Source organism: Streptomyces corchorusii, from assembly GCF_001514055.1.
GTDB lineage: Bacteria > Actinomycetota > Actinomycetes > Streptomycetales > Streptomycetaceae > Streptomyces > Streptomyces olivaceoviridis.
In genome coordinates this window covers 437,667-549,304 of sequence record NZ_KQ948357.1, presented here as the reverse complement: position 1 = coordinate 549,304, position 111,638 = coordinate 437,667, and the positions used below count along the sequence as shown (strand labels likewise).

At 73.0% G+C, this 111,638-nt stretch carries 112 protein-coding genes, 1 pseudogene and 1 riboswitch (2 of these 114 cut by a window edge); of the genes and pseudogenes, 54 read left to right on the top strand and 59 right to left on the bottom strand.

The window, feature by feature from the left end:
- Both AQJ11_RS20985 and tyrS read left to right on the top strand, forming a co-directional pair.
- On the top strand, positions 1-729 hold the 3' portion of the coding sequence (locus AQJ11_RS20985) for a TldD/PmbA family protein (protein ID WP_059264012.1). 666 nt of this gene lie to the left of the window's left edge; the window shows 729 of its 1,395 coding nt (coding positions 667-1,395); its start codon lies beyond the left edge, outside the window; its stop codon occupies positions 727-729.
- Between the two features lie 66 nt (positions 730-795).
- The gene (gene tyrS / locus AQJ11_RS20980; RefSeq protein ID WP_058080026.1) at positions 796-2,064 is read left to right on the top strand and encodes a tyrosine--tRNA ligase; all 1,269 of its coding nucleotides are present in this window, start codon (positions 796-798) and stop codon (positions 2,062-2,064) included.
- Positions 2,065-2,143: 79 nt separating this feature from the next.
- Here the strand turns inward: tyrS and AQJ11_RS20975 are convergent, their stop codons facing one another.
- On the bottom strand, positions 2,144-2,425 hold the full coding sequence (locus AQJ11_RS20975; RefSeq protein WP_014671878.1) for a GlsB/YeaQ/YmgE family stress response membrane protein: 282 nt from the start codon (positions 2,423-2,425) through the stop codon (positions 2,144-2,146).
- A 244-nt stretch (positions 2,426-2,669) separates the two neighbouring features.
- Here AQJ11_RS20975 and AQJ11_RS20970 point away from each other — a divergent pair, with 244 nt between their 5' ends.
- Together AQJ11_RS20970 and AQJ11_RS20965 are read left to right on the top strand one after the other, a co-directional pair.
- Positions 2,670-3,089, top strand: a complete 420-nt coding sequence (locus AQJ11_RS20970; protein ID WP_059264011.1) for a DUF3099 domain-containing protein — start codon at positions 2,670-2,672, stop codon at positions 3,087-3,089.
- A gap of 219 nt (positions 3,090-3,308) precedes the next feature.
- Positions 3,309-3,527 carry a hypothetical protein gene (locus AQJ11_RS20965; protein ID WP_014671880.1) on the top strand — a complete coding sequence of 73 codons (219 nt, stop codon included), beginning with the start codon at positions 3,309-3,311 and terminating at the stop codon, positions 3,525-3,527.
- A gap of 53 nt (positions 3,528-3,580) precedes the next feature.
- On the opposite strand, the gene moaA is transcribed toward AQJ11_RS20965, so the two are convergent.
- The 3 genes from moaA to AQJ11_RS20950 form a co-directional block, all read right to left on the bottom strand.
- Positions 3,581-4,570 carry a GTP 3',8-cyclase MoaA gene (gene moaA / locus AQJ11_RS20960; protein ID WP_014671881.1) on the bottom strand — a complete coding sequence of 330 codons (990 nt, stop codon included), beginning with the start codon at positions 4,568-4,570 and terminating at the stop codon, positions 3,581-3,583.
- A 185-nt stretch (positions 4,571-4,755) separates the two neighbouring features.
- Entirely contained in the window at positions 4,756-6,411 is a 1,656-nt protein-coding gene (locus AQJ11_RS20955; RefSeq protein ID WP_059264010.1) for a solute symporter family protein, read from the bottom strand.
- A complete protein-coding gene (locus tag AQJ11_RS20950; protein ID WP_059264009.1) occupies positions 6,408-6,764 on the bottom strand; it encodes a DUF485 domain-containing protein in 357 nt (118 codons plus the stop codon). The genes AQJ11_RS20955 and AQJ11_RS20950 overlap by 4 nt, the downstream gene beginning before the upstream one ends.
- Before the next feature lie 284 nt (positions 6,765-7,048).
- Here AQJ11_RS20950 and AQJ11_RS20945 point away from each other — a divergent pair, with 284 nt between their 5' ends.
- The 3 genes from AQJ11_RS20945 to AQJ11_RS20935 all read left to right on the top strand — a co-directional run bounded on the left by AQJ11_RS20945 (position 7,049) and on the right by AQJ11_RS20935 (position 11,633).
- Positions 7,049-8,575 carry a S8 family peptidase gene (locus AQJ11_RS20945; protein WP_058080029.1) on the top strand — a complete coding sequence of 509 codons (1,527 nt, stop codon included), beginning with the start codon at positions 7,049-7,051 and terminating at the stop codon, positions 8,573-8,575.
- Between the two features lie 96 nt (positions 8,576-8,671).
- Positions 8,672-10,189: a S8 family peptidase gene (locus AQJ11_RS20940; protein ID WP_059264008.1), complete on the top strand. Its 1,518-nt coding sequence runs from the start codon at positions 8,672-8,674 to the stop codon at positions 10,187-10,189.
- Positions 10,190-10,256: 67 nt separating this feature from the next.
- Positions 10,257-11,633, top strand: a complete 1,377-nt coding sequence (locus tag AQJ11_RS20935) for a CoA transferase (RefSeq protein WP_059264007.1) — start codon at positions 10,257-10,259, stop codon at positions 11,631-11,633.
- Positions 11,634-11,711: 78 nt separating this feature from the next.
- Here AQJ11_RS20935 and AQJ11_RS20930 read toward each other — a convergent pair whose 3' ends face one another.
- Both AQJ11_RS20930 and AQJ11_RS20925 read right to left on the bottom strand, forming a co-directional pair.
- On the bottom strand, positions 11,712-12,758 hold the full coding sequence (locus AQJ11_RS20930) for a zinc-dependent alcohol dehydrogenase family protein (protein WP_059264006.1): 1,047 nt from the start codon (positions 12,756-12,758) through the stop codon (positions 11,712-11,714).
- A gap of 212 nt (positions 12,759-12,970) precedes the next feature.
- Positions 12,971-13,681: a VIT1/CCC1 transporter family protein gene (locus AQJ11_RS20925; RefSeq protein ID WP_014671889.1), complete on the bottom strand. Its 711-nt coding sequence runs from the start codon at positions 13,679-13,681 to the stop codon at positions 12,971-12,973.
- Positions 13,682-13,936: 255 nt separating this feature from the next.
- Between AQJ11_RS20925 and AQJ11_RS20920 the strand changes: the two genes are divergently transcribed.
- The 6 genes from AQJ11_RS20920 (at position 13,937) to AQJ11_RS20895 (ending at position 21,616) form a co-directional block, all read left to right on the top strand.
- Positions 13,937-16,543: an MXAN_6230/SCO0854 family RING domain-containing protein gene (locus tag AQJ11_RS20920; protein WP_059264005.1), complete on the top strand. Its 2,607-nt coding sequence runs from the start codon at positions 13,937-13,939 to the stop codon at positions 16,541-16,543.
- Between the two features lie 134 nt (positions 16,544-16,677).
- Positions 16,678-17,661: a DEDDh family exonuclease gene (locus AQJ11_RS20915; RefSeq protein ID WP_041665911.1), complete on the top strand. Its 984-nt coding sequence runs from the start codon at positions 16,678-16,680 to the stop codon at positions 17,659-17,661.
- A 98-nt stretch (positions 17,662-17,759) separates the two neighbouring features.
- Positions 17,760-17,993 carry a hypothetical protein gene (locus AQJ11_RS20910; RefSeq protein WP_078611718.1) on the top strand — a complete coding sequence of 78 codons (234 nt, stop codon included), beginning with the start codon at positions 17,760-17,762 and terminating at the stop codon, positions 17,991-17,993.
- Positions 17,994-18,042: 49 nt separating this feature from the next.
- Positions 18,043-18,840, top strand: coding sequence for an SURF1 family cytochrome oxidase biogenesis protein (locus AQJ11_RS20905; RefSeq protein ID WP_014671893.1), 798 nt, complete (start codon positions 18,043-18,045; stop codon positions 18,838-18,840).
- A gap of 230 nt (positions 18,841-19,070) precedes the next feature.
- Complete coding sequence (locus tag AQJ11_RS20900; RefSeq protein ID WP_059264004.1) at positions 19,071-20,855, top strand: glycoside hydrolase family 15 protein; 1,785 nt, start codon at positions 19,071-19,073, stop codon at positions 20,853-20,855.
- Between the two features lie 5 nt (positions 20,856-20,860).
- The gene (locus AQJ11_RS20895) at positions 20,861-21,616 is read left to right on the top strand and encodes an SDR family oxidoreductase (RefSeq protein WP_014671895.1); all 756 of its coding nucleotides are present in this window, start codon (positions 20,861-20,863) and stop codon (positions 21,614-21,616) included.
- 12 nt (positions 21,617-21,628) lie between these two features.
- Here AQJ11_RS20895 and amaP read toward each other — a convergent pair whose 3' ends face one another.
- The 5 genes from amaP to AQJ11_RS20870 are packed head-to-tail and all read right to left on the bottom strand — an operon-like array spanning position 21,629 to position 23,969.
- Positions 21,629-22,207 carry an alkaline shock response membrane anchor protein AmaP gene (gene amaP, locus AQJ11_RS20890; protein ID WP_059264003.1) on the bottom strand — a complete coding sequence of 193 codons (579 nt, stop codon included), beginning with the start codon at positions 22,205-22,207 and terminating at the stop codon, positions 21,629-21,631.
- Between the two features lie 5 nt (positions 22,208-22,212).
- A complete protein-coding gene (locus AQJ11_RS20885; protein ID WP_014671897.1) occupies positions 22,213-22,878 on the bottom strand; it encodes a DUF6286 domain-containing protein in 666 nt (221 codons plus the stop codon).
- Complete coding sequence (locus AQJ11_RS20880; RefSeq protein ID WP_014671898.1) at positions 22,875-23,261, bottom strand: hypothetical protein; 387 nt, start codon at positions 23,259-23,261, stop codon at positions 22,875-22,877. The genes AQJ11_RS20885 and AQJ11_RS20880 overlap by 4 nt, the downstream gene beginning before the upstream one ends.
- Complete coding sequence (locus tag AQJ11_RS20875) at positions 23,258-23,452, bottom strand: hypothetical protein (protein ID WP_059264002.1); 195 nt, start codon at positions 23,450-23,452, stop codon at positions 23,258-23,260. Before AQJ11_RS20875 ends, AQJ11_RS20880 begins: the two co-directional genes overlap by 4 nt.
- Before the next feature lie 46 nt (positions 23,453-23,498).
- Positions 23,499-23,969, bottom strand: a complete 471-nt coding sequence (locus AQJ11_RS20870) for an Asp23/Gls24 family envelope stress response protein (protein ID WP_059264001.1) — start codon at positions 23,967-23,969, stop codon at positions 23,499-23,501.
- A 103-nt stretch (positions 23,970-24,072) separates the two neighbouring features.
- On the opposite strand from AQJ11_RS20870, the gene AQJ11_RS20865 reads away from it, so the two are divergent.
- Positions 24,073-24,849, top strand: coding sequence for a nucleopolyhedrovirus P10 family protein (locus AQJ11_RS20865; protein ID WP_208616575.1), 777 nt, complete (start codon positions 24,073-24,075; stop codon positions 24,847-24,849).
- A gap of 12 nt (positions 24,850-24,861) precedes the next feature.
- Here AQJ11_RS20865 and AQJ11_RS20860 read toward each other — a convergent pair whose 3' ends face one another.
- From AQJ11_RS20860 to AQJ11_RS20845, 4 genes are all read right to left on the bottom strand, one after another.
- Positions 24,862-25,665 carry an enoyl-CoA hydratase/isomerase family protein gene (locus AQJ11_RS20860; RefSeq protein WP_014671902.1) on the bottom strand — a complete coding sequence of 268 codons (804 nt, stop codon included), beginning with the start codon at positions 25,663-25,665 and terminating at the stop codon, positions 24,862-24,864.
- Between the two features lie 117 nt (positions 25,666-25,782).
- Positions 25,783-26,004 (bottom strand): helix-turn-helix domain-containing protein, encoded by a 222-nt coding sequence (locus AQJ11_RS20855; protein WP_004002281.1) that lies wholly within the window; start codon positions 26,002-26,004, stop codon positions 25,783-25,785.
- Positions 26,005-26,339: 335 nt separating this feature from the next.
- Complete coding sequence (locus AQJ11_RS20850; protein WP_059264000.1) at positions 26,340-27,938, bottom strand: ABC-F family ATP-binding cassette domain-containing protein; 1,599 nt, start codon at positions 27,936-27,938, stop codon at positions 26,340-26,342.
- Between the two features lie 93 nt (positions 27,939-28,031).
- On the bottom strand, positions 28,032-28,724 hold the full coding sequence (locus tag AQJ11_RS20845) for a PQQ-binding-like beta-propeller repeat protein (protein WP_244218303.1): 693 nt from the start codon (positions 28,722-28,724) through the stop codon (positions 28,032-28,034).
- A 258-nt stretch (positions 28,725-28,982) separates the two neighbouring features.
- Here AQJ11_RS20845 and AQJ11_RS20840 point away from each other — a divergent pair, with 258 nt between their 5' ends.
- Positions 28,983-29,399, top strand: coding sequence for a VOC family protein (locus AQJ11_RS20840; RefSeq protein WP_244218302.1), 417 nt, complete (start codon positions 28,983-28,985; stop codon positions 29,397-29,399).
- 36 nt (positions 29,400-29,435) lie between these two features.
- Here AQJ11_RS20840 and AQJ11_RS20835 read toward each other — a convergent pair whose 3' ends face one another.
- The 3 genes from AQJ11_RS20835 to AQJ11_RS20825 form a co-directional block, all read right to left on the bottom strand.
- Positions 29,436-30,854, bottom strand: coding sequence for a hypothetical protein (locus AQJ11_RS20835; protein WP_175252112.1), 1,419 nt, complete (start codon positions 30,852-30,854; stop codon positions 29,436-29,438).
- 216 nt (positions 30,855-31,070) lie between these two features.
- The gene (locus tag AQJ11_RS20830) at positions 31,071-32,198 is read right to left on the bottom strand and encodes an alpha/beta hydrolase (protein ID WP_059263999.1); all 1,128 of its coding nucleotides are present in this window, start codon (positions 32,196-32,198) and stop codon (positions 31,071-31,073) included.
- Between the two features lie 133 nt (positions 32,199-32,331).
- Positions 32,332-33,048 (bottom strand): class II aldolase/adducin family protein, encoded by a 717-nt coding sequence (locus AQJ11_RS20825; RefSeq protein WP_014671908.1) that lies wholly within the window; start codon positions 33,046-33,048, stop codon positions 32,332-32,334.
- 180 nt (positions 33,049-33,228) lie between these two features.
- On the opposite strand from AQJ11_RS20825, the gene AQJ11_RS20820 reads away from it, so the two are divergent.
- From AQJ11_RS20820 to cobI, 10 genes are all read left to right on the top strand, one after another.
- On the top strand, positions 33,229-34,065 hold the full coding sequence (locus AQJ11_RS20820) for a lysozyme (RefSeq protein ID WP_059263998.1): 837 nt from the start codon (positions 33,229-33,231) through the stop codon (positions 34,063-34,065).
- A gap of 144 nt (positions 34,066-34,209) precedes the next feature.
- A complete protein-coding gene (locus AQJ11_RS20815) occupies positions 34,210-35,463 on the top strand; it encodes an inorganic phosphate transporter (protein WP_014671910.1) in 1,254 nt (417 codons plus the stop codon).
- 34 nt (positions 35,464-35,497) lie between these two features.
- The gene (locus AQJ11_RS20810; RefSeq protein WP_059263997.1) at positions 35,498-35,725 is read left to right on the top strand and encodes a hypothetical protein; all 228 of its coding nucleotides are present in this window, start codon (positions 35,498-35,500) and stop codon (positions 35,723-35,725) included.
- Positions 35,726-35,883: 158 nt separating this feature from the next.
- A riboswitch (cobalamin riboswitch) is annotated at positions 35,884-36,026 on the top strand.
- A gap of 101 nt (positions 36,027-36,127) precedes the next feature.
- Positions 36,128-37,072: a cobalamin biosynthesis protein gene (locus tag AQJ11_RS20805; protein ID WP_059263996.1), complete on the top strand. Its 945-nt coding sequence runs from the start codon at positions 36,128-36,130 to the stop codon at positions 37,070-37,072.
- Positions 37,069-38,577 carry a cobyric acid synthase gene (locus AQJ11_RS20800; protein WP_014671913.1) on the top strand — a complete coding sequence of 503 codons (1,509 nt, stop codon included), beginning with the start codon at positions 37,069-37,071 and terminating at the stop codon, positions 38,575-38,577. Before AQJ11_RS20805 ends, AQJ11_RS20800 begins: the two co-directional genes overlap by 4 nt.
- A complete protein-coding gene (gene cobN, locus AQJ11_RS20795) occupies positions 38,574-42,239 on the top strand; it encodes a cobaltochelatase subunit CobN (protein ID WP_059263995.1) in 3,666 nt (1,221 codons plus the stop codon). Before AQJ11_RS20800 ends, cobN begins: the two co-directional genes overlap by 4 nt.
- On the top strand, positions 42,236-44,242 hold the full coding sequence (locus AQJ11_RS20790; RefSeq protein ID WP_059263994.1) for a putative cobaltochelatase: 2,007 nt from the start codon (positions 42,236-42,238) through the stop codon (positions 44,240-44,242). The genes cobN and AQJ11_RS20790 overlap by 4 nt, the downstream gene beginning before the upstream one ends.
- Complete coding sequence (cobO, locus tag AQJ11_RS20785) at positions 44,242-44,841, top strand: cob(I)yrinic acid a,c-diamide adenosyltransferase (RefSeq protein ID WP_014671916.1); 600 nt, start codon at positions 44,242-44,244, stop codon at positions 44,839-44,841. The genes AQJ11_RS20790 and cobO overlap by 1 nt, the downstream gene beginning before the upstream one ends.
- The gene (locus AQJ11_RS20780) at positions 44,841-46,211 is read left to right on the top strand and encodes a cobyrinic acid a,c-diamide synthase CobB (protein ID WP_175252113.1); all 1,371 of its coding nucleotides are present in this window, start codon (positions 44,841-44,843) and stop codon (positions 46,209-46,211) included. Before cobO ends, AQJ11_RS20780 begins: the two co-directional genes overlap by 1 nt.
- The gene (gene cobI / locus AQJ11_RS20775) at positions 46,208-46,957 is read left to right on the top strand and encodes a precorrin-2 C(20)-methyltransferase (RefSeq protein ID WP_058083792.1); all 750 of its coding nucleotides are present in this window, start codon (positions 46,208-46,210) and stop codon (positions 46,955-46,957) included. The genes AQJ11_RS20780 and cobI overlap by 4 nt, the downstream gene beginning before the upstream one ends.
- An 11-nt stretch (positions 46,958-46,968) precedes the next feature.
- On the opposite strand, the gene AQJ11_RS20770 is transcribed toward cobI, so the two are convergent.
- Positions 46,969-47,697 (bottom strand): ZIP family metal transporter, encoded by a 729-nt coding sequence (locus AQJ11_RS20770; protein WP_014671919.1) that lies wholly within the window; start codon positions 47,695-47,697, stop codon positions 46,969-46,971.
- An 82-nt stretch (positions 47,698-47,779) separates the two neighbouring features.
- Between AQJ11_RS20770 and cobM the strand changes: the two genes are divergently transcribed.
- Genes cobM through cobC form a run of 6 tightly spaced genes read left to right on the top strand, consistent with a single transcriptional unit; the run spans position 47,780 to position 54,100 of the window.
- Positions 47,780-48,598, top strand: coding sequence for a precorrin-4 C(11)-methyltransferase (gene cobM / locus AQJ11_RS20765; RefSeq protein ID WP_058080051.1), 819 nt, complete (start codon positions 47,780-47,782; stop codon positions 48,596-48,598).
- Complete coding sequence (locus tag AQJ11_RS20760) at positions 48,595-49,830, top strand: bifunctional cobalt-precorrin-7 (C(5))-methyltransferase/cobalt-precorrin-6B (C(15))-methyltransferase (protein WP_059263993.1); 1,236 nt, start codon at positions 48,595-48,597, stop codon at positions 49,828-49,830. Before cobM ends, AQJ11_RS20760 begins: the two co-directional genes overlap by 4 nt.
- Entirely contained in the window at positions 49,827-51,518 is a 1,692-nt protein-coding gene (gene cobJ / locus AQJ11_RS20755; RefSeq protein ID WP_059263992.1) for a precorrin-3B C(17)-methyltransferase, read from the top strand. The genes AQJ11_RS20760 and cobJ overlap by 4 nt, the downstream gene beginning before the upstream one ends.
- Entirely contained in the window at positions 51,515-52,105 is a 591-nt protein-coding gene (locus AQJ11_RS20750) for a precorrin-8X methylmutase (RefSeq protein ID WP_059263991.1), read from the top strand. Before cobJ ends, AQJ11_RS20750 begins: the two co-directional genes overlap by 4 nt.
- Positions 52,102-53,037 carry a sirohydrochlorin chelatase gene (locus tag AQJ11_RS20745; protein ID WP_014671924.1) on the top strand — a complete coding sequence of 312 codons (936 nt, stop codon included), beginning with the start codon at positions 52,102-52,104 and terminating at the stop codon, positions 53,035-53,037. The genes AQJ11_RS20750 and AQJ11_RS20745 overlap by 4 nt, the downstream gene beginning before the upstream one ends.
- Positions 53,027-54,100, top strand: a complete 1,074-nt coding sequence (gene cobC / locus AQJ11_RS20740) for an Rv2231c family histidinol phosphate aminotransferase CobC (protein ID WP_079082367.1) — start codon at positions 53,027-53,029, stop codon at positions 54,098-54,100. The genes AQJ11_RS20745 and cobC overlap by 11 nt, the downstream gene beginning before the upstream one ends.
- A gap of 51 nt (positions 54,101-54,151) precedes the next feature.
- On the opposite strand, the gene AQJ11_RS20735 is transcribed toward cobC, so the two are convergent.
- The 5 genes from AQJ11_RS20735 to AQJ11_RS20715 form a co-directional block, all read right to left on the bottom strand.
- A complete protein-coding gene (locus tag AQJ11_RS20735; protein ID WP_059263989.1) occupies positions 54,152-55,063 on the bottom strand; it encodes an SCO1860 family LAETG-anchored protein in 912 nt (303 codons plus the stop codon).
- A 157-nt stretch (positions 55,064-55,220) separates the two neighbouring features.
- Positions 55,221-56,312 (bottom strand): amidohydrolase family protein, encoded by a 1,092-nt coding sequence (locus tag AQJ11_RS20730; RefSeq protein ID WP_058080057.1) that lies wholly within the window; start codon positions 56,310-56,312, stop codon positions 55,221-55,223.
- A gap of 17 nt (positions 56,313-56,329) precedes the next feature.
- Positions 56,330-57,124 carry an amino acid ABC transporter ATP-binding protein gene (locus AQJ11_RS20725; RefSeq protein WP_014671928.1) on the bottom strand — a complete coding sequence of 265 codons (795 nt, stop codon included), beginning with the start codon at positions 57,122-57,124 and terminating at the stop codon, positions 56,330-56,332.
- A complete protein-coding gene (locus AQJ11_RS20720; RefSeq protein WP_014671929.1) occupies positions 57,121-57,954 on the bottom strand; it encodes an amino acid ABC transporter permease in 834 nt (277 codons plus the stop codon). The genes AQJ11_RS20725 and AQJ11_RS20720 overlap by 4 nt, the downstream gene beginning before the upstream one ends.
- Positions 57,951-58,799 (bottom strand): transporter substrate-binding domain-containing protein, encoded by an 849-nt coding sequence (locus tag AQJ11_RS20715; protein WP_014671930.1) that lies wholly within the window; start codon positions 58,797-58,799, stop codon positions 57,951-57,953. Before AQJ11_RS20715 ends, AQJ11_RS20720 begins: the two co-directional genes overlap by 4 nt.
- A gap of 138 nt (positions 58,800-58,937) precedes the next feature.
- Here AQJ11_RS20715 and AQJ11_RS20710 point away from each other — a divergent pair, with 138 nt between their 5' ends.
- From AQJ11_RS20710 to thpD, 5 genes are all read left to right on the top strand, one after another.
- The gene (locus tag AQJ11_RS20710; protein WP_059263988.1) at positions 58,938-60,038 is read left to right on the top strand and encodes a pyridoxal-phosphate-dependent aminotransferase family protein; all 1,101 of its coding nucleotides are present in this window, start codon (positions 58,938-58,940) and stop codon (positions 60,036-60,038) included.
- Positions 60,039-60,368: 330 nt separating this feature from the next.
- Positions 60,369-60,887, top strand: a complete 519-nt coding sequence (gene ectA, locus AQJ11_RS20705) for a diaminobutyrate acetyltransferase (protein WP_059263987.1) — start codon at positions 60,369-60,371, stop codon at positions 60,885-60,887.
- Positions 60,888-60,900: 13 nt separating this feature from the next.
- Positions 60,901-62,172, top strand: coding sequence for a diaminobutyrate--2-oxoglutarate transaminase (gene ectB, locus AQJ11_RS20700; protein ID WP_059263986.1), 1,272 nt, complete (start codon positions 60,901-60,903; stop codon positions 62,170-62,172).
- Positions 62,173-62,210: 38 nt separating this feature from the next.
- Positions 62,211-62,615 carry an ectoine synthase gene (locus tag AQJ11_RS20695; protein ID WP_014671934.1) on the top strand — a complete coding sequence of 135 codons (405 nt, stop codon included), beginning with the start codon at positions 62,211-62,213 and terminating at the stop codon, positions 62,613-62,615.
- 6 nt (positions 62,616-62,621) lie between these two features.
- Complete coding sequence (gene thpD, locus AQJ11_RS20690) at positions 62,622-63,515, top strand: ectoine hydroxylase (protein WP_014671935.1); 894 nt, start codon at positions 62,622-62,624, stop codon at positions 63,513-63,515.
- Between the two features lie 64 nt (positions 63,516-63,579).
- Here the strand turns inward: thpD and AQJ11_RS20685 are convergent, their stop codons facing one another.
- From AQJ11_RS20685 to AQJ11_RS20665, 5 genes are all read right to left on the bottom strand, one after another.
- Positions 63,580-64,641: an aminotransferase class V-fold PLP-dependent enzyme gene (locus tag AQJ11_RS20685; protein WP_059263985.1), complete on the bottom strand. Its 1,062-nt coding sequence runs from the start codon at positions 64,639-64,641 to the stop codon at positions 63,580-63,582.
- A 95-nt stretch (positions 64,642-64,736) separates the two neighbouring features.
- Positions 64,737-65,456 carry a DsbA family oxidoreductase gene (locus AQJ11_RS20680; protein ID WP_059263984.1) on the bottom strand — a complete coding sequence of 240 codons (720 nt, stop codon included), beginning with the start codon at positions 65,454-65,456 and terminating at the stop codon, positions 64,737-64,739.
- 75 nt (positions 65,457-65,531) lie between these two features.
- A complete protein-coding gene (locus tag AQJ11_RS20675) occupies positions 65,532-66,008 on the bottom strand; it encodes a GNAT family N-acetyltransferase (RefSeq protein ID WP_059263983.1) in 477 nt (158 codons plus the stop codon).
- Positions 66,009-66,107: 99 nt separating this feature from the next.
- A complete protein-coding gene (locus AQJ11_RS20670) occupies positions 66,108-66,719 on the bottom strand; it encodes a DUF1349 domain-containing protein (RefSeq protein ID WP_208616574.1) in 612 nt (203 codons plus the stop codon).
- Positions 66,720-66,742: 23 nt separating this feature from the next.
- On the bottom strand, positions 66,743-68,272 hold the full coding sequence (locus AQJ11_RS20665; protein WP_079082366.1) for an aldehyde dehydrogenase (NADP(+)): 1,530 nt from the start codon (positions 68,270-68,272) through the stop codon (positions 66,743-66,745).
- 152 nt (positions 68,273-68,424) lie between these two features.
- Here AQJ11_RS20665 and AQJ11_RS20660 point away from each other — a divergent pair, with 152 nt between their 5' ends.
- The 3 genes from AQJ11_RS20660 to AQJ11_RS20650 all read left to right on the top strand — a co-directional run bounded on the left by AQJ11_RS20660 (position 68,425) and on the right by AQJ11_RS20650 (position 71,261).
- Complete coding sequence (locus AQJ11_RS20660) at positions 68,425-69,198, top strand: IclR family transcriptional regulator (RefSeq protein ID WP_014671941.1); 774 nt, start codon at positions 68,425-68,427, stop codon at positions 69,196-69,198.
- A 39-nt stretch (positions 69,199-69,237) separates the two neighbouring features.
- Positions 69,238-69,711, top strand: a complete 474-nt coding sequence (locus AQJ11_RS20655; protein WP_014671942.1) for a GNAT family N-acetyltransferase — start codon at positions 69,238-69,240, stop codon at positions 69,709-69,711.
- Between the two features lie 95 nt (positions 69,712-69,806).
- Complete coding sequence (locus tag AQJ11_RS20650; RefSeq protein ID WP_014671943.1) at positions 69,807-71,261, top strand: peptidoglycan D,D-transpeptidase FtsI family protein; 1,455 nt, start codon at positions 69,807-69,809, stop codon at positions 71,259-71,261.
- A gap of 4 nt (positions 71,262-71,265) precedes the next feature.
- Here AQJ11_RS20650 and AQJ11_RS20645 read toward each other — a convergent pair whose 3' ends face one another.
- From AQJ11_RS20645 to AQJ11_RS20615, 8 genes and pseudogenes are all read right to left on the bottom strand, one after another.
- Complete coding sequence (locus tag AQJ11_RS20645) at positions 71,266-72,663, bottom strand: NCS2 family permease (RefSeq protein ID WP_014671944.1); 1,398 nt, start codon at positions 72,661-72,663, stop codon at positions 71,266-71,268.
- Between the two features lie 360 nt (positions 72,664-73,023).
- Positions 73,024-73,818, bottom strand: a complete 795-nt coding sequence (locus AQJ11_RS20640; protein WP_014671945.1) for an HAD family acid phosphatase — start codon at positions 73,816-73,818, stop codon at positions 73,024-73,026.
- A 213-nt stretch (positions 73,819-74,031) separates the two neighbouring features.
- A pseudogene (locus tag AQJ11_RS48315) lies at positions 74,032-74,127 on the bottom strand (dihydrodipicolinate synthase family protein); the annotation flags it as partial.
- Positions 74,124-74,501, bottom strand: a complete 378-nt coding sequence (locus AQJ11_RS20635) for a GntR family transcriptional regulator (RefSeq protein WP_059263980.1) — start codon at positions 74,499-74,501, stop codon at positions 74,124-74,126. The pseudogene AQJ11_RS48315 and the gene AQJ11_RS20635, both read right to left, overlap by 4 nt.
- A 47-nt stretch (positions 74,502-74,548) precedes the next feature.
- Positions 74,549-74,830, bottom strand: a complete 282-nt coding sequence (locus AQJ11_RS20630) for a hypothetical protein (RefSeq protein WP_014671947.1) — start codon at positions 74,828-74,830, stop codon at positions 74,549-74,551.
- A gap of 37 nt (positions 74,831-74,867) precedes the next feature.
- Positions 74,868-75,173: a hypothetical protein gene (locus AQJ11_RS20625; RefSeq protein WP_014671948.1), complete on the bottom strand. Its 306-nt coding sequence runs from the start codon at positions 75,171-75,173 to the stop codon at positions 74,868-74,870.
- A gap of 114 nt (positions 75,174-75,287) precedes the next feature.
- Entirely contained in the window at positions 75,288-75,875 is a 588-nt protein-coding gene (locus AQJ11_RS20620; protein ID WP_059263979.1) for a TIGR03086 family metal-binding protein, read from the bottom strand.
- Between the two features lie 2 nt (positions 75,876-75,877).
- Complete coding sequence (locus AQJ11_RS20615; RefSeq protein ID WP_059263978.1) at positions 75,878-76,324, bottom strand: DUF6010 family protein; 447 nt, start codon at positions 76,322-76,324, stop codon at positions 75,878-75,880.
- Between the two features lie 155 nt (positions 76,325-76,479).
- Between AQJ11_RS20615 and AQJ11_RS20610 the strand changes: the two genes are divergently transcribed.
- Positions 76,480-77,712 carry an MFS transporter gene (locus AQJ11_RS20610; protein ID WP_059263977.1) on the top strand — a complete coding sequence of 411 codons (1,233 nt, stop codon included), beginning with the start codon at positions 76,480-76,482 and terminating at the stop codon, positions 77,710-77,712.
- A gap of 107 nt (positions 77,713-77,819) precedes the next feature.
- On the opposite strand, the gene AQJ11_RS20605 is transcribed toward AQJ11_RS20610, so the two are convergent.
- Both AQJ11_RS20605 and AQJ11_RS20600 read right to left on the bottom strand, forming a co-directional pair.
- On the bottom strand, positions 77,820-78,983 hold the full coding sequence (locus tag AQJ11_RS20605) for a hypothetical protein (RefSeq protein ID WP_059263976.1): 1,164 nt from the start codon (positions 78,981-78,983) through the stop codon (positions 77,820-77,822).
- Positions 78,984-79,017: 34 nt separating this feature from the next.
- The gene (locus AQJ11_RS20600) at positions 79,018-79,959 is read right to left on the bottom strand and encodes a 5-dehydro-4-deoxyglucarate dehydratase (RefSeq protein ID WP_014671953.1); all 942 of its coding nucleotides are present in this window, start codon (positions 79,957-79,959) and stop codon (positions 79,018-79,020) included.
- Between the two features lie 212 nt (positions 79,960-80,171).
- On the opposite strand from AQJ11_RS20600, the gene AQJ11_RS20595 reads away from it, so the two are divergent.
- The 7 genes from AQJ11_RS20595 to AQJ11_RS20565 all read left to right on the top strand — a co-directional run bounded on the left by AQJ11_RS20595 (position 80,172) and on the right by AQJ11_RS20565 (position 87,539).
- Entirely contained in the window at positions 80,172-80,981 is an 810-nt protein-coding gene (locus AQJ11_RS20595) for an NAD-dependent epimerase/dehydratase family protein (protein WP_014671954.1), read from the top strand.
- Positions 80,982-81,264: 283 nt separating this feature from the next.
- Positions 81,265-82,035, top strand: a complete 771-nt coding sequence (locus AQJ11_RS20590) for a DeoR/GlpR family DNA-binding transcription regulator (protein WP_059263975.1) — start codon at positions 81,265-81,267, stop codon at positions 82,033-82,035.
- Positions 82,036-82,128: 93 nt separating this feature from the next.
- Entirely contained in the window at positions 82,129-83,499 is a 1,371-nt protein-coding gene (locus AQJ11_RS20585; protein WP_059263974.1) for an ABC transporter substrate-binding protein, read from the top strand.
- Positions 83,496-84,434 carry a carbohydrate ABC transporter permease gene (locus AQJ11_RS20580; protein WP_014671957.1) on the top strand — a complete coding sequence of 313 codons (939 nt, stop codon included), beginning with the start codon at positions 83,496-83,498 and terminating at the stop codon, positions 84,432-84,434. Before AQJ11_RS20585 ends, AQJ11_RS20580 begins: the two co-directional genes overlap by 4 nt.
- Complete coding sequence (locus tag AQJ11_RS20575; protein WP_058080078.1) at positions 84,431-85,258, top strand: carbohydrate ABC transporter permease; 828 nt, start codon at positions 84,431-84,433, stop codon at positions 85,256-85,258. The genes AQJ11_RS20580 and AQJ11_RS20575 overlap by 4 nt, the downstream gene beginning before the upstream one ends.
- Positions 85,255-86,244: a zinc-dependent alcohol dehydrogenase family protein gene (locus tag AQJ11_RS20570; protein ID WP_014671959.1), complete on the top strand. Its 990-nt coding sequence runs from the start codon at positions 85,255-85,257 to the stop codon at positions 86,242-86,244. Before AQJ11_RS20575 ends, AQJ11_RS20570 begins: the two co-directional genes overlap by 4 nt.
- An 89-nt stretch (positions 86,245-86,333) precedes the next feature.
- A complete protein-coding gene (locus AQJ11_RS20565; protein WP_059263973.1) occupies positions 86,334-87,539 on the top strand; it encodes a TerD family protein in 1,206 nt (401 codons plus the stop codon).
- 72 nt (positions 87,540-87,611) lie between these two features.
- Here the strand turns inward: AQJ11_RS20565 and AQJ11_RS20560 are convergent, their stop codons facing one another.
- Entirely contained in the window at positions 87,612-88,184 is a 573-nt protein-coding gene (locus tag AQJ11_RS20560; protein ID WP_059263972.1) for a TetR/AcrR family transcriptional regulator, read from the bottom strand.
- A 150-nt stretch (positions 88,185-88,334) separates the two neighbouring features.
- Between AQJ11_RS20560 and AQJ11_RS20555 the strand changes: the two genes are divergently transcribed.
- Positions 88,335-89,807 carry an MFS transporter gene (locus AQJ11_RS20555; protein WP_059263971.1) on the top strand — a complete coding sequence of 491 codons (1,473 nt, stop codon included), beginning with the start codon at positions 88,335-88,337 and terminating at the stop codon, positions 89,805-89,807.
- Positions 89,808-89,956: 149 nt separating this feature from the next.
- On the opposite strand, the gene AQJ11_RS20550 is transcribed toward AQJ11_RS20555, so the two are convergent.
- Positions 89,957-91,411, bottom strand: coding sequence for an alkaline phosphatase PhoX (locus tag AQJ11_RS20550; protein WP_014671963.1), 1,455 nt, complete (start codon positions 91,409-91,411; stop codon positions 89,957-89,959).
- A 188-nt stretch (positions 91,412-91,599) separates the two neighbouring features.
- On the bottom strand, positions 91,600-93,027 hold the full coding sequence (locus AQJ11_RS20545; RefSeq protein ID WP_014671964.1) for a hypothetical protein: 1,428 nt from the start codon (positions 93,025-93,027) through the stop codon (positions 91,600-91,602).
- 265 nt (positions 93,028-93,292) lie between these two features.
- On the opposite strand from AQJ11_RS20545, the gene AQJ11_RS20540 reads away from it, so the two are divergent.
- A complete protein-coding gene (locus AQJ11_RS20540) occupies positions 93,293-95,119 on the top strand; it encodes an endonuclease/exonuclease/phosphatase family protein (protein ID WP_059263970.1) in 1,827 nt (608 codons plus the stop codon).
- 123 nt (positions 95,120-95,242) lie between these two features.
- On the opposite strand, the gene AQJ11_RS20535 is transcribed toward AQJ11_RS20540, so the two are convergent.
- From AQJ11_RS20535 to AQJ11_RS49875, 4 genes are read right to left on the bottom strand one after another with little or no spacing between them, the layout of a single operon-like run.
- On the bottom strand, positions 95,243-95,776 hold the full coding sequence (locus AQJ11_RS20535) for a DUF3618 domain-containing protein (protein WP_058080083.1): 534 nt from the start codon (positions 95,774-95,776) through the stop codon (positions 95,243-95,245).
- Complete coding sequence (locus tag AQJ11_RS20530) at positions 95,773-96,192, bottom strand: phage holin family protein (RefSeq protein ID WP_014671967.1); 420 nt, start codon at positions 96,190-96,192, stop codon at positions 95,773-95,775. Before AQJ11_RS20530 ends, AQJ11_RS20535 begins: the two co-directional genes overlap by 4 nt.
- A gap of 53 nt (positions 96,193-96,245) precedes the next feature.
- On the bottom strand, positions 96,246-96,941 hold the full coding sequence (locus AQJ11_RS20525; protein ID WP_059263969.1) for a hypothetical protein: 696 nt from the start codon (positions 96,939-96,941) through the stop codon (positions 96,246-96,248).
- A complete protein-coding gene (locus AQJ11_RS49875) occupies positions 96,938-97,087 on the bottom strand; it encodes a hypothetical protein (protein ID WP_167360868.1) in 150 nt (49 codons plus the stop codon). Before AQJ11_RS49875 ends, AQJ11_RS20525 begins: the two co-directional genes overlap by 4 nt.
- A 166-nt stretch (positions 97,088-97,253) precedes the next feature.
- Between AQJ11_RS49875 and dapA the strand changes: the two genes are divergently transcribed.
- The gene (gene dapA, locus AQJ11_RS20520) at positions 97,254-98,156 is read left to right on the top strand and encodes a 4-hydroxy-tetrahydrodipicolinate synthase (protein WP_079082364.1); all 903 of its coding nucleotides are present in this window, start codon (positions 97,254-97,256) and stop codon (positions 98,154-98,156) included.
- Positions 98,157-98,218: 62 nt separating this feature from the next.
- Here the strand turns inward: dapA and dapD are convergent, their stop codons facing one another.
- From dapD to AQJ11_RS20465, 11 genes are all read right to left on the bottom strand, one after another.
- A complete protein-coding gene (gene dapD, locus AQJ11_RS20515) occupies positions 98,219-99,205 on the bottom strand; it encodes a 2,3,4,5-tetrahydropyridine-2,6-dicarboxylate N-succinyltransferase (RefSeq protein WP_059263967.1) in 987 nt (328 codons plus the stop codon).
- 64 nt (positions 99,206-99,269) lie between these two features.
- Positions 99,270-99,803 (bottom strand): TetR/AcrR family transcriptional regulator, encoded by a 534-nt coding sequence (locus AQJ11_RS20510; RefSeq protein ID WP_058080086.1) that lies wholly within the window; start codon positions 99,801-99,803, stop codon positions 99,270-99,272.
- Entirely contained in the window at positions 99,803-100,126 is a 324-nt protein-coding gene (locus AQJ11_RS20505; protein WP_014671973.1) for a DMT family transporter, read from the bottom strand. The genes AQJ11_RS20510 and AQJ11_RS20505 overlap by 1 nt, the downstream gene beginning before the upstream one ends.
- Positions 100,127-100,252: 126 nt before the next feature.
- Positions 100,253-100,585, bottom strand: a complete 333-nt coding sequence (locus AQJ11_RS20500; protein ID WP_014671974.1) for a metal-sulfur cluster assembly factor — start codon at positions 100,583-100,585, stop codon at positions 100,253-100,255.
- Positions 100,582-101,049 (bottom strand): Fe-S cluster assembly sulfur transfer protein SufU, encoded by a 468-nt coding sequence (sufU, locus tag AQJ11_RS20495; protein WP_014671975.1) that lies wholly within the window; start codon positions 101,047-101,049, stop codon positions 100,582-100,584. Before sufU ends, AQJ11_RS20500 begins: the two co-directional genes overlap by 4 nt.
- A gap of 18 nt (positions 101,050-101,067) precedes the next feature.
- Positions 101,068-102,324 (bottom strand): cysteine desulfurase, encoded by a 1,257-nt coding sequence (locus tag AQJ11_RS20490; RefSeq protein WP_014671976.1) that lies wholly within the window; start codon positions 102,322-102,324, stop codon positions 101,068-101,070.
- Complete coding sequence (gene sufC / locus AQJ11_RS20485) at positions 102,321-103,085, bottom strand: Fe-S cluster assembly ATPase SufC (RefSeq protein ID WP_014671977.1); 765 nt, start codon at positions 103,083-103,085, stop codon at positions 102,321-102,323. Before sufC ends, AQJ11_RS20490 begins: the two co-directional genes overlap by 4 nt.
- A gap of 7 nt (positions 103,086-103,092) precedes the next feature.
- Positions 103,093-103,413, bottom strand: a complete 321-nt coding sequence (locus AQJ11_RS20480; protein ID WP_014671978.1) for a non-heme iron oxygenase ferredoxin subunit — start codon at positions 103,411-103,413, stop codon at positions 103,093-103,095.
- Positions 103,410-104,594, bottom strand: a complete 1,185-nt coding sequence (sufD, locus tag AQJ11_RS20475; protein ID WP_059263966.1) for a Fe-S cluster assembly protein SufD — start codon at positions 104,592-104,594, stop codon at positions 103,410-103,412. The genes AQJ11_RS20480 and sufD overlap by 4 nt, the downstream gene beginning before the upstream one ends.
- Positions 104,595-104,652: 58 nt before the next feature.
- The gene (sufB, locus tag AQJ11_RS20470; RefSeq protein ID WP_014671980.1) at positions 104,653-106,074 is read right to left on the bottom strand and encodes a Fe-S cluster assembly protein SufB; all 1,422 of its coding nucleotides are present in this window, start codon (positions 106,072-106,074) and stop codon (positions 104,653-104,655) included.
- The gene (locus tag AQJ11_RS20465; RefSeq protein ID WP_014671981.1) at positions 106,071-106,805 is read right to left on the bottom strand and encodes a helix-turn-helix transcriptional regulator; all 735 of its coding nucleotides are present in this window, start codon (positions 106,803-106,805) and stop codon (positions 106,071-106,073) included. Before AQJ11_RS20465 ends, sufB begins: the two co-directional genes overlap by 4 nt.
- Positions 106,806-106,987: 182 nt before the next feature.
- Here AQJ11_RS20465 and AQJ11_RS20460 point away from each other — a divergent pair, with 182 nt between their 5' ends.
- From AQJ11_RS20460 to AQJ11_RS20445, 4 genes are read left to right on the top strand one after another with little or no spacing between them, the layout of a single operon-like run.
- Positions 106,988-107,803: an AAC(3) family N-acetyltransferase gene (locus AQJ11_RS20460; protein WP_059263965.1), complete on the top strand. Its 816-nt coding sequence runs from the start codon at positions 106,988-106,990 to the stop codon at positions 107,801-107,803.
- Positions 107,804-107,834: 31 nt separating this feature from the next.
- Positions 107,835-108,758 carry an ABC transporter ATP-binding protein gene (locus tag AQJ11_RS20455; RefSeq protein WP_058080092.1) on the top strand — a complete coding sequence of 308 codons (924 nt, stop codon included), beginning with the start codon at positions 107,835-107,837 and terminating at the stop codon, positions 108,756-108,758.
- Between the two features lie 50 nt (positions 108,759-108,808).
- Positions 108,809-109,525, top strand: a complete 717-nt coding sequence (locus AQJ11_RS20450; RefSeq protein ID WP_059264040.1) for an ABC transporter permease — start codon at positions 108,809-108,811, stop codon at positions 109,523-109,525.
- A gap of 59 nt (positions 109,526-109,584) precedes the next feature.
- Positions 109,585-110,595, top strand: a complete 1,011-nt coding sequence (locus AQJ11_RS20445) for a COX15/CtaA family protein (protein WP_059263964.1) — start codon at positions 109,585-109,587, stop codon at positions 110,593-110,595.
- Between the two features lies 1 nt (position 110,596).
- Here the strand turns inward: AQJ11_RS20445 and AQJ11_RS20440 are convergent, their stop codons facing one another.
- Together AQJ11_RS20440 and AQJ11_RS20435 are read right to left on the bottom strand one after the other, a co-directional pair.
- The gene (locus tag AQJ11_RS20440; protein WP_059263963.1) at positions 110,597-111,340 is read right to left on the bottom strand and encodes a nucleotidyltransferase family protein; all 744 of its coding nucleotides are present in this window, start codon (positions 111,338-111,340) and stop codon (positions 110,597-110,599) included.
- 18 nt (positions 111,341-111,358) lie between these two features.
- Positions 111,359-111,638 carry the end of an amidohydrolase family protein gene (locus AQJ11_RS20435; protein WP_014671987.1) on the bottom strand. It continues 827 nt past the right edge of the window, so the window shows 280 of its 1,107 coding nt (coding positions 828-1,107); the start codon falls outside the window, past its right edge — the gene reads right to left on this strand; its stop codon occupies positions 111,359-111,361.

Below are 111,638 nucleotides of genomic sequence, written 5' to 3'. Positions count from 1 at the left end.
GAGCTGCCCGCGGGCCGCTACGAGACGCTGCTGCCGCCGACCGCCGTGGCGGACCTGCTGATCTACCAGCTCTGGTCGGCGTCGGGCCGGGACGCGGCCGAGGGCCGGACGGTGTTCTCCAAGCCGGGTGGGGGCACGCGGGTCGGTGAGAAGCTGAGCGAGCTGCCGCTGACCCTGCGCAGCGACCCGAACGAGCCGGGGCTTCAGTGCCCGCCCTTCGTGGTCGCGCACTCCTCCGGCGGCGACCAGTCGGTGTTCGACAACGGGCTGCCGACCCACGCCACCGACTGGATCTCCGAGGGCGTGCTGAAGCACCTGACCACCACCCGGCACAGCGCGGGCCTGACCGGGCTGCCGGTCGCCCCGGTGCTCGGCAACCTGATCCTGGACGGCGGTGACGACCGTTCCCTGGAGGAGATGGTCGCGGACACCGAGCGCGGGCTGCTGCTGACCTGCCTGTGGTACATCCGGGAGGTCGACCCGGCGACGCTGCTGCTGACGGGCCTGACCCGGGACGGCGTCTACCTCGTGGAGAACGGGGAGGTGACCGGGCAGGTGAACAACTTCCGGTTCAACGAGTCGCCGGTGAGCCTGCTCGGCCGGGCCACGGAGGCCGGGCGGACGGAGAAGACGCTGCCACGCGAGTGGAGCGACTGGTTCACACGGGCCGCGATGCCAGCGCTGCGGGTCCCCGATTTCAACATGAGCTCTGTCAGTCAGGGCGTATAACCTCGTAGGCGTTCGTGGTCGGGTGTCACCCGGCCGCCCGAAGATCACCAAGGAGACACGAGAACCGTGACGGACATCGTCGACGAGCTGAAGTGGCGGGGGCTCATCGCCCTCTCCACGGACGAGGACGCACTGCGCAAGGCGTTCGCGGACGGCCCCGTCACGTTCTATTGCGGCTTCGACCCGACCGCGCCCAGCCTGCACCTCGGCAACCTCGTGCAGATCCTGACGATGCGCCGCATCCAGGAGGCGGGCAACCGTCCGCTGGCGCTGGTCGGCGGTGCCACGGGCCTCATCGGCGACCCGAAGCCCACGGCCGAGCGCACGCTGAACGCGCCGGAGGTGGTGGCCGGCTGGGTGGAGCGGCTGCGCGCGCAGATCGAGCCGCTGCTCCACTTCGACGGGCCGAACGCCGCGGTGATGGTCAACAACCTGGACTGGACCCAGGGCCTGTCGGCCATCGAGTTCCTGCGGGACATCGGCAAGTACTTCCGGGTCAACAAGATGATCGCCAAGGAGGCCGTCTCCCGCCGGCTCAACTCCGACGCGGGCATCAGCTACACCGAGTTCAGCTACCAGATCCTCCAGGGCATGGACTTCCTGGAGCTGTACCGGCGGCACGGCTGCACGCTCCAGACCGGCGGCAGCGACCAGTGGGGCAACCTCACCTCGGGCACGGACCTGATCCACCGGGTCGAGCCGGAGGCCGTGGTGCACGCGCTGGGCACCCCGCTGATCACCAAGGCGGACGGCACCAAGTTCGGCAAGACCGAGTCCGGCACGGTGTGGCTCGACCCCGAGATGACCACGCCGTACGCGTTCTACCAGTTCTGGGTCAACGCGGACGACCGGGACGTCTCCAAGTTCCTGCGCATCTTCAGCTTCCGGTCCCGTGAGGAGATCGAGGACCTGGAGCGGCAGACGCAGGAGCGTCCGCAGGCCCGGGCGGCGCAGCGGGCGCTCGCCGAGGAGCTGACGACGCTGGTGCACGGCGCCGGGCAGACGGCCGCGGTGATCGCCGCGTCCCGCGCCCTGTTCGGGCAGGGCGAGCTCGCGGAGCTGGACGAGCGGACGCTGGCGGCGGCGCTGTCCGAGGTGCCGAACATCCAGGTCACCGAGCTGGCTCCGGTGACCGACCTGTTCGCCGAGGTCGGCCTGGTCGCCAGCAAGTCCGCCGCGCGGCGGACCGTGAAGGAGGGCGGGGCCTACGTGAACAACGTGAAGGTCACGGCCGAGGACGCGGTGCCGTCCGCCGGGGACCTGATTCACGGGCGGTGGCTGGTGCTGCGGCGCGGGAAGAAGAACCTGGCCGCCGTGGAGGTCACGGGCGCCTGAGCGTCGTAGGGGCGTGGGGCGGCCGGCGACCGCGGCCACCGCGTCGTGGCCGGTCGTGCGGCCCCGCGCTCCTTTCGGCTCAGGCCCGCTGCTGCTTCCGCTTGCCCAGCGTCGCCATGTACAGGGCGTCCACCGCGGCGACGATGATGATCGCGGCCACGAGCTGGAAGATGTGGCGGCTCCAGTCGATGCCGGGGGTCGCCTCCACACCGACGGCGCGGGCGACCGCGTTGCCCACGATGGCGCCCAGCATGCCGCAGATCGTGGTCAGCCACAGGGGGCTGTGCTGCTTGCCCGGGATGATCGCCTTGGCGATGAGACCCAGCACGAATCCCACGATGATCGCCCACAACCAGCCCATGGCTGCCTCCTCGTACGGCTCGACGTGAGCATTACGGCCAGTGTGGTTCGGTCCGCCGTACGGCGCATGTCGGGTTCCCCCGTACGCGGCGGGGCCCCGGGCGTCGTCGCAGGCCGGTGGTGACCCGGTCTCGAAGGCGGCGCGGGCGCGGCGTAACGTGGGAGGTGTCCCGGCCGGTTCCCCGCCGGAGGTGGACGAGGGTGCGGGCCGGGGAGAGTCCGATGCGGGCGGATGGTGGAATGTGATGCGGAAACAGCACGGCGGCAGCGTCCAGGTGTTCCGGATCACCGGCGCCCGGGCCGGACTCGCCGAGGATGTCCGGGGCCGGCAGCGGCGGTATGTGATCTCCATGGGGATCCGTACCGTGTCGGTGATTCTCGCGGTCTCCCTGTGGAACGTCGAGCGGTACGTCGCGATCGTCGCGCTCGTGCTCGGCGCGGTCCTGCCCTATATCGCGGTGGTGGTCGCCAACGCGGGCCGGGAAAGGCCGCCGTCTCTGCCGTCCACGTTCGTCACCGCGCCGATGCGGCCGATGATCGCGCCGTCGGGGGCCGAGGACGGACGGTCGGATTCCGCGTGGGAGTCCGTGCGGGAATCCGCGGCGCAGGACGCGCCGACGAATCCGGCGCCCGAAGCGCGCGGTGAGCGCGCCGATCCGGTCTGAGCACGGCGGACGCATGGAAGCGGAATGCGACCATGTGGCAAGCTCAAGAAAAGCTCAGATCAATCCTGTTGTTCCGGTGCCGGGCGGCGGGGTACCCGTGACATACTGCGTACGCGCTCCGCATCCCCCGTCGGAGCGATGGACCGACGCCGGGCAGCTCCCCCCGTGGCTGCCCGGCGTCGCCTTGTTTGAGCCCATGAGACGAACCCGAGACGAACCGTGAGTGACGAGACCCCGATCTGCTCCGCCAAGGGCTGCCGTGCCGCCGCCGTGTGGGTGCTGGCGTGGAACAACCCGAAGGTGCACACGCCGGAGCGGCGCAAGACATGGCTGGCCTGCGAGGAGCACCGCGAGCATCTGTCGCAGTTCCTCGGGGTGCGGGGCTTCCTGAAGGACGTGGTGGCGTTCGACGAGTGGCGGGCGGCCGAGGGCGCCTAGGGTCTTTCGTTTGGATCAGGCCCGCGAGCCCGGCATGATCCGAACAAGAGGTCCTAGCCGCCGATCGCGGACATCGGGCGGTCCGGCTGGACGAACGACGGGTCGTCCAGGCCCGCTCCTGCCTTCTTGCCCCACATGGCGAGCTTCCAGATGCGGGCGATCTCCTCGTCCGGGGCGTCCGAGCGCAGGGCCGCGCGCAGGTCGGTCTCCTCGGTGGCGAACAGGCAGGTGCGTATCTGGCCGTCGGCGGTCAGGCGGGTGCGGTCGCAGGCCGCGCAGAACGGCCGGGTGACCGAGGCGATCACACCGACGCGGTGCGGGCCGCCGTCCACCAGCCAGCGCTCGGCCGGGGCCGAGCCGCGCTCGTCCGCGCCCTCGGGGCTGAGGTCGAAGCGGGTGCGCAGGGAGGTCAGGATGTCCCCGGCGGTGACCATGCCCTCGCGCTTCCAGCCGTGCTGGGCGTCCAGGGGCATCTGCTCGATGAAGCGCAGTTCGTAGTCGTGCTCCACCGCCCAGGCGAGCAGGTCCGGGGCCTCGTCGTCGTTCACCCCCGGCATCAGGACCGCGTTGACCTTGACGGGGCTCAGACCGGCTTCGCGGGCGGCCTCCAGGCCCTCCAGCACGTCCTTGTGGCGGTCGCGGCGGGTGAGGGTCTTGAAGACGTCCGGGCGCAGGGTGTCCAGGGAGACGTTGACCCGGTCCAGGCCCGCCGCCTTCAGCGCGGTCGCGGTGCGCCGGAGGCCGATGCCGTTGGTGGTCAGGGACATCTGGGGGCGCGGGTCGAGGGCGGCGACGCGCTCGACGATGCCGACCAGGCCCGGGCGCAGCAGGGGCTCACCGCCGGTGAAGCGGACCTCCTCGATGCCTAGCTCGCGGACCGCGATGTCGATGAGGCGGACGATCTCGTCGTCCGTGAGCAGGTCGGGCTTGGCCAGCCATTGCAGGCCCTCCTCGGGCATGCAGTAGGTGCACCGCAGGTTGCACCGGTCGGTCAGCGAGACCCTCAGATCGGTGGCCACTCGGCCGTAGGTGTCGATGAGCACGTGGGTCCCCTCCCTCTCCCGGTCACTCGTCGCCGGGCGCGCGTGCGTCGTCCGTCACCTGCGAGCCTACGTGACGCCGCCGACATCGACAGCTCAAGATCCCACGAGGTACGGCTCGACCGCGTCGTAGGACCGTACAGTCCGTGCCGACGCGGTCGTCCGTACGCACCCTCCGCGGGCCTGTGTCAGTGCGCTCCGGTGCCGGTCAGGGACCGCACCTCCAGTTCCGCGTACTTGTCCGGGTCCGGGGTCTCCTTCGACAGCAGGGTGCCCACGACGCCGAGCAGGAAGCCGACCGGGATGGAGATGAGCCCGGGGTTCTCCAGCGGGAACCAGTGGAAGTCGACGCCGGGGAACATCGAGGTCGGCTTGCCGGAGACCACCGGGGAGAACAGCACCAGGCCGACCGCGGTGACCAGGCCGCCGTAGATGGACCACAGGGCGCCCGTGGTGGTGAACCGCTTCCAGAACAGGCTGTAGAGGATGGTCGGCAGGTTGGCGGAGGCGGCGACCGCGAAGGCGAGGGCGACCAGGCCGGCCACGTTCAGGTCGCGGGCCAGGGCGCCGAGCACGATGGAGACCGCGCCGATGCCGACGGTCGCCCAGCGGGCCGCGCCGATCTCCTGCTTCTCGGTGGCCTGGCCCTTCTTGATGACGTTCGCGTAGATGTCGTGCGCGAACGAGGACGACGAGGCCAGGGTCAGGCCGGCGACGACCGCGAGGATCGTGGCGAAGGCGACGGCGGAGATGGTGGCGAGCAGGACGGCTCCCCAGTTGGAGTCGACGCCGCCCAGGTGCAGGGCCAGGAGCGGTGCCGCCGTGTTGCCCGCCTTGTTGGAGGCGATGATCTCGTCCGGTTTGATCAGTGCGGCGGCGCCGAAGCCGAGGGCGAGGGTCATCAGGTAGAAGGCGCCGATCAGGCCGATCGCCCAGATGACGGACTTGCGGGCGGCCTTGGCGGTGGGGACCGTGTAGAAGCGGATCAGGATGTGCGGCAGGCCGGCGGTGCCCAGGACCAGGGCGATGCCGAGCGAGAGGAAGTCCAGCTTGGTGGTGCCGGTGGCGCCGTACTTCAGGCCGGGTTCCAGGAAGGCGCTGCCCTTGCCGCTGTTGTCGGCGGCCCTGCCGAGCAGGTCGGAGATGTTGAAGTCGAACTTCAGCAGGACGAGGAAGGTCAGCAGCAGGGCGCCGATGATCAGCAGGACCGCCTTGACCATCTGGACCCAGGTGGTGCCCTTCATGCCGCCGATGGTGACGTACACGATCATCAGCACGCCGACCAGGGCGACGATGCCGATCTTGCCGCCGTCGCTGGTGATGCCCAGCAGGAGCGAGACGAGGACGCCGGCGCCGGCCATCTGGGCCAGCAGGTAGAAGATCGACACGACGATCGTGGAGGTGCCGGCGGCCGTGCGGACGGGGCGCTGGCGCATCCGGTAGGCCAGCACGTCGCCCATGGTGTAGCGGCCGGAGTTGCGCAGCGGCTCGGCGACCAGGAGCAGGGCGACGAGCCAGGCGACGAGGAAGCCGATGGAGTACAGGAAGCCGTCGTAGCCGAACAGGGCGATGGCGCCGGCGATGCCGAGGAAGGACGCGGCGGACATGTAGTCGCCGGAGACGGCGAGTCCGTTCTGGAAGCCGGTGAACTGCCGTCCGCCGGCGTAGAAGTCGGCGGCGTCCTTGGTCTGCCGGCCGGCCCAGACGGTGATGACGAGGGTCGCGGCGACGAACACCGCGAACAGGGTGATGATCAGCGTCCGGTGCTCGCTCGCCTCGCCGGCGGCGAGCAGGGTGTGCGACGCCCGGCCGGTGGCCGACAGGGTGTGCTGTGCGGGGCTCATGCTCCGCCCTCCATCCGGGACTTGATCGCCTCGGCCTTCGGGTCGAGCTTGGCCGCGGCGTGCCGCGCGTACCACCAGGCGATGAGGAACGTGGTGAGGAACTGGGCGAGGCCCAGGACGAGGGCCACGTTGACGGTGCCGACGACCTTGGTGCCCATGAAGTCGCCCGCGTAGTTGGACAGCAGGACGTACAGCAGGTACCAGGCGATGAAGGCGATGGTCAGCGGGAAGGCGAAGGAGCGGTGGGCGTGGCGCAGCTCACCGAACTCCGCGCTCTGCTGCACCGCGGTGAACTCCTCGGTGGAGGGAAGGGAAGCTGGGTGTTTCGCGGGTGGCGGTGTCTCGGTGGCCACGGGCTCTCCTCGCGTGACGGACATGCGCTGTCTGGCTTCACAGAACCGGGCATACGTTACCGGTAGTCGCGGGGCGACTCCGGTGGGTGATCCCGGCGCGGGGGGCGCCGGTTTCGACGGGCCCCCGTCCACGGTCACGGCGCCCCGCGCGGGCCGGTTCAAGTCCGCCGTGCTCTTTCGGAGATCGGGCGCGGCAGATAGCTTCGGCCTGCACCACCCGCCATGCACCTGCCCGAACACGACCGTGTCCGGGCGGTCTCGTATCCGGATGATGTGGAGATCCCATGGCTCATCTGCGCTCCAGACGCCGGCTCGCGCTCGCCGTGCCCGTCGTGCTGTCGCTGACCGCCTCGCTCGGCTTCCTGCCGTCGGCGGCCTCGGCGGCACCCGCCGCGGACACGGTGGCGCGGGCGGCGGACGGCCCGAATCTCGCCTACGTGGTCAACACCCGGACGGACGACCGCACGATCGCGTCCGTCCGGCGGGAGATCACGCGCAACGGCGGCACGGTGGTGGCCGGTTACGACCGGATCGGCGTCATCGTCGTCCACTCCGCGAACCCGGACTTCGCCGCGCGGATGCGGGCGGTGCGCGGGGTCGACTCCGCGGGCGCCACCCGGACCGCGCCGCTGAGCGCGGCCGGGACGACGGACGAGGGCGCGGCGCAGGTGCTGTCCCGGGCGGAGCAGGCGCGGCTCGCGGCGGGCGCGACGGCGGGCGAGGAGCCGCTGGAGGCGGACCAGTGGGACCTGCGGGCGATCGGCGCCGACCGCGCCGCGAAGGTGAATCCGGGCAGCCGGAACGTCACGGTCGGGGTCATCGACACGGGCGTGGACGACACGCACCCGGACATAGCCCCGAACTTCTCCGCGTCCCAGTCGGCGAGCTGTGTGAGCGGCAAGGCGGACACGACGTACGGCGCGTGGCGGCCGGCGGACGCCGACCACTACCACGGCACCCATGTGGCCGGTGAGATAGCCGCCGCCCGCAACGGCATCGGCGTGGCCGGTGTGGCGCCGGGCGTGAAGGTCGCGAGCATCACGGTGGCGCAGCCGGACGAGACGTCGCTGTTCTACCCGGAGAGCGTGGTCTGCGCGTTCGTGTTCGCCGCGGACCACGGCATCGAGATAACCAACAACAGCTACTACGTTGATCCATGGCTGTACAACTGCATGGACGACCCCGATCAACGTGCCATCGTTGACGCGGTCAACAGGGCCCAGCTCTACGCCCAGCGCAAGGGCACGCTCAACGTCGCCTCCGCGGGCAACTCCAACGACGACCTGGACGCCGACGCCCTCGTGGACGACTCCAGCCCCGACGACTCCACGGCCCAGACCCGCACGATCGACCCGCACGAGTGCTTCGACGTGCCGACCCAGCTGCCCGGTGTGGTGACCGTGAGCGCGGTGGGCGTGAAGGGCACCAAGTCGTACTACTCCAGCTACGGCCGGGGCGTGGTCGACGTGGCGGGGCCGGGCGGCGACAAGTACCAGATCCCGGACACGCCGTCGAAGAACGGCCGCGTCCTGTCCACCCTGCCGAACAACCAGTACGGCTTCCTCCAGGGCACCTCCATGGCCTCCCCGCACGTGGCCGCGGTGGCCGCGCTGCTCAAGTCGGCCCACCCGCACGCCACTCCGGCGCAGTTGCAGGCGCTGCTGAAGGCCCAGGCCGACAATCCGGGCTGCCCGGCCGGACCGTACGACGGTGACGGCGACGGGGTCGTGGACGCGACCTGCGCCGGTGGCAAGCGGGTCAACGGTTTCTACGGCTTCGGTGTCGTCGACGCGCTGCGCGCGGTCGAGTAGCCGGAGGGCAGCCCGCACGCCGCCATCGTCCCACGGCGCCTCACCCGCACTTCCGCACGACGCGCTCGTACCGCGAACGAACTGGAGAGAACACCCATGACAGCGCCCACGTCGCGCTACCGCCGCGCCCTCGCCCTCCCCGCCGGGATGGCCCTGGCCACGGCCCTCGCGTTCCTGCCCGGCGTCAACGCCTCCGCCGCCACCGCCACCCCGGCGGCCTCCGCCGACGGACCCACGCTCAGCTATGTCGTCAACGTCCGCCCGGGACACGCCGTGTCGGCGCGTGTCCAGCAGGCGATCGCCGAGGCCGGAGGCTCGGTGGTGGTCGCGTACGACCGGATCGGCGTGATCGTCGCCCACTCGGCGAACCCCGGCTTCGCCCAGCGGATCCGCTCCGTGCGCGGAGTCGACTCGGCCGGCGCCACGCGCAACGCGCCGCTGCCCGCCCAGTCCACCACCGACCTGGGCACGCCCCGGACCCTGAGCGCCGGGGAAGCCGCCCAGGTGACGGCGGCCGACGGCCAGGACCCGCTGGAACCGCTCCAGTGGGACCTGCCCGCCATCAAGGCCGACAAGGCGCACGAGAAGACGCTGGGCAGCCGGGACGTCACGGTCGCCGTCATCGACACGGGCGTCGACGACACCCACCCGGACATCGCGCCCAACTTCGACCGCGCCGCGTCCGCCAACTGCGTGTCGGGCAAGCCGGACACGACGGACGGCGCCTGGCGGCCGAGCGCGTCGGAGAGCCCGCACGGCACCCATGTGGCGGGTGAGATCGCCGCAGCGAAGAACGGCGTGGGCGTCACCGGTGTGGCACCGGGGGTCAAGGTCGCCGGCATCAAGGTCGCCAACCCGGACGGCTACTTCTACACGGAGGCCGTGGTCTGCGGCTTCGTCTGGGCGGCCGAGCACCACGTCGACGTGACCAACAACAGCTACTACACGGACCCGTGGTACTTCAACTGCACCACCGACCCGGACCAGAAGGCGCTCGTGGACGCCGTCACCCGGGCCTCGCGGTACGCGGAGCGCAAGGGCGCGGTCAACGTCGCGGCGGCGGGCAACGAGAGCTACGACCTCGCGTCCGACTCGATCACCGACCCGGTCTCCCCGAACGACGGCACGCCCTCGGACCGGGTGATCGACCCGCACGAGTGCTACGACATACCGACCCAGCTGCCGGGTGTCGTGACGGTGGCGGCGACGGGTGCCAAGGGCCTGAAGTCGTCCTTCTCCAACTACGGCCTCGGCGTCATCGACATCGCCGCGCCCGGCGGCGACTCGACGGCCTACCAGAAGCCCGAGCCGCCGGCGACCAGCGGCCTCATCCTGGGTCCGCTGCCGGGCGGCAAGTGGGGCTACATGGCCGGTACGTCCATGGCGACCCCGCACGTCGCCGGTGTTGCCGCATTGATCAAGTCAACCCATCCGCACGCCTCCGCGGCCCTGGTGAAGGCGCTGCTGTACGCCGAGGCCAACGCCACGCCGTGCACGGACCCGTACGACATCAACGGTGACGGCAAGGTGGACGCGGTGTGCGAGGGGTCGAAGAACCGCAACGGCTTCTACGGATGGGGCACGGCGGACGCGCTGGCCGCGGTGACCCGGTAGGCCGTCCTGGCGGACCACGCGTCGGCACCCTCCTATATTGATTGAGTCAATACTGCATAGTGCAGTCATGACTTCTATCGCGTACGCGTGGTCCGCCCTGGGCGGCGATCCCGCCCGTCTCGCACGGCTCACCACCGTCGCGCGGGAAGGCGCGCTCCCGGCGCGCCTTCCCGTACGGCGGCTCGCCCGGGCGTGCGTCGGCGCCTGCGCGCTGGCCGCCGCGGAACTGGCGGCCCACCGGGCCGGGCTCGCCGAGGTGCCCGGCGTCCGGGTCGACGACGGCGCCGTCGCCACCGCCTTCCACAGCGAGCGGGTCCTCCGGGTGGACGGCCGTGCGCCGATGCTCTTCGCACCGCTGTCGCGGTTCTGGCGCACGGCCGACGGCTGGGTGCGCACCCACGCCAACTACCCGCACCACCGGGCCCGGCTGCTCGGCGCGCTGGGCCTGCCGGCGGACGCCTCGGCCGAGGAGGTCGCCGACCGGCTCGCCGGGCGTTCCGCCCTGGAGGCCGAGGAAGCCGTCCACGGCGCCGGTGGCCTCGCCGTGGCCCTGCGCACCCCGCAGGAGTGGCGGGCGCACCCGCAGGCCGCCGAGGTGGCCGCACGGCCGCTGGTCGAGCGCGCCCGGCTGGATTCGGCACCCGCGCGCGTGCTGCCGCCCCTGGACCCGGCCGCCGCCGTCCTGCTGCCCGCCGCCGGGCTGCGCGTCCTGGACCTGACCCGGGTGCTGGCGGGCCCGGTCGCCACCCGCACCCTGGCCCTGCTCGGCGCGGACGTGCTGCGCGTGGACGCCCCCTGGCTGCCGGAACTGGCGGACCAGCACGCCGACACGGGGTTCGGCAAGCGGTCCGCCACGCTCGACCTGACCGCCGGCCGGGAGACCTTCGAGGAGTTGCTGCGCACCGCCGACGTCGTGGTGACCGGGTACCGGCCGGGCGCGCTCGACCGGTTCGGACTCGCACCGCGCGCGCTGGCCGAGCGGCGCCCCGGCCTCGTCGTGGCCCAGGTGTCGGCATGGGGCGGGTACGGGCCGTGGGGCGGACGGCGCGGCTTCGACAGCCTGGTGCAGGTCGCCACCGGCATCGCGGCAACCGAGGGCTCGGCGGAGCGGCCCGGCGCGCTGCCCGCGCAGGCGCTGGACCACGGCACCGGCTATCTGCTGGCGGCGGCCGTACTGCGCGCGCTGACCGAGCAGTCGTACGACGGCGGGAGCCGGCTGGTCCGGCTGGCGCTGGCCCGGACCGCCCACTGGCTGACCGACGGCACCCTGTCCACGGCGGCCGAGGGGGCGCCGTACGCCGGCCCCGACGCCTGGCTGGCCGAGACGGACAGCCCCCTGGGCCGCCTCCGGCACGCCCGCCCGGCCGTGTCCTTCACCGGCGGCCCCGCCGCCTGGGCGCGGCCCCCGGTGCCGTGGGGGTCGGACCCGGCGGAGTGGCGGTGACGGGTTGATCCAGCCGTTGACGGTGTCGATGGCTCACGGACGTTGACGGAGCCGGTCCAGCCTTGATCCCGCGCTGGTTCAGCCGTTGGTCACCAGCACCTTGAGCGCGGTGCGTTCGTCCATGGCCTTGTAGCCGGCGGGTACGTCCTCGATGCCGACGGTCATGTCGAACACCGGCGAGGGGTCGATCGTGCCGTCGAGCACGTCCGGCAGCAGGTCGGGGATGTAGGCGCGGACCGGCGCGACACCGCCGCGCAGCGCGATGTTCCGGTCGAACATCACGCCGAGGTCCAGGCCGGTGCCGCTGCCGTGGGGCACGCCGACGAAGCCGATGGCGCCGCCGTCGCGGGTGATGCCGACGGCCGTCCGCATCGACTGCTCGGTGCCGACCGCCTCCACGACCGCGTGGGCGCCCTGCCCGCGCGTGAGCGCACGGACGGCCTCGACGGCCGCGTCCCCGCGCTCGGCGACGACGTCGGTGGCGCCGAACCGGCGCGCGAGGTCGGTGCGCGCCTCGTGCCGGCCGAGCGCGATGATCCGCTCGGCGCCGAGCCGCTTGGCGGCCAGGACGGCGCACAGGCCGACCGCGCCGTCACCGACGACGGCGACCGTGGCGCCGGGCCGGACACCCGCGCCGAGGGCGGCGTGGTGGCCGGTGCCGAGGACGTCGGAGAGGGTCAGCAGGGCCGACAGCAGGTGGTCGTCGGAGGCCGCGTCCTTGGGGAGCCGGACGAGGGTGCCGTCGGCGAACGGCACGCGGACGGCCTCGCCCTGGCCGCCGTCGTAGCCGACGGAACCCCAGAAGCCGCCGTGCTCGCAGGACGTCGTCAGGCCCTCGCGGCAGTAGTCGCAGACGCCGTCGGACCACATGAAGGGGGCGACCACCAGGTCACCGCGCCGCACGGTGCTCACCTCGGAGCCGGTCTCCTCCACGACGCCGAGGAACTCGTGCCCGATGCGCTGCCCCGGCTGCCGGGCCGCCTCGCCCCGGTAGGCCCACAGGTCGCTGCCGCAGATGCAGGCCCGCAGCACCCGCACCACGGCGTCGGTGGGCAACTGCACCACGGGTTCGGGCACCTCCTCCACACGCAGTTCGAACGGGGCGTGGATGGTGGTGGCGCGCATGGCGGGGATCCTTCTCGTGCGGGGTCGTTCCGGCCCTGCGGACTCGCGCGGGGTGGTGCGGAGTCCCACAAGGTCGTGCGGGGTCGTGCGGAGTCGCACAGGGTCGTGCGAGTCGCACAGGGTCGTGCGGTCGTCGGGGCCCGGGGTGCCGGGCCCACTTCACCGTACGCCGGGGCCGCAGCCGTCCGCGCGGCCAGGGGTGCCCCGCCCGGTCACACCCCCACCGCCCCCAGCAGGCTCCCCGCCGCGTACGTCACCGCCATCGCCAGGGCACCGCCCGCCACGTTGCGCAGGACCGCGCGTTTCGGGGCCGCCGCGCCGAGGCGGGCGCTGCTGAAGCCCGTGAGGGTCAGGGCGGCCAGGACCGAGAGGACGGTGACGGCGAGCCGCCAGTCGGCCGGGGGCAGGACGATGGCCAGCAGGGGCAGCAGCGCGCCCACGGTGAACGCCAGGAAGCTCGCCCAGGCCGCGTGCCAGGGGTTGGTCAGCTCGTCCGGGTCGATGCCCAGCTCCACGCGCGCGTGGGCCCTCAGCGCGTCCCGCGCGGTGAGCTGTTCGGCGGCCTCGCGGGCCACCTCGCGGGACAGGCCGCGCTGTTCCAGCAGCTCGGTCAGCTCCCGCAGTTCGGCCTCCGGCTGCTCGCGCAGTTCCCGTTTCTCCACGGCCAGCGCGGCCATCTCGGAGTCGCGCTGGGTGGAGACGGAGACGTACTCGCCGGCCGCCATGGACATCGAGCCGGCGAGCAGGCCGGCCAGTCCGGCGGTGAGCAGGGCGCTGCGGCTCCCGGTGGCGCCGGCCACGCCGACGACCAGTCCCGCGGTGGACACGATGCCGTCGTTCGCGCCGAGCACGGCCGCCCGGAGCCAGTTCAGCCGGGCACCGAGCGCGCCGCCGTGGGGCTCGTCATGGGTGGGTTCCGTCACAGCAGGGAGGATCGCATCCCGGGGTCACGCCCGCCGCACCGACGCCCCGCGCGCGGGCGGCGGGCCGCTCGCGCCGGCCGCCGGGACCCGCCGGTGCCGCACGGAAATCCGCTGGCGCCCGAACTGCCGTACGCCTACTGTTCCTGATCGCGGGGGCGGCTCCGCCGGCGTGCTTCCTTCTCCCACCTCTGGAATCCACAGCGCGCCCACTCTCCGCCCCCGCCCCACCTTCCTTTCCGCACCGGGGGATTCCGCTTGTCCGAACCGGCGTCCGTACTGCTCCGCCGTCTCCGCACCGTCTACGTCGACCAGGCCGGACCGCGCCCGGGCGACCCGTCGACGGCGGAGGGGCTCATCGCCCTGGAGGGCGAGCTGCTCGACCGGGGCTTCGCGCCGACGGCACGGCTGCGCGCGGCCCTCGCCTGGCTCGGCCCCGCCGGGCTCGCGGACGCCGGCCGGCAGCTGATCCGGCACCTCGACGCCGAACTGGGCGCGGACCGCACCCATATGCCGCTGTTCCGCTCCTTCCCCGCCTCCGTGCCCGACGACACGTTCGGGCTGTACGTCGACCGGGTCTTCGCGCTGCTCCTCCAGTGGCCCGCCCAACCGTGCGTGCTGTGCGGCACGGTGGGCGGTGTGCACCCGGTGGCGCCGTGCGCGCACCTGGTGTGCCGCGCGTGCTGGGACGGCGCCGACTACACCGGCTGCCCGCTGTGCCACCGCCGGATCGACCCCGCCGACCCGTTCCTGGTGCCGGGCGAGCCGCGCCGCCCGCGGGAGGTGCCGCCCGGCCCGCTGAAGCTGCTCGCGCTCGGCACGGACGTCCGCGGGGACACGGTCCGCGCGCTGCGCACGCTGCTGGCCCGGCGCACTCCCCTGCCGTCGCAGGACCGCGCCGACCTCACGGTGCTGCTGGCGCACGCGCCGGCGGACCTCGGCTGGTTCCCGGCGGACATCCCGGTCCGGGAGACGAAGGCGCTAGTGCTCGGCACCCTGCTGCGCGACCGGCACACGCGCGCGGCGGCCACCGACCTGCTCGGCACGCACCTGACGACCGCCACGGACGTGCTGCGGCTGCTGTGCGTGTGGTCCGGCGGCGCGGCGGACCTCATGGCGCCGCCCCGGCTGCGCTCCCTGCCCCGCGCGCTGCGCCGCCGGCTGCTAGGTCTGCTCGACTCCTTCGCCGTGCCCTCGCTGGTGGAGGACGTCCTGCGGCACCCGGCCGCCTGGAAGCGGGCCGCCGAGACCCTGCACCCCTTCGAGCACCACGCCCGCCACCCCGGGGCCGCCCTCGCCTTCGCCGTGCTGCGCGGCACGCCGGTCACGGACGGCGGCGCCCTGGGCGAGGCCCTGCTGCGCACGGCCGCCGACCACCCGGAGGCCGTCCGGGTCGCGGACGGCCGGATCCGGGCGGCCACCTGGCGCGCGCGTGCGGAAGGGGCGCTGGCCGGGCGCGACACCGGCGCCGCGCTCGTCCTCCTGGAACAGCGGCCGGGCGAACTGCTGCGCCGACTGGACCATCTGCTGCGGCTGCGCGAACTCGACGTACTGCCCGAGGAGTTCGCCGAGGTGCTACGGCGGGCGCTGCCCGGGGCCGGTCCCGGCCCGCTGCTGGCCGCGCTGGGCCGGCTGCGCGTCCGCCATCTCCCCGGCGACCGCCGGGTGTTCTTCCCGCGCGGGCAGGTCACGCACGCGTACACGGCCGACGACACGCGCCCGCCGCTCGCCGAGGCGGTCACCACGCGCGTGTGCGCGCTGCTGGAGGCGGAGGCGCTGCGCCGCCTGGCCGGCGGGTCCCGGTTCGACCTGGCGGTGCTGGACTCGGCGCTCGCGGGGCTCGCGGTGCCCTCCGCCGAGCGTGCCGCCGCCAAGGCCCTGGTGTCGGTGCCGCGCGGCAGCACCCAGCCCCTGCCCGCCGGTGAGGTGCTGCGCCTGTTCCTGCACTGGACGGAACCCGACAGGACCCGGGTGGACCTGGACCTGTCGGTGGCGCTGTACGACGAGGACTGGGAGTTCGCCGGTCTGTGCGACTACACGAACCTCGTGTACGGCGACCGGTGGGCCGTCCACTCCGGCGACCTGACGTCGGCTCCGGCTCCGGACGGCGCCACCGAGTACGTCGACCTGGACCTCGGCGCGCTCGGCGGGCGGGGCGTGCGGTACGCGGTGCCGGTCGTCTTCAGCTACAACGACATCCCGTTCGAGGAACTGCCCGACGCCTTCGCCGGTTTCATGGCACTGCCGTCGGCGGCGGAGGGGGCGCGCGGCGCCGGGTACCACCCGCGCGCGGTGCGGCAGCGCTACGACCTGGAGGGCGACTCGCGCATCCACGTGCCGATGCTGGTCGACCTGCGCCGGCGCACGTTCCTGTGGACGGACCTGCATCTGCCGTCGGCCGAGGGGTATCACGACGTGGCCCGGCACCGCGGGGACCTGGGCCGGGTCGGCCGGGACCTGTACCGGTACTTCGCGCACGGCCGTACGACGCTGTGGGACCTCGCGGTGTGGCACGCGGCGGCGCGCGGCGACGAGGTGCTGGTCGTCCGGCGCGCGCCCGCCGCAAACACCGCCGACGAGCTGTGGCACTACCGGCGCCGGGACGGGGAGGCGGACACCGCGTTCGCCGCGCGGATACGGGCGCTTGAGGCGCCGGAGCGGCGGGAGCCGGCGGGCAGCGCCGCGGAGGCCGACGCCCGTGCGGGTGAAGCGGCGGCGAAGAAGCGCGTGTTGCTGGCCCTGGTGCACGGCGGGGTGGCACCGGAGGGCGCGACCGGGGAGGTGTACCGGCTGCTGCCCGGCCCGGCCGACGGCTGCGGGCTCGCGCCGCTGACGGCGGGGGACCTGGTGGCGGCGCTGGGGTGAGCGTCACAGCGGCGCCGAACTCGCCGTCCCCTGGGCGCGGGTGCGCGGTGGCCGGGCAGGAGGGCGAGCCCGGGTGGGCGTGAACGGGACCTGAGGGACCGCGCTGTCAGTCGTGGCCCGTATCCTCAGTGACCATGCTCGAAGACCGTGCGACCGCAGTGTCCTCCCCCACCCAGTGGCCGGCCGCGTATCCGCAGGGATACGCGGTCGTTGACGTGGAGACCACCGGCCTGGCCCGGGACGACCGGATCATCTCCGCTGCCGTCTACCGGCTGGACGCGCGCGGTGAGGTGGAGGACCACTGGTACACGCTGGTCAACCCGGAGCGGGACCCGGGCCCGGTGTGGATACACGGTCTGACGAGCGAGACGCTGGCCGGCGCGCCCCTGTTCGCGGACATCGCCGAGGAGTTCGCCGCCCGGCTGGAGGGCCGGGTGCTCGTCGCGCACAACGCCGTCTTCGACTGGCAGATGATCGCGCGGGAGTACGCGCGCGTGCGGCGCGAGGCGCCGGTGCGGCAGCGGCTGTGCACCATCGCGCTGTCGAAGGAGCTGGCGCTGCCGCTGCCCAACCACAAGCTGGAGTCGCTGGCGGCGCACTTCGGGGTCGTGCAGCAGCGGGCGCACCACGCGCTGGACGACGCGCGCGTGCTGGCGGAGGCGTTCCGGCCCAGCCTGCGGGCCGCGGCGGCGGGCGGCGTACGGCTGCCGCTGCTGGAGTGCCGGCCGCTGACGGAGTGGTCGGACCGGCCCGTGCCCCGGCAGGCGTCGGGTGGCTACGGCGGCTACCGGGCCGGCGGTTGGCGCCCGTCCCGCAAAAGGCCCGCATGCCCCTATCCCAACCCAGGGCGCTACGAAGACGGCAAACGCCTCAAACAGGGCATGCGGGTGGCCTTCTCCGGCGACACCTCGACCGAGCGCGAGCTGCTGGAGGACCGGGCCGTGGAGGCCGGGCTGCACGTCGCCACCAGCATCTCCCGGCTGACCAGCCTGCTGGTGACCAACGACCCCGACTCGGGCACGTCGAAGACGGTGAAGGCCCGCCAGTACGGCACGCCGATCGTGGACGAGGCCGCGTTCGGGCAGCTGCTGGGGGATGTCGAGCCCGCCGACGAGTGAACGCGCCGCGTGTCGAGCCGTCGTACGATCGGGTGATTCCCCACGACTCACCCGGCGCCCGCTCGCCGGGGGATCGGCGACGGCTCACCCTGTGGCGCATGGCGACATGCGAAGTGTGCGGCAACGACTACGGAATGACCTTCGAGGTGCACGCGCAGGGCGCGGTGCACGTCTTCGACTGCTTCTCCTGTGCGATCCACCGCATGGCCCCGATCTGCGAGCACTGCCGGGTGCAGATCATCGGCCAGGGCGTGGAGGTGGAGGGCCACTGGTACTGCGGCGCCCACTGCGCCCGCCAGGAGGGGAGGGCCGGAATCGTCGACCGGGTCTGACCCGGTACCCGCCCGAATGCGCCCCACGGCCCGGAGGTACCGTCGTGGGGTGCACCGCTACCGCTTCCTGTTGTCCCGCCAGTGGGTGATCCTCACCCTCGTCGCGATCGCGCTGATCCCGACGATGATAAAGCTGGGCTTCTGGCAGCAGCACCGCTACGAGCAGCGCACCGCCCGCAACAACCTGGTCTCCGCCGCGCTGCACGCCGAGCCGGTCCCGGTCGAGCGGCTGACCTCCCCCGGGCACGCCGTGACCCGCGCCGACAAGTACCGCACGGTCACCGCGACCGGCACCTTCGACACCGCGAAGGAGGTCGTGGTCCGGCGCCGGACGAACTCCGACGGCGAGGTCGGCTTCCACGTCCTCACCCCGTTCGTCCTCGACGACGGCAAGGTGCTGCTCGTCAACCGCGGCTGGATCCCGGCGAACGGCGCGCAGACCGCCTTCCCGAAGATCCCCGCCCCGCCGGCCGGCCGGACCACCGTCACCGGGCGGCTGATGGCCGACGAGACGACCTCGGCGAGCGGCATCAAGAACGTCGAAGGCCTCCCCGACCGGCAGATCATGCTGATCAACAGCGCGGAGGAGGCCCGGCGGCTCGGCGCGCGGGTGCTCGGCGGCTACATCCAGCAGACGGCGCCCGAGCCCAAGGGCGGCTCCCCGGAGCAGATCTCCGACCCGGGCAGCGAGGACGCCCCGCTGAACTACGCGTACATGATCCAGTGGTGGTTGTTCGCGGCAGGCGTGCCGGTCGGCTGGTGGTTCCTGGTCCGGCGGGAGATCCGCGACCGGGAGGAGGCCGCGGCCCAGCAGCAGCCGCAGGAGAGCGAACCGGCCACGGTGTGAGCGGGCCGCGCCTGCGGGCAGCCGCCACCTTGTGAGCGAGCCGCGCCTCCCCGCAGACCGCACCATGTGAGCGAGCCGCGCCTCCCCGCAGACCGCACCGTGTGAGCGGGCCGCGCCTCCCCGCTGGCCGGGCGCGGTGTCCTTCGTACCCCACCGGCTTCGGCGCGCAGACGTCACTCCCCCGGCGCACCACCTGATTGGCCCCCTGATCCCCAGGGAAGCCGCATCCCGTGAACGCGCGCATCGAGGACTACGCCCTCATCGGCGACGAGCAGACCGCGGCCCTGATCGGCAAGGACGGCTCGATCGACTGGCTGTGCCTGCCGCGCTTCGACTCCGGTTCCTGCTTCGCCCGGCTGCTGGGCGACGAGGACCACGGCTACTGGCGGATCGCGCCGAAGGGCGCGGACGTCTGCACCCGCCGCGCCTACCGGGCCGACACCCTGGTGCTCGACACCGAGTGGGAGACCGCCGACGGGGTGGTGCGCGTCACCGACCTGATGCCGCAACGCGACCGCGCCCCCGACGTCGTACGGATCGTGGAGGGCGTCAGCGGCCGGGTCACCGTCCGCAGCACACTGCGCCTGCGCTTCGACTACGGCTCGGTCATGCCGTGGGTGCGCCGCTCGGACGGCCACCGGGTGGCCGTCGCCGGGCCGGACTCCGTCTGGCTGCGCGCCGAGCCGGCCGTGCGCACCTGGGGCGAGGACTACGGCACCCACGCGGAGTTCACCCTCGCGGAGGGCGAGCGGGTCGCGTTCGTACTGACCTGGCACCCCTCGCACGAGAAACGCCCGCCGCTCATCGACCCGTACGAGGCGCTGGAGAGCAGCGTCACCGACTGGCGGCGCTGGGCCCGCCGGTGCCGGTACGACGGCCCGTACCGGGACGCGGTCGTCCGCTCCCTCATCACCCTCAAGGCGCTCACCTACGCCCCGACCGGCGGGATCGTCGCCGCGGCGACCACCTCCCTGCCCGAACAGCCGGGCGGCGTGCGCAACTGGGACTACCGGTACTGCTGGCTGCGCGACTCCACCCTCACGCTCGGCGCGCTGCTCTCGGCCGGCTTCCAGGACGAGGCCGAGGCCTGGCGCGACTGGCTGCTGCGCGCGGTCGCCGGCAACCCGGCCGACCTCCAGATCATGTACGGCGTCGCGGGCGAGCGGCGGCTGCGGGAGATCGAGCTGCCCTGGCTGCCCGGCTTCGCCGGCTCCTCCCCCGTACGCATCGGCAACGGCGCCGTCGACCAGCTCCAGCTGGACGTGTACGGCGAGGTGATGGACTCGCTGTCGCTGGCCCGCTCCTCGGGCCTGCCCACGAAGCCGCACATGTGGGCCATGCAACGCTCGCTGATGACGTTCCTGGAGTCGGCGTGGCGGCAGCCGGACGAGGGCCTGTGGGAGGTGCGCGGCGGCCGGCGCCAGTTCGTGCACTCCAAGGTGATGGTGTGGGTGGCCGCCGACCGGGCCGTGAAGACCCTGGAGCGGCACCGGAAGCTGGAGGGCGACCTGGAGGGCTGGCGGCGGCTGCGCGACGAGGTGCACCGCGAGGTCTGCGAACAGGGCTTCGACCGGGAGCGCAACACGTTCACCCAGTACTACGGTTCCCGGGAGCTCGACGCCTCCCTGCTGCTCATCCCGCGCGTCGGGTTCCTGCCGCCGGACGACCCGCGGGTGGTCGGCACGGTCGACGCGATCCGCGACGACCTCGGCCACGACGGCTTCCTGCGCCGTTACGACACCGAGGACTCGGTGATCGACGGCCTGCCGAGCGGCGAGGGCGCCTTCCTGGCCTGCTCGTTCTGGCTGGCGGACGCGCTGCACCTGACCGGCCGGACGAAGGACGCCCGGGAGCTGTTCGACCGGCTGGTGGGCCTGTGCAACGACGTGGGACTGCTGGCCGAGGAGTACGACCCCGTGGACGGCCGCCAGCTGGGCAACTTCCCGCAGGCGTTCAGCCACGTCGGCCTGGTGAACACCGCGCTGATCCTCTACGGGGACGACCGGGCAGGATAGGGACCATGGATCTTGGACTGAAGGACCGGGTGTACGTCGTCACCGGAGCGACGCGCGGGCTGGGCAACGCCACCGCGCGGGAGCTCGTCGCCGACGGGGCGAAGGTGGTCGTCACCGGCCGGGACGAGCAGCGGGTCGCCGAAGCGGCCACCGAACTGGGCCCGAACGCGGTGGGCGTGGCCGTGGACAACGCCGACGCGCAGGCTCCCGAGCGGCTGATCGCCGCCGCCCGGGAGAACTTCGGCGGCTTCCACGGCGTGCTGGTGAGCGTGGGCGGGCCGCCGCCGGGGTTCGTCGCCGACAACACCGACGAGCAGTGGCGGGCCTCGTTCGAGTCGGTGTTCCTCGGCGCGGTACGGGTCGCCCGCGCGGCGGCGGCCGAGCTGGAGGAGGGCGGGGTCATCGGGTTCGTGCTGTCGGGCTCGGTGTACGAGCCGATCCCGGGGCTGACCGTGTCGAACGGGCTGCGGCCCGGACTCGCCGGCTTCGCCAAGTCGATCGCCGACGAGCTGGGGCCGCGCGGGATCCGCGTGGTCGGCCTGCTGCCGGGGCGCATCGCCACCGACCGCATGCGGGAGCTGGACGGCCTGTCCGCCGACCCGGAGGCCACCCGGGCCGCGAACGAGTCCCGCATTCCCCTGCGCAGGTACGGGACGCCCGAGGAGTTCGGACGGACGGCGGCGTTCCTGCTGTCCCCGGCGGCCTCCTACGTGACGGGGGTCATGGTGCCGGTGGACGGCGGGACGCGGCACGGATTCTAGGAACCGCGGCCGTCACGTCACCCTCTCCGCGCGGTGTCTGACCTCGTCCAGCCGGACCTCCGCCGGGAGCGACGCCAGGCCCGCCGACTCGCGCGCGTGGGCCAGCGCTTCGGTGGTGAACGTGGTCAGGACCCCGGCCGGGGCCGCGTCCGCTTCCAGCCGGAGCCAGGCCCGCACCACCGGAGCCGTACGGCGGCCCCGCAGGAGGACGCGCGCCCGGGCCACGCCCGCCTGGGCCGCCGCTTCGGCTGCCAGGGCGTCCTGGAAGGCCGCGCCGCGCAGGTGCGCGGCCCCGCCGTCGCCGGTGTCGATCAGCAGCTCGGTCAGCCGGCGGCGGCGCAGCGTCGCCGTCAGCCAGGCCAGGGCGAGCAGGACGAGGACGGTCAGGGCGGCGATGACCGCCGGCCACCACCAGGGGGCGTTCCGCCAGTGGGTGCGTTCGGCCCTGCTGAGCAGGACGTCGTGCGGACCGGTGTGCGGCCACCAGGAGGGAGGCCGCACACCCAGCCCGACGGCCAGGACCGCGCCGCCGAGCGCGAGCAGCAGCAGACCGGTGAGGGCCAGCAGGACGCGGTGGAGACCGCCGCGCATCGCGCTCACCCCTTCCGTCCGGGCCGGGCCACGCGCACGGCCGCCCTGGGCGGGCGCGCCAGACCGAGGTCCCGGACCGCCTCGGCGAGCGCGGTGTCCAGGTCGGCGCGTACGTCGTCCGGGTCCCGGAAGTGCGAGGCCACCCGGACGTCGGCCTTCCGGCGGCCCATCCGCACCCGTGCCGCGCGTACGCCGGACACCTCCATGACCCGGTCGCGCAGGAACAGCGCCGCCGCTCCGCGCCGGATCGCGGCCCGGACGTCGGGGTGCGGGCGCCGCATCGGCAGCAGGTCGCGCAGGCCGGGGGTGACCGCGAGGACGATCAGCCACAGGCCGAGCGCGGCGGCGACGCCCGCGCCGACCCGTACCCAGAGGTCGTCGAGGGGCCGTTCGGCGAGCTGCCGGGCGAGGGCGCGGCGCCAGCGCATCGCGGGGCGGTGGGCGCGCACGGCGGCGATGTCGTACAGCAGGATTCCGGCACCGGCCGCCAGCAGGGCGGCGACGAGGGCGGCGGGGACGCGGCGTGGCGACCAGAACCGGCCGCTGCCCTTCCCGGCGGGCGGTGCGGCGCCGGGCGGCTCGGCGACGTCCGGGGTGCCGCGCGTCCCGCTCATCGGTCCGTCCCCCGACGCGTCGTACTCCTCGGCCGGTCCCTGACCCGTCGTGCTCATCGGTCCGTCCCCTGACCCGTCGTCGGGTGCAGTCGTTCCACCTCGACGGCGACCTCCGGCACCCGCATGTCCGTCAACGCGCCCACGCGCGCGGTCACATGGCGGCGTACGGCGGCGCAGCGGGCGCCGATGTCACCGGGGTAGCCGAGTTCGACACGGACACGGATCCGGGCCGTCTGCTGGGCCACGACGACCGTGGCGTGCGGCGCGACGACGGGACCGGGCAGCGGCGCGAGGGCCTCGCGGGCGGCCTGCGCGGCGATCTTGGCCACGACCCGGTCGGCGATCCGGGTGGCGCCGCGCTCGGCCGGCGGCACGCGGGGCGGCGCCGGGGACGGTGTGCCGGTGCCGGGTGTGCCGGTCCCGGCGATCACCGGGGTCACCGCCGCCGGTCCCGCCGCTCGTGGCGGGTGCGGAAGACGTCACCGAATTCCAGGTCGCCCTCGGCGAACCGGCCGGCGAGGAAGCCGACGGCGCCCAGCGCCGCGACCAGGAGGAAGGCGCCGAAGCCGCCGAAGTAGCCGGCGAACCCCAACGCCATTCCGGCGATCATGCCGACCACGGCCATGCTCATGCGGCGCTCCTCAGCTCGTCGGGCGTGCGGTCTTCGGTACCGGGTGTCACTGGATCCGGAGCTCCGTCTCCTCTTCCTCCTCCTCGGGCAGCTTGACGTCGCTGACCGCGATGTTGACCTCGACCACCTCCAGGCCGGTCATGCGTTCCACGGCGGCGATCACGTTCTCCCGCACCGCGCGGGCGACATCGGCGATCGCGACGCCGTAGTCCACGACGATCTCCAGGTCGAGCGCGGTCTGCACCTCGCCGACCTCGGCCTTGACGCCCCGGGTCACCGACTTGCCGCCGCCGGGCACCCGGTCCCGTACGGCGCCGAAGGTGCGGGCGAGGCCGCTGCCCATGGCGTGGACGCCGACCACGTCCCGGGCGGCGAGCCCGGCGATCTTCTCCACGACGCCGTCCGCGATGGTGGTGCGGCCCCGGGTCCCCGGGTCGCCGCCGCCGCGCCGGGTGGCCTTGCGGACCTGCGCCTGCGATTCGTGGCCGCCTTCAGGGGTGATAGTCGTGTCGGTCATCGCCGTACGTCCCTTTCGGTCTTCGCCCCGCCCGGTCGTCGTCCTCTGACCACGGTAAGCAAGGTTGCGCCGCCGCGCGCCGTGGATACGGCAGGCTGGTGGAATGACGGTGGACCGGTGGACACAGTTGGTACGGCATCAGGTGGGGCTGGGCAGGCTGTTGCCGCTCGGCGGCCCGCGCGACGGCGCGTGGATCACGGAGGAGGCGGCCGGGGCGGTGCTGCGGCGCGCGGCGGCGGACGGGGCGCCGGGGGTGCGCCTGGGCGCGCTGCGGATCGCGCTCGCCGATCCGCGGGACGTGCCGGAGCCCGTCGTGCCGGCGCCGCCGAGCGCACTGCCGCCGGGCCCGCTGCGCGTGACGGCGGACTTCGCCGCGACGGCCGTCGAACCGTTGCCGACGGCGGCGTCCCGGCTGCGGCTCGTCCTGGCGGGGGCCGCGACGGAACGGCTCGGCCTCGCGGTCACGGAGATCGATCTGCGGGCGACGGACCTGCTGGAGCCGGAGGTGCCGGAGCCGGACCAGCCGAAGCCGGACCTGCTGGAGCCGGGCCAGCCGGAGCCGGCCGCCCCGGCGGCCGGCGCACCGCAACCGTCACCCGCCCGCGAGCCGGTGGGCACGGACGGGACCGCCGTGACGGAGGCGGCCCTGGCCGTCCCCGGGGTGCTCCGGCTGACGGGGTCCCTGGGCGGGCCGGGCCGGGCGGTGCACATCGAGGAGCACGCCGGCGCGGTCGCCCTGCCACGCCGTCACATCCGCGTGGAACTGGCGACGGACGCGACCCACCGAGCCGTGGACGTGGCCCGGCAGGTCCGCGTGGCCGTACGGGACGCCCTGCCGGACCACCCGACGGTGGCGGTGCTGGTCACCGCAGTGGGCTGACCGGCTGCCGGCTCATTCGCCGAGGCCGGCCAGGTCCCGCAGCCGTCGAGCCTGGGCGGCCCGCTCGGCCGAGCGCTGCTCCTCGTACGTCCGGTCGAGGGCACCACGAAGCAACGCCTTGGTCTCCACCACCGCGTCCCGTGGCGCCGCCATGATCGCCGCCGCCAGGTCCCGCACGGCCCCGTCCAGTTCCCCGGCGGGCACGGCGAGACTCGCCAGCCCGCTCGACACCGCTTCCTCGGCGCCGACGAACCGCCCGGTCACGCAGATCTCCAGCGCGCGGGCGTACCCGACGAGGCCGACCAGCGGGTGGGTGCCGGTCAGATCGGGGACGAGGCCGAGGCTGGTCTCGCGCATGGCGAACTGCACGTCGTCGGCGACGACGCGGAGGTCGCAGCCGAGCGCGAGCTGGAAGCCGGCCCCGATGGCATGTCCCTGGACGGCGGCGATGGACACGATGTCGGTCCGCCGCCACCAGGTGAACGCCTCCTGGTATTCGGCGATGGTCGCGTCGATCCCGGCGTCGTCACGACGCGCGAGGTCGACGAAGGTCGGCTCGCCCGGAATCCCCTCCGGGGTGAACATCTGGCGGTCCAGCCCGGCGGAGAAGGACTTGCCCTCGCCACGCAGCACGACGACCCGGACGGAGCCCGGCAGCAGTCGCCCGGCCTCGGCAAGCGCCCGCCACAGGGCGGGGCTCTGCGCGTTGCGCTTGGCCGGGTTGGTCAGCGTCACCGTGGCGAGCGCGTCGTCGACGGTGAGCCGTACGCCGTCCTTGTCGAGTGCGGGAGCGAGGTCCTGCTCGGGCGAAGCCATGGGGCGCCTCCGATGGGTGCGGTCAGCAGAGCGAAGCTAAGTGACTGCACAGTAACCACCCGGCCGGTCGGTCCGCCGACCGGGTGGCCACCACCGAAGCCGATGGGCCGCCCGGAGTCAGGACGAAGCGGCCTTCTTACCCCGGGTCGCTCCGCCACGCCCACGGAGCGTGACGCCCGACTCGCTGAGCATCCGGTGCACGAAGCCATACGAGCGGCCGGTCTCCTCGGCCAGCGCCCGGATGCTCGCACCGGAGTCGTACTTCTTCTTCAGGTCTGCCGCGAGCTTGTCGCGCGCGGCGCCGGTCACCCGGCTGCCCTTCTTCAGAGTCTCGGCCACCCGTGCCTCCTCATGGGAAGTGCGCTCTGGTCTCCTCATGATCACCCCTCTTGGGCGTGATGGCCACCCATTCGGCAAGGTCCGTGAGACATCGTTGTGACGACAGGAGCCGATCCCCACAAGCGGAATAAGGGATTCCATGGGGTGCGGCCCATAGGGCCGTCCGGGTGGATTCGTGAAGTGCCAGGTCAGGAACGCACAGCGGCCGATCCCCCGACAGCCGGGGGATCGGCCGGAAAATGCGTGTATGACACACCGCGGTACGAGGAGATCTCACACAGATGATGGATCACCGATGGGCCGAATGATCCAGACCCCGTGGATCAGTCCTTCGATCACGCCAGGGTGACGAGATCCGCGTAGTCGGAGCCCCACAGGTCCTCGACGCCGTCCGGCAGCAGGATGATCCGCTCCGGCTGGAGCGCCTCGACGGCGCCCTCGTCGTGGGTGACGAGGACGACGGCGCCCTTGTAGGTGCGCAGGGCGCCCAGGATCTCCTCGCGGCTGGCCGGGTCCAGGTTGTTGGTCGGCTCGTCCAGGAGCAGCACGTTCGCCGAGGACACCACCAGGGTCGCCAGGGCGAGCCGGGTCTTCTCGCCGCCGGAGAGGACCCCGGCCGGCTTGTCGACGTCGTCGCCGGAGAACAGGAACGAGCCGAGCACCTTGCGGACCTCGACCAGGTCCATGTCGGGGGCGGCCGAGCGCATGTTCTCCAGCACCGTGCGGTCGGCGTCCAGGGTCTCGTGCTCCTGCGCGTAGTAGCCGAGCTTGAGCCCGTGACCAGGGACGACCCGGCCGGTGTCCGGCGTCTCCACGCCCGCGAGCAGGCGCAGCAGGGTGGTCTTGCCGGCGCCGTTGAGGCCCAGGATGACCACCCGGGACCCCTTGTCGATGGCCAGGTCGACGTCGGTGAAGATCTCCAGCGAGCCGTACGACTTCGACAGGCCCTCGGCCATCAGCGGGGTCTTGCCGCAGGGCGCGGGCTCCGGGAAGCGGAGCTTGGCGACCTTGTCGGACATCCGGACGTCTTCGAGGCCGGAGAGCAGCTTCTCGGCGCGGCGGGCCATGTTCTGCGCGGCGACCGTCTTGGTGGCCTTGGCGCGCATCTTGTCGGCCTGGGCGTTGAGCGCCGCGGCCTTCTTCTCGGCGTTGGCCCGCTCGCGCCTGCGGCGCTTCTCGTCGGCCTCGCGCTGCTGCTGGTACAGCTTCCAGCCCATGTTGTAGATGTCGATCACGGACCGGTTCGCGTCCAGGTAGAACACCTTGTTGACGACCGTCTCGACCAGGTCGACGTCGTGGGAGATCACGATGAAGCCGCCGCGGTAGGTCTTCAGGTAGTCCCGCAGCCAGATGATCGAGTCCGCGTCGAGGTGGTTGGTCGGCTCGTCCAGGAGCAGGGTGTCCGCGTCGGAGAACAGGATGCGGGCCAGCTCGATACGGCGGCGCTGGCCACCGGAGAGCGTGTGCAGCGGCTGGCCGAGCACCCGGTCGGGCAGGTTGAGGGCGGCGGCGATCGTGGCGGCCTCGGCCTCGGCGGCGTACCCGCCCTTGGTGAGGAACTCCGTCTCCTGGCGCTCGTACTGCTTCAGGGCCTTCTCGCGGGTGGACCCCTTGCCGTTGGCGATGCGCTCCTCGTTCTCGCGCATCTTGCGGATCAGCACGTCCAGGCCGCGCGCGGAGAGGATGCGGTCGCGGGCGAGGACGTCCAGGTCGCCGGTGCGGGGGTCCTGCGGGAGGTAGCCGACCTCGCCGGAGCGGGTGATCGTGCCGCCGGCGGGGATGCCTTCGCCGGCCAGGCACTTGGTGAGGGTGGTCTTGCCTGCGCCGTTGCGGCCGACGAGGCCGATGCGGTCGCCCTTGGCGACACGGAAGGTGGCGTTCTCGATGAGGACGCGCGCACCGGCGCGCAGCTCGATACCGGAGGCGGAGATCACGGACAGACTCCAGGGCGTACAGGGGTTGGCGGGTGGGCGGCTGAGGACGTTCCCGCCGTCTAATGCGCGAGGAGAATGGCCATGAGGGAAAGTCTAACGGGGCGGTGCAAGCGGTTTTCCGCCTCCAGGCGTCCGGGGCGCGGCCGCGGGAGATCCGTTCCCCAGCGGGGTGCGGTCGGGCGCGATCCGGCCCAGGTCGTCCAGGGCCACGAGCTGGCCGGTCCACGCGGCGTCCGTGCAGGGCTGGGCGAGGAGCAGGGCCGCGCCCCGGCGTACGGCGCCCTCGGGGCGGAAGGCGCAGCCGTTCCGGGCGGGCAGCACCCAGCGCAGGTCGCCGTCGGCGGTGCGGTACGCGGTGACGCGGCGGGGGGTGACGACGGCGAGGATGCCGCGGCCGAGGGGGCGCAGCACGCCGGTGCCGCCCTGGGCGGGGAGCCACTCGGCCGCGTCGGGCAGGGCGCGGTGCCAGCGCACGGACCGGCCGTCGGTGTCGGTGAGCAGGCCGTCGTCCCAGAGCGCGATCACCTCCCCGCGCGCGTGCACCACGTCGACGGGACGGTGCCCCGCGCGCGCGTAGCGCCACCGGAGCGCACCGGTACGGCTGTCGTGTCCGGTCACGGCACCGTCCCGCACCCGCGCCGCCCAGGCTCCGGCGTGCGGCCCGGCGGTCAGGAGCCGGTCGCCGTAGGGGACCGGCCGCAGCTGCCGGGCCGCGCCGAGGAGGCCGAGGGTGACGACAGCCAGGAGGAGGGCGACGGCGAGGCGGCCCACGGGTGGAAGTGCCACCTCACCCCCTTTGGGTACCCCCGTCCCGGATCAGCCGCCGAGCGTAGTCACCGCCCGCCGGGCCGGCGGGGCGGCCGGGCGGGAGGGGGCGGGAAGTCCCCCCGTTCGGCGGGGCGGGACCGGGCGCCGGAGCGCCCGCCGCCGTACCCGGCCGGAGCCGCGGCGCGGCGCGCTGCGGCCCGTCGCGCCGGGCGTTGTCGGTGGCGGCTGCGAGACTCGCGGAGCACGGCGGAACCGATGCACGAAGGAGTGATCGGCATGGCAGGCACGGGTGGCGGCACACGGCCGGGCATCTGTCCCACGCTGCTGTACGCGGACGCCAGGGCGGCGATCCGGCAGCTCACGGAGGCCCTCGGCTTCACCGAGCTGTCGGTGTACGAGACGGAGGACGGCAAGGTGATGCACGCCGAGCTGGTCCAGGGCAACGGCGCGGTGATGATCGGCTCCAAGGGGCGCGGCGGCCTCTTCGACGCGGCGATGAGGGACGCGGGACCCGCCGGGGTGTACGTCGTGGTGGACGACGTGGACGCCCACCACCAGCGGGCCGTGGCGCACGGGGTGGAGATCCTGATGCCCCCGACGGACCAGGACTACGGCTCGCGGGACTACCTGGCCAAGGACGCCGAGGGGAACGTCTGGAGCTTCGGGACGTACGCCCCCGAGATCGGCCTCTGAGCCCCTCCCCCGCCTACCGCCTGCCCCGTCTCCCGCTCAGCTCCCGGTGTGCACCTGGAACGCGGCCCGGCGGACGGCCTTGGCCAGGGCCGGGTCGGGGTGGGCGGCGGCGAGCGCGACCAGGACCTGCACGGTGCGCGGGTGGCCGACGGCGCGGACCTCGTCGAGCAGCTGGGGGACGGTGGGCTGCACCGCGGACTCCAGGTGCCTGACCAGCATCGGCGCCTCGCCGTGGTCGGCGACGGCGGCGGCGGTGTCCACCCACAGCCAGGTGGCCTCGTCCCGGGTGAGCACCTCGTGGGCGTCCTCCGGGTCGACGCCGTCGTGCTCGGCCAGCCACAGCAGGGCGTACGGCCGCAGGGCCGGCTCGTCCACGACGGACCGTACGTCGGGCTCGGCGGGGGCGCCGACGACGCGCAGCGCCTCGAAGGCCAGGCCGCGCAGCAGGGCGTCGTCGCCGCGGGCGGCGGCGATCAGCTCGGTGACGGCGCTGCCGACGGGGCGGGCGGCGAGCCAGGCGCGGTACTCGGCGCGGGCCGCGTTGGGCCGGAGCTGGGCGCAGCCGCGCAGCATGTCCTCGGCGGACTGCTCGATGTTGCCGGCGGGGCTCTGCGCGGCCACGCAGATCTGCTCCAGCTTGACCCAGACCGCCCAGTTGCCGAGCGGGGTGAGCGTGGCCTGGCCGTCGCCGTAGGTGAGGGCGCCGACGGAGGCCAGGGCCCGCAGCGCCCAGTCGAGCAGGGGGGCGAGCGGGGCGTCCGCGGCGGGGGCGGGGTCCGCCGGGCCCGGGGCTCCGGCGGGCTGTCCGGTGCCGGGCTCGTAGGCGACCTCGCAGCGTTCGGTGCGCAGTTCGGTGACCCGCTGCTGGAGCAGGTCGAGCAGTTGCTCGACGGGGACCGGTCCGGCGGAGAGCTGGAGGAAGGAGAGCACCTGGGGCATGGCCGAGACGACTTCGGCGACGGCGGCCGGCTCGTGCCCGTCGGGTTCGGGGCAGGCGAGCGACCAGGCGTCGAAGAGGGCGACCCAGCCGCGCAGCACGGCGCTGTCGTCGCGGTCCCAGGCGCGCAGCCGCCAGCCGGGGCGCGCGCTGTCACCGTGCACCTCGACGAGTCCGGCGAGGCGGGCGGTGTCCCACTCGGCGCGGATCTGAGCGGCGCTCAGGCCGAGGTCGGCGGCGGCGCGTTCGGCGGTGGCGTCGGAGAGGGTGGCCTTGCCGTCGGTGGTGGCACCGGCGCGGCCGGGGCCGAGTGCGGCGTCGGCCCAGCGGGCGACGCGGACCGCGCCGGCCAGACCGGCGCGGGCCATTCCGGCCAGTTCGGCCGGGGCGGGGGTGCCCTCCGGCGGCCGGGGTGCGGGGCGGCGTGGGCGCCGCTGGTTCACAGCTCTGGGGGCGGCGGCCAGGGGTCGCGGTCGGACGAGTCGGAGCCTGGAGTCGCGCGGGATACGGGACGTCACGGGTGCAGTCTTCCGGTTGACGGTCCGAAAACCCAAACGGAATGTCACGGCGGGCGACGGGGCTGGCCAACGCACCGGGCGCGGAAGGGGCCGAGGAGGCACGATCAGGCCCGTCGCACGCCCTTAAACGGAATGTTTCGCGCCGGTGACGGCAGGCCCGGGCGCGCGGGCGTCACACCGGCCCGGAAGCCCGCACAGTCACAGCGGTCCCTTCCGTCACATCAGCGGGGTCAGGAACCGCCGCAGCCGCTCCTCGTACTCCTCGGGGTCCGCGTTCCACATCGCCGCGTGCGGGGCGTGCGCGACGGTGTGCAGGGCGACCAGGTCGGCGCGGCGCCGGGCGAGCCCGCGGGAGAACTCCCAGGGGGCGACCCGGTCGTCCGGGCCGTGGATGATCAGGGTGGGGACCCGGAGCCGGTCGGGGGCGGCGGTCTCGGCCACCCGGTCGGCGTGCAGTCCGGCCCGGCCCTGCGCGGCCCGCACGGCGAGCGGCAGCAGCGCTTGCGGGGTGTGGCGGGCCCTGGCCAGGGCCCGCAGGGTGGCCTCCCAGCTGAGCACCGGCGAGTCCAGGACGAGTCCGGCGATGCGGTCCCGGACCGCGGAGTGCTCGGCGGCGCGCAGGGCCATGGTGGCGCCGGTGGACCAGCCGAGCAGGACGACCCGGCGGGCGCCGTGGCGGACGGCGTGGCGGATCGCCGCCTCGACGTCCCGCCACTCGGTGTCGCCGAGGTGGTTCAGGCCGTCGGGCGGGCGCGGGGCGCCGAGGTCGCCGCGGTAGGCGAGGGCGAGGACGGGCAGCCGGCGGCCGTGCAGGAAGCCCATCACGTTCATGGTGTGTTCCCGGGTGGCGCCGAGGCCGTGCACGGCGATCACCCAGGTGTCCCGCCGGCCGGGCACGAACCAGGCGGGCAGGGGGCCCAGCTCGCCGGGCACGTCGACGTCGGCGTGGTCAAGGCCGAGGGCGGTGCCGGGGTCGCCGACGTACAGGTTCGGGGTGAGCCGGACCGCGTCGCCGGGGGCGAAGGTGCCGTGGGTGACGCGTTCGAGGCGGCGTACGACCGTGTCGGCGGTGTGCTGGGCCGCCTCCAGGACGGGGCCGACGACCGCGTGGGCGCCGTCGCCGGCGAGGCCGTAGGTGCCGGGGCGCAGGGCCGCCAAGTCGCGGGTGAGCGTGATCTGGCCGGCGGCCGTGCCGTGCACGGTGAGGCGGGGCTCGGTGGGCAGCGGGCGGCCCGCTGGGGCCTTCAGCGCGGCGTCGCTGGCGAGCCGGCCGGCGGCGACGGACGCCATTCCGGCGGCCAGGACCGCGGTGAGCCCGGCGACGGTGGCTTTGACGGTGCGCACGGCTCCAGTGTCGGCGGGGCCGCGGCCACCGGCCAGCGGAAGGGAGGACCGTCGGGGCACGGGCGGGCGCGGCACCGCCGGGTGCGTACGTCGTGGCTGGGCGCCGTCGCGGCGCGTCGAGGACAGCAAGGGGTCACCTCCGTTGGCCGTATCCCTTCAAGCGTTCCCCGACCTCGGTCAGTTGTGCCTCCGTCAGCAGGGACGGGGTCAGGCCCGGCACGCAGGACGCCGTGAGCCACAGGCGGCACATCCACTCCAGCTGGGCGGTGCGGTCGTAGGCCTGGTCGAGAGTGGCGCCGTAGGTGATCGTGCCGTGGTTCTGGAGGAGGCAGCCGGAGCGGCCGGCGAGGGCGCGGAGCATGTTCTCGGCCAGTTCGCCGGTGCCGTAGGTGGCGTAGGGGGCGACCCGGACGGGGCCGCCGAGGGCGACGGTCATGTAGTGCACCGGCGGCAGTTCGGGCACGAGCGTGGAGACCGCGGTCGCGTGCACGGCGTGGGTGTGGACGACGGCGCGGGCGTCGGTGGTGCGGTAGACGGCGAGGTGCATGGGCAGCTCGCTGGTCGGCACGAGCGTGCCGAGCACCTGGCGTCCGGTGAGGTCGACGCCGGTGATGTCGTCCGGGGTGAGCCGGTCGTAGGGGACTCCGGACGGGGTCACCAGGACGAGGTCCCCGACGCGGGCGGAGACGTTGCCGGAGGTGCCGACCACCAGTCCGTCGGCGACGGTCCGGCGTGCCGTCGCGACCAGTTCCGCCCAGAGCCGCGCCTCGTCCTGACGCACCTCCCGCTGCCCGCCGTCCTGCCGCCCGCCCTGGTGCCCGTCGTCCGTGTTCCGCAGCGCTTCAGCCATGCCGTGATCCTGCCAGCCGGGCCGGGAGCGGAGCGGCCGGTCCGGTGGTTCCCGTGCGGAAACGATACGGCCGAACGAGCGGATCTCACTACGAAACGCCATAAATCGTCACAGATGTGGTGATCAGCGGGCCTTCAATGATCCCTCTTGCCGACTGGACGTCCACTCCGGGGGAGCCGTATGGCCCGTGAACGCACCCTTGTCCGCCGCCGCGCCGGTGTCCTCACGGCGGCCACGGCGGTCCTCGCCCTCGCGACCGCCACGACCGCGTCCGCCGGGCCAGTGGGGCCGGCCGGCGGGCCGGAGACGGCCGCACCCCCGGGCCCGGGCGCGCCGCCGGTGCTGCCGGGGCTGCCCGCGCTGCCGCTCCTGACCGGAAACCCGCCCAGGGGCCACGACGTGTCGTCCCACCAGAGGCGGGTCGACTGGACGCTGGCCCGGGCCAAGGGCGCGCGGTTCGTCTACGTCAAGGCGACCGAGTCCACGGGCTACCGCAACCCCTACTTCTCCGGGCAGTACTCCGGCGCCCGCGAGGCGGGACTGATCCGGGGCGCGTACCACTTCGCCCGGCCGGACCGGTCCTCCGGCGCCGAGCAGGCCGCGTACTTCGTGCGGCACGGCGGCGACTGGCGGGCGGACGGCTGGACGCTGCCGCCCGCGCTGGACATCGAATACAACCCGTACGACGCGAAGCACAAGTGCTACGGACTGGGCAAGGCCCGGATGGTGCGCTGGATCCGGTCGTTCAGCGACGAGATCAAGGAGGAGACCGGCCGCCGCCCGGTGATCTACACCACCACCCAGTGGTGGAAGATGTGCACCGGGAACAGCCGTGCCTTCTCCTCCTCCCACGCCCTGTGGATCGCCCGCCACGGCACCTCGCGGCCGGGCGCGCTGCCGGGCGGCTGGCGGTACTGGACGTTCTGGCAGCACGACGTCAAGGGCAGGCTGCCGGGTGACCAGAATCTCTTCAACGGCTCCCTGAGCCGGCTGCGGATCTTCGCGCGCGGCCACTAGCCAAGGGGCGCTTGGACCGGCGGTGCGGAAGCGGAACCTCGTACGCGTGTTACCGACACCCCGAAGCCCGCCTCAGTTCATCTTCCGTTCACCCAGGTTGCCTACGTTCATCCAGCCAATGACCTCGAACGATTGCCTGGGTAAATGGAAAGCTTCTCGCTGATCCTCGCGATTGTGGTGGTTACCGCTCTCGCGTTCGATTTCACGAACGGTTTCCACGACACCGCGAACGCGATGGCCACCACCATCTCCACAGGCGCCCTGAAGCCGAAGATCGCGGTTGCCATGTCCGCCGTCCTCAACCTTGTGGGCGCCTTCCTCTCCGTGGAGGTCGCGAACACGATCTCCAAGGGTCTCGTCGACGAGACCGGCATCCGTCCCGAGGTCATCTTCGCCGCCCTGGTCGGCGCGATCCTCTGGAACCTGCTGACCTGGCTGGTGGGTCTGCCCTCCAGCTCCTCGCACGCCCTGATGGGCGGCCTGGTCGGCGCCACCGTCGCCTCCGCCGGCTTCGGCGCCGTCCACGGTGACGTCCTGGTCACCAAGGTGCTGCTCCCGGCCGTCGCCGCGCCGATCGTCGCGGGCCTCGCCTCGCTGCTGGCCACCCGCTTCTCCTACGGCGTCGGCGGCACCGCCGACGGCGAGGCCACCCGCAAGGGCTACCGCGCCGGCCAGATCGCCTCCGCCGGCCTGGTCTCCCTCGCACACGGCACCAACGACGCCCAGAAGACGATGGGCATCATCACCCTCGCCCTCGTCGCGGGCGGCTCCATCGCCCCCGGCTCCAACCCTCCCACCTGGGTGATCCTCTCGGCGGGCATGGCCATCGCGCTCGGCACCTACATCGGCGGCTGGCGCATCATCCGCACCATGGGCAAGGGCCTGACCGACCTGGAGCCGCGCCAGGGCTTCGCCGCCCAGACCAGCGCCGCGACCGCCATCCTGGCCTCCTCCCACCTCGGCTTCTCCCTCTCCACCACGCACGTCGTCTCCGGCTCGGTGATGGGCGCGGGCCTCGGCCGCAAGGGCGGCGTGGTCCGCTGGTCGACCGCGACCCGCATGTTCGTCGCCTGGGCGCTGACCCTCCCGGCCGCCGCGCTGGTCGGCGCGGGCGCCGAGTCCGTCACCGGCCTGGGCGACTGGGGCACCGCCGCCGTCGCCGTCTTCCTGGTCGCCGCGAGCGCCGCGATCTGGAAGATCTCCCGCCGCGAGGTCGTCGACCACACCAACGTGGTCGAGGAGACCGGCGAACCGGCCGGTGTGGTCACCGCCGCCATCGCCGCCGTGACCCCGCCCCCGGCGGGCATGGTCACCGAGGACCTGACGGCCACGATCCCCGCCCCGGTCACCGAGCCCTCCCCCGCCGCCCCGGCCGCCCCGCCGGCCGCCGCGGTCTGACCCCGCGCACACGGTTACTGAAGGAAGCATCCCCATGAAGATCGACTGGGCGGCCCTCGGCTCCGTCTTCGGTGTCAGCCTCGCGTTCACGGTGGCCCTGGTGGTCCTGTTCACCCTCGGCATCAACGGCCTGTCGCGCCGTGAGAAGGCCGCGGCCCAAGGCGGGTCCGCCGCCCTCGCCGTCACCGGCGCCTACGTGTGCTTCGCGGCCTGTGCGGCGGCGGTGGCGTACGGGATCTACCTGATCGTCGTCAAGCCCTGACGGTCCGACACCCGACACCGGCCCCGCCGGGCCTCCGCTTCAGCGGGACCGGCGGGGCCGGCGCATGTCTGCCGGCCGGCCCTCCGGCCGCCGTCCGGCAGACCGGCGATGTGGGCCTCAGCACAGTCCGGCGTCCCAGGTCAAAGGCAAGTTGACGGCCGTTCCGGGCACGTGGTGGACTGCCCAGGCCATGTACGGCGGCAAGAGAGGAAGCCGGTGCGAATCCGGCGCGGTCCCGCCACTGTCACCGGGGAAGAACACCCCGGGAGCCAGGAACTCTCACCGCCGATTCACGTCGAACCAGGGCGCGGACACCCTGAGTGAGGACACATATCGCCATGCTCGGCTGCCGATCGAGGACCCGTACCAGGACCGTTCCTGTTCCCGCGGCCGGCTGAGCCGATGGGTGCCGATCGCACATACGCGTACGGTGCCGCCGCCGGCGTCCTCGGTGACCTGCTCCTCGGCGATCCGCGCCGCGGGCATCCGGTCGCCGTGTTCGGCCGGGCGGCCGGGGCCGTGGAACGCGCCCTGTGGCACGACCACCGCGGCTGGGGCGCACTGCACACCGCCGTGTGCGCCGGTGGCGCCGTCGCCCTCGGCGCGCTGACCGCACGCGCCGTACGCCCCTCCCCTGCCGCCTCCGCCGCGCTGACCGCCGCCGCCACCTGGGCCGTCGTCGGCGGCACCTCGCTCGCCCGGGAGGCCCGCGCCATCGGGCGGGCCCTTGAGGCCGGGGACGTCGAGGCCGCCCGCGCCCGGCTGCCGCACCTGTGCGGCCGGGACCCGCAGGCACTGGACGCCGACGGCATCGCCCGGGCCGTGGTCGAGTCGGTCGCCGAGAACACCTCCGACGCCGTGGTCGGCGCGCTCGTCTGGGGCGCCGTGGCCGGGGTCCCGGGACTGCTCGGGTTCCGGGCGGTCAACACCCTGGACGCGATGGTGGGTCACAAGTCGGTCCGCCACCGGCGCTACGGCTGGGCCTCCGCCCGCCTGGACGACATCGCCGGCTGGCCGGGGGCCCGGCTGACCGCCGTACTCGCCGCCGTGGCCGGACCCGATCCGCGCGGCGCCGTGCGCGCCTGGCGGGCGGACGCGCGGCGGCATCCGAGCCCCAACGCCGGGCCCGTGGAGGCCTCCTTCGCGGGCGCCCTCGGCGTGCGCCTGGGCGGGACGCTCTCCTACGGCGGCCGGGTCGAACACCGCCCGGTGCTGAACGGCGCCACCGGACGGCCGGTCCGCGTCACCGACATCGACCGGGCCGTACGGCTCTCGCGCCGCGTCGGCCTGCTCGCGCTCGGCACCACGCTGGCCGCGCGCGCCCTGATGAAAGGACGTGGGAAGTGAACGGTGGTCTCCTCGTCGCCGGCACCACCTCCGACGCGGGCAAGAGCGTCGTGACGGCGGGCATCTGCCGCTGGCTGGTGCGCCAGGGCGTGAAAGTCGCGCCGTTCAAGGCGCAGAACATGTCCCTGAACTCGTTCGTCACGCGCGAGGGCGCGGAGATCGGCCGGGCGCAGGCCATGCAGGCCCAGGCCTGCCGGGTGGAGCCGACCGCGCTGATGAACCCGGTGCTGCTCAAGCCCGGCGGCGAGCAGAGCAGCCAGGTGGTGCTGCTGGGCAAGCCGGTGGGCGAGCTGAGCGCGCGCGGGTACCACGGCGGGCGCCAGCAGCGGCTGCTGGGCACGGTGCTGGACTGCCTGGCCGAGTTGCGGGGCACGTATGACGCGGTGATCTGTGAGGGGGCGGGGAGCCCGGCCGAGATCAACCTGCGGCGGACCGACATCGTCAACATGGGGATCGCGCGAAACGCGCGGCTGCCCGTGCTCGTCGTCGGCGACATCGACCGCGGGGGCGTGTTCGCCTCCTTCTTCGGCACCGTCGCCCTGCTCTCGCCGGAGGACCAGGAGCTGGTCGCCGGGTTCCTGGTGAACAAGTTCCGGGGCGACGTCGGCCTGCTGGAGCCCGGGCTGGACATGCTCCGGGACCTCACCGGGCGGCGCACGTACGGCGTGCTGCCCTTCCGGCACGGGCTCGGCATCGACGAGGAGGACGGGATGGGGGTGTCCCTGCGGGGCGCGGTCCGCGAGTCCTCCGTGACGCCCCCGGTCGGCGAGGACGTGCTGCGGGTCGCCGTGTGCGCGATCCCGCTGATGTCCAACTTCACCGACGTGGACGCGCTGGCCGCAGAACCGGGCGTGGTCGTGCGGTTCGTGGACCGGCCGGAGGAGCTCGCGGACGCCGATCTCGTCGTCGTCCCGGGCACGCGCGGGACGGTACGGGCGCTGGAGTGGCTGCGGGAGCGGGGGCTGGCCGACGCCCTCGTCCGCCGGGCCGCGCAGGGACGCCCGGTCCTCGGTATCTGCGGCGGCTTCCAGATCCTCGGCGAGCACATCGAGGACGACGTCGAGAGCCGGCGCGGGCACGTCGACGGGCTCGGCGTCCTGCCCGTCCGGGTGCGCTTCGCCCGCGAGAAGACCCTGACCCGGCCCAGCGGCGAAGCCCTCGGCGAGCGGGTCGACGGCTACGAGATCCACCACGGGGTGGCCGCGATCGAGGGCGGCGAACCCTTCCTGGACGGCTGCCGGGTGGGCCAGACCTGGGGCACCCACTGGCACGGCTCGCTGGAGTCGGACGGCTTCCGTCGGGCCTTCCTGCGCGAGGTGGCCGCCGCCGCGGGCCGCCGCTTCGTGCCCGCGCCGGACACCTCCTTCGCCGCGCTGCGCGAGGAGCAGCTCGACCGGCTCGGCGACCTGATCGAACAGCACGCGGACACGGACGCGCTGTGGCGGCTCATCGAGTCGGGCGCGCCGCAAGGACTGCCTTTCATTCCACCGGGAGCGCCCGCATGAGCACAGTGTTGTTGTTGTCGACCGCCGACACGGACCTGCTGGCCGCCCGGGCGTCCGGCGCCGGCTACCGCATCGGCAACCCCACCCGCGTCGACGTCGCCGGGGAGCTGCCGGGCCTGGTCGAGGGCGCGGACCTCGCCGTCGTACGGCTGCTGGGCGGCAAGCGGGCCTGGGAGGACGGGCTGGCCGCGCTGAAGGCGTCCGGCATCCCGACCGTGCTGCTGGGCGGCGAGGCCGTGCCGGACGCCGAGCTGATGGCGGAGTCGTCGGTGCCGGCCGGTGTGGTCGCGGAGGCGCTGAAGTACCTGGTCGAGGGCGGCCCCGAGAACCTGCTGGAGCTGTCCCGGTTCCTGTCGGACACCGTGCTGCTGACCGGCGAGGGCTTCGAGGAGCCGCGCCGGATGCCGGAGTTCGGCGTGCACGGCGCGTACGAGGTCCAAGACGGCCGGCCGACCGTGGGCGTGCTCTTCTACCGGGCGCACGAACTGAGCGGCAACACCGCCTTCGTGGACACCCTGTGCGAGGCGATCGAGGCGCGGGGCGCCAACGCCCTCCCGGTGTACTGCGGTTCGCTGCGCGGCGCGGACCCCGCCCTGTACGAGCTGCTGGGGCGGGCCGACGCGCTGGTCGCCACCGTGCTCGCGGCCGGCGGCACGCACGCCTCCCAGGCGTCGGCGGGCGGTGACGAGGAGTCCTGGGACATCGGCGCGCTCGCCGACTTGAACGTCCCGGTGCTCCAGGGGCTGTGCCTCACCTCCTCGCGGGCCGCGTGGGAGGAGTCCGACGCGGCCCTGTCCCCCATGGACGCGGCGATGCAGGTCGCGATCCCGGAGTTCGACGGCCGGTTGATCACCGTGCCGTTCTCCTTCAAGGAGCAGGGCCCCGACGAGGTCCCGGTGTACGTCGCCGACCCCGAGCGGGCCGCCCGCGTGGCCGGGATCGCCGTCAGGCACGCCCGGCTGAAGCACAAGCCGAACGCGGAGAAGAGGATCGCGCTGGTCTTCACCGCGTACCCGACCAAGCACTCCCGGGTCGGCAACGCGGTCGGCCTGGACACGCCCGCGTCGGCGGTCCGGGTGCTGGACGCGCTGCGGGACGCCGGGTACGGGGTCACGGAGTACCCCTCGGGCGGCGACGAGCTGATCCACCGGCTGATCGAGGCCGGCGGGCACGACGTGGAGTGGCTGACCGAGGAACAGCTGGCCGCCGCGCCCGCACGGGTGCCGCTGGCCGACTACCGGGCGTGGTTCGAGAAGCTGGACCCCGGGCTGCGGGACGCGATGACCGAGGCGTGGGGCGAGCCGCCGGGCGGCCTGTACGTGGACGGCGACGACATCGTGCTGGCCAGCCTCCGGTTCGGGAACGTCGTCGTGATGATCCAGCCGCCGCGCGGCTTCGGCGAGAACCCGATCGCGATCTACCACGACCCCGACATGCCGCCCTCCCACCACTACATGGCGGCCTACCGCTGGCTGGAGGCCGCTGCGTCGGAGGGGGGCTTCGGCGCGGACGCGATCGTGCACATGGGCAAGCACGGCACGATGGAGTGGCTGCCCGGCAAGGGACTGGGCCTGTCGCGGGGGTGTGCCCCGGACGCCGTACTCGGCGACCTGCCGCTGGTCTACCCGTTCATCGTCAACGACCCCGGTGAGGGCACCCAGGCCAAGCGGCGCGGGCACGCCACCGTGGTCGACCACCTGGTGCCGCCGATGGCCCGCGCGGACACCTACGGCGACCTGGCCAAGCTGGAGCAGCTGCTGGACGAGTACGCCCTCGTCTCCGACCTGGACCCGGCGAAGGCCCCGGCCGTCCGCGCCCAGATCTGGACGCTGGTCAAGGCGGCGGAGCTGCACCACGACCTGCACGTGGACGAGCAGCCGGACGACGAGGCGTTCGACGAGTTCGTCATGCACATCGACGGCTACCTGTGCGAGATCAAGGACGTGCAGATCCGCGACGGCCTGCACATCCTCGGCGGCGGCCCGGTCGGCGAACCGCGCGTGAACCTCGTGCTGGCGGTGCTGCGCGCCTCCCAGGTGTGGGGCGGCCGGGCCGACGCGCTGCCCGGTCTGCGGGCCGCGCTGGCGGCGCACTTCGGCCTGGTGGAGAAGGAGCTGCTGGCCGAGCCGGGCGCCGGGGTGAAGGTGCCGGCGGAGCTGACGGACCTGGTCGACGGGCCGTCCCGGACCGCCGCCGACACCATCGACCTGCTGGAGCAGCTGTGCCGGCGGATCGCGGAGGGCATGGAGGCGCGGGCGTGGGACCGCGCGGTCGTCCCCGCCGTCCTGCGGGGCGTGCTCGGCGCCGAACTCCCCGAGGCGGTCGCGGTGCTTGAGTTCGCGTGCGACGAGGTCGTACCGCGACTGGCGCGGACCACCGACGAGATCGGGCACATCCTGCGGGCGCTGGACGGCGGTTACGTCCCGGCGGGCCCGTCGGGCTCCCCGACCCGGGGCCTGGTCAACGTCCTGCCGACCGGCCGCAACTTCTACTCGGTCGACCCCAAGGCGATCCCGTCCCGGCTGAGCTGGGAGGTCGGCCAGTCGCTGGCGGACTCGCTGGTGCAGCGGTACCTGAGCGACACCGGGGAGTACCCCCGGTCGGTGGGGCTCACGGTGTGGGGCACGTCCGCGATGCGCACCCAGGGCGACGACATCGCCGAGATCCTGGCGCTGCTGGGCTGCCGCCCGGTGTGGGACGACGCCTCGCGCCGGGTGACCGGCTTCGAGGTGATCCCGCTCGCGGAGCTGGGGCGCCCGCGCATCGACGTCACCGTGCGCATCTCCGGGTTCTTCCGGGACGCGTTCCCGCACGTGGTCGGGCTGATCGACGACGCGGTGCGGGCGGTGGCCGAGCTGGCGGAGCCGGCCGAGTCCAACTACGTGCGGGCGCACGTGGAGGAGGACGCGGCCGGGCACGGCGACCGGCGCCGGGCCACGGCCCGGATCTTCGGCTCGAAGCCGGGGGCGTACGGCGCCGGTCTGCTGCCGCTGATCGACGCGCGCAACTGGCGCAGCGACGCCGACCTGGCCGAGGTGTACGCCGTCTGGGGCGGCTACGCCTACGGGCGCGGGCTCGACGGGCGGGCGGCGCGCGGGGACATGGAGACGGCGTTCCGGCGGATCGCGGTGGCGGCGAAGAACGTCGACACCCGTGAGCACGACCTGGTCGACGCGGACGACTACTTCCAGTACCACGGCGGCATGGTCGCCATGGTCCGGCACCTGACGGGCGCCAACCCCGAGGCGTACGTGGGCGACTCGGCCGTACCCGACCAGGTGAGGACGCGGACGCTGGGCGAGGAGACGCACCGCGTGTTCCGGGCGCGGGTGGTCAACCCGCGCTGGATGGCGGCCATGCGCCGGCACGGCTACAAGGGCGCCTTCGAGATGGCGGCGACCGTGGACTACCTGTTCGGCTACGACGCGACGGCGGGCGTGGTCGACGACTGGATGTACGAGAAGCTCAGCGCCGAGTACGTCTTCGACCCGGAGAACCGGGACTTCATGAAGAAGTCCAACCCGTGGGCGCTGCGCGGGATCACCGAGCGGCTGCTGGAGGCGGCGGACCGGGGCCTGTGGGCCGAGCCGGACGCGGACACGCTGGAGCGGCTGCGCGCCACGTATCTGGAGCTGGAAGGCGACTTGGAGGGCGACCAGTGACCACCCCGTTCCCCTTTACGGCCGTCGTCGGCCAGGACGACCTGCGGCTCGCGCTGCTGCTGAACGCCGTGTCGCCGGCGGTCGGCGGTGTGCTGGTGCGCGGCGAGAAGGGCACCGCGAAGTCCACGGCTGTACGGGCGCTCTCGGCGCTGCTGCCGCAGGTGGCCGTCGTCCCCGGGTGCCGGTTCTCGTGTGACCCGGCCTCCCCCGATCCCGCCTGCCCGGACGGGCCGCACGAGTCCGGCGACGGCGTCGAGCGCCCCGCGCGGATGGTCGAACTGCCCGTCGGCGCCTCCGAGGACCGGCTCGTCGGCGCCCTCGACATCGAGCGGGCGCTGGCCGAGGGCGTGAAGGCCTTCGAGCCGGGCCTGCTGGCCGACGCGCACCGGGGCATCCTCTACGTCGACGAGGTGAACCTGCTCCACGACCACCTGGTCGACCTGTTGCTGGACGCGGCGGCGATGGGTGCCTCGTACGTGGAGCGCGAGGGTGTGTCCGTGCGGCACGCGGCCCGGTTCCTGCTCGTCGGCACCATGAACCCCGAAGAGGGCGAACTGCGCCCGCAGTTGCTGGACCGGTTCGGGCTGACCGTGGAGGTGGCCGCCTCGCGGGAGCCGGAGCAGCGGGTGGAGGTCGTGCGGCGCCGGCTGGCGTACGACGACGATCCGGCCGCCTTCGCCGCGCGCTGGGCCGGTGAGGAGGCCGCCGTACGGCAGCGGATCGTGGCGGCGCGGGAGTTGGTGCCGCGGGTGCGGCTGGGCGACGGGGCGCTGCGGCAGATCGCGGCGACCTGCGCGGCCTTCGAGGTGGACGGCATGCGCGCCGACATCGTGATGGCCCGTACGGCGACCGCGCTGGCCGCGTGGGCCGGGCGGACCGATGTGCTCGCGGAGGACGTGCGGCAGGCCGCGCTGCTGGCGCTCCCCCACCGCAGGCGGCGCAACCCGTTCGACGCGCCGGGGCTGGACGAGGACAAGCTGGACGAGACGCTGGAGCAGTTCTCCGGCGAGTCCCCCGACGACGATCCGGACCCCGACGGCCCCGGTGGGCCCGGTGGGGGCGGCGGGCAGCCGGCGCCCGACGGCGGTCCGCGGGAGGACGGCGGCAGCGGCGCGCGGCCCGAGGCCGGCGAGGGCGGGCAGCCGCAGGCGTCCGGCGGGCAGGAGCAGTCGGCCGTACGGGCCGCCGAACCCTTCCGTGCCAAGGCGCTGACCGTCCCGGGCGTCGGCGAGGGTGCCGCCGGGCGGCGGTCGCGGGCACGGACCGAGCACGGGCGGACCACCGGGGCCCGGCGGCCCCGGGGCGCCCTGACCAAGCTGCACCTGGCGGCGACCGTACAGGCCGCCGCGCCGCACCAGCGGGCGCGGGGCAGGTCCGGGCCGGGGCTGGTCGTGCGGCGGGACGATCTGCGGCAGGCGGTCCGGGAGGGGCGTGAGGGGAACCTCGTGCTGTTCGTGGTGGACGCCTCGGGCTCGATGGCGGCGCGGCAGCGGATGGGCGCCGTGAAGGGGGCCGTGCTGTCGCTGCTGCTGGACGCCTACCAGCGGCGGGACAAGGTGGGGCTCGTGACCTTCCGGGGGTCGGCGGCCGAGGTCGCGCTGCCCCCGACGTCCTCCGTCGACGCCGCCGCCGCGCGGCTGGAGTCGCTGCCCACCGGGGGGCGTACGCCGCTCGCCGCCGGGCTGCTGAAGGCGCACGAGGTGCTGCGGGTGGAGCGGCTGCGGGACCCGGCGCGCCGGGCGCTGGTGGTCGTGGTGACCGACGGCCGGGCCACCGGCGGCCCGGAGCCGGTCGCCCTCGCGGGGCGGGCGGCGCGGCTGTTCGCGGCCGAGCAGGTTGCCTCGGTGGTCGTGGACTGCGAGTCGGGGCCGGTGCGGCTCGGGCTCGCCGGGGAGCTGGCCGGTCGGCTGGGCGGTACGGCCGTCACGCTGGACGAGCTGCGGGCCGACTCGATCGCCGGGCTGGTCAGGGATGTGCAGGGGACGAAGAGGAGGGCCGCGTAGTGCCGCAGGGACAGCCGAGTGTCGTACCGGACGACGGGCTGACGACCCGTCAGCGCAGGAACCGTCCGCTGGTCGTCGTGCACACGGGCGTCGGCAAGGGCAAGTCCACGGCCGCGTTCGGGCTCGCGCTGCGCGCCTGGAACCAGGGGTGGCCCATCGGGGTGTTCCAGTTCGTCAAGTCGGCGAAGTGGAAGGTCGGCGAGGAGAACGCGCTCAGGGTGCTCGGCGCCTCCGGCGAGGGCGGGACCGTCGACTGGCACAAGATGGGCGAGGGCTGGTCGTGGGTCCAGCGCGACGCGCAGATGGACAACGAGGAGAAGGCCCGCGAGGGCTGGGAGCAGGTCAAGCGGGACCTGGCCGCCGAGACGTACCGGCTGTACGTGCTGGACGAGTTCGCGTACCCGATGCACTGGGGCTGGGTCGACACCGACGAGGTGATCGACGTGCTGCGCGGCCGTCCCGGCACCCAGCACGTGGTGATCACCGGGCGGAACGCCCCGGAGAAGCTGGTGGACTTCGCCGACCTCGTCACCGACATGTCCAAGGTCAAGCACCCCATGGACGTGGGGCAGAAGGGCCAGAAGGGCATCGAGTGGTGATGTCCGTCCCCCGGCTGGTCATCGCCGCGCCCTCCTCGGGCAGCGGCAAGACCACCGTCGCCACGGGGCTGATGGCCGCGTTCGCCGCGCGGGGGCTCGCCGTGTCCCCGCACAAGGTCGGGCCGGACTACATCGACCCCGGGTACCACGCCCTGGCGACCGGGCGGGTGGGGCGCAACCTGGACGCGTACCTGTGCGGGCCGGAGCTGGTCGCTCCGCTGTTCCTGCACGGGTCGCGCGGGTGTGACCTCGCCGTGGTCGAGGGCGTGATGGGGCTGTACGACGGGGCCGCCGGCGAAGGTGAGCTGGCGTCCACCGCGCACGTCGCCAAGCTGCTCCGGGCGCCGGTGGTGCTCGTCGTGGACGCCTCGTCGCAGTCGCGGTCGGTGGCGGCGCTGGTGCACGGGTTCGCGTCCTGGGATCCGCGGGTGCGGGTCGGGGGCGTGATCCTCAACAAGGTCGCATCGGACCGGCACGAGGAGTTGCTGCGGGAGGCGCTGGACTCCTCGGGTGTGCCGGTCCTGGGTGCCTTGCGGCGGGTCGCCCAGGTGGACACGCCCTCCCGGCACCTCGGACTGGTGCCGGTCGCCGAGCGGCAGGCCGCGGCGGTGGACGCCGTCCAGGCCATGGCCGCGCAGGTGGCTCAGGGGTGTGACCTGGACGCGCTGGAAGCACTCGCCCGCACTGCCGGCGCCCTCCCGGCGGGCTCCGCCCCCTGGACCCCCGCCCCGCCCGCCGATCACCCGCCCCGGCCCGCCGAGAAGCGCGCCCCTGTCGTCGCCGTCGCCGGCGGGCCCGCGTTCACCTTCTCCTACGCCGAGCACACCGAACTGCTCACCGCCGCCGGAGCCGAAGTCGTCCCCTTCGATCCGCTCCGTGACGAGCGGCTGCCCGAGGGCACGGCCGGGCTGGTCGTCGGGGGCGGGTTCCCCGAGGTGTACGCCGCCGAGCTGTCCGCCAACGAGCCGCTGCGCGAGGCCGTGGCCGAACTGGCCCTTTCCGGCGCCCCCGTGGCCGCCGAGTGCGCCGGGCTGCTCTACCTCTGCCGCGAGCTGGACGGGCGGCCCATGTGCGGTGTGCTCGACGCCACCGCGCGGATGACCGACCGGCTGACCCTCGGCTACCGGGACGCCGTGGCCGTCGGCGACAGCGCGCTGGCGCCGGCCGGGACGCGGATGCGGGGCCACGAGTTCCACCGCACCGTCGTCGAACCGGGCGCCGGTGCCGCTCCCGCCTGGGGCGTACGGGCCCCGGCCCGGCGGGTCGAAGGTTTCGTACAGCAGGGCGTGCACGCGAGTTATCTGCACACGCACTGGGCGTCCGAGCCCGGTGTCGCCCGTCGGTTCGTGGAGAGGTGCCGGACGTCATGAGCAGCAGGCTGGTCGGGGTCGGGGTCGGTCCCGGTGATCCGGAGCTGGTGACCGTGAAGGGGGTCAACGCGCTGCGGGCCGCCGATGTCGTCGTCGTACCCGTCATGGCCGCGCCCGACGGAACGGATGGCGGGGAGCCCGGGCGGGCCGAGGCGACCGTGTCGCACTACGTGCCCGCGGAGAAGGTCGTCCGGGTGGTGTTCGCGCTGAACGAGCGCAGCGACCGGGCCCGGCGCGAGGCGGCCTGGGACGCGGCCGGGCAGCGGGTCGCCGAACTGCTGGAAGCGCACGGGTCGGTCGCGTTCGCCACCATCGGGGACCCGAACGTGTACTCGACGTTCACCTATCTCGCGCAGACCATCGTGGAGCTGGTGCCGGGTGTCACCGTGGAGACCGTGCCCGGGATCACCGCCATGCAGGACCTCGCGGCGCGCTCCGGGGCCGTGCTGACCGAGGGCACCGAGCCGCTGACCCTGGTGCCGGTGACGGCCGGGTCGGCGGTGCTGAAGGAGGCGCTGGCCGGGCCGGGGACGGTCGTGGCGTACAAGTTCGGCCGGCAGGCCGCCGAGGTCGCGCGGGCGCTGCGGGAGACCGGGCGGCTCGGGGGCGCGGTGTGGGGCTCGGCGCTGGGGCTGCCGGAGGAGTCGGTCCGCCCGGCCGCCGAGCTGGACGGGACGCCGCTGCCGTACCTGTCGACGCTGATCGCGCCGCCGCGCCGGGACGACGGCCGGGGCGGAAAGCTGTGACCCGGCCCGGGTCACCCCGCGACGCCCACCACCAGCCAGATGAAGGCCGCGCCCGCGACCGTGCACAGCAGGGTCGAACGGGCGGGGTGCTCGTGGTGGGCCTCGGGGAGGATCTCCGCCGCGGCGAGGTACAGCAGTGCGCCGCCGAACAGGCCGAGATAGCCGCCGAGGACGCCCGCCGGGACGGTGAGGAACGTGGACGCGGCGGCTCCGGCGACGGGTGCGACGGCGTCCGCGAAGAGCATGGCGAGGGCCTTGCGGCGGGCGTTGCCGTACAGGCTGGTCAAAGTGAAGGTGTTGAAGCCGTCCGCGAAGTCGTGGGCGATGACGGCGAGCGCGACCGCGGTGCCCATGCCGCCGCCCACCTGGAACGACGCACCGATCGCCACGCCGTCCATCAGGCTGTGGCCCACCATCGCCCCGGCCGCCGTCAGGCCCACCTCGGGGGCCCTGTGGTGGTGCTCGTCCGCGCCGTGGGCGGCGCGGCGGGCCGCCAGCAGGCGTTCCACCAGATGGGCGAGGAGGAAGCCGGCCAGGAACAGCAGGAGCGCGGCCGGGACGCCGTGGACCTCGGCGCCCGCCGTCCGGAGCGCCTCCGGCAGCAGGTCCAGGCCGGCCACGCCGAGCATCAGCCCGCCGGCCAGGCCCAGCACCAGATGGCGGCGGTCGGTCACGCGCTGTGCCGTCCAGCCGCCGGCCAGCGTCATCAGGAACGCGCCGAGCGCGACGAAGACCGCCATAGGCCCTTGCTATCGGATCGACCCGCGTTCCCGCACGTCCGACAGCCACAACCGCAGTACTCGTAGGAGAGGACCGATTCCCATGGCCGATGCCCCCACCGGCAAGGTGACCTTCGTCGGTGCCGGCCCCGGCGCCGCCGATCTGCTGACGTTCCGTGCCGCGCGGGCCATCGCCGAGGCCGACGTCGTGATCTGGGCCGCGAGCCTGGTCCAGGCGGAGGTCCTCGAACACGCCCGCGAGGACGCCGAGGTCCTGGACTCGGCGACCATGTCGCTGGAGGACGTGGTCGCGGTGTACCGACGCGCGTTCGAGGAGGGGCTCGCGGTGGCCCGCATCCACTCCGGCGACCCGGCCCTGTGGGGCGGCACGCAGGAGCAGCTGGACCGCTGCCGGGAGATCGGCATCGCGACCGAGGTCGTCCCGGGCGTGTCCTCCTTCTCCGCCGTGGCCGCGCTGGCGCAGCGCGAGCTGACGATTCCCGAGGTCGCGCAGTCCGTGGTGCTGACCCGGCTGGGCGGGGGCAAGACGCCGATGCCGCCCGGTGAGGAGGTGCGCGAGTTCGCCCGCCACGGCACCACCATGGCGATCTTCCTGTCGGCGGCGCGCAGCGGGCAGCTCGTGCGGGAGCTGCTGGAGGGCGGCTACCCGACGAGCACCCCGGTGGTGATCGCCTACCAGGCGACCTGGCCCGAGGAGCTGGTCGTCAAGTGCACGATCGGCACGCTGGAGGAGACGGTCAAGGAGCACAGGCTCTGGAAGCACACGCTGTTCCTGGTCGGCCCGGCGCTGGACGCGCGCGGGACGCGTTCGCACCTGTACCACCCGGGTCACTTCCACGGCTACCGCAAGGCCGACCCCGAGGCGCGGCGGGCGCTGCGCGAGCAGCGGGCGAAGAGTTGATCACCGTCGTCGGTACGGGGACCGGGGCGCCGGTCCCCGTGGACGTCCTGGCCGGGGCCGCGCTGGTCGTCGGCGGGCGGCGGCACCTGGACGCCGTACGGCTGCCCGAGGGGGCGGAGCGGGTGGTGCTCGGCCCGCTGGCGCCCGCCCTGGAGACCATCGCCGGGTACGTCGGCAAGGAGCTGCCGGTGGTCGTGCTGGCGTCCGGGGACCCGGGGTTCTTCGGGATCGTGCGGGCGCTGGCCGAGCGGTTCGGGTCCGGGCTGCTGGACGTGCGTCCGGGGGTGTCCTCCGTGGCCGCCGCCTTCGCCCGGATCGGGCTGCCCTGGGACGACGCGGTGGTGGTCAGCGCGCACGGCCGGGAGCTGCGGACGGCGGTGAACGTGTGCCGGGCGCGGCCGAAGGTGGCCGTGCTGACCGGACCGGGCGCCGGGCCGGCCGAGCTGGGGGCCGCGCTCCCCGGTGACCGGACCCTGGTCGTGGCGAGCGCGCTCGGCGATCCGCGGCGGGAGCGCGTGGAGCGGGTGACGGCCGCCGAGGCGGCGGCCCGGGACTGGGGTACGGCGGTGAGCGTGGTGCTGTGCCTGGACGAGGCGCGGGCGCTCGGTGCGGTGCGGACGGTGGCCGGGGTGCCCGGCGCTCCGGCCCGCTGGGCCCTGGAGGAGGACGCGTTCGCGCACCGGGACTCGATGATCACCAAGTTCGAGGTGCGGGCGCTGGCCCTGGCCCGGCTGGGGCCGCGCCTGGGCGACCTGGTGTGGGACGTGGGCGCCGGGTCGGGGTCGGTCGCGGTGGAGTGCGCCCGGCTCGGTGCCGCGGTCGTCGCCGTCGAGAAGACCCCGGACGGGGTGGCGCGCGTCCGTGCCAACGCGGACGCCCACGGCGTCGACGTGGACGTGGTGCACGGCTCGGCGCCGGACGCCCTGGCGGGGCTGGCCGGCGATCCCGACGCGGTGTTCGTCGGCGGCGGGGGCCGGGAGCTGCCCGCCGTGGTGACCGCGTGCGCGCGGCGGGCCCGGCGGACGGTCGTCGTCGCCGTGGCCGCGCTGGACCGGGTGCCGGCGGCCCGGCAGGCGTTGGCGGACGCCGGGTTCACCTGCGACGGGGTGCTGTTGCAGTCCTCGCGCCTCGCGCCGCTGCCGGGGGACGTGACCCGGCTGGCGGCCACCAATCCCGTGTTCCTGCTGTGGGGCGTGAGAACCCCGGCGTCTAGTGAAGGAGTAGTCCAGTGATCGGCCTCATTTCCGCCACCGCGGCGGGGGCGGCGGCGCGGGACCGGCTGGCCGCGGCCTGGCCGGAGCGTACGCGCGTCTACGAGGGTCCTGTCGGCGAGGCCGTGCGGGCCGCGTTCGCGGAGTGCGAGCAGGTGGTGTGCTTCCTGGCCACCGGGGCGGTGGTACGGCTGCTCGCGCCGCTGCTCGCCGGCAAGGCGGCCGACCCGGGCGTGGTGTGCGTGGACGAGGGCGGCCGGTTCGCGGTGTCGCTGCTCGGCGGGCACGCGGGCGGCGCCAACGCGCTCGCCCGCGAGGTGGGTGAGGTGCTGGGCGCCGAACCGGTGGTGACGACCGCGACGGACGCCGCCGGGCTGCCGGGCCTGGACACGCTCGGCCTGCCGTACGAGGGGGCGGTCGCCGCGGTCTCCCGGGCGCTGCTGGACGGCGAACCGGTGGCGCTGGAGACCGAGGTGGTCTGGCCGCTGCCGCCGCTGCCGGTCGCGCCCCAGGGGGCGTACACGATCCGGGTCACCGACCGGGCCGTCGCGGCGGGCGAGCGGGAGGTGCTGCTCAGGCCGCCGTCGCTGGTGGTCGGGGTCGGCGCGTCGAAGGGCGCGCCGGCCGAGGAGGTGCTCGGCCTGGTCGAGGAGGCGCTGCGGGAGGCGGGCCTCTCGCCGCGGTCGGTCGCCGAGCTGGCCACCGTGGACGCCAAGGCGGAGGAGCCGGGCATCGTGGCCGCCGCCGAACGGCTCGGGGTGCCCCTGGTGACGTACTCCGCCGGGGAACTGGCGGCGGTCGAGGTGCCCAACCCGTCCGACGCGCCCCTCGCGGCCGTCGGCACCCCGTCGGTCGCGGAGGCCGCCGCCCTGGCCCGGGGCGGTGAACTCCTCGTCCCCAAGCGCAAGTCGGCCGCGCGTCCGGCGATGGCGACCTGCGCGGTCGTACGGCGTCCGGGGCGCGGACGGCTCGCGGTCGTCGGCCTCGGGCCGGGCGCCCGGGACCTGCTCACCCCGCGCGCGGCGGCCGAGCTGCGGCGGGCGTCGGTGCTGGTCGGCCTCGACCAGTACGTGGACCAGATCCGCGATCTGCTGCGGCCCGGCACCCGGGTGCTGGAGTCGGGGCTCGGCGCGGAGGAGGAGCGGGCCCGGACGGCGGTCGCCGAGGCCCGCGCGGGGCACGCGGTGGCGCTGATCGGCAGCGGGGACGCGGGCGTGTACGCCATGGCCTCGCCGGCGCTCGCCGAGGCCTCCGACGACATCGACGTGGTCGGGGTGCCCGGGGTGACGGCCGCGCTGGCCGCCGGGGCGGTCCTGGGCGCGCCGCTGGGCCACGACCACGTGTCCATCAGCCTGTCCGACCTGCACACGCCGTGGGAGGTCATCGAGCGCCGGGTGCGCGCGGCGGCCGAGTCGGACCTCGTCGTCACCTTCTACAACCCGCGCTCCCGGGGCCGCGACTGGCAGTTGCCCAAGGCGCTCGCGATCCTCGCCGGACACCGGGAGCCGACGACGCCCGTCGGTGTCGTCCGCAACGCCTCCCGGCCGGACGAGGCCGCCCGGGTCACCACGCTCGCCGCTCTGGACCCGGCGACGGTCGACATGATGACGGTCGTCACCGTGGGCAACACGGCGACCCGTGAGATCGCGGGGCGCATGGTGACGCCGCGCGGCTACCGCTGGCAGGCATCGCAGGAGGAGGCGAAGTGAACCGCGTCGTCCACCCGATCGAGGAGGAGTCCTACCGGCGGCTGCGCGCCCGCCTGGACACCTCGCACTTCCCGCCGCTGACCCGGGCGGTGGTGGAGCGGGTCATCCACTCCGCCGCCGACCTGGAGTACGCGAACGACCTCGTCATGGACGAGGGCGAGCTGGTGACGGCGCACGCGGCGCTGCACGCCGGGGCGCCGGTGGTCGTGGACGTCGAGATGGTGGCCGCCGGGATCACCCGGCGGGAGACCGTCTGCCGGCTCAGGGACGCCGTGGCCGGGCCGGGTCTGACCCGGTCGGCGCACGCGATCCGGCTCGCGTACGAGCAGGTCGGCCCCGGTGCCCTCTGGGTGATCGGCAACGCGCCGACCGCGCTGGAGGAGCTGCTGACCCTGGACGCCGCCCCGGCGCTCGTCATCGGACTGCCCGTCGGCTTCGTCGGCGCGGTCGAGTCCAAGGCCGCGTTGCGGATGAGCGGGCTGCCCGCCGTGAGCAACGTGTCCGAGAAGGGCGGGTCGGCGGTCGCGTCCGCCGCGCTCAACGCCCTGCTGTACCACCCCGTTCCACACTCCGAGGAGACCTCGTGACCACCCCGCCCGCCCTGCTCATCGCCGGCCACGGCACCCGTGACGACGCCGGAGCCGAGGCGTTCCGCGACTTCGTCCGGGAGCTGGGGCGCCGCCACCCCGGGCTGCCCGTCGCCGGCGGCTTCATCGAACTGTCCCCGCCGCCGCTGGGCGAGGCCGTCGCCGAGCTGGTCGAACAGGGCGTACGCCGGTTCGCCGCCGTGCCGCTGATGCTGGTGTCCGCCGGGCACGCCAAGGGTGACATCCCGGCCGCGCTGGCCCGGGAGAAGGAGCGGCACCCGGGCATCTCGTACACCTACGGCCGTCCGCTGGGCCCCCACCCGGCGCTGCTGGACGTGCTGGAGCGGCGGCTGGACGAGGCGCTCGGGTCGTCCGCCCGCACCCCGGAGGACCGGGCCGAGGTCACCGTGCTGCTGGTCGGGCGCGGCTCCACCGACCCCGACGCCAACGCCGAGGTGTTCAAGGCGGCGCGGCTGCTGTGGGAGGGCCGGGGGTACGCCGGCGTGGAGACGGCGTTCGTCTCGCTCGCGGCGCCCGACGTGCCGAGCGGGCTGGACCGGTGCGCGGCGCTGGGGGCGCGGCGGATCGTCGTGCTCCCCTACTTCCTGTTCACCGGCATCCTGCCGGACCGGGTGCGGCAGCAGACCGAGGGGTGGGCCGCGGCGCACCCGGAGGTCGAGGTGCGCTCGGCCGATGTCATCGGGCCCGAGCCGGAGCTGCTGGACCTGGTGATGGAGCGGTACGAGGAGGCCGTCAAGGGTGATCTGCGCATGAACTGCGACTCGTGCGTGTACCGGATCGCGCTGCCGGGCTTCGAGGACAAGGTCGGGCTGCCGCAGCAGCCGCACTTCCACCCGGACGACGACGACCACCACCACGGGCACGGGCACGGGCACCACCACGGGGGGCACTCGCACAGCCATGCGCACTGAAGCGGCCGGCGGGTCCGGTCACGATCTGCGGCACCACGGGGACGCCGAGGTGCGGGACGACGGGGCCGCCCTGGTCGACCTCGCCGTCAACGTCCGCGCGGACACGCCTCCGCCGTGGCTGCGTGAGGAGATCGCCGGTTCGCTGTCGTCCCTCGCGGCCTACCCGGACGGGCGGGCCGCGCGGGCGGCGGTGGCGGCGCGGCACGGGCTGCCGGTGGAGCGGGTGCTGCTGACGGCGGGGGCGGCGGAGGCGTTCGTCCTGCTCGCCCGCGCGCTGAAGGTCCGCCGGCCGGTGGTCGTGCACCCGCAGTTCACCGAGCCGGAGGCCGCGCTGCGGGACGCCGGGCACACCGTGGACCGGGTGCTGCTGCGGGAGCGGGACGGGTTCCGGCTGGACCCGGCGGCCGTGCCGGAGGAAGCCGACCTGGTGGTGATCGGCAACCCCACGAACCCGACGTCGGTGCTGCATCCGGCGGAGACGGTCGTCCGGCTCGCCCGCCCGGGGCGGACGCTGGTGGTGGACGAGGCGTTCATGGACGCGGTGCCGGGTGAGCGGGAGGCGCTGGCCGGGCGGACCGATGTACCGGGGCTCGTCGTGCTGCGCAGCCTCACCAAGACCTGGGGGCTGGCCGGGCTGCGCATCGGGTACGTCCTGGCCGCGCCCGAGATGATCGCCGAGCTGGAGCGGGCCCAGCCGTTGTGGCCGGTGTCGACACCCGCGCTGGCGGCGGCGGAGGCGTGTGTGGCGCCGAGGGCGCTGGCGGAGGCGGGGCACGCGGCGCACCGCATCGCCGGGGACCGGGCGCACCTGGTGGCCGGGCTGGCCGCGTTCGCCGCCCGCGGAGTGCGGGTGGTGGAGCCGGCGGAAGGGCCGTTCGTGCTGGTCCGTATGCCGGGTGCGGCCGGGGTACGGCGGCGGCTGCGGGAGCTCGGTCATGCGGTGCGGCGGGGTGACACGTTCCCGGGGCTCGGTCAGGAGTGGGTGCGGGTCGCCGTGCGGGACCGGGTGACGGTGAACGGCTTCTTGCGGGCGCTTTCGGCCGCGCTGGATCCGCCCGGCTGAACCGACCGCATCGCCAACCGCCGCCCCGGCTCGCCTCTTTGAGCTGCTCCGTCAGCTCTTCCGGCGTCGGGCCACCGCCACCGCTCCTCCGCCCGCCAGCAGCAGGGCCAGTGCGCCGCCCGCGATGTACGGGGTCGCCGAGCTGCCGCCGGTCTCCGCGAGGTCCGCTTCGGCGGGGGCGCCCTGGGGGCGGGGGCCGGCTGCCGGGTCGTGGCTCGGCACCGGGGTGGTGGCGGGCGGGGCCGTCGGGGACTCGCAGGTGGCCTTGGCCAGGGTGACCGTGCCCTCGACGTCGGCCACGTTGAGCTTCAGGGGGTTGACGGAGACCGTGAGTTCGAGGGCGGTCGCGGCGGCCGTACGGGTCGTGGTGCTCCGCTGGGAGAGGTCGAGGCGGACCTCTCCGACGCCGGGCACCTTGACCTCGGAGGGGCCGCCGGCGGTGAGGGTGACGCGCTTGCCGAGGACGGTGACGGCACCGAGGACGTTCGCGGAGGCGACCGGTGCCTTGCCGACCTCGCAGGTCGCCTTGGCGGTGATCGTGTCGGCCTCGATCAGGGACAGCAGGGGCAGGCCGGGGACGTGCAGCTTGGCGTGGGCGACCCGGACCGAGCCCTCGGCGCGTCGCGCGGTCACCGTGGCCCCGGCCCGGGCGACGTCCGCGCCGAGGACGGTGAACGGCTTGCCGCCGTTCACGCCGTCGAGCCGGGCGGACAGCGCGGTGCGGTCGGCGCTCCGGGGTGCCTGGACCTCGTTGAGGGAGACCGCGAGCGGGACGTTCACGGTCTTGTTGAGCAGGGACACGTCGAGCCCGGTGCGCAGGACGACGGCGGAGGCGCGACCGTGGTCACCGGTCGCGTGCGCGGTGCCCGCGCCCCCCAGGACCACGGGCGCCGAGGCGAGGGCCGCGGCCGTCGCGAGGACGGTGAGACGGCGTGCGGGCATGCGGAAGTTGTTGCTGTTCAAGGCGGTGGGACCCCCCAGACGGAACCTGCTTGGGACCCGTCAACCTTGTCCCCGGTGTGGGTGAACGGTCAGCCATCCGGGGCCACTTCACTCCAACGTGGAGTTTCCGCACGCCGATTCGATTCCAGGGCGGAATTCGGCGGGATCACGGGAACGCCTACTCGACCACCCGTCCGTTCAGCACCACCCGCCGGGGCGCCGCCAGCACCCGTACGTCCGCCCGGGGATCGGTCTCGTACACCACGAGGTCGGCCGGGGCGCCCTCCTCCAGCCCGGGCCGGCCGAGCCAGGCGCGGGCGGCCCAGCTGGTGGCGGCGAGCGCGTCGACCGGCGGGATGCCGGCGGCGACCAGTTCGGCGACCTCCTCCGCGACCAGCCCGTGCGGCAGCGTGCCGCCGGCGTCCGTGCCGACGAAGACCGGGATGCCGGCGTCGTAGGCGGCGCGCACGGTGTCGTAGCGCCGCTCGTGCAGCCGGCGCATATGGGCGGACCAGCGCGGGAACTTCTTCTCGCCGCCGTCCGCGAGCCGGGGGAAGGTGGCGATGTTGACGAGGGTCGGGACGATCGCGACGCCCCGCTCGGCGAACAGCGGGATCAGGTCCTCGGTGAGGCCGGTGGCGTGCTCGATGCAGTCGATGCCCGCCTCGACCAGGTCGCGCAGGGAGTTCTCGGCGAAGCAGTGGGCGGTGACCCGGGCGCCGAGCCGGTGGGCCTCGGCGATGGCCGCCTGCACCGCCTCGCGGGGCCAGCAGGGGGACAGGTCGCCGAGGTCGCGGTCGATCCAGTCGCCGACCAGTTTGACCCAGCCGTCGCCGCGCCGGGCCTCCCGGGCGACGTGGGCGACGAGGTCCTCCGGTTCGATCTCCCAGGCGTAGTTGCGGAGGTAGCGGCGGGTGCGGGCGATGTGCCGGCCCGCCCGGATGATCTTCGGGAGGTCGTCGCGGTCGTCGATCCAGCGGGTGTCGGAGGGCGAGCCCGCGTCACGGATCAGCAGGGTGCCCGTCTCGCGGTCGGTGAGCGCCTGCTTCTCGGCGGTGTCCGTGTCGACCGGGCCCTCGGCGCCCAGGCCCACGTGGCAGTGGGCGTCGACCAGGCCGGGCAGCGCCCAGCCCGCGACGGTGGTGATGTCGCGGGCCCCGGCGGGGCGGTCGTAGCAGACGCGGCCCCCGACCACCCACAGCTCGTCACGGACGTCGTCCGGCCCCGCCAGGACCCGGCCCTTCACGTGCAGCACCGCACCATCGCTCATGCCCGCACCCTAACGACCTACGGCTCGGACTTCCCCACCTGGTCGGAGGTCTCCTCCTCGACCTCGGCCATCGCCGGGTCGAGCAGCCGGGAGAGGAAGTGCCGGGTGCGCTCGTGCTGCGGGTCGCCGATCACCCGTTCCGGGCTGCCGTCCTCGACGATCACGCCGCCGTCCATGAAGACGACCCGGTCGGCGACCTCGCGGGCGAAGGTCATCTCGTGGGTGACGACCATCATGGTCATGCCCTCCCGCGCGAGCCGGCGCATGACGGCGAGGACGTCGCCGACCAGCTCGGGGTCGAGCGCGGAGGTCGGCTCGTCGAAGAGCATCACCTCGGGGCCCATGGCGAGCGCCCGGGCGATGGCGACGCGCTGCTGCTGGCCGCCGGAGAGGGAGGACGGGTAGGCGTCCGCCTTCTCCGAGAGGCCGACGCGGGCGAGGTTCTCGGCGGCGACGCGCGCCGCTGTCTCCTTGTCCCGCCCGAGGACGCGGCGCTGGGGCAGTGTGAGGTTCCCGGTGACGTTCAGGTGCGGGAAGAGGTTGAACTGCTGGAAGACCATGCCGATGCGGCGGCGTACGGCGTCGATGTCGACGTCGGGGTCGGTCACCTCGGTGCCGCCGACGAAGACCTGGCCCTTGGTGGGCTCCTCCAGCAGGTTCACGCAGCGCAGCAGCGTGGACTTGCCGGAGCCGGAGGGGCCGATGACGCAGACGACCTCGCCCTGGCCGATCTCCAGGTCGATGCCGCGCAGCACCTCGTTGTCGCCGAAGGACTTGTGCAGTCCGCGGACCTCGATCTCCGGGCGGCTCACCGGATCGCCTCCTGGGCCTTGGATTCCATACGGCGGACGACGAAGCTGAGCGGGATGGTGACCAGCAGGTAGCACAGGCCCGCGACGAGGATCGGCGTGGAGTTGGCGGTCGTACTGGCGAGGTCGCGGCCGAACTTGGACAGCTCCCGCTCCTCCAGGGTGACACCGAGGAACAGCACCAGCGAGGAGTCCTTGAAGAGCAGGACGAGTTCGTTGGTGAGCGGCGGCAGGATGATCCGGAACGCCTGCGGGATGACGATGGAGACCATGGCCTTCGCGGGCGAGAAGCCGAGCGAACGGGCCGCCTCCGTCTGCCCCTTGGGGACGGCCTGGATGCCGGCCCGGATGGTCTCCGCCATGTACGCGGCCGAGACCAGGCCGAGCGCGAGGGCGACCTTGCCGTAGGTGCCGCCCGGGATCTCCGTGCCGGGGAAGGCGAGGGGCACGGCCACGCCGACGAAGATGAAGATCAGCAGGGCGGGCAGCCCGCGGAAGATCTCGATGTAGACGCTCGCCAGCCAGCGGTAGGGGCTCACGGAGGACAGCCGCATCAGCGCGATGACCATGCCGAGGACGAGTCCGACGACGAAGCCGGACAGCGTGTAGAGCACGGTGTTCTTCAGCGCCAGCGTGATGACGTCGGGGAACATCTGCTTCGCGATGTCCGCCTGGGCGAACTGGTTCTGGAGCCGGCCCCAGTCGGCCGTGACCGCGAAGGCGATCACGGCGGCGGCGAAGACGGCGTACTGGACGCCGCGCGACAGACCGCGCTTCTGACGCCGGGTCAGTCCCTTCTTCTTCGGCTGGAGGGCTGTGTCCGTGTCGGTCATGAGGCGGCGGGAGAGGCGACGGAGGCCTCGTACGGGCCGATCCACTGCTCGTAGATCTTCTTGTAGGTGCCGTCGGCCTTGGCGGTCTTGAGCGCCTTGTTGATGGCGTCGAGCAGCGCCTTGTTGCCCTTCTTGACGGTGAAGCCGTACTGCTCACCGGTCTTGAGGTTGTCCACGACCTTGAACTTGTCCGCGTTGGCCTTGTCCTTCAGCCAGCCCTGGACGACCGGGTAGTCGATGACGACGGCCTGGACCTGGCCGGTGCGCAGGCCGTTGAGGACGGCGTCGGAGGACTCGAAGGAGATCGGGTCGTAGCCCTTGCCCTTGACGTAGTCCTCGCCGGTGGTCTGCGCCTGGGCGCCGAGCTTCTTGCCCTTGGCCTTGACGTCGGCGAGCGAGTTGATCCCGCTGTTCTTGTCGACCAGGACGGCCTGGGTGGCCTCGAAGTACGGGTCGGAGAAGTCGACGTTCTTCTTGCGCTCGGCGGTGATGGTCATGCCGGCGGCGGCCAGGTCGCACTCGCCCGAGTTCAGGAAGGCACCCGTCTTGAAGTTCTCGAAGGGCGTGTCGAGGATCTGCTGCTTGACGCCGAGGTCCTTGGCCACGAGGTCGATGAGGGACACGTCGAAGCCCTGCACCTTGCCGTTCACCTCCGACTGGAACGGCGGGTACGGCAGGTGGGTGCAGGTGGTCAGCTGACCGGCCTTGACCAGGTGGACACCCTTGACCGTGGTCTTGCCGCTCCCCGAGTCGCTGGAGGAGCAGCCGGCCGCGACGAGCACGAGTGCGGCGGTCGCGGTGGTGGCGGCCAGAAGGCGGGTCCGGCGCCCGACGAGCGTTTTCATGGGGAGGTCTCCTGTCGGGGAACTAAGAGTTCCGATTATAAGGAAGTGTTTGAGTCTCTCAAATCAAACCCATGGCCAGGCAGCCCCTCGACCTAAGATCGAGGGAGTCGGCCCCCGAGAGACGAAGAGAGCACCGCCGTGACCCACCCCTTCCTCGACCTGCCCCCGCTCACCGCCGAGCGTTTCGCCGCCATCGAGGACGGGGTGGCCCGGCTGCTGGACACCCGCCAGGACGTCCTGATCACCCAGGGCGAGGCGCTGCTGCCGCTGGAGGGCGCGATCCGCGCGGCGGCCGGTCCGGGCACGGTGGCCCTGAACGTGATCACGGGTCCCTACGGGCAGACCTTCGGCAACTGGCTGCGCGACGCCGGCGCCACGGTGCACGACCTCTCGGTCCCCTTCCACACGGCGGTGACCGCCGAGCAGGTCCGGGAGGCGTTCGCCGAGCACCCGGAGATCGACTTCGTGTCGCTGGTGCACGCCGAGGCGGCGACCGGCAACACCAACCCGGTCGCGGAGATCGGCGAGGTGGTGCGGGAGCGGGGCGCCCTGTTCTATCTGGACGCGGTGGCCTCGGTGGGCGCGGAGCCGGTGCTGCCGGACGCGTGGGGCGTGGACCTGTGCGTGATCGGGGCGCAGAAGGCGATGGGCGGCCCGGCGGGCGTGTCGGCGATCTCGGTGAGCGCGCGGGCGTGGGACCGGATGGCCGCCAACCCGAACGCCCCGCGCCGCTCCTACCTGTCCCTGCTGGACTGGAAGGACCGCTGGATCGACGCCGGCCGCAAGGCGCTGCCGCACGCTCCGGCGCAGCTGGAGATGCTGGCGCTGGAGGCGTGCCTGGAGCGGATCGAGTCGGCGGGCCTGGAGTCGGTGATGGCCCGGCACCGGCGCGCGGCGCTGGCTTCGCGGGCCGGCGCGGTGGCACTGGGCGGCGGCCTGGAACCGTATGTGTACGAGGAGAGGGACGCGGCACCGGTCGCCACGACCCTCCGGGTGCCGTCCGGCGTGGTGGCCTCCGACCTGGTGGCCCGCGCCCTGGCGACCGACCCCGCCCTGCCGCTGGCGGCCGGCGGCGGCGCCCTGGCCCGGGAGATGATCCGCGTCAACCACTACGGTCCCGACGCGACGCGGGGCGCGGTCCAGAACTCCCTGGCGGCACTGGGCGCGGCGCTCGCCGAGCAGGGCCTGCCGGTGGACCCGGCCGCCGCCCGCGAGGCCGTGGAGAACGCCTGGCGTTGACCGGCAGGGGGCCCTCACCCCGGAACGCAACCAAAACGGCTCGCGCACACCGCGCGGGCCGTTTTCTCATCTTGAATTCCAATTACTTTCACAAATTCCGCCAATTCGCCGGACGATAGCTTCCCGTCTTCTTCTGCCCGCTTTTTGCAGAGCTAAACAAGGGAGTTTGCCGACAGGTTTCCCACGATTTCCAGGCTGTGACACACTCCACAGCGGATGAGATTTGCCCCTATTTGTTGTGGGTCATCTCGGACATTTCACCGGTCAGGCAAGAGCCCTCCGCACTCGCTCCCGTGCATTTTCGAATTCGCCTCGCTAAATTCCTGCCGCATGACTGCCGTACCCGCAGACCTGCTCATCGAACGGCCGGCGACGACCGACGGAGCCGTGCTCTGGCGTCTCGCCAAGGAATCGAAAACCCTCGATGTGAACTCCTCCTACAGCTATCTGCTGTGGTGCCGGGACTTCGCCGGCACCTCGGCGGTGGCGCGCGGCGCGGGCGGGGAGCCGGTCGGCTTCGTCACCGGATACCTGCGGCCGGACCGCCCGCGCACGCTGCTCGTCTGGCAGGTGGCCGTCGACCCCGCCCACCGGGGCCACGGCATCGCCGCCAAGCTGCTGGACGGGCTGACCGCCCGGCTCGTCGCCGAGCGGGGGATCACCGGGATGGAGACCACCATCACGCCCGGCAACACCGCGTCCGAGCGCCTGTTCACCTCCTTCGCCGAGCGGCACGGCGCACAGGTGACCCGCGAGGTGCTGTTCCCCGCCGAACTGTTCACGGACGGCCCGCACGACCCCGAAGTCCTGTACCGCATCGGCCCGTTGACCGACTCCACCCCCCACTGAGGAGCGATTCACCGTGACCATCACCCAGCCCGACCTCAGCGTCTTCGAGACCCTGGAGTCCGAGGTGCGCAGCTACTGCCGCGGCTGGCCCACCGTCTTCGACCGCGCGCGGGGCAGCCGGATGTACGACGAGGACGGGCATGCGTACCTCGACTTCTTCGCCGGTGCCGGCTCACTCAACTACGGCCACAACAACCCCGTCCTCAAAGGGGCGTTGATCGACTATCTGGAACGGGACGGCGTCACCCACGGCCTGGACATGTCGACCACGGCCAAACGCGCCTTCCTCCAGACCTTCCAGGACCTGGTCCTGCGCCCGCGCGACCTGCCGTACAAGGTCATGTTCCCCGGGCCGACGGGCACCAACGCCGTGGAGTCGGCGCTGAAGCTGGCGCGGAAGGTGAAGGGCCGCGAGGCGATCGTGTCGTTCACCAACGCCTTCCACGGCATGTCGCTGGGCTCCCTCGCCGTGACCGGCAACGCCTTCAAGCGGGCCGGCGCGGGCATTCCGCTGGTGCACGGCACGCCGATGCCGTTCGACAACTACTTCGACGGCACGGTCCCGGACTTCCTGTGGTTCGAGCGGCTGCTGGAGGACCAGGGCTCCGGGCTGAACAAGCCCGCCGCCGTGATCGTGGAGACCGTGCAGGGCGAGGGCGGCATCAACGTCGCCCGGCCCGAGTGGCTGCGTGCGCTGAAGGAGCTGTGCGAGCGGCAGGACATGCTGCTGATCGTCGACGACATCCAGATGGGCTGCGGCCGTACCGGCGCGTTCTTCTCCTTCGAGGAGGCCGGCATCACGCCGGACATCGTCACCGTGTCGAAGTCGATCAGCGGCTACGGGCTGCCCATGTCGCTGTGCCTGTTCAAGCCCGAGCTGGACGTGTGGGAGCCGGGCGAGCACAACGGCACCTTCCGCGGCAACAACCCCGCCTTCGTGACCGCCACCGCCGCGCTGGAGACGTACTGGACCGACGGCTCGGCCATGGAGAAGCAGACCCGCGCCCGTGGCGAGCAGGTCGAGCGGGCCCTCGTCTCCATCACCGAGGAGAACCTGGCCGACGTGCGGGAGTACCGAGGCCGCGGGCTCGTGTGGGGCCTGGAGTTCCACGACAAGTCCCGGGCCTCCCGGGTCGCCCGCCGCGCCTTCGAGCTCGGGCTGCTGATCGAGACGTCCGGTCCGGAGGGCGAGGTCGTCAAGCTGCTGCCGGCCCTGACCATCACGCGCGAGGAACTGGACGAAGGACTCAGCGTCCTCGCCCGCGCCGTCCGCGAAACCGCCTAGCCAGACCCAGCAAGCCAGCAAGGAGGAAGTGCACCCCCATGATCGTCCGTTCGTTCAAGGACATCGAAGGCACCGACCGGCACGTCAGGGCGAAGTCCGGCACCTGGGAGAGCAAGCGGATCGTCCTCGCCAAGGAGCGCGTCGGCTTCTCCCTGCACGAGACCATCCTGTACGCCGGGACGGAGACGTCGATGTGGTACGCCAACCACATCGAGGCCGTCGTCTGCACCAAGGGCGAGGCCGAACTCACCGACCAGGAGACCGGGAAGACGTACACCATCACCCCCGGCACCATGTACCTCCTCGACGGGCACGAGCGGCACACGCTGCGCGTCAAGGAGGACTTCCACTGCATCTGCGTGTTCAACCCGCCGGTCACCGGCCGGGAGGACCACGACGAGAACGGCGTCTACCCGCTGCTCACCGAGCCCGAGGAGGTGTGAGAGACCATGACCACCGCCACCGTGAAGGACCTCTACCCGACCCGCGGCACCACCGAGGTGACCGTCCCCCGCCAGGACCCCGTCGTCTGGGGCGCCCCGGACACCCCGGGACCGTTCGAGACGGCCGACCTCCAGGCGTACGAGCGGGACGGCTTCCTCGCCGTCGACCAGCTCATCGGCCCGGACGAGGTCGAGGTCTACAAGCGTGAGCTGGACCGGCTGGTCGCCGACCCGGCGATCCGTGCCGACGAGCGCTCGATCGTGGAGCCGAAGTCCAAGGAGATCCGCTCGGTCTTCGAGGTGCACCGGATCAGCGAGGTGTTCGCGAACCTGGTGCGCGATCCGCGCGTGGTCGGCCGCGCCCGGCAGATCCTCGGCTCGGACGTGTACGTCCACCAGTCCCGGATCAACGTCAAGCCGGGCTTCGGCGCGAGCGGCTTCTACTGGCACTCGGACTTCGAGACCTGGCACGCCGAGGACGGCCTGCCGAACATGCGCACGGTGTCCGTCTCGATCGCGCTGACCGAGAACCACGACACCAACGGCGGCCTGATGATCATGCCGGGTTCGCACCGGACGTTCCTGGGCTGCGCCGGTGCCACGCCGAAGGACAACTACAAGAAGTCCCTTCAGATGCAGGACGCGGGCACGCCGTCGGACGAGGCGCTGACCGCGCTGGCGGCCGAGTACGGCATCCGGCTGTTCACCGGCAAGGCCGGCTCGGCGACCTGGTTCGACTGCAACGCCATGCACGGCTCCGGCGACAACATCACGCCGTTCCCGCGCAGCAACGTCTTCATCGTGTTCAACAGCGTGGAGAACACGGCGGTGGAGCCGTTCGCGGCGCCGGTGCGGCGGCCGGAGTTCATCGGGGCGAGGGATTTCACCCCGGTGCGGTAGCCGCTCCCCGGTTCCCCGGGCCGGGGCCTCCCCGTGTGGGACACCAGGCCCCGGCCCGGTCGTGTCAGCCGGACAGCGCCTCCAGCAGCCGGTCCACGTCGGCGGCCGTGTTGTAGAGGTGGAAGGCCGCGCGCAGGTTGCCCGCGCGGTCGGAGACCTCGATGCCCGCCTCGCTCAACCCGGGCTGCCGGAAGCCGAGTCCGGGGACCGAGACGATCGCCGAGCCGGGAGCGGGCACCGGCTCGTGGCCGAGGCCGGCGAGACCCGCGCGGAACCGGTCGGCGAGGGCGGTGTCATGGGCGTGCACGGCGTCCACACCGAGTTCCTCGATCAGCTCCAGGGAGCGCCGCAGACCCGCGAAGGTGAACAGGGCGTGGGTGAGGTCGAACCTTCGGGCGGAGTGGGCGAGCTCGGCCACCGGGCCGTAGCAGCTGTCCCACGGCCGCTCGGCCGCGACCCAGCCGGCGAGCAGCGGGGTCAGCCCGCCGAGGTCCTCGGGGACGGTGAGGAAGGCGGCGCCGTGCGGGCCCAGCAGCCACTTGAAGGAGACGCTCGCGGTGAAGTCGTAGGCGTCCGCCTCCACCGGCAGCCAGCCGGCGGCCTGGGAGAAGTCGACGTAGGTGCGGGCGCCGTGGGCGCGGGCGGCCTCGCGCAGGGCGGGCAGGTCGGCGATCCGGCCGTCGGCGGACTGCGCGGCGCTGACCGCGACGAGCGCGGTCCCCGGCCGGACGGACTCGGCGATCCGCTCCAGCGGGACCGTGCGGACCTTGAGGTCGCCGCGGACGTGGAAGGGGTTGAGCACGGAGGTGAAGTCGTCCTCGGCGGTGAGGACTTCGGCGCCCGCCGGGAGCGAGGCGGCGATCACACCGGTGTGCGCGGCGACCGAGGCGCCCGCCGCGACGCGGGTGGCCGGGACGCCGGCGAGCCGGGCGAACGCGGCCCGGCTCGCCTCCACGTCCTCGTACAGGGAGGTCAGCGGCCGGCCCTCGGCCCGCAGCAGCGCCGCTTCCTGGAGGGCGGCGACGGTGCGGGCCGGCAGCAGGCCGTTGCTCGCGGTGTTGAGGTAGATGCTCTTCGGGGTGAACTCGGCGCGGACGAGGCTCTCGAACGTCTCCGTGGTCTCCATGGGTCCACTCTGCGGCCCAGGCAACTACGCGTCCATCGCGAATTCTTACGCGGTTCCTCTTAGCGGCCCTTATACAACCGCCCCGACCTGTGCTTTCAGCCCTGCTGCGGCACCGCGCACCCGTCCGGCCCGCACGCCTGGGCGTCACCCTGCTCGACGAGCTTCAGCGGCGAGCGCTCGCCCCAGGCCTGGGTGAGCGCCTGGGTGAAGACCTCGGCGGGCTGGGCACCGGAGACGCCGTACGTCCGGTCGAGGACGAAGAACGGCACACCGGTCGCGCCGAGCTGGGCGGCCTCGCGCTCGTCGGCGCGGACCTCGTCGGCGTAGCGGGACGGGTCGGCGAGCACCGCGCGGGCGGCGTCGGCGTCCAGTCCCGCCTGCGCGGCCAGCTCCACCAGACGTTCGTCGCCCTCGGTGAAGACGGACCGCTCCTCGGCGAAGTTCGCCCGGTAGAGGATCTGGATCAGCTCGTCCTGCCGGCCCTGCTCCTTGGCGAAGTGCAGCAGGCGGTGCATGTCGAAGGTGTTGCCGTGGTCGCGGTCCCGGGTGCGGTAGTCCAGGCCCTCGGCGGCGGCCTGGGCGGCCAGGTTGTCCTCGCCGGCCTGGGCCTGCGCCTCGCTCATGCCGTACTTCCGGGTCAGCATGGTGATCACCGGCTGGACGTCGCCCTTGGCGCGGCCCGGGTCCAGCTCGAAGGAGCGGTGCACCACCTCGACCTGGTCGCGGTGCGGGAAGGCAGCCAGCGCCTTCTCGAAGCGGGCCTTGCCCACATAGCACCAGGGGCAGGCGATGTCGCTCCAGATCTCGACGCGCATGTCTTCGGCTCTCTCAAGGTCGTACGGGTGCGGGGGCTCTCCCCGGCCGGTACATGAACGTTCAAGCAGCCGGTTTCATTCCCGGGGCGGCACGGAGAAGTGCAGGAAGAGGTGGTGGTCGCCGTCGGCGGGCGGGTGGGCGGGGTCCGGGAGCCAGCCCTGGCGGGCGTAGAAGACCTGGGCGCGCCGGTTGTCCACGTGGACGTCGAGGACGGCCCGGCTCCTGCCCCCGGCGCGCCACCGCTCGACGCAGGCCGCGTGCAGGGCCGTCCCGATGCCGCGGCGCCAGCGGTCGGGGTCGATGTGGAACTGGTACAGCTTGACCGTGCCGGCGGGGCCGTCCTCCGGGGGCCGGAAGGAGGCGACACCGGTGATCGCGCCCTCCTCCACGACGCAGAGCACCTGTCCGTCGGGGCGCTCGACGGCGCCGCGCCAGGCGGCGGTCCAGTCGATGCCGTCGTCCGGGAGGCCGTCGGGGTAGTACGTCGAACGGGCCCTGCGGTGCAGTGCGGCGATCCGCTCGGCCTCGGCGGGCAGGGCGGTGCGGATCACGCGGACGCCCCTGACACGGTCATGATCACGCAGGGGAGGACGCGGCCGGCCGCCGTCCGGTTCCGCCCCGGCCCGACGGGAGCCCGGCGGGCGGTCCGCTCAGCCGCCGTCCCGCAGGTCGCTCGGTCCGCCGGGCCTGAACGCGATGTGGTCGTAGGTCACCGCGCACCCCTCCCCCACGGGCGACTGCGCCATGAACCCGACCAGCGCGGCACCGGCCTCCTCCTCGCCCAGGGTGAAGAACCGGACGAAGGTCCAGCGCGCGCCGTCCCGGGAGGCGTGGAAGGCGAAGGCCCGCCCCGTCCGGCTGACCCGCAGCCACACCGAGTCCCCGTCCACCGTGAAGGAGTTGGCGTCGTCGGAGTGCCCCCGGGTGACCACCGTGCACACGGTGGGCACGTCCGGGGAGTACTCCAGACAGAGCTTGGCCCAGGACCGCTCGCCGGCATGGACGTACAGCACCCCGGCGTCGAACGCGTCACGGAACCCCACGGACACCCGGGCGATCAGCTGGAAGTCCCCTGCGGGCGGGGCTCCGAGCAGCCGGGGCGCGTCGGAGGCGGAATCGAGTGCGTCACCGGTGGGCGGCACGAACCGGTCCTGACGCGGCCCGGCGCGCCCGGTGAGCACACCGTCCTCGTAGGACCAGTCGCCGTCCGGCCCGTAGGCCTTCAGGGAGAAGGGCACCTCAGGAATGTCCAAGTCCGTCAACCTCTCCTCACCCCCCTGCGGCGCTACCGCTCCAGCACCCCGTTGAACCGCCGAGGAAGCCCCAGGGGGTTGTCGTCCTTCAACTCGTCCGGCAGCAACGCCTCGGGCGCGTTCTGGTAGACGACCGGCCGCAGCCACCGCTCGATGGCCGTACCGCCCACGGAGGTGGACGTGGACGTCGTGGCCGGGTAGGGCCCGCCGTGGTGCTGCGCGGGCGCCACCGCGACCCCTGTCGGCCAGCCGTTGACCAGCACGCGCCCGGCGAGCGGCGTCAGCTCGGCCAGCAGCTCCGGCCCCCGCCCCCGCCCGGCGGCCTCGTCCGAGGACACCTGGACGGTCGCCGTCAGGTTGCCCGGCAGCCGCGACAGCACCGCCGTGGCCTCGGCCTCGTCCGCGTAGCGGGCCACCACGGTGACCGGCCCGAAGCACTCCTCCAGCAGCAGGTCGTACGCCCCCTCCTCGGCCAGCTTCTCCGCCGGCACCGTGAGGAACCCGGCGCTGACCGCGTGCTCACCGCCCGCGCCCGGGGTGACCGGCGACTCCACGTCCGGCAGCTCCGCGCGCTCGGCGACGCCGGCGACGAAGTTGTCCCGCATGCGGTGGTCGAGCAGCACCCCGGCGTCGGTGTCGCTGACGGCGTCGGTCAGGGACTTCACCAGCCGGTCGCCGGACGCGCCGGACGGCACCAGCACCAGGCCGGGCTTGACGCAGAACTGGCCCACGCCGAGGGTCATCGACCCGGCGAGCCCGCCGCCGATCTCCTCGGCCCGCTCGGCCGCGGCGGCCTCGGTGACCAGGACCGGGTTCAGCGAACCGAGTTCGCCGTGGAACGGGATCGGCACCGGGCGGGCGGCGGCGGCGTCGAACAGCGCCCGTCCGCCGCGTACCGAACCGGTGAAGCCGGCCGCGGCGACCAGCGGGTGCTTGATCAGTTCGACGCCCGCCTCGAAGCCGTGCACGAGTCCGACGACGCCCTCGGGGATGCCGTGTTCGGCGGCGGCCCGGCGCAGCACCTTGGCGACCAGCTCGGACAGGGCCGGGTGGTCGGGGTGGGCCTTGACGACGACCGGGCAGCCCGCGGCCAGCGCGCTCGCGGTGTCGCCGCCGGCGACGGAGAAGGCGAAGGGGAAGTTGGAGGCGGAGTAGACCGCGACGACACCGAGCGGCACCTTGTAGCGGCGCAGGTCCGGGACGGGCGGGGTGGCGGTGTCGTCGGGGTGGTTGATGATGACGTCGAGGAAGGCGCCCTCGTCGACGATGTCGGCGAAGGCCCGCAGCTGGTAGCAGGTGCGGGCGAGTTCGCCGGTCAGCCGGGCGGGGCCGAGCGCGGTCTCGGCGTCGGCGGTCTCGACGAGGCCGTCCTTGGCCACGTCCAGGCCCGCGGCCGCCGAGCGCAGGAACGCGGCGCGGACCGTGCGGTCGGTGAGGGCGTCGCGCGCGGCGTGGGCCGCCCGGACGGCCGCGTCCACCTCCTGGGCTGTGGCCTCCACCGCAACCTGTTCACGCTGCTTCCCGGTGCGCGGGTCGACACTCCAGACTGGTGCTGCTGCCACCGCGGGTCCCTCCCAGTAAAGGCCGCATTGTCTACGACGATCCAGGCTCACCCATCAGCCGCGTTCGATATACTGAACGCTGTCTCTGATGATGAATATGCTGCTCGGAGACTATATAACTCAGTCCTCGTCGAACGAAGGGGTCAAGGGCGATGGCGGCAGGCGACGCAGGGGGCGGGGCGCAGGTCAAGTCCGCGGTACGGACCGTTGAGCTGCTCGAATACTTCGCCGGCCGGCCCGGTATGCACTCCCTCGCGGCCGTCCAGGAAGCCGTGGGGTATCCCAAGTCCAGCCTGTACATGCTGCTGCGCACGCTCGTGGAGCTGGGCTGGGTGGAGACGGACGCGACGGGCACGCGGTACGGCATCGGGGTGCGGGCGCTGCTGGTCGGTACGTCGTACATCGACGGCGACGAGGTGGTGGCCGCCGCCCGCCCGACCCTGGACCGGCTCTCCGACGACACGACGGAGACCATCCACCTGGCCCGGCTCGACGGCACCAACGTGGTCTACCTGGCCACCCGTCAGTCCCAGCACTACCTGCGGCCCTTCACCCGCGTCGGCCGCCGGCTCCCGGCCCACTCGACCTCCCTCGGCAAGGCGATCCTCGCCAGCTACACCGACGAGCAGGTGCGCAAGCTGCTGCCTCAGACGCTGCCCGCGCTCACCGAGCACACCATCACCGACCGGGAGAAGCTCATCGAGGAGCTGCACCAGGTCCGGGAGCAGGGCTTCGCGGTCGACCGCGAGGAGAACACGCTGGGCCTGCGCTGCTTCGGCGTGGCGATCCCGTACCGCACGCCCGCGCGGGACGCCATCAGCTGCTCGGTGCCGGTGGCCCGGCTGACCCCCGCGCACGAGCAGATGATCAAGGACGCGCTGTTCGACGCGCGGGACCGGCTGACGCTGGCGACCCGCAGGCTCTGACCCCGGCAGCCGCGGCCGGGGGGCCGTAGGCTCGGTCGCATGGAGATCGCGCTGCGGGCCGTACGGGACGGCGACCTGCCGGTGTTCTGCCGGCAGATGACCGACCCGGAAGCCGTCCGGATGGCCGCGTTCGGTCCGGAGGACCCGTACGACCGGCAGGCCCTCGCGGCCTACTGGCAGCGCATACGGAACTCCTCCGCCGTGCTGCGCACGGTCCTGGCCGACGGCGAGGTGGCCGGCAACGCGGCCGTCTACGGCGTGGCCGGCGAGCGCGAGGTGACGTACTGGATCGACCGCGCGTACTGGGGCCGGGGCGTGGCGACGGCCGCGCTGCGGGCCCTGCTCGCGGAGGTCCCCGAACGGCCGCTGTACGCGCGCGCGGCGGCCGACAACCACGCGTCGCTGCGCGTCCTGGAGAAGTGCGGCTTCCGCGAGGCGGCCCGTGCCCGGGGGTACGCGAACGCGCGGGGCCGGGAGATCGAGGAGGTCGTGCTGATCCTGGAGGCTTCCTGAACGCGGGCCGCGGGACGGCGCACGACATGAACGCCGGATGAGAAAACCGGTCGTACGGGAACGATCGCACCCGTCTCGATCGTCTTCCCAGCGGGATGAACAAGACGATCAGGCGGGCGTCCGTCTTCGCGCTGCTGCTCGTGCTCGCCCTGCTGGTCAGGGCCACGTGGTTGCAGTTCTACGACGGCAAGGCCCTCGCGGACGACAACGACAACCGGCGGAACGCGATCGCGACCTACTCGCGGCCCCTCGGGAACATCATCGTGGCCGGGAACGCGATCACCGGCTCGACGCGGACGAAGGGAAGCGACCTCGCGTACAAGCGGACGTACACGGACGGCAGGCTGTACGCCGCCGTGACGGGGTACGCCTCGCAGGCCTACGCCCCCACCCAGCTGGAGGGCGTCTACAAGGACCTGCTCAACGGCACGGACAACCGGCTGAAGACCGTGATGGACACCGTCACCGGCGAGCGCTCCGAACCGGGCGACGTGCTGACGACGATCGACCCGGCGGTGCAGAAGGCGGCCTACCGCGCGCTCGGCGACAAGAAGGGCGGGGCCGTCGCGATCGACCCGAAGACCGGCAGGATCCTCGCCGTGGCGTCGACGCCGTCGTACGATCCCTCCGCGCTCACCGACGCGAACACCGCCGGCCAGGCCTGGAAGACGCTCAACGCGGACAAGGACAAGCCGCTCACCAACCGCGCGCTGCGCCAGCCGCTGCCCCCGGGCTCGACGTTCAAGCTGGTCGTCGCGGCGGCGGCGCTGGAGGACGGGCTGTACAAGAACGTGGACGAGCCGACCGACAGCCCCGATCCGTACCGGCTGCCGGGCACGGTGCGCGACCTGGCGAACGAGAACAAGTCAGCGCCCTGCGAGAACGCCTCGATCCGCGTCGCCCTGCGGTACTCGTGCAACAACGTCTTCGGCCACATGGCCGTCCAGCTCGGCCAGGACAAGGTCCGGGCCATGGCCGAGAAGTTCGGCTTCGACGACGACGCGCAGGACGTGCCGGTGCGGGCCTACGCCAGCGTGTACCCGTCCGGCATGGACCAGGCGCAGACCGCCCTGTCCGGCATCGGCCAGTTCGACGTCACCGCGACCCCGCTCCAGATGGCCATGGTGTCCGCTGCCATCGCCAACGGCGGCAAGCTGGTCTCGCCGCACATGGTCTCGCAGATCACCGACAGCGGCGGTGGTGTGCTGAAGGACTACGACGACAGCGCCGGCACCAAGGAGATCATCAGCTCCACCACCGCCGAGCAGCTCCAGTCGGCGATGCAGACGGTGGTGAAGGACGGCACCGGTACGAACGCGCTGATCGACGGGGTGACCGTCGGCGGCAAGACCGGTACCGCCCAGCACGGCGAGAACAACAGCAAGACGCCGTACGCCTGGTTCACCTCCTACGGCAAGTCCGACAGCAACGGCAAGGAGGTCGCCGTCGCGGTGATGGTGGAGCAGTCGGACGCGGCCCGCTCGGAAGTGAGCGGCAACGGCCTGGCGGCGCCGGTGGCCAGGGCGATGATGCAGGCGGCCCTGAAGTAGCCCCTCACCTCACCCCGAGGATCTGCTCCACCGGGTCGATCGCGAAGTACACCAGGAACAGCGCCGAGACCGCCCACAGCAGCCAGTTGACCTCGCGGGCCTTCCCCACCACCGTCTTGATGACGACGTAGGCCAGGAACCCGGCGCCGATCCCGTCGGTGATGGAGTACGTGAACGGCATCGCGGCGATGGTGAGGAACGCCGGGACGGCGATCTCGTAGCTGTCCCAGTCGATGTGCTTGACGTGGGTCATCATCAGGAAGCCCACGGCGATCAGCGCGGGCGCCGCCGCCTGGAGCGGGACGATGGTGAGCAGCGGGGTGAGGAAGAGGGCGAGCCCGAACAGGCCGCCGGTGACCAGGTTGGCGAAGCCGGTGCGGGCGCCCTCGCCGACGCCGGCCGCCGACTCGATGTAGGCGGTGTTGGAGGAGGCGGAGCCGACACCGCCGGCGACGGCCGCGGCGCCGTCGATGAACAGCACCCGGCCGATGCCGGGCACCTGGCCCCGCTCGTCCAGCAACCCGGCCTCCGCGGTGATGCCGACGATCGTGCCCATGGCGTCGAAGAAGTCGGACAGGATGAGGGTGAAGACCAGCAGGACGGCGGTGAGGACACCGGCCTCGGCGAAGCCGCCGAACAGGCTGAAGTGACCGACCAGCCCGAAGTCCGGGGCCGCGACGACCTTGTCGGGGACCTCGGGCGTGGTCAGGCCCCAGCTCTTGATGTCGGCGACGGCGTTGATGACGATCGCGACGACGGTCATCGTCACGATGCTGATGAGGATCGCGCCCTTCACCCTGCGGGCGAGCAGCGCGACGGTGAGCAGCACGCCGAGGCAGAAGACCAGCACCGGCCAGCCGGTGAGCCGGCCGACGGCGCCGAGCTGGACCGGGACCGTGGTGTGGGCGGCGTCCGGGATGCGGCTGACGAACCCGGCGTCCACGAAGCCGATGAAGGCGATGAACAGGCCGATGCCGACGCCGATGGCCTGCTTCAGCTGCTGCGGGATCGCGTTCATGATCGCTTCCCGGAGTCCGGTGAGCACCAGCACGCAGATGACGATGCCTTCCAGGACGACCAGGCCCATGGCGTCCGCCCAGCTCATCAGCGGGGCGAGCTGGAAGGCGACGACGGCGTTGAGGCCGAGTCCGGCGGCGATGGCGAGGGGCAGATTGCCGCCGACGCCCATGACGACCGTCATCACACAGGCCACCAGGGCGGTGGCGGTGGCGAGTTGGCCGGTGTCCAGGGTGTGGCCGAACTTGTCCTTGGCGCTGCCCAGGATGATCGGATTCAGGACGAGGATGTAGGCCATGGTGAAGAACGTGGCGAAGCCGCCGCGTATCTCGCGCCCGAGCGTGGATCCCCGTTCGGAGATCCTGAAGTACCGGTCGACGGACATGGTCCCACTCCTCGTCACCTGAAGATCGGTCGGCGGATGCTGGCTGGATTGTTCCCCCGTCGGACCCGTCTCAGGTTTTCTCCGTGTTACGTCGTCGAGTTCGGCCCAGGTCACCCGTGGGCACGGTCGTGGGCGACGCCGCCTCCGTGGAGTTCACGCGGTGACCGGCGACTTCGCCCCGCACGACGGCGCATGGGCGCGCGGCCCGACACAGCCCCGCGCCCCTGGCGCGGCGAGGGCGCTACCGGCCTCCGGCAGACGGACCCCGTCCACGGAGTACGCGCCGGCCCCCGCCGCGGCACGGTGCTGCCGGTGGGCGGAGGCCGAGTACGAGCGGCTGTTCAGGACGTGCGGATGGGCTCAGCTGACGAAGTACGTCGGGTTCGGCAGCTTGTACGTCCGGTCGGCGTGGCCGCCGTCCAGGTCCGAGTACTGGTCGCCGAAGTTGGCGATGATCTCGTAGCCCAGGTCCTCGATGTGCTCGCGCGTCCCGGACTTGTACTGCACGGTCGTGCAGTTCCAGGTGCCCGGGGTGGCGCAGTCCTTCAGGTAGGCCGGCGGGTTGGCCTTGTCCTTGAGGAACATGTGGCCGGCGTCGAGGTTCACGTCGGCGCCGACCTTCTTCAGGTTCTCCACGGCGGCGGCGCGCTGGGCCTCGCTGAGGCCGGAGTTGTAGAAGACCTCGACGCCCTTGGACGCGGCGTAGCGCACGAGCTCCGGGCTGCCGAAGACGGCGGGCCGGTCGGCGCGGTTCACGTAGTCGTTCCAGGTGCCGGAGTTGTACGTGTAGTTGTACCGCTTCTCGTAGTCGAGGCTGAGCAGCAGCGTGTCGTCGATGTCGAAGACGACGGCCGGCTTCTCGCCCCTGTGGTGCGCCTTGCGGGCCGCCTTGTCGATGTAGCTCTTGGCGTCGGCGTCCAGGCGCGCCAGGTCCTTGGCGTACGGGCTGTCCTTGGACGCCTGGTAGACGCCGTCGCTGTCGGCGGTGGTGCCGTAGTAGGTGTCGATGTCCTTCACCAGGACCCCGATGTTGTACGGCTCGTGGGTGGAGTTGGCCGTCGACTGACCGGCGCCGGCCGCGCCCGCGCCGTACAGCGCCGCACCGGCGACGACACAGGCGGCACCGGCCGCGACCGCCTTGAGGGACTTCCGCATGAATTCTCCGGATCTGGTGGATGAGAGTGACGTACCAGGTCGGAGACTGTCTACGCGCATCACGCGGACAGGGCGAGCCCCGTTACCCGATCGATACGCAGCCTTGTTCCGCTCCCGCCTGGAGCATTACCTTCCGATTGCCTGGATCGGGGGTCGCAGGCGACCGCTTCCGGCTGTGGAAGGTGGGCGTGCCGGGCCGAGGCGGCAAGTCTCCCGGTCGACGGAGCCGTCCTCCGAGAACGGGGTCACCGGGATGGCCACCACGTCGGCCGGGGCGGCCCGTTGGCGCTCGAACGTCACGCTGCTCATCTCCGGCCTTCCTCCGGGCGGAGCTCGGGGAACGCACGGCGCACGAAGGACGCGATGTGTGCGTGCAGGGCGCTCGCCGCGCCGTCCGCGTCACTGTCGAGCACGAGCACGAGCGCGAGCCGCAGGATCTCCCGGTGTCCGGCGGCCTCCCGCTCCCAGGAGGGGCCGGCGGCCCGGGCGACGGCGTACTGGCTCATCACCACCAGACCGGTCCCGGCGAGGGTCTTCAGCGCCTCGCCCACCGGGGTCTTGGACACCCCGAACCGCGCGGCCGGTTCCGTCTCCACCGGGGCCTGACCGGGCGTCAGCTGTCCGGTCGGGATGCGGTGTCCGATCGCGTCGAGCACGTACTGCCAGGCGGCGCCGGCCGGCATGGCGGGAGGGTACGACGCCTGCTCCCCGCTTCGGCTCACGGCACCGGTCAGACCTCCATCACCGCGTCGCAGTCCGGGCACACCAGGGACGCGTACGCGGCGGGGTACCACGGCTCCCCGGGGGGCCGGGAAGGGCTCCGGGGAGCCTTCGTCATGGCGAAGGTGTCCTTGCCGCACAGGGTTCGCGGGCCGGCGGCGTCGGGCCTGTCGGGAGCGGCGGGCGCCGCGTGCACCCTGCGGGGGAGCCGTTCCGCGTCGGGCGGTCCGGCCGCGGGGGCGCGTGCGGCCCCGGGCTGTTCGAGCTCGTACACGACGACGATCTCGCTCATGTCTCCACCGTAGGCGCGGCGGCCCGGCGCGGCCCGTTCACCCGCCGGCGGAGCCGGGCAGGCCGAGTTCGCGGCCTCGGTAGAAGCCCTCGCGTTCCTCGGCGACGAAGGGGGCCATGGCCTCCCGCCGCCGGGCCTCCGCCTCGGAGGTCCGCCACGCGTCGCACGCCTCGCGGGAGTCCCAGAACGACACCCCGGTGATCTCTTGTCCGTCCTCGGACCAGTACGCGTAGGCCCGGTGCAGGCCCTGCGGTGCGGGCTCCGGGCGCCACGCGCTCTCGAAGTCCTCCAGCGTGCCCGGCTGAAGGCGGCGCGTCGTCACCCACACGTAGTGCTCCCGCATGGCGGCTCCCTCCGTACCCGTTCGGCTCGCCCCCCTCTCAGGGTCACCGTAGGCCCGATGCGCCGCTTCCGCCGCCCGGCCGCCGCCGGCCGGCCCGGGTCCGGCCCGCTGGGGTCAGGCCCGGTGCGGCCACCCCGGGTCCCGGCCGCTGAGGCCGACGGCCCGGTCCAGCGGGGGCGCGTCCACGGGGACCGGGACGGCCGGGCCGAAGAGGCCGTCGCCTCGGTCGGGGTCGTCGGCCGCGGCGCGCAGGAAGGTGAGGGCCGAGTCGAGGGCGGCCGGGTCCGGGGCGTAGTCCTGGCCGGTGGCGCGGGCCAGGTCCCAGCCGTGGATCACCAGCTCGTCGGCGACGACGGCGCCCGCTACCGCGCCGGGCAGGTCCACCCCGCCGGCGCGGGTGCCGCCGGTCCAGGCGGCCGGGTCGCGCCAGGCGTCGGCCAGCGCGTCCAGCGCCTTCGGCAGCTCCTCGCGCCAGCCGGGGCCGAGGTCCGGGAAGGCGGCGTCCGGGTGGGTGTCGGTGGTCGTGCCGAGGTCCTTGCGGGCGGCGTCCCGGAAGGCCACGGACAGCGTCAGCAGGTGGCCCAGCAGGTTGCGCACCGCGTGGTGCGGGCAGGGTGTGGCGGCGGTCAGCTGCTCGTCGGTCACCGACTCGGCGAGCCGGGCCACGATCCTGGTCTGGGGGCCGAGGTCCACCATGGTCATGGTCACTCCTTCAGGGTCGCGCTCTCCGTACGAAGGGCTGACCGGCGGGCCCCCGCGAACTCATCGGTGCGGCGCAGCGACTCCCACGGCGCGCGACCGCCGCCGAGGCACCAGACGGCGATCACCGGGTCGCACAGCGCGCAGCCGAACGACGAGTCGTGCGCGAAGGGGATGATCGGGTGGCCCTTGAGGTGGTGGACGACGTCCCACGCGGTGTGCAGCAGCCAGGCGACGCCGATGAACGCCCAGGAGTCCAAGCCCTTGTAGGCGACGCAGGTGGCGAGCGCCGTGAACGCGAACTCCCAGCCGCCGAGGCCGCCGCCGCTGAGGTAGGCGGCTCCGGCACCGGCCACGACGACCGCGTTGAGGCGGCGCCGGTGGGGTTCCGGGACGAGGGACATGAGGACGACGTAGAGCAGGCCGATGAGAAGGGGGGCGAGGTAGCGCATGCGGCCGACGGTAGGTGTGCGGGCCCGGACGCCCCAGGGGCTCCAGTGCCAGGTTCCGACGGATTGTCGCCGTCGCGTCGGGAGGGGGCCGTCCGCCGTACCTAGGTCACCTGCCCGATCCGCGGCCCCCCGCCTTAGGCCCACGATGACCGGGCATGACGACTTCCTGGACCGTGTCCCGCGTGCTGCGGGACCGCAACGCGGGGCTGTGTCTCACCGGCCTGGTGGTGTCCGCCTTCGGCACCTCCTCGCTGTGGCTGGCGTCGGGCGTGTGGGTGAAGGAGCTGACCGGGTCGGACGGACTGGCCGCCCTGTGCCTGCTCGCGATGTGGGCGCCCACCCTGGCCGGCCCGGCGCTCGGCACGCTCGCCGACCGGTTCCGCCGCAAGCCCCTGCTCATCACGGTGAACCTGGGCCTCGCGGCGCTGCTGCCCGCCCTGTTCGCCGTCGACTCCCCCGGCCGTCTGTGGCTGCTGTTCGCCGTCCTGGTGGTGTACGGCGCCGCCGGTGCCGTCCATGACGCCGCCGAGTCGGCGCTGATGACGGCGGCGGTCGGCCCGGACCTGCTCGGTGACGTCAACGGGCTGCGGATGACGCTCACCGAGGGCATGAAGCTCGTCGCCCCGCTGACCGGGGCGGGCCTCTACACGGCGTGGGGCGGTCCGGCCGTGGCCTGCCTGGACGCCGTGACCTTCCTGCTCGCCGCCGGGCTGTGCGGCCTGCTGCGGGTGCGCGAGGAACCGCCCGTGCGGTCCGGCGGCGGCTGGCGGAAGGAGACGGCGGAGGGGGTCCGGCACCTGTGGGGCCACCCCGGGCTGCGCCCGCTGGTCCGGGCGGGCGGTACGACGATGCTGCTGACGGCGCTGAGCGGCACCACGGTGTACGCCGTGGTCGACCGCCTCGGCCACTCCCCCGCCTACACGGGCGTGCTGTACGCGGCCCAGGGCGCCGGTTCGGTGGCGGCCGGGCTGCTCGCCGGGCCGGCGCTGCGCAGGCTGGGCGGGCGGCGGTTCGCGGCGGCCGGGATCGCGCTGACCGGGGCCGCGGTGGTGGCGCGGGCCGTGCCGTGGGACCCGGTGGCCCTGGCCACCAGCGTGGCGTGCGGGCTGGGCCTGCCCTGTGTGCTGGTCGCCGCGCTGACGGCGGTGCAGCGGGAGACCCCCGGCCCGCTGCTGGGCCGGGCGACGGCCACCGCCGGCACGCTGCTCTTCACCCCGAACGTGCTCGGCCTCGCCCTGGGGGCCGGCCTCGTCGAACTGGCCGGCCCCGGCCTGCTGCTGCCCCTCTACGGCCTGGCACTGCTCCTGACGGCACTGCCACTGGCCCAGCGGACCCCGAGCGCCTCCCGGACCGCCGCCAGGTCACCGTCCGACGCCAACCCCGCGTGACACAACCGCGTCGCACCACCGGCACGCGCGCGTCCCACGACCGGCCGGCCCCCGGCCCGCCGTCGCCGCCCCACCACCTGGCACCACTCCCGACGGCGGCCACTGGCTCAGCGGGCCCCGAGCGCCTCCCGGACCGCCGCCAGGTCACCGTCCGACGCCAACCCCGCGTGATACAACCGCAGTTCCGTCGCACCGTCGGCGCGCGCGCGTGCCGCGTCCGCCGCGAGGGTGGCGGGGCTGCCGCCCATCCCCGTGACGACCGTGAAGTTGGCGGCCAGCACGGTGCCCTCGCGGGCCTGCCCGGCGAAGGGCGCCAGCAGGGCCGTACCGCCGGTGCAGGGCACCACCACGCCGTCGGCCACGGACAGGATGTGCGCGGGGTCGACACCGACGTTGGCGCCGCAGTGGTACGGGACCGGGTCGGCGTGCAGCAGGACCTGGAAGCCGTCCGGCGCGGCGGCGCGCACGGCGGTGACGGCCTCCTCCTGGAGGGTGCGGGCGGTGGTGTCGCGCCACGCGCGCGTGGCTGCCGCCGTGTCCTCGCCGAGCAGTTTCTCCACCGTCGGCCAGCCCCCGTCGTCCGCCGCGCCCCGCCACAGCGGCTCCAGCGCCTCGCGTACGGCCCCGGCCAGCGCGTCGGCGTCCAGTCCCCGCTCGCCGTAGCCGGTGCGGCAGGACGGGCAGAAGCACAGGGACATCAGGTACTGCCCGGCGTCCCCGAGGCCGACGCCGGCGGTCTTGTCGTGGGCGTGCAGGTGCTGGAGCCCGTACCAGCCGAGGGACTCCAGTTCGGTGCCGTGCGCGCCGGGGCGTACGGCGGCCTCGGCGGCCAGGTCGACCAGGTACGCGCGCGTGGCGGGCTGGGCGACGCAGGGGGCCCACGGGTAGCGGTCGCCGTAGGCGTTGACGACCGAGGTGTCCGGGTGCTCGGAGCCCAGGCGGGAGTTGTGGGCGAGGACGACCCAGGTGTGCACCTCCAGGCCGGCCGCAGCCAGGGCTTCGGCGGCCTCGCCGTAGGCGTTGCCGGGGGCCCAGCGGCCGGCGGGGTAGGGCCGCAGGCCGCGGCCCGCCCAGCGGTCGCCGGGCGGGTAGAGCACGGCCGCGTACTCGGCGGTGACGATGCGGTGGCGGGGGTGGCGGGGGGTGAGGGCGCGGGTGGAGTGGTAGGCGGAGGCCAGGGTCACCTGCTCCACGCCGAGTCCGGCGATCCGCTCCGGGGCGGCGGGGTCCCCGTTGACGTCCCAGGGGTAGACGAACGCCGACGCCTTCACGCGTCCTCCCCCGGCAGGGCGTGGCCGTGCCCGCTCACGCGTCCTCCTCCAGCAGTTCGTAACCGCGTTCGATGAGCCGGGCGAGTTGTTTGACGTGCTCCTCGGCCGGCTCGTGCAGCGGGGGCCGGACCTCGCCCACGTCCAGGCCGCGCAGCCGTACCCCGGCCTTGACGAGGGAGACGGCGTATCCGCGGCCCTGGGCGCGCAGTTCCACGAAGGGGCGGTAGAAGCCGTCCAGGAGGCGGTGGGCGGTGGCCAGGTCGCCCGTCTCCAGCGCGCGGTGGAAAGCGAGGGCGATCTCCGGCGCGAAGCAGAACACCGCCGACGAATACAGGGTGATGCCGAGGGCGCGGTAGGCGAGCTGGGTCTGCTCGGCGGTGGGCAGGCCGTTGAAGTACAGGAAGTCGCCGGGGACCTCGGTGCGGACCGCGCTCACGATCCGCTGCATCAGGTCCAGGTCGCCGAGGCCGTCCTTGAGGCCGATGACGCCGTCGGTGCGGGCCAGTTCGGCCACGGTCGCCGGGGTGAAGAGGGCGTTGTCGCGCTGGTAGACGATGACGGGCAGGTCGGTGGCGGCGGCGACCTCCCGGTAGTGCCGCAGCAGGCCCTCCTGGTCGGCGACCACGAGGTACGGCGGCATGGCGAGGAGGCCGTCGGCGCCCGCACCGGCGGCGAGGCGCGCGTAGCGGACGGCGAGGGCGGTACCGTAACCGGCGCCCGCGACGACCGGGACGCGTCCCTCGGCCGCCTCGACGGCCACCCGGACGCAGGCCTCGAACTCCTCCGGCAGCAGCGCGTGGAACTCCCCGGTGCCGCAGCAGGCGAAGACGGCGGCGGCACCGGCCGCGACACCGCGGCGCACATGGGTGCGGTAGGTGTCCAGGTCGAGTGAGCCGCCGGGGCCGTAGGCCGTGACGGGGAAGAACAGCGGCCCGCGCGGATCGCTGAGCCGTTCGGTCAGAGGGGCTGGCGTCACGGACTCTCCCTTGAGGACACGCCGGTGCATGTTTCTGATCCACGTCCATATTTCTGAACGTGACCACGCTAAAGGGCCTTCTTGTGGCAGGTCAAGCAGGCGAACTCGCACGACGGGCGCGAATTCCCCGTCGTCACGCCAGACTTGACGGTGCCCGGTGGACTCTCTAGCGTGTCCACGTATGTGAATATCGGCCACAAGGAGAACCGAGGATGCCCGCTCCCCGCACCATCCTGCTCACCGGCGCCGCCGGCGGGCTCGGCACCCTGATGCGGTCCCTGCTGCCGGAGTACGGCTACACGCTGCGCCTGTTCGACGTGCGCCCCGTCGAGGGCGAGCCGGACGCGATCACCGCGGACCTCGGCGACACGGAGGCGCTGCGCGAGGCGGTACGGGGCGTGGACGCGATCCTGCACCTCGCGGGGATCTCCCTGGAGGCCCCCTTCGAGAAGATCCTCAGGTCGAACATCGAGGGCACCTACAACCTGTACGAGGCCGCCCGCCTCGAAGGCGTGCCGCGGATCGTCTTCGCCTCCTCCAACCACGCCGTCGGCTTCACCCCGGCCCCGCGCGCGGGCGAGCCGCTGATCCCCATCGACACCCCGCGCCGCCCGGACACCTTCTACGGCCTGTCGAAGTCCTTCGGCGAGGACCTGGCGCAGCTCTACTGGGACAAGCACGGCCTGGAGACCGTCTCCGTGCGCATCGGCTCCTGCTTCCCGGAGCCCACCAGCGTCCGCATGCTCTCGGTGTGGATGAGCCCGGCCGACGGCGCCCGCCTCTTCCACGCGGCCCTGACCGCCGGGGAGGTCGGCCACACGGTCGTCTACGGCTCCTCCGCCAACACCCGCCTGTGGTGGGACCTGACCACCGCGCGGGCGCTCGGCTACGACCCCCAGGACGACTCCGAGCCGTACGCCGAGAAGCTCATCGCCGAACAGGGCGAGCTGGACCCGCAGAACCCGGCCCACGGCCACCTGGGCGGCCACTTCGTGAACGACCCGCCGATCTGGCCGTACTGACCCCCTCCGCCGGCCCGGGTGGCTCCCGGCGGCCGGAAACGATCGTCCACGCGCGCGGGCGGGCACCGAACGGGCCCGCCCGCCGCCATGTCCGGGCATCCACCGTGCCCGATCCCACGCCGTCCCGGACAGCCGCGCAGGTCCGCGACGGGCACGGCCCGCGTGAAGCGGGCACAAGCGGGCAGTATCGGGCCCGCAACAGACCTGGTCAGCGCCGCACACCGGCGGTAGAACTTCCCCCATGGGCCCGAACGGGCAGGTCCACAGGGAAGTGGGTGACGACATGACCACCAGGACGGCGGAAGAACGCCAGCGGGAGATCGTGCGGGCCGCCCGCGCCACCGGCTCGGTGGACGTCACCGCGCTCGCCGCCGACCTGGGCGTGGCCAAGGAGACCATCCGGCGCGACCTGCGCGCCCTGGAGGACCACGGCCTGGTCCGCCGCACCCACGGCGGCGCCTATCCGGTGGAGAGCGCCGGGTTCGAGACGACCCTCGCCTTCCGCGCCACCAGCCATGTGCCCGAGAAGCGCCGGATCGCCACCGCGGCGGCCGAACTGCTCGGGGACGCCGAGACCGTCTTCGTCGACGAGGGCTTCACCCCCCAGCTCATCGCCGAGGCACTGCCCAGGGACCGGCCGCTGACCGTGGTCACCGCGTCCCTGCCGGTCGCGGGCGCCCTCGCGGAGGCCGACCAGATCTCCGTGCTGCTGCTCGGCGGCCGGGTCCGCCCGGGCACGCTGGCCACCGTCGACCACTGGACGACGAAGATGCTGGCCGGCTTCGTGCTCGACCTCGCCTACATCGGGGCCAACGGCATCTCCCGGGAACACGGCCTGACCACCCCCGACCCGGCGGTCAGCGAGGTGAAGGCGCAGGCCGTCCGGGCCGCCCGGCGCACGGTCTTCGCGGGCGTGCACACCAAGTTCGGCGCGGTCAGCTTCTGCCGGTTCGCGGAGATCGGCGCGCTGGAGGCGGTCGTGACCAGCACCCTCCTCCCGGCCGCGGAGGCCCACCGCTACTCCCTGCTGGGCCCGCAGGTCATCCGGGTCTGATGCGGCAACCCGCCCCCGTCCAGGGGCGTTCCGCACCATCGAACGCCCCTTATATCCCTCTTTCCCCTCTTTCCCCTCTTTCAGGAGCGATCCATGCGCACCCCGAGCCGACGGAGGCCGCGAGCCACGCTCGCCCTGGCCGCCGCAGGGACGCTGCTCGCCCCGCTGCTCTCCGGCTGCTGGGCCGGTGCCGGCGGGACCGGTTCCGGCGGCGACTCCATCAACGTCCTGATGGTCAACAACCCGCAGATGACCGAGTTGCAGAAGCTGACCGCCGCCCACTTCACCAAGGACACCGGCATCAAGGTCAACTTCACGGTCCTGCCCGAGAACGACGTCCGCGACAAGATCAGCCAGGACTTCGCCAACCAGGCCGGTCAGTACGACGTGGCCACCCTGTCCAACTACGAGATACCGATCTACGCGCGCAACGGCTGGCTGCACGAGATGGACTCCTACGCCGGGAAGGACCCGTCGTACGACGAGCGGGACGTGCTCAAGCCGATGCGCCAGTCCCTCACCGGCGACGACGGCAAGCTCTACGGACAGCCCTTCTACGGCGAGTCCTCCTTCCTCATGTACCGCAAGGACGTGTTCGCGGCGAAAGGCCTGACCATGCCCGCCCGTCCCACCTGGCGGCAGGTCGCCGACCTGGCCGCGAAGGCGGACGGCGCCCGGCCGGGCATGCGGGGCATCTGCCTGCGCGGGCTGCCCGGCTGGGGCGAGCTGATGGCACCGCTGACCACGGTCGTGAACACCTTCGGCGGCACCTGGTTCGACAAGGACTGGAAAGCGCGGCTGGACTCCCCGGCCTTCGAGAAGGCGACGAGGTTCTACGTCGACCTCGTCCGCGAGCACGGCGAGTCCGGCGCCGCCCAGTCCGGCTTCGCCGAATGCCTGAACAACATGACCCAGGGCAAGGTCGCCATGTGGTACGACGCCACCTCCGCGGCCGGACTGCTGGAGGCGGCCGGCTCCCCGGTCAAGGGGAAGCTCGGCTACGCCCCCGCCCCCGTCGAGCGCACCGCGTCCTCCGGCTGGCTCTACACCTGGGCCTGGGGCATCCAGCAGGCCTCCCGCAACCCCGACAAGGCCTGGAAGTTCGTCTCCTGGGCGTCGGGCAAGGGGTACGAGCGACTGGTCGGCGAGACCAGCGGCTGGTCCAACGTCCCGGCGGGCAAGCGGGCGTCGACCTACACCAACGCCGACTACCGGAAGTCGGCCGCCGCGTTCCAGGAGATGACCAAGGAGGCCATCGAGAGCGCCCGGCCGAACGACCCCGGCGTGCAGCCGCGGCCCGCGCCCGGCATCCAGTTCGTCGGCATCCCCGAGTTCACCGACCTGGGCACCAAGGTCTCCCAGGAGATCAGCGCGGCCATCGCCGGACGCCAGTCCGTCGGCGCGGCCCTGAAGAAGTCGCAAGCGCTCGCCGAGAAGATCTCCGAGGAGTACGAGGGACGATGACAGCGACGACCACGGCCCCCCTCGCGGCCACCCCCGCACGGACGGTCCGGCAGCCCTCGGCCCGGCTGCGCGCCTGGGCCACCCGAGCCCCGCTCCTGCCGGCCCTCGTGTTCATGATCGTGGTGACCCAGCTGCCCTTCGTGGCCACGCTGGTGATCTCCTTCTTCGACTGGAACGCCCTCTATCCCAAGGCCCGCCGCTTCACCGGCCTGGACAACTACCGCCAGGTGCTCACCGACGCCGACCTGCGCCACTCGGTGTGGACGACCGTGCTGCTCACGGCGGCCGTGGTGCTGGCCAGCCTGGTCATCGGGCTGGCGCTGGCACTGCTGCTGGACCGGCGGTTCCGCGGCCGGGGCATCGTCCGCACCCTGCTCATCGCCCCGTTCCTGGTGGTGCCGGTGGCCGCCGCACTGCTCTGGAAACATGTGCTCTACAACCCCGAGTACGGCTTGCTCAACGGGTTGCTGCACTATGTGGGCGGCCCACAGCCGGACTGGGTCTCCCGCACCCCGCTGCTCGCGGTCGAGGCCTCCCTGGTGTGGCAGTGGACGCCGTTCATGATGCTGATCCTGCTGGCCGGGTTGCAGAGCCGGGACCAGCAGCAGATCGAGGCCGCGCGGGTCGACGGCGCGAGCGACTGGCAGATCTTCCGCCATCTGACCCTGCCCCACCTGCGCCGTTACCTGGAACTGGGCGCGCTGCTCGGGTCGATCTACATCGTCCAGAACTTCGACGCGGTCTTCACGATCACCTCCGGCGGCCTGGGCACCGCCAACCTGCCCTACACCGTCTACCAGAGCTTCTACCAGGCCCACGAGAACGGCCTGGCCTCGGCCGCCGGCGTCCTGGTGGTCATCGGCTCGATCGTCATCGCGACCTTCGCCCTGCGCGTGGTGTCGTCCCTGTTCCGCGAGGAGGTGTCCCGCGCATGACCGCCGTACTGCGCCGGGGTGGTCTCGGCCTGGTGGCCTGGCTGGCCGGCATCGTCTTCTTCCTGCCCATCGCGTGGATGGCCCTGACGTCCCTCCACTCCGAGGCGGACGCGGCGACCAACCCGCCGTCCTTCACCGCCTCGTTGACGCTCGACGGCTACCGCGAGTTCTTCGGCAGCGGCGGCGGGGCGAGCCCGTGGCCCGCGCTGGTCAACTCCACGGTGGCGTCGGTCGCCTCCACGCTGCTGGTCCTGCTGCTGGCCCTCCCGGCGGCCTACGCCCTGTCGATCCGGCCGGTGAGGAAGTGGACCGACGTCCTGTTCTTCTTCCTGTCCACCAAGATGCTGCCGGCCGTGGCGGGCCTGCTGCCGATCTACCTCTTCGCCAAGAACGCCGGGATGCTCGACAACATCTGGCTGCTGGTCGTCCTGTACACCTCCATGAACCTGCCGATCGCGGTGTGGATGATGCAGTCCTTCCTCGCCGAGGTGCCGGTCGCGGTCATCGAGGCGGCGCGGGTGGACGGCGCCCGGCTTCCGGTGATCCTCGCGCGCGTGGTGGCCCCGATCGCCCTGCCCGGCATCGCCGCCACCGCCCTGATCTGCTTCATCTTCAGCTGGAACGAACTGCTCTTCGCCCGAGTCCTGACGGGCGTGGTCGCCGAGACCGCCCCCGTCTTCCTGACCGGCTTCATCACCAGCCAGGGCCTGTTCCTGGCCAAGGTGTGCGCCGCGTCGCTCGTCATCTCCCTGCCGGTGCTCGCCGCGGGGTTCGCCGCCCAGGACAAGCTGGTCCAGGGCCTGTCGTTGGGAGCCGTGAAATGAAGGCCGCCGTCATCGAGTCCGTGGGCCGCGCCGTCGTCACCGAGGTGCCCGACCCGACACCGGGCCCCCGCGAGGTGGTCGTCGAGGTCGCGGCCTGCGGTCTGTGCGGTACCGACCTGCACATCCTCCAGGGCGAGTTCGCGCCCAAGCTGCCCATCGTCCCCGGGCACGAGTTCGCGGGCGAGGTCGTCGGCGTCGGCACCCAGGTCACCGAGGTGGCCGTCGGCGACCGGGTGGCCGTGGACCCCTCGCTGTACTGCTACGAGTGCCGGTACTGCCGCACCGGCCACAACAACCTGTGCGAGCGGTGGGCGGCCATCGGCGTGACGACGGCGGGCGGCGCGGCACGGTACGCGCTGGCCCCGGTCGCCAACTGCGTGAAGCTGCCCGACCACGTCCGCACCGAGGACGCGGCCCTGGTGGAGCCCCTGTCCTGCGCGGTCCGCGGCTACGACGTCCTCCGTTCCCGCCTGGGCGCCCACGTCCTCATCTACGGCTCCGGCACCATGGGCCTGATGATGTTGGAGCTGGCCAAGCGGACCGGTGCGGCGAGCGTGGACGTGGTCGACGTCAACCCGGCCCGCCTGGAGACGGCCCGCCGGCTCGGTGTCTCGGCGTCCGCGGCGAACGCCGACGAACTGGACCGCCCGCGCGGCTGGGACGTGGTGATCGACGCGACCGGCAACGCGGCGGCGATCCAGGACGGCCTGGACCGGGTCGCCAAGGCGGGCACGTTCCTCCAGTTCGGGGTGGCGGACTACGCGACCCGCGTGACGATCGACCCGTACCGGATCTACAACCAGGAGATCACGATCACCGGCTCCATGGCGGTGCTGCACAGCTTCGAGCGGGCGGCCGAGCTGTTCGCGAACGGCGTGCTGGACCCGGACGTCTTCATCAGCGACCGGATCCCGCTGGAGCGGTACCCGCAGGCGCTGGAGCAGTTCGCGGCGGGGGTGGGGCGCAAGATCGTGGTGGTGCCCTGAGCCGATTGGGGGGGCGGGACCCTGAGCCGATTGGGGGGTGGGTAAGGGAACGGTAAAGCGGTGTCGTTCGTTCTCCCGGCATGACAGCTATGACCCCTGGCTCGAACATCCCCCTGACGGCCGCGCGCGTGACGGTGGACGTCTCCGCTCCGGTGCGGCTCGACGTGTCGGGCCTGCTGCTCACCGGCGACGGCAAGGTGCGCTCCGACGACGACTTCATCTTCTACAACCAGCCGACCGGGCCGGGCGTGACGTACCGGTCGGGCGGCGGTACGGCGCCGGACGCGGTCACGGTCGACACGGCCGCCGTACCGCCGGAGATCGAGAAGATCGTCGTCACGGCCAGCCCGGACGCGGCCGGCCAGACCTTCCAGGGCATCGAGCCGACGGCCACCATCCGGGACGCCGACGGCGGCGCCGTGCTGGCGACGTTCACCCCGCCGCAGCTCGGCAGCGAGACCGCGCTGGTGGTCGTGGAGATCTACCGCCGGGGCGGCCAGTGGAAGGCGCGGGCCGTCGGACAGGGGTACGCCAACGGGCTCGCGGGCATCGCGACCGACTTCGGCGTGACGGTGGAGGAGCCGGCCGCGGCCCCGGCCGCGCCGGCCGCCCCGCCCCAGCCGGCCGCCGCCCCCGTGGCTCCGCCGCAGCCGGCCGCCGCCCCCGCCGCCCCGCCGCAGCCGGTGGCCCCGCCGCCCGCTCCCGCGCCCGGCGCCGGGAAGATCAACCTGGACAAGGGCCGGGTCAGCCTCCAGAAGAACCAGACCGTGTCCCTCGTCAAGGGCGGCCGGCCGCTGCTCTCCCAGGTGCGGATGGGCCTCGGCTGGGAGCCTGCGTTCCGCGGCAAGGACATCGACCTGGACGCCTCGGTCATCGCCTACGGCCCGCAGCGCAACCACATCGACAGCTGCTACTTCGGCAAGCTGACGATCCTGAACGGCGCGATCCGGCACTCCGGGGACAACCTGACCGGCGAGGGCGGGGGCGACGACGAGGTCATCACGGTCGACCTGGGCCTGCTGCCCCAGGAGGTCACCGGGCTGGTCTTCACCGTGAACTCCTTCTCCGGCCAGAAGTTCACGGAGGTCGCCAAGGCGTACTGCCGTCTGGTCGACGCCTTCTCGGGCGAGGAGCTCGTCCGTTTCGACCTCACCGGCGCGGAGCCCCGGACCGGCGTCATGATGGCCAAGCTCATCCGCCAGTTCTCCGGCGAGTGGGACATGACGGCGATGGGCGAGTTCGTGAAGGCCCGCACCGTGCGGAACATGGTGGAGCCGGGGGCGAGGGCCCTGTGACGCAGTGACCGCCGCTGCGGGCAGACCGTGGCTCCCCCAGTGCCTCAGGGGCCTGGGGGACCCCCAGCGCGCTCAGCCGGCCCGCAGCCCCTCCGTCAGCAGCCCCAGGTACCGCCGGATCTCCCGCTCCCCCACCCCCGCCAGTTCCGCCGCCGAAGCCACCCCGTGGGCCAGGCGCAGCACCTCGATCGGCTCCACGTCCCCCCGCAGCGCACCCGCCGCCTGTGCCGCCTCCACCAGCCGGGTCGTCGCCCCCTTCACCACGGACCCGCACGCCGTCAGCGCCGCCGCGCTGCCGGGCTCCGTCACCGCCGAGCTGAGCAGGGCCTTCATCCCCCGCACCTGAAGGGTGCGGACCGCCAGCTCGTACAGCCACTCCATGAGCGCCTCGCCCGGCGGCCGTTCCTCCGCCAGTTCGTCGGCGCGCGCCCCGAGCGCCTCGATCCGGTCGACGTACGCCACCTCCAGCAGCGCCTGCCGGGTCGGGAAGTGCCGGTAGAGCGTGCCCGAGCCGACGCCCGCCCGCTTGGCGATGTCATCGAGTGACGCGTTCTCCCCATGCTCGGCGAAGGCCTCGGCCGCCGCCTTCAGCAGCCGCTCGTAGTTGCGCCGAGCATCCGCGCGCATGGGCCTGCCCTGCGTCATCCACTCACTCCTTGCAAACCGGGGACCCTCTCCGTATCTTATCGAGCACTAAACGGAGACAGTCCCCGTTTACCGTCGCAGTGCTCCGTGGGCAGCTCACCCCTGCCCGGACATCCGCGTGCCCGGGGACGCCCAGACCGGGAGACCGCCATGTCCACCCCGTCCACCCCACCCACCCCGTCGGCACCATCGACGCCGTCGGCCTCGCCGGCCACCGAACCCTCCGCCAGGCCCGCGCCACCGGCGCGGCTCGGCACCACGCTCCTCGTCATCGTCACCGCCTACCTGATGGTCGGCGTCGACTCCACCGTCGTCAACGTGGCGCTGCCGGACATCCAGCGCGGCCTGCACTTCAGCCGCACCGGCCTGTCCTGGGTCCTCAACGCCTACACCCTCGCCTTCGGCGGCCTGCTGCTGCTCGGCGGACGCGTCGGCGACCTCCTCGGCCGCCGCCGCACCCTGACCGCGGGCGTCCTGCTGTTCGCCCTGTCCTCCCTGCTCGGCGGCCTCGCCGCCGACAGCGGCCAACTGCTCGCCGCCCGCGCCTTACAGGGTCTGGGCGCCGCCCTGATCGCCCCGAGCACCCTGGCCCTGATCACCACCGGCTTCCCCGAGGGCCCGCGCCGGCACCGCGCGCTGAGCGTCTACTCCTCGATGGCCGGCGTCGGCGGCTCCGTCGGCCTGGTCCTCGGCGGCCTGCTCACCTCATGGGCCTCGTGGCGCTGGGCGTTGCTCGTCAACGTCCCCATCGGCCTCGCCCTGGCCGTCGCCCTGCCCCGCTTCGTGCCCGAGACCCCGCGCCACACGGGCCGGTTCGACCTGCTGGGCGCGCTGACCGGGACGGTCGGCACCACCTCGCTGGTGTACGCGTTCATCCGGGTCTCGGAGAGCGGCTGGGGCGACGCCCGCGCGCTGCTCGGCTTCGCCGCGGCGGCCGTCCTGCTCGTCTGCTTCCTGCTGGTGGAGTACCGCGCGGACCAACCGGTGCTGCCGCTGCGCCTGTTCGCCGACCGCGACCGGGCCGGCGGGTACGCGAGCATCCTGCTGCTGCCCGCGGGGATGTTCGGCGCCTTCTACTTCCTCACCCTGTTCGGCCAGCAGGTGCTGGGCTACAGCCCGTTGCGCGCGGGCTGCGCGTTCCTGCCGATGACCCTGGTGATGTTCACGACCGTGCGGCTGGTGCCCCGGCTGCTGGCCCGGTTCGGCACCAAGCCGGTGCTGCTGACCGGCATGTCCCTGTCCGCGCTCGGCACCGGATGGCTGGCCCGGCTGGAGCCCGGGGACGGCTACGCGGCCGGGCTGCTCGGGCCGCTGCTCCTGGTGGGCCTGGGTCTCGGCCTGAGCTTCATGCCGCTCAACGCCACGATCCTGTCCGCCGTCACCCCGAGGGACGCGGGCGCGGCCTCGGGACTGCTCCAGACCTTGCAGTGGCTGGGCGGCACGGTCGGCCTGTCGGTCCTGGTCACGGTGTACGGCACGGCCACCCGGCACACCACCGGCTCCCCCGGCGCCGTCCTCACCCACGGCGCCGCCCAGGCCTTCGCCGCCGGTGCCCTGATCACCCTGGCCGGCCTGCTGCCGGCGGCGGCGGTCCTGACCGGCCGACGCGGGCCGGCGAGGTGACCGCGGCCCGCGCGCCGGGCGGCGCGTGACCTCTTCCGCCGCCTTCCGCTGCTTGAGGACGCACGGCTCGTTCCCACGGCCGCCCGTACGAGGATCACTCGCGCAGGGAACCGCGGGAACGAGCCGGCGCGTCAGTCACCGAGCAGGGCTCAGGCGCTCTTCTGGCGCTTCCAGGGGCCGGTGATGGCGAGCATGATGCCGGGCGTCTGGATGTTGGCGAAGAGGGTCTTGCCGTCGGGCGAGAAGGTGACACCGGTGAACTCGCTGTACTCCGGCGCCTCGGCGGTGCCGATGTTGAGCTCGTTGCGGGCGATCGGGTAGGTCCGGCCGCTGTCGGTGGCGCCGAACAGGTGCTGGACGCCCTCGCCGTCCTCGGCGATGACCAGGCCGCCGTACGGGGAGACGGTGATGTTGTCGGGACCGTCGAAGGCGCCGTCCTTCGCCGGGTCCGGGTTCACGCCGAGCAGCACCTTCAGCGTCAGCGTGCGGCGCTTGGGGTCGTAGAACCAGACCTGGCCGTCGTGCTGGACCGGGCTCTCCTGGCGGGCGTAGGAGGAGACGACGTAGACGCCGCCGTCGCCCCACCACATGCCCTCCAGCTTGCGGGCGCGGGTGACCTGGCCGTCCGTGAACTGCTTGCGCACCGAGACGGTCCTGGCGTCACGGTCGGGGACGTCCACCCAGTCGACGCCGTACACGGTGCCGATCCTGGTGGCGCGGGACAGGTCGTCCACGAACTTGCCGCCGGAGTCGAAGCACTTGAACGCCTGGAGCACGCCCGCGTCGTCGGCGAGGGTGCGCAGCTTGCCGCGGCCGTGGCGGAAGCCCTCCGGCGGGGTCCAGCGGTAGAACAGGCCGTTGGGGCCGGAGGCGTCCTCGGTGAGGTAGACGTGACCGCGCTTGGGGTCGACCACGACGGCCTCGTGGGCGTAGCGGCCCAGTGCCTTGATCGGCTTGGGGTCGCGGTTGGCCCGGCGGTCCTCCGGGTCGACCTCGAAGACGTAGCCGTGGTCCTTGGTGAAGCCGTTCTTGCCGGCCTTGTCCTCGGTCTCCTCGCAGGTCAGCCAGGTGCCCCAAGGGGTGCTGCCGCCGGCGCAGTTGGTGGCGGTGCCGGCGATGCCCACCCACTCGGCGACCTCGCCGCCGCGGCGGACCTCGACGACGGTGCAGCCACCGGCCGCCGCCGGGTCGTAGACCAGGCCCTCGGTGAGCGGCACCGGGTACGGCCACTGGGCGCGGGCACCGGCCAGCTCGTGGTTGTTGACGAGGAGGGTGGTGCCGCGGGGGCCCTCGAAGGTGGCCGTGCCGTCGTGGTTGGACGGGGTGAACTCGCCGGACTCCAGCTTGGTCCTGCCGCTGTACGTGACGATCTTGTACGAGAAGCCGGCGGGCAGGGCGAGGATGCCCTTGGGGTCGGCGATCAGCGGGCCGTAGCCGACGCCGTGGTGGTGGCCCCCGTGCGCGGACTCGGCCTCGGCGCTCTCGGTGTCCGTGGCGGCCAGGGCGTTCGGCGCGGTGGCGAGGGCGCCGACGCTGCCCGCCAGGGCGACCCCGGCACCGGTGATCGCGGATGTTCTGGCGAAGTCCCTGCGGGTGAGCGACATGGTGTCTCCTGTGACGACGGTGGTAGTGCCGTGGAGGGTGGGGGGCCTCGGTTCGGCGCACACGCTCCCGCCCACTTGTGAACGCGAGTTGAACGCCGGGCTACTTCACCGGTCCTTGTTCAAGAATCCGTACGCACTACCCCATCGCCAGCAAAAGGGCACCGGCCGGGCCGCGACCGGCCGGGCTCTCAACCGCCTTGCTGGGAGCGGGCCTTGAACGCCGCCTTCCGCGCCTGCTTGGCCACCTTCTTGTCCGGGTGCAGCCGCCCCATCGCGTCCAGGACCTCGGCGGTGGCGGGGTGCTCCACCCGCCAGGCCGCCGCGAAGAACCCGCTGTGCTGGGCGGCCAGCCCCTCCACGAGGGCCTGGAGCTCCTCGGAGTTGCCCTCGGCCGCGAGCTGTGCGGCCAGGGTGTCCACCGTCAGCCAGAACACCATGTCCTCGGACGGCGCCGGCACCCCGGCGGCGCCCCGCTCGCTCAGCCACACCCGGGCGAGCCCGCCCAGCTCGGGGTCGTCCAGCACCTCGCGCAGCGCGGGTTCGGCCTCGGCGCCGACCAGCGACAGCGCCTGCTGGCAGCGGAGCCTGCGCAGCGGGGCCCCGGCGTCCGCGCCGCGCGCCGCCGCGAGCAACTCCCGTGCCGCCGCGAGCGGTTCGCGGCGGGCCAGCCACTGCTCGGTCTCGGCCCGGGCGGCGGACTGGCCGAACCGGGCGGTGCCGTCGAGCAGGGCGTCCGCGCCCTTGCCGGCCAGGTCACCGACGGCCGGCGCCTCGAACCCGGCCTCCAGCAGCCGCGCCCGCAGCCCGTACACGCCGAGCGGGGTGAGACGGACCATGCCGTAGCGGGCGACGTCGGTGTCGTCCACGGTCGCGGCGGGTTCCTCGTCGGTGTCGGCCATCAGCGCCTCGTCCACCGGCCGGTAGTCCACGAGTCCGACCGGCTCCAGCACCCGGAACTGGTCGTCCAGCCGCATCATCGCGTCGGAGACCTGCTCCAGGACGTCGTTGGTGGGCTCGCCCATGCCGTCGGGCACGATCATGGAGGCGGCGAGGGCGGGCAGCGGGACGGTGCCGTCGCCGGGGCCGTCCTCACTGACGGTCAGCAGGTAGAGGTTGCCGAGGACGCCGTCGAGGAACTCCGCCTCGGCCTGCGGGTCCCAGTCGAGTGACGAGAAATCGACCTCACCGCCCTCGTCCAGGGCGTCGACCAGGTCGTCCAGGTCGGGGACGGCCGCGTCGGCGACGACGGCCTCCAGCGCGGCCAGCCACACGGTGAGCACGTCGCGCGGGGAACCGCCGGTGAGCAGCTTCAGCTCCTCCCCGGCCCGGACGGTGCCGGCCTCCTCGTCCACGATCTCGACCAGACCGGCGTCCACGGCGACCCGCCAGGCCTCGGCGGCGTACGCGGCGGCGTCGTCACCGGTCAGTCCGAGCAGTTCGACCGCGGCCGGCAACTGCTCCTCGACCAGCACTCCGCCGGCGTCGACGCGGGTGCCGGGGCCGGCCCAGCGCGCGAGGCGGGCCGCCCGGGAGAGCAACGGTGTGGACAGCGCGGCGCGCGCCAGCTCCGCTTCGGGATGCAGCCGTACGGGCGGCAGGGGGGAGCTGTCTGACATCGGCTGGTTCTCCTCGGACCGTGAACGGGCTCAGCCGCTCAGCCTAGACGGATTTCCACCCATGCCGCCCGGTTCATCTCACCGTAAGCAGCCGGACATGGCCGAAACCTTGACAACTCCCCGGGCCAGGCAGGAGATTGACGCGCGTAGAAGTTGGGGGGACAACTGTTCACTCGGCTCTATGCGTGTCACAGAGGGCCACCACCCCCACACGCTCCCGTTCCACCCTCGTCCCGGCGCATCGTCACGTCCCCGGAGGGATCCCTTGCCGAGCAGGTCTTCCGCGCGCCTCGCCGCGCTCACCGTCGCCGCCGTATGCAGCGCGGCGTCCGCCGTCGTCCTCACCTCCCCCGCGCACGCCGACTCGGTGCGCGTCCACGACATCCAGGGCACGACCCGGACGTCCCCGTTCGCCGGGCAGAAGGTGACGGACGTGCCCGGCATCGTCACGGCCACGCGCACGTACGGCTCCTCCAAGGGCTTCTGGATCCAGGACCCGACCCCGGACGACGACCCGGCCACCAGCGAGGGCGTGTTCGTCTTCACCAGCTCCACGCCGAAGGTCGCGGTCGGTGACGCGGTGAAGGTGACCGGCACGGTCTCCGAATACGTCCCGGGCGGCGCCTCCTCCGGCAACCAGTCGCTGACGGAGATCACCAAGCCGGTGGTCACCACCGTCTCCACGGGCAACGCGGTCCCCGCGCCGGTCGTCGTCGACGAGGACGCGGTGCCGGACGCGTACGCGCCCACCGGCGACGCCGCCGCGGCCAACTCGGTCAACGGCCTCCCCCTGGACCCGTCCGCGTACGCCCTGGACTACTACGAGTCCCTGGAGGGCATGAATGTCCAGGTCGCCGACGTCCGCGTGGTCACCGCGACCGACCCGTACAGCGAGCTGTGGGTCACCGTGAAGCCGTGGGAGCACCGCAGCCGCCGCGGCGGCACGGTGTACGGCTCCTACGACTCCCAGAACACCGGCCGGCTCCAGATCCAGTCGCTGGGCTCGACCGCCGACTTCCCGAAGGCGAACGTCGGCGACACCCTGGAGGGCACCACCACCGGCCCGCTGGACTTCAACCAGTACGGCGGCTACACCCTGGTCGCGAGCGAGCTCGGCACGCTGAAGAGCGCCGGCCTGGAGCGGGAGACGACGCGGAAGCAGTCGAGCCGCGAGCTGGCGGTGGCGACCTACAACGTCGAGAACCTCGACCCGTCGGACGCCACCTTCGACCAGCACGCCTCCGCGATCGTGCACCACCTCCAGTCGCCGGACATCGTGTCCCTGGAGGAGATCCAGGACAACAACGGCGCCAAGGACGACGGCACGGTCGACGCGGACCAGACCGTGACCAAGCTGATCGACGCCATCGTCGCGGCCGGCGGCCCGCGGTACGACTGGCGGTCGGTCAACCCGGTCAACGACCAGGACGGCGGCGAGCCCGGCGGCAACATCCGCCAGGTGTTCCTGTTCAACCCGGAGCGGGTGTCCTTCGTGGACCGCGCGGGCGGCGGCCCGACCACCGCCGTCGGCGTCACCAAGGTGCACGGCAAGGCGCAGCTGACGGTCTCCCCGGGCCGGATAGACCCGGCGAACGCCGCCTGGAGCAACAGCCGCAAGCCGCTCGCGGGCGAGTTCGCCTTCCACGGCAAGACCGTCTTCGTGATCGCCAACCACCTCAACTCCAAGGGCGGCGACCAGGGCCTGACCTCGCAGTACCAGCCGCCGGTGCGCAGCTCGGAGATCCAGCGGCACGCCCAGGCGACCGAGGTGAACGCGTTCGTCAAGGACATCCTGTCCGCGCAGAAGAACGCGGACGTCATCGCGCTCGGCGACATGAACGACTTCGAGTTCTCCGAGACCGCGCGGATCCTGGAGGGTGACGGCGAGCTGTGGTCGGCGATCAAGTCGCTGCCCGAGAACGAGCGTTACACCTATGACTACCAGGGCAACCAGCAGGTCCTGGACCAGATCCTGATCAGCCCGGCGATCCGCCGCGGCTGCGACTTCGAGTACGACAGCGTGCACATCAACTCGGAGTTCAACGACCAGATCAGCGACCACGACCCGCAGGTGCTGCGGTTCCGACCGTGACACGACGGCGGGACCGGCCCGGCTGCGCGCCCGGCCCGTCCCGCCGTCCCGTGCTCACCGACGGCTGCTCACCGACCGCCGCTCACCGGCAGCGGCTCACCGGCGGCGTCCGGCGGCAGGGGCTCACCGGCAGCGGTCGACGCGGCGCCAGATCACGGCCGCGCCGATGACGGCGGCGCCCGCCGCGCCGATCAGCAGTGCCGGCCGGGGGTGCCGCATCGCGGCGCTCACGGCGGACCGCACCGGGCGCGGCACCCGCGCGTCGTGCTCCATGGTGTGACCGGCGTGGGTCGCCCGGTCCCGCAGGGCGTGCCGGCCGTGTCCGGCCTGTTCCTGCACCAGGTGCCCGGCCTTGGTCATCCGTTCCTGCGCGGTGTGGCCGGCCCGCGCGGCGCGGTCCTGGACCAGGTGGCCCGCCTTGGCCGCCCGGTCCTGCACGCCGTGCCCCGCCTGGGCGGCGCCGGCGCGCAGCTGGACGGTCATGGCGCCGGCCTTGTCCCTCAGGTCGGCGGCGCGCGCCCGCGCCCGGCCCTTCACATCGACCCGGTCCACCAGCTGGGCGACGGTGTCGCCGAGCTGGTTCCGGGTGTGTTCGATCTGCCGCCGGAGCTCGTCGGGGCCCTTGGCGCCCGAGCCGTGCGGGTTCCTGTGCGTCATCGGTGTGCCCTTTCCCTGATGGCGTCGACGTCCGCCCTGACACTGCCGAGGGTCTTCTCGGGCGTGGGCGGGGCGGCGCGGCGCAGCTGGGCGCGGCCGGTCGCGGCCAGCAGGCCGGCGACGGCGAAGAACACCGCTGCCACGATCAGCGCCGCCGCCCACACGGGCAGTGCCAGGGAGAGGGCGGCGGTGGCCGCTCCGGCCAGGGTGATCAGGCCGACGTAGCCGACGGCGCCGGCGGCGCCCAGCAGGCCGCCGCCGCGTCCGGCCCGGCGTCCTTTCTCGGTCAGCTCCTCCTTGGCGAGGGCGACCTCCTGCCGCAGCAGCCGGGAGAGCTGTTCGGTGGCCCGGCCGACGAGTTCGCCCGTGGAGGGGTGCCCGTCGGCCGCGGGCCGGGTGTGCGAGGTCACGGTCACGGCGTTCCGCCTCCTCTCAGTGCGGAACCCCCGGGTACCCGGGCCGAAGGTCGTTAGCCCTGCCCGGTGCCGCCGGGCCCGCGTTCGCCGAGCCGCGCGAGTTGGGACTGGAACCAGTCCAGGCGGGCCTGCAACAGGGCAGCCTCGGCCACGAGTTCGGGTACGCCCGGCTCGCCGCCCGCGGTCAACCCGTCGGCTGCGGGGGCCGTACCGCCGACACCCGCGACCACCCGGAGCCCGTGTCCGGCCAGCCGGGCGAACCCCTCGAACGGGACCGGCGCGCGCCCGCGCAGGCAGCCCCCGCAGACGGGTGCGAGGACCCGCCAGCCCGGCCGGCCCCAGCCGGCGTCGGCCAGCGCGACGGCACCGGCGCCGCAGCCACACGGCCCGGCCGTGGCCGTGCGCACCCGCTGCCGGGCGTAGCGGAAGCCGCGCTCGAAGCGGATGTAGGCGCCGAGGACGGAGACCTCCAGCAGGACGGCCGCGCGGTGGTCGGCGGTGCACAGCAGGGCCTCGGCCGCCGCCCGGTCGTGCACGCAGTGGAAACCGCAGTCGCAGCGGCGCGCGGGCGGGCGGTGCCGGAAGCCGTAGACGCAGGAGGCGTCGTCCAGGACGCCGTACGGCAGCGCGCCGCCGAGCGACACACCCGTGAACCCGGCCCGGGTGCCGTCCTGGGACAGCACCGGGTGGGCGATCTTGTAGCCGGTCGGCGGCTCCGTCGGGCGTTCCGCCGGGAGCCGCAGCCTCATCGGGCGGCCGGGACCTCTTCGCGGGCCGCCCCGGCCGGTTCGACCGCGTTCGTGCGGACGGTCTCCTCGGGGACCTGCGGCTTCTCCTCCTGGACGAGCGGCCGTTCCTCCGCGACTCCGGTGGCCAGTGCCTTGCCGAGCTTCATGGTGCCTCCATGACAGACGTCGGTGACCCTACGGCCATAGTGACCCATGAAGTGCCGAGTTGGACACAGGGCCTCCGTCCATCCCGGCAAGGAATTAGCAACTCTTACTGATATTGCGTAGGAGAATTAAGTAGAGCTTCACGAAGGTGCTGCCGAGACTACTCCCATGACGACGAGTACCCGTAGGCCCGCTCCCTTCGGCCGCACCCTCTGCGCCATGATCACGCCGTTCACCGAGGAGGGCGCCCTCGACCTGGACGGCGCCCAGCGGCTGGCCGCGCACCTGGTGGCGCGGGGCTGTGACGGCCTGGTCCTGGGCGGCACCACCGGCGAGTCGCCGACCACCACCGACGGGGAGAAGGCGCGGATGGTCGCGGCCGTGCGGGAGGCGGTCGGCGACCGGGCCGCGCTGGTCACGGGCGTGGGCACGTCCGACACCCGGCACACGGTGGAGCTGGCGCGGGCGGCCGGGAAGGCGGGCGCCGACGGTGTCCTGGTGGTGACGCCGTACTACAGCCGACCCCCGCAGGAGGCCGTGGCCGCCCACTTCCGCCAGGTCGCCGACGCGAGCGACCTGCCGGTGATGCTCTACGACATCCCGGGCCGCACGGGCACCCGGATCGAGCCGGACACGATGATCCGCCTCGCGGACCACCCGCGGATCGTGGCCGTCAAGGACTGCTCCTACGACTTCCTCGGCACCCTGAAGGTGCTTCGGCGCACGGAGCTGGCGTACTACGCCGGCTGCGACGAGCACGTACTGGCGCTGTACGCGGTCGGCGCGGCGGGGTGCGTGAGCACGGTCGCGAACGCCGTACCGGACCGGGTCGCCGCGATCCTGGCCGCGTTCGACGCCGGCGACACCGCCCGCGCGGCCGGACTCCAGCGGGCCGTGACCCCGTTGACCGAGGCGATGATGGGCGCGGGCCTGCCCGGCACGGTCACCGCGAAGGCCCTCCTCGCCCGCCTCGGCCTGCCCGCGGGCCCGGTCCGCGCCCCCCTGCTGCCCGCCGACCGGGAGACGGCCGACGGACTGCTGACGGCGTACCGGGCGCTCACCGCGGGCTGATCCGCGCGGTGCGCCCCGAAGACGCGCGGGAAACCGCGCGACCAGCAGCCGGACGCGGTGCGTCAGTTGTGGCTGTGCAGGATGTCGTTCAGGCCGCCCCAGACCGCGTTGTTCGGGCGGGCCTCGACCGTGCCGGTGACCGAGTTGCGGCGGAAGAGGATGTTGGAGGCGCCGTTCAGCTCCCGGGCCTTGACGATCTGGCCGTCGGGCATGGTGATGCGGGTGCCCGCGGTGATGTACAGGCCGGCCTCGACCACGCACTCGTCGCCGAGCGCGATGCCGACGCCCGCCTCGGCGCCGATCAGGCACCGCTCGCCGATGGAGATGATCACGTTGCCGCCGCCGGACAGGGTGCCCATGGTGGAGGCGCCGCCGCCGATGTCCGAGCCGTCGCCGACCACGACGCCCGCGGAGATCCGGCCCTCGACCATGGAGGTGCCGAGGGTGCCGGCGTTGAAGTTGACGAAGCCCTCGTGCATGACCGTGGTGCCCGCCGCGAGGTGCGCGCCGAGGCGGACCCGGTCGGCGTCGGCGATGCGCACGCCCTTCGGGGCGACGTAGTCCGTCATGCGCGGGAACTTGTCGATCGAGGTCACCTGGAGGTGCAGGCCCTCGGCGCGGGCGTTCAGGCGCACCTTCTCGATGTCGTCCACGGCGACCGGGCCGAGCGAGGTCCAGGCGACGTTGGCGAGGTGGCCGAAGATGCCGTCCAGGTTCTGGCCGTGCGGCTTGACCAGGCGGTGCGAGAGCAGGTGCAGGCGCAGGTAGACGTCGTGGGCGTCGACCGGCTTCTCCTCCAGCGAGGCGATGACCGTGCGGACCGCGACCACCTCGACGCCCCGGCGGGCGTCCGGGCCGGTCGCCGCGGTCGCGCCGCCGCCCAGCAGCTCGGCCGCCTGCTCGGCGCTCAGCCGCTCGGTGCCGGCCGGACCCGGCTCCTCGACCAGCTCGGGGGCCGGGAACCAGGTGTCGAGAACGGTGCCGTCGGAGGCGATCGTGGCGAGGCCGGCGGCGACGGCGCCGGTGGTACGGGTTGCAGACTCGGTCATGGGAGAAAACCTAACGTGGGCGGGGTGGTGAGGGCGAACCGCGTCTCACGTGCCGGGCGCGGGTTCAGGGGATCAGCCGAGCCAGCGTGGCGCGCGCGTACTCCTCGTCGTAGGAACCGCCCGTCAGCAGCACCTGGAGGCAGATGCCGTCCATCAGCGCGAGCAGGGCCCGCGCCGTGACCGGGTCGGTGCGGCGGGCCAGCAGCGCGGCTCCCTGCTCGGTCCACTCGGCGGCGACGGGACGCAGCGCGGGGCGGCGCAGCGCGGCCAGGTACAGCTCGTACTCCAGCTCCACCCCGGTGCGCTCGCCCGCCAGCCACTTCCCGAGCGCACGGGCGAGATCCGCGGCGAGGTCGCCGTCGCCGCCCTCCGGCAGCAGCTCGGCCAGCACCCGGCCGAACCCCTCGTTCGCCTGCCGCAGCGCGGCCACCAGCAGCTCTTCGAGGGTGGCGAAGTGGTACGTCGTGGAGCCGAGCGGTACGTCCGCCTCGGCGGCGACCGTACGGTGGCTCAGCCCCGCGATGCCGTCCCGGCCGACCACGCGGATCGCCGCGTCGATGATCCGCTGCCGGCGCCCGGGGTCGTAGCGGCGCGGCATCAGTGCGTCGCCCCGCCCAGGTTCAGCACCACCACTCCGCCGATGATCAGCACGATCCCGGCGACCTTGGTCGCGCTGAGCCCCTCGCCGAACAGCAGCAGACCGAGGACGGCGATGGTCGCGGTGCCCACGCCGGACCAGATCGCGTACGCCGTACCGATCTGGACGGTCTTCAGCGTCCGGGCGAGCAGCGCGAAGGAGACGACGTACCCCACGGCGGTCACGAGCGAGGGCCACAGCCGGCTGAATCCCTCGCTGTACTTCATCGCCGTCGTGGCGGCGACCTCGGCGGCGATGGCGCCGGAGAGCAGCAGATACCCCATATGTACGAGCGTACACAACGACGCGTACGGCCGTACCCGGCGAGAGACCCCACCGGCTTCCGGTGCCGCCCGAGCACGCGAAAGGGGCCGTGGCACTTGGCCACGGCCCCTGTCACAGGCTGTGTGTCAGACGTTGAACCCGAGCGCCCGGAGCTGCTCGCGGCCGTCGTCCGTGATCTTGTCGGGACCCCACGGCGGCATCCAGACCCAGTTGATGCGCAGTTCGTTGACGAGGCCGTCCGTGGCGGACTTGGCCTGGTCCTCGATGACGTCCGTCAGCGGGCAGGCCGCCGAGGTCAAGGTCATGTCGATGGTGGCCACGTTGGAGTCGTCGATGTGGATGCCGTAGATCAGGCCGAGGTTGACGACGTCGATGCCCAGCTCGGGGTCGACCACGTCCATCAGGGCCTCGCGGAGTTCTTCCTCCGAGACCGGCTTCATCTCTGCGGTGTCGGTCATGCCGTCTTCCTTTCGGCGTCGGCGCCACCCAGCGCCTGGGCCGTCGCGTCCTTCCACGCCATCCAGCTCAGGAGGGCGCACTTGACCCGCGCGGGGTACTTGGAGACACCGGCGAACGCGACCGCGTCCTCCAGGACCTCCTCCATCGCGTCGTCGGGCTCGATCCTGCCCTTGGACTGCATCAGCTCCAGGAAGGTCTCCTGGATCTTCTGCGCCTCGGCCAGGTCCTTGCCGACGAGGAGCTCGTTGAGCACGGAGGCGCTCGCCTGGCTGATCGAGCAGCCCTGGCCCTCGTACGAGACGTCCTCGATCCTCGTGCCGTCGTACCTCACGCGCAGGGTGATCTCGTCGCCGCAGGTCGGGTTCACATGGTGCACCTCGGCGTCGCCATCCCTCAGACCACGCCCGTGCGGGTTCTTGTAGTGGTCCAGGATGACGTCCTGGTACATCGAGTCCAGCTTCACGGTGTCAGCTCACGCCTCTCAGCCGAAGAAGTTCCGTACGTGCTCCAGGCCGTCGACCAGAGCATCGATCTCGGCCGGCGAGGAGTACAGGTAGAACGACGCTCGCGTGGTCGCAGGAATTCCGTAGCGGAGGCAGACCGGACGGGCGCAGTGGTGGCCGACCCGGACCGCGATGCCCTGCTCGTCCAGCACCTGGCCCACGTCGTGCGGGTGGATGTCCCCGAGCGTGAAGGAGATCGCCGCCCCGCGGTCCTCGGCCGTCGTCGGGCCGATGATCCGCAGGTCGGGAACCTCCGTCAGGCGCCGCACCGCGTACTCCGTCAGCGCGTGCTCATGGGCGAGGATCTTGTCCATGCCGATCGACTGGAGGTAGTCGATCGCCGCGCCGAGGCCGACCGCCTGGGCGATCGGGGGCGTGCCCGCCTCGAACTTGTGCGGGGCGGGGGCGTACGTCGAGGAGTGCATCGAGACCGTCTCGATCATCTCGCCGCCGCCGAGGAACGGGGGCAGGTCCTCCAGCAGCTCCTGGCGGCCCCAGAGGACGCCGATGCCGGTCGGGCCGCACATCTTGTGGCCGGTGAAGGCCACGAAGTCGGCCTGGAGGGCCTGCACGTCCAGCGGCATGTGCGGGGCGGCCTGGGAGGCGTCGATGCAGACGAGCGCGCCGACCTCCTGGGCGCGGCGGATTATGGTCTCGACCGGGTTGACCGTGCCCAGGATGTTGGACACCAGCACGAAGGAGACGATCTTCGTCTTCTCGGTGATGATCTCGTCGATGTTCGACAGGTCGAGCCGGCCGTCGTCGGTGAGGCCGAACCACTTCAGCTTCGCGCCCGTGCGCTGCGCGAGCAGCTGCCACGGCACGATGTTGGAGTGGTGCTCCATCTCCGTGATGACGATCTCGGTCTCGTGGTCCACCCGGTAGGGCTCGTCGGCCCAGCCCAGCATGTTCGCCACGAGGTTCAGCGACTCGGAGGCGTTCTTGGTGAAGATCACCTCGTCGCGGCTCGGCGCGTTGACGAACGCGGCGACCTTGTCGCGCGCGCCCTCGTACAGCGCCGTGGCCTCCTCGGCGAGCACATGCACACCGCGGTGGACGTTGGCGTTGTAGCGCTCGTAGTACTCGCTCAGGGCGTCCAGTACCTGGCGCGGCTTCTGCGAGGTCGCCGCGTTGTCCAGGTACACGAGCTTCTTGCCGTCGTGGACGACTCGGTCCAGAACGGGGAAGTCCTTGCGGATCGCCTCGACGTCGAGGAGGCCCGGCAGCTGTGTCACGCGGATGCGCCACCCTTCACGTATGCCTCGTAGCCCTCGTTCTCCAGCTTGTCCGCGAGCTCCGGGCCGCCGGACTCGACGATGCGGCCACCGGCGAACACGTGGACGTGGTCGGGCTTGATGTAGCGCAGGATGCGCGTGTAGTGCGTGATCAGCAGGGTGCCGACCTCGCCGGACTCGCGGACGCGGTTGACGCCCTCGGAGACGATGCGCAGCGCGTCGACGTCCAGACCGGAGTCGGTCTCGTCCAGGATCGCGACCTTCGGCTTGAGCAGCTCCAGCTGGAGGATCTCGTGGCGCTTCTTCTCACCGCCGGAGAAGCCCTCGTTGACGTTGCGCTCGGCGAAGGACGGGTCCATGTTGAGGCGCTCCATGGCCTCCTTGACCTCCTTCACCCAGGTGCGCAGCTTGGGGGCCTCGCCGCGGATGGCGGTGGCGGAGGTGCGCAGGAAGTTGGAGACCGAGACGCCGGGGACCTCGACCGGGTACTGCATCGCCAGGAACAGGCCCGCGCGGGCGCGCTCGTCGACGGACATCTCCAGGACGTCCTCGCCGTCCAGGGTGACGGTGCCGCCGGTGATCGTGTACTTCGGGTGACCCGCGAGGGAGTAGGCGAGGGTCGACTTGCCGGAGCCGTTGGGGCCCATGATGGCGTGCGTCTCGCCCTGCTTCACGGTGAGGTCGACGCCCTTGAGGATCTCCTTCGTGGCGTTGTCGGCCTCGACGGTGACGTGCAGGTCTCGGATTTCAAGCGTTGCCATGGGTGCCTCAGGACTCCTGGGTGAGGGAGACGAGAACGTCGTCCCCTTCGATCTTTACGGGGTATACGGGGACGGGGCGCGTCGCGGGGAGGCCGGACGGCTTGCCGGTGCGCAGGTCGAAGGCTGAGCCGTGCAGCCAGCACTCGATCTGGCAGTCCTCCACCTCGCCCTCGGAGAGGGAGACGTTCGCGTGCGAGCAGATGTCGTAGATCGCGAACACCTCGCCCTCGGTCTTCACGACCGAGACCGGCGTGCCGTCGAGTTCCACCCGCTTCGGGGTGTCCTCCTCCAGCTCGCTCAGCCCACAGGCGCGTACGAACGACGTCATGCGACCGAAGCCTCCAGCTCTTCCTCGATCTTGGCGAGCAGGCGCTCCTCGATGTCGGCGACACCGATCTGCTGGACCAGCTCGGCGAAGAAGCCGCGGACCACCAGGCGGCGGGCCTCGTGCTCCGGGATGCCGCGGGCCATCAGGTAGAAGAGCTGCTCGTCGTCGAAGCGGCCGGTGGCGGAGGCGTGCCCGGCGCCGACGATCTCGCCGGTCTCGATCTCCAGGTTCGGCACCGAGTCGACGCGCGCGCCGTCCGTGAGGACCAGGTTGCGGTTCATCTCGTAGGTGTCCGTGCCCTCGGCCTTGGCCTCGATGAGCACGTCACCGATCCAGACCGCGTGCGCGTCGTCACCCTGGAGGGCGCCCTTGTAGACGACGTTCGACTTGCAGTGCGGGGTGTTGTGGGTGACCAGCAGGCGGTGCTCCTGGTGCTGCCCGGCGTCGGTGAAGTACAGACCGAACAGCTCGGCCTCGCCGCCGGGGCCGGCGTACTCCACCCGCGGGTGCAGGCGGACCACGTCACCGCCGAAGGTCACGACCACGGACTTGAAGGAGGCGTCCCGGCCGACCAGCGCGTTGTGCTGGGCGACGTGGACGGCCTTGTCGTCCCAGTCCTGGACGGAGACGACGGTCAGCTTGGCACCGTCCCCGAGGACGTAGTCGACGTTGGCGGCGAGCACCGCGTCACCGGTGTGGTCGATGACCACGACGGCCTCGGCGAAGGCGCCCAGCTCGATCACCTGGTGGCCGAAGGCGGTGCCGCCCCGGCCGTGCACGGCGATGCGGATCGGCTCGGTGAGGACGGTCTCCTTGGGGACGGTCACGACCGAGGCCTTCTCGAAGGCGGAGTACGCCTGGGCCGCGACGCGGTCCACCGGGGTGCCCGCCTTGCCGAGGCGCGCGTCGTCGCGGCCGACGGCCTCGACGGTGACGCCCTCGGGGGCCTGGACGTCGACCTTCACGCCGTCGCCGTTCGCGACGGCGGTGCCGTCGTGCAGGCCGCGCAGGCGCTCCAGCGGGGTGAACCGCCACTCCTCCTCACGGCCGTGCGGGACCGGGAAGTCCGCGACGTCGAAGGACGGGGGCGCGCTCATGCGCGAGACGACGGTCGACTCCGCGGCGACCGCGATCGAGCCGGCGGTGGTGGAACCCACCGGGATGTTCTGGGCCTCAGCCATGGCTGTCGTAATGCTCGCTTTCTTACGTGTGGGCTTGACGGGTGGTGCGGTCCGGTGGTTAACCGACCGCGCCCTCCATCTGCAGCTCGATCAGCCGGTTGAGTTCCAGCGCGTACTCCATGGGCAGTTCCTTGGCGATCGGCTCGACGAAGCCGCGCACGATCATCGCCATCGCCTCGTCCTCGGAGAGGCCGCGGCTCATCAGGTAGAAGAGCTGGTCCTCGGAGACCTTGGAGACGGTGGCCTCGTGGCCCATGGACACGTCGTCCTCGCGGACGTCGACGTACGGGTACGTGTCCGACCGGGAGATGGTGTCGACCAGCAGCGCGTCGCACAGCACGTTCGACTTCGACCCGGCGGCGCCCTCGCCGATCTCGATCAGACCACGGTAGGACGTACGACCGCCACCGCGCGCGACCGACTTCGAGACGATGTTGGACGACGTGTTCGGCGCCATGTGGACCATCTTGGCGCCCGCGTCCTGGTGCTGGCCCTCGCCCGCGAAGGCGATGGACAGGGTCTCGCCCTTGGCGTGCTCGCCCATCAGGTAGACGGCCGGGTACTTCATCGTCACCTTGGAGCCGATGTTGCCGTCGATCCACTCCATGGTCGCGCCCTCGTAGGCCACGGCGCGCTTGGTGACCAGGTTGTAGACGTTGTTCGACCAGTTCTGGATGGTCGTGTAACGGCAGCGGGCGTTCTTCTTGACGATGATCTCGACCACCGCGGAGTGCAGCGAGTCCGACTTGTAGATCGGCGCGGTGCAGCCCTCGACGTAGTGGACGTAGGCACCCTCGTCGACGATGATCAAGGTCCGCTCGAACTGGCCCATGTTCTCCGTGTTGATGCGGAAGTAGGCCTGGAGCGGGATCTCGACGTGGACGCCCTTCGGGACGTAGATGAAGGAGCCGCCGGACCACACGGCGGTGTTCAGCGCGGCGAACTTGTTGTCGCCGGCCGGGATGACCGTGCCGAAGTACTCCTTGAAGAGCTCCGGGTGCTCCTTCAGCGCGGTGTCGGTGTCGAGGAAGATGACGCCCTGCTCCTCCAGGTCCTCGCGGATCTGGTGGTAGACGACCTCCGACTCGTACTGGGCGGCGACACCGGCGACGAGGCGCTGCTTCTCGGCCTCCGGGATGCCCAGCTTGTCGTAGGTGTTCTTGATGTCCTCGGGCAGGTCCTCCCAGGACTCCGCCTGCTTCTCCGTGGAGCGCACGAAGTACTTGATGTTGTCGAAGTCGATCCCGGAGAGGTCGGAGCCCCAGTTCGGCATCGGCTTCTTCTCGAAGAGCTTCAGGCCCTTCAGGCGCAGCTTCGTCATCCACTCCGGCTCGGACTTCTTGCCCGAGATGTCGCGGACGACGTCCTCGTTGAGGCCGCGCCTGGCGGAGGCACCGGCCACGTCGGAGTCGGCCCAGCCGTATTCGTACTTGCCCAGGCCCTCCAGCTCAGGGTGGGCAGTCTCCGTGGGGAGAGTCATGCGGGGTTCCTCCCGGCCGTGCTTGCAGGTGCGTCAGTGGAAATCTTGGGGATGAACGTCGTGCAGACGCCGTCGCCGTGCGCGATGGTCGCCAGTCGTTGGACGTGGGTGCCCAGCAGCTCGGCGAAGATCTCGGTCTCCGCCTCGCACAGCTGCGGGAACTGTTCCGCGGCGTGGGCGACCGGGCAGTGGTGCTGGCAGAGCTGCTCGCCGACCGGTGCGCTGCGCGCCGTAGCAGCGTACCCGTCGGCGCTCAGGGCCTTGGCCAGCGCTTCGGCGCGTTTCTCGGGGCTCACGGACTCGACCGCCTCGCGGTACGCGCCCGCCTGGGCGGCGATCCGGGCGCGGGCGAAGGCGGCGACCGCCTCGGGGCCGCCCCCCTGCTCGGCGATCCAGCGCAGCGCGTCCACGGCGAGCTTGTCGTACGACTGGTCGAAGGCGTCCCGGCCGCAGTCGGTGAGCGCGAAGACCTTCGCGGGGCGCCCGCGCGTGCGCGTGCCGTACACCCGCTGCTCGCGGGCCTCGACGACGTCGTCGGCGACCAGCGCGTCCAGGTGACGCCGGACGGCCGCCTGGGTCAGTCCCAGCCGGCCGGCGAGTTCGGCGACGGTCGACGGCCCGTGGTCCAGGATGGACCGCGCGACCCGGTTGCGCGTCGAGCGCTCACCGGTCGCTAGCTCCTCCTGAGGGGCCCCCGTGGGGGTCTCCCGAGCCTCGCCGACGTTTTTCACAACGCCATTGTTGCGTAATTCCGCGGAGCCTGACAAGCGGCGTCCGGATCACCCGACGGTGCCCTGCGTCACTTAGGCATACCTAATCTGACCTGCGGAAACGATCATCCGATCGATCGCCCGGCCGGCGGCAGGGGCAATTCGGTGGCGCGCCGCGCGCCCGTCCGGGAGACTCCCGGACCATGCCCACACCCCCTCCGACCGGCCCTCTTGTCACCCGGGACGACATCGCCGCACAGCTGGGACTGCTCGGCGTCGAGACCGGTGAGACCCTTCTGGCGCACACCTCGCTCAGCTCCCTCGGCTGGGTCAACGGAGGCGCGGTCGCGGTCGTCCAAGGGCTCCTGGACGCGCTCGGCCCCTCGGGCACGCTCGTCGTCCCCACCCAGACGGGCGGCCACTGCGATCCGGCCGTCTGGGTGAACCCTCCCGTTCCCGAGGAGTGGTGGGACCGCATCCGCGCCACCATGCCGCCGTACGACCCGCTGATCACCCCCTCCCTCGGGGTCGGCGTCGTCCCGGAGACCGTGCGCACCTGGCCGGGCGCCCGGCGCAGCGCCCACCCGCAGACCTCCTTCGCCGCCGTCGGCCCCCGCGCGCGGGAGATCACCGACGGCCACGCCACCGACTGCCGGCTCGGTGAGCGGAGCCCCCTCGCCCGGCTGGAGGAGCTGGGCGCCCGGGTGCTGCTGCTGGGCGCGGGCTACGACGCCTGCACCGCCTTCCACCTCGCCGAGTACCGGATACCCGCGCCCCGCGTGGAGGTCGGGCGGCCCGCGGCCGGCGGCGGCTGGGAGACGGTGACCGAGGTCTCGATCACCTCCGACCGGTTCGACGAGCTGGGGCACGACTTCGAGCGGGACCGGCCGGTCGTGCGGGGAAGGGTGGGGGCGGCGGACGTCCGGCTGTTCCCGGTGGCGGACGCCGTGGCCTACGCCCAGCGGTGGCTGCCCCTGCACCGGCCCCGTGAGGAGGACTTCCGCCACCCCCGCGCCTGAGGGCCGGACGGCGTACCTAGACTCTGGACCCATGCGAAGTGAGCCGGTGGTCCAGGTCCAGGCCTTGGTGAAGCGGTACGGCACGAAGACCGCGGTGGACGGCCTCGACCTGGTGGCCCAGCCGGGCGTGACCGCTGTACTCGGCCCCAACGGGGCGGGGAAGACGACCACGGTCGAGACCTGCGAGGGGTACCGGAAGCCGGATTCCGGCACGGTGCGCGTCCTGGGCCTGGACCCGGTACGGCAGTCCGCCGAGCTGCGTCCCCGCATCGGCGTGATGCTCCAGTCCGGAGGCGTGTACTCCGGTGCCCGGGCGGAGGAGATGCTGCGCCACATGGCGAAGCTGCACGCCCACCCGCTGGACGTCGACGCCCTCGTCGAACGCCTCGGCCTCGGCTCCTGCGGCCGGACCGGCTACCGCCGGCTCTCCGGCGGCCAGCAGCAGCGGCTCGCGCTCGCCATGGCCGTCGTGGGCCGCCCGGAGCTGGTGTTCCTGGACGAGCCGACCGCCGGCCTCGACCCACAGGCCCGCCGGGCCACCTGGGACCTGGTGCGGGACCTGCGCGCCGACGGCGTCTCGGTGATCCTCACCACGCACCACATGGACGAGGCCGAGCAGCTCGCCGACGACGTCGCGATCATCGACGGCGGCCGGGTCATCGCCCAGGGCTCCCCGGAGGAGCTGTGCAAGGGCGGCGCCGAGAACACCCTGCGCTTCACCGGCCGGCCCGGCCTCGACGTCGGCTCCCTGCTCAAGGCGCTGCCGGCCGACTGCACGGCCGCCGAGCTGACCCCGGGCTCCTACCGGGTCGTCGGCAAGGTCGACCCCCAGCTGCTGGCCACGGTGACGTCCTGGTGCGCCCAGCACGGGGTGATGCCCGACCGGATCTCGGTGGAGCGGCACACGCTGGAGGACGTCTTCCTGGAGCTGACCGGCAAGGAGCTGCGCTCGTGACCACGGCGGGTACGTACACCCCGAAGCCCGGAGCCGCCCCGCTCCCCCGCATGATCGCGGCGCAGGCGGCGCTGGAGACGAAGATGCTGCTGCGCAACGGCGAGCAGCTGCTGCTGACGGTCGTCATCCCGACCCTGCTGCTGGTGCTCTTCAGCTCGGTCGACATCGTGGACACCGGCAAGGGCGAGGCCGTCGACTTCCTCGCCCCCGGCGTCCTGGCCCTGGCCGTGATGTCGACGGCGTTCACCGGCCAGGCCATCGCCACCGGCTTCGAGCGCCGCTACGGCGTCCTGAAACGGCTCGCCTCCTCGCCACTGCCCCGCTGGGCCCTGATGACCGCGAAGACGGCGTCCGTGCTGGTCACGGAGGTCCTCCAGGTCGTCCTGCTGACCGTCATCGCCTTCGCGCTGGGCTGGTCCCCGCACGGCAACCCCGCCGCCGTCCTGCTGCTGCTCGTCGTCGGCACCGCCGCCTTCTCCGGGCTCGGCCTGCTGATGGCGGGCACGCTGAAGGCGGAGGCGACGCTGGCCGCCGCGAACCTGGTCTTCCTGCTGCTGCTCGTCGGCGGCGGGGTCATCGTGCCGCTGGAGAAGTTCGGCTCGACGGGTGAACAGGTCCTCGGCCTGCTGCCGATCTCCGCCCTGTCGGACGGCCTGCGGGACGTGCTCCAGCACGGCGCCGGCATGCCCTGGGGCGACCTGGGGATTCTCGCCGTCTGGGCGGTGGCCGGCCTCGCCGCGGCCGGGAAGTTCTTCCGCTGGGAGTGACGGATGCCGCACGCGCCGGGGCGGACCCTCGTGAACGCGTGCACAAGCGGCGGCCTACGATGGTGCGCGTGCCAAAGCTGAACCGCGCCGACGCCGAAGCCGCCCTGCGCAACCCGCTCGCCTTCATCGCCGACCACTGGACCCCGGATCCCCGGACCGTCCGGCGGGCGGCGCTCGCCGCGCTCGTGATGTCGGTGGTGATCGTCGTGACCGGCGGCGCCGTCCGCCTGACCGGTTCGGGCCTCGGCTGCCCGACCTGGCCCACCTGCACCGACGACTCCCTGACCACCACCCGGGCCATGGGCTTCCACGGGGTCGTCGAGTTCGGCAACCGCATGCTGACGTACGTGCTGTGCGCGGCCGTCGGCTGGGCGATCATCGCCGCCCGGGCCGAGAAGCCGTGGCGGCGCGGCCTGACCCGGCTGGGCTGGGCCCAGTTCTGGGTGGTCATGGGCAACGCCGTGCTCGGCGGCATCGTCGTCCTGGTCGGCCTCAACCCGTACACCGTCGCCGCGCACTTCCTGCTCTCCACCGCCCTGATCGCCATCGCCACGGTGATGTGGCAGCGCGCGCGGGAGGGCGACGGGGCGCCGCGTCCGCTGGTCGGCCAGGCGGTGCGGCAGCTCGTGTGGTTCCTGGTGCTGGCGTCCGTGCTGCTCATCGCGGTCGGCACGGTGGTGACCGGGGCCGGGCCGCACGCCGGCGACTCCAGCGAGGTCGACCGCATCCCGATCGACTGGGAGACGGTCGCCAAGCTGCACGCGGTGCTCGCGTGGATCGTGGTGACGCTGACGTTCGCCCTGTGGTTCGTCCTGAAGGCGGTCGACGCCCCGAAGGGCCCCCTGGCCCGGACCCGCGAGCTGTTCGTGGTGCTGCTGGCCCAGGGCGTGATCGGTTACGTGCAGTACTTCACGCACCTGCCCGAGGTCCTGGTCGCCCTGCACATGCTCGGCTCGTGCCTGATCTGGATCGCCACCCTGCGCGTCCTGCTGTCGCTGCGCGAGCGCCCGGAGGCCGCCCTGGACCTGCCGGGACCGGCGGCCGAGGTGCCGGTCGGCACCCGCGCCTGAGTCATCCGTACGTGGTGACGAGGGCGTCGATCGCCGGCCCCAGGTAGGCGCGGGTCAGCCCGGCCCGGCGGGCGGGCCAGTCGGCCGGCGCCGGGGCGGGGGCCGGGACGGCGTAGCGGCGGCGGGTGACGTCCTCGACGACCTCCGCCGGAGCGCCCAGCGCCGCGAGCTCCGCCAGGGCCTCCCGCTTGGAGATCAGCCGGCCCTCGCGCAGGGTCACGGTGGCGCGGGCGAAGGTCAGCAGGCCCAGGTCGACCCAGATGTCCTGCCGCCACAGCCGGGCCTTGTCCACCGCCGGCCGCCAGTAGTCGCGCTGGTCGCGTACGACGAAGTCGGCCAGCTGCCCGTCCGGCACCGGCGGGAGCAGCGCCACCGGGGCCTCGCCGTACAGCACCCGTCCGAAGGCGAGCAGCTCGCGCCGGGTGACGGGGGTGACCGGGCGGCGCATCACCCGTTCGTGTGCCCAGGTGAGGTGCGAGCGGTCCGCGTCGTGCAGGGTGGCCGGTGTGAGGTAGCTGCAATGGAGCTTGGCCGCGAGGGGTTCCCCGCGCCGCCCGCGGTGCAGCGCCACGAGCCGCCGTACGGTCCCCAGGGTCAGCGGGCCCGGCAGGACGGCGATCAGGTCGAGGTCGCTGCGGCCCTCCTGGTAGTCGCCGCCGGCCAGTGAGCCGTGCGCCCAGACGGCGCGGGGCCGCAGGGGCAGCAAGGCGTGCAGGAACCCGTCGAGCAGGGACGCGGTCGTCATCCGCCCAGTCTGGACGGCTCACCCGAGCCCGTACACCCGTCGTGCGTTGTCCGCCGCGATCATCTTCGCCACCCGCTGGGCGTCCTCCGGGGACCAGGCGCCTTCGGCGACCCAGGTGCCCAGCACGCGGCCCAGCGCCTCGCGGAAGAGGCGGGCGCCGACGACATGCAGTTCCGGCAGCCCCCGCGCGCCGGTGGAGAAGAGGATCTTGCCGAAGGGGGCCAGTTCCAGGATCTCGGCGAGGACCGTGGCCGCCCGGGCGCCGGTGCGGACCAGCGCGGCGCCGGAGTCGGCGTAG

Coding starts and splice junctions, on each gene's coding strand:
- AQJ11_RS20975 (WP_014671878.1), bottom strand. CDS start 2,425: ATGGGCTGGTTGTGGGCGATCATCGTGGGATTCGTGCTGGGTCTCATC.
- AQJ11_RS20970 (WP_059264011.1), top strand. CDS start 2,670: ATGCGGAAACAGCACGGCGGCAGCGTCCAGGTGTTCCGGATCACCGGC.
- AQJ11_RS20955 (WP_059264010.1), bottom strand. CDS start 6,411: ATGAGCCCCGCACAGCACACCCTGTCGGCCACCGGCCGGGCGTCGCAC.
- AQJ11_RS20945 (WP_058080029.1), top strand. CDS start 7,049: ATGGCTCATCTGCGCTCCAGACGCCGGCTCGCGCTCGCCGTGCCCGTC.
- AQJ11_RS20940 (WP_059264008.1), top strand. CDS start 8,672: ATGACAGCGCCCACGTCGCGCTACCGCCGCGCCCTCGCCCTCCCCGCC.
- AQJ11_RS20935 (WP_059264007.1), top strand. CDS start 10,257: ATGACTTCTATCGCGTACGCGTGGTCCGCCCTGGGCGGCGATCCCGCC.
- AQJ11_RS20930 (WP_059264006.1), bottom strand. CDS start 12,758: ATGCGCGCCACCACCATCCACGCCCCGTTCGAACTGCGTGTGGAGGAG.
- AQJ11_RS20915 (WP_041665911.1), top strand. CDS start 16,678: ATGCTCGAAGACCGTGCGACCGCAGTGTCCTCCCCCACCCAGTGGCCG.
- AQJ11_RS20910 (WP_078611718.1), top strand. CDS start 17,760: ATGGCGACATGCGAAGTGTGCGGCAACGACTACGGAATGACCTTCGAG.
- AQJ11_RS20895 (WP_014671895.1), top strand. CDS start 20,861: ATGGATCTTGGACTGAAGGACCGGGTGTACGTCGTCACCGGAGCGACG.
- amaP (WP_059264003.1), bottom strand. CDS start 22,207: ATGCGCGGCGGTCTCCACCGCGTCCTGCTGGCCCTCACCGGTCTGCTG.
- AQJ11_RS20885 (WP_014671897.1), bottom strand. CDS start 22,878: ATGAGCACGACGGGTCAGGGACCGGCCGAGGAGTACGACGCGTCGGGG.
- AQJ11_RS20875 (WP_059264002.1), bottom strand. CDS start 23,452: ATGAGCATGGCCGTGGTCGGCATGATCGCCGGAATGGCGTTGGGGTTC.
- AQJ11_RS20870 (WP_059264001.1), bottom strand. CDS start 23,969: ATGACCGACACGACTATCACCCCTGAAGGCGGCCACGAATCGCAGGCG.
- AQJ11_RS20865 (WP_208616575.1), top strand. CDS start 24,073: ATGACGGTGGACCGGTGGACACAGTTGGTACGGCATCAGGTGGGGCTG.
- AQJ11_RS20860 (WP_014671902.1), bottom strand. CDS start 25,665: ATGGCTTCGCCCGAGCAGGACCTCGCTCCCGCACTCGACAAGGACGGC.
- AQJ11_RS20840 (WP_244218302.1), top strand. CDS start 28,983: ATGGCAGGCACGGGTGGCGGCACACGGCCGGGCATCTGTCCCACGCTG.
- AQJ11_RS20825 (WP_014671908.1), bottom strand. CDS start 33,048: ATGGCTGAAGCGCTGCGGAACACGGACGACGGGCACCAGGGCGGGCGG.
- AQJ11_RS20820 (WP_059263998.1), top strand. CDS start 33,229: ATGGCCCGTGAACGCACCCTTGTCCGCCGCCGCGCCGGTGTCCTCACG.
- AQJ11_RS20815 (WP_014671910.1), top strand. CDS start 34,210: ATGGAAAGCTTCTCGCTGATCCTCGCGATTGTGGTGGTTACCGCTCTC.
- AQJ11_RS20810 (WP_059263997.1), top strand. CDS start 35,498: ATGAAGATCGACTGGGCGGCCCTCGGCTCCGTCTTCGGTGTCAGCCTC.
- AQJ11_RS20805 (WP_059263996.1), top strand. CDS start 36,128: ATGGGTGCCGATCGCACATACGCGTACGGTGCCGCCGCCGGCGTCCTC.
- cobN (WP_059263995.1), top strand. CDS start 38,574: ATGAGCACAGTGTTGTTGTTGTCGACCGCCGACACGGACCTGCTGGCC.
- AQJ11_RS20780 (WP_175252113.1), top strand. CDS start 44,841: ATGTCCGTCCCCCGGCTGGTCATCGCCGCGCCCTCCTCGGGCAGCGGC.
- cobI (WP_058083792.1), top strand. CDS start 46,208: ATGAGCAGCAGGCTGGTCGGGGTCGGGGTCGGTCCCGGTGATCCGGAG.
- AQJ11_RS20770 (WP_014671919.1), bottom strand. CDS start 47,697: ATGGCGGTCTTCGTCGCGCTCGGCGCGTTCCTGATGACGCTGGCCGGC.
- cobM (WP_058080051.1), top strand. CDS start 47,780: ATGGCCGATGCCCCCACCGGCAAGGTGACCTTCGTCGGTGCCGGCCCC.
- cobC (WP_079082367.1), top strand. CDS start 53,027: ATGCGCACTGAAGCGGCCGGCGGGTCCGGTCACGATCTGCGGCACCAC.
- AQJ11_RS20730 (WP_058080057.1), bottom strand. CDS start 56,312: ATGAGCGATGGTGCGGTGCTGCACGTGAAGGGCCGGGTCCTGGCGGGG.
- AQJ11_RS20720 (WP_014671929.1), bottom strand. CDS start 57,954: ATGACCGACACGGACACAGCCCTCCAGCCGAAGAAGAAGGGACTGACC.
- AQJ11_RS20715 (WP_014671930.1), bottom strand. CDS start 58,799: ATGAAAACGCTCGTCGGGCGCCGGACCCGCCTTCTGGCCGCCACCACC.
- ectA (WP_059263987.1), top strand. CDS start 60,369: ATGACTGCCGTACCCGCAGACCTGCTCATCGAACGGCCGGCGACGACC.
- AQJ11_RS20695 (WP_014671934.1), top strand. CDS start 62,211: ATGATCGTCCGTTCGTTCAAGGACATCGAAGGCACCGACCGGCACGTC.
- thpD (WP_014671935.1), top strand. CDS start 62,622: ATGACCACCGCCACCGTGAAGGACCTCTACCCGACCCGCGGCACCACC.
- AQJ11_RS20685 (WP_059263985.1), bottom strand. CDS start 64,641: ATGGAGACCACGGAGACGTTCGAGAGCCTCGTCCGCGCCGAGTTCACC.
- AQJ11_RS20680 (WP_059263984.1), bottom strand. CDS start 65,456: ATGCGCGTCGAGATCTGGAGCGACATCGCCTGCCCCTGGTGCTATGTG.
- AQJ11_RS20660 (WP_014671941.1), top strand. CDS start 68,425: ATGGCGGCAGGCGACGCAGGGGGCGGGGCGCAGGTCAAGTCCGCGGTA.
- AQJ11_RS20655 (WP_014671942.1), top strand. CDS start 69,238: ATGGAGATCGCGCTGCGGGCCGTACGGGACGGCGACCTGCCGGTGTTC.
- AQJ11_RS20650 (WP_014671943.1), top strand. CDS start 69,807: ATGAACAAGACGATCAGGCGGGCGTCCGTCTTCGCGCTGCTGCTCGTG.
- AQJ11_RS20645 (WP_014671944.1), bottom strand. CDS start 72,663: ATGTCCGTCGACCGGTACTTCAGGATCTCCGAACGGGGATCCACGCTC.
- AQJ11_RS20640 (WP_014671945.1), bottom strand. CDS start 73,818: ATGCGGAAGTCCCTCAAGGCGGTCGCGGCCGGTGCCGCCTGTGTCGTC.
- AQJ11_RS20635 (WP_059263980.1), bottom strand. CDS start 74,501: ATGCCGGCCGGCGCCGCCTGGCAGTACGTGCTCGACGCGATCGGACAC.
- AQJ11_RS20630 (WP_014671947.1), bottom strand. CDS start 74,830: ATGAGCGAGATCGTCGTCGTGTACGAGCTCGAACAGCCCGGGGCCGCA.
- AQJ11_RS20625 (WP_014671948.1), bottom strand. CDS start 75,173: ATGCGGGAGCACTACGTGTGGGTGACGACGCGCCGCCTTCAGCCGGGC.
- AQJ11_RS20620 (WP_059263979.1), bottom strand. CDS start 75,875: ATGACCATGGTGGACCTCGGCCCCCAGACCAGGATCGTGGCCCGGCTC.
- AQJ11_RS20615 (WP_059263978.1), bottom strand. CDS start 76,324: ATGCGCTACCTCGCCCCCCTTCTCATCGGCCTGCTCTACGTCGTCCTC.
- AQJ11_RS20610 (WP_059263977.1), top strand. CDS start 76,480: ATGACGACTTCCTGGACCGTGTCCCGCGTGCTGCGGGACCGCAACGCG.
- AQJ11_RS20595 (WP_014671954.1), top strand. CDS start 80,172: ATGCCCGCTCCCCGCACCATCCTGCTCACCGGCGCCGCCGGCGGGCTC.
- AQJ11_RS20590 (WP_059263975.1), top strand. CDS start 81,265: ATGACCACCAGGACGGCGGAAGAACGCCAGCGGGAGATCGTGCGGGCC.
- AQJ11_RS20585 (WP_059263974.1), top strand. CDS start 82,129: ATGCGCACCCCGAGCCGACGGAGGCCGCGAGCCACGCTCGCCCTGGCC.
- AQJ11_RS20580 (WP_014671957.1), top strand. CDS start 83,496: ATGACAGCGACGACCACGGCCCCCCTCGCGGCCACCCCCGCACGGACG.
- AQJ11_RS20575 (WP_058080078.1), top strand. CDS start 84,431: ATGACCGCCGTACTGCGCCGGGGTGGTCTCGGCCTGGTGGCCTGGCTG.
- AQJ11_RS20570 (WP_014671959.1), top strand. CDS start 85,255: ATGAAGGCCGCCGTCATCGAGTCCGTGGGCCGCGCCGTCGTCACCGAG.
- AQJ11_RS20565 (WP_059263973.1), top strand. CDS start 86,334: ATGACCCCTGGCTCGAACATCCCCCTGACGGCCGCGCGCGTGACGGTG.
- AQJ11_RS20560 (WP_059263972.1), bottom strand. CDS start 88,184: ATGACGCAGGGCAGGCCCATGCGCGCGGATGCTCGGCGCAACTACGAG.
- AQJ11_RS20555 (WP_059263971.1), top strand. CDS start 88,335: ATGTCCACCCCGTCCACCCCACCCACCCCGTCGGCACCATCGACGCCG.
- AQJ11_RS20550 (WP_014671963.1), bottom strand. CDS start 91,411: ATGTCGCTCACCCGCAGGGACTTCGCCAGAACATCCGCGATCACCGGT.
- AQJ11_RS20545 (WP_014671964.1), bottom strand. CDS start 93,027: ATGTCAGACAGCTCCCCCCTGCCGCCCGTACGGCTGCATCCCGAAGCG.
- AQJ11_RS20535 (WP_058080083.1), bottom strand. CDS start 95,776: ATGACGCACAGGAACCCGCACGGCTCGGGCGCCAAGGGCCCCGACGAG.
- AQJ11_RS20525 (WP_059263969.1), bottom strand. CDS start 96,941: ATGAGGCTGCGGCTCCCGGCGGAACGCCCGACGGAGCCGCCGACCGGC.
- AQJ11_RS49875 (WP_167360868.1), bottom strand. CDS start 97,087: ATGAAGCTCGGCAAGGCACTGGCCACCGGAGTCGCGGAGGAACGGCCG.
- dapA (WP_079082364.1), top strand. CDS start 97,254: ATGACGACGAGTACCCGTAGGCCCGCTCCCTTCGGCCGCACCCTCTGC.
- dapD (WP_059263967.1), bottom strand. CDS start 99,205: ATGACCGAGTCTGCAACCCGTACCACCGGCGCCGTCGCCGCCGGCCTC.
- AQJ11_RS20510 (WP_058080086.1), bottom strand. CDS start 99,803: ATGCCGCGCCGCTACGACCCCGGGCGCCGGCAGCGGATCATCGACGCG.
- AQJ11_RS20505 (WP_014671973.1), bottom strand. CDS start 100,126: ATGGGGTATCTGCTGCTCTCCGGCGCCATCGCCGCCGAGGTCGCCGCC.
- AQJ11_RS20500 (WP_014671974.1), bottom strand. CDS start 100,585: ATGACCGACACCGCAGAGATGAAGCCGGTCTCGGAGGAAGAACTCCGC.
- sufC (WP_014671977.1), bottom strand. CDS start 103,085: ATGGCAACGCTTGAAATCCGAGACCTGCACGTCACCGTCGAGGCCGAC.
- AQJ11_RS20480 (WP_014671978.1), bottom strand. CDS start 103,413: ATGACGTCGTTCGTACGCGCCTGTGGGCTGAGCGAGCTGGAGGAGGAC.
- sufD (WP_059263966.1), bottom strand. CDS start 104,594: ATGGCTGAGGCCCAGAACATCCCGGTGGGTTCCACCACCGCCGGCTCG.
- sufB (WP_014671980.1), bottom strand. CDS start 106,074: ATGACTCTCCCCACGGAGACTGCCCACCCTGAGCTGGAGGGCCTGGGC.
- AQJ11_RS20460 (WP_059263965.1), top strand. CDS start 106,988: ATGCCCACACCCCCTCCGACCGGCCCTCTTGTCACCCGGGACGACATC.
- AQJ11_RS20455 (WP_058080092.1), top strand. CDS start 107,835: ATGCGAAGTGAGCCGGTGGTCCAGGTCCAGGCCTTGGTGAAGCGGTAC.
- AQJ11_RS20450 (WP_059264040.1), top strand. CDS start 108,809: ATGATCGCGGCGCAGGCGGCGCTGGAGACGAAGATGCTGCTGCGCAAC.
- AQJ11_RS20445 (WP_059263964.1), top strand. CDS start 109,585: ATGGTGCGCGTGCCAAAGCTGAACCGCGCCGACGCCGAAGCCGCCCTG.
- AQJ11_RS20440 (WP_059263963.1), bottom strand. CDS start 111,340: ATGACGACCGCGTCCCTGCTCGACGGGTTCCTGCACGCCTTGCTGCCC.